The following is a 115,343-nucleotide window of genomic DNA, read 5'->3' as shown; positions in this document are numbered from 1 at the left end:
GTTCATACACCTCATCGGAGAGAATCAGGATATCGGTATTGTCGGTCAGGGCCGTGAGCCGCCGGATATCCTCTTCGCTAAAAGCCATGCCGGTGGGGTTGTGGGGACTGTTGACGATGATCATCCGGGTGCGGGGCGTGACGGCCGCGGCCACCGCGTCCCAATCGATGCTCAGGTCGTCCAGGGACATTTTCACCGCTACCGGTACCGCCCCCTGCAAGCGGGTTATGGGGGAGTAGCTGTCAAAGGCCGGCTCAAAATAGATGACATCATCTCCAGGATGAACCAGAGCGCTGATGGCGCTGTACAATCCCTGACTGGCGCTGGCGAGAATGGTTATTTCCCGGGCCGGGTCATAATGCGCGCCATACAGCGTCGCCACTTTTTGCGCCAATGCTTCGCGCAGCGCGGGCAGGCCGGTCATCGCCGAATACTGATTATGTCCGGCGCGCATGGCTGCGGCGGTGTAATCCACCAGCAGGGGATCGCAATCGAAACTCGGCGAGCCGGCGGCGAGATTAACGGCATTATGCTCGGCGCTCAGCTGGCCGATAGTGGTAAAAATGGTGGTGCCGACATCAGGTAACTTAGAGCGGGCTGAAATAACGCTCTGCATGGGAGAGTTCCTCTATGAGTGCCGGCCGGGTTGTAATCCCCGGGGCAGCGCTATGTTTATGGGAAAGTTTACGGTAATGTTCACGGCAATGTTCACGGCAATGTTAAGGAGAGTGTTCAACGATTAAGCAACATAACCCGATGGCCGACAATTGATAATTCGTCATGGTTGCCATGTTGTACGATCATGGCGGCCGTGGCAGTATTACCCCGGAGCGGATGAACGGTTTCCCATGCGCTCCGATATCCCGGTTTGCATAGTGTGGATAACAGGCACGGTGTTCGGACTGGACCTTCCGAGCCAGCCGTTGCGCAGACGGTTAAATCAGCCGGGACCGGTGTGATCATCTTTGCAATAGAAAAATTATAGTGGGTATAACCATGGGTGCACTCCCTTCACTGGACGTATTAAAAACCTTCGTGGTTGTGGCGGAACAGCTGAACTTCACCCATGCGGCGCAGCGGTTGCATATCACTCAAGGGGCGGTCAGTCGGCAGATTGCCGGGCTGGAGCGGCATCTTGGGGCCGCGCTGTTTATCCGTTTGGCCCGGGGCCTGGCGTTAACCGAGCGTGGGGGCGCGTTATTGGCCCCGCTGCAGCAAGCCATCGGGCAAATCGATACCGCCCTGGCCGCGTTCAACGCCAAACCGGATACGCTGCGGGTAAAATGCCCCACCTGCGTTATGCGCTGGCTGCTGCCGCGGGTTATCCAATTGCAGGCCCAGCATCCGGAAATCGACATCGCGTTGACTACCGCCATTACCCACGGGGTGGATTTCAGCCATGAGCATTTCGACGCGGCGGTGCTGTATGGCCGCCCGGCGGATAAACAGCTGCGGGCCATCCATCTGTTCGATGAAGTGCTTACCCCGGTTTGCGTGCCGGAAATCTGGCGTGATAACGCCTCGATTACGGACGGGCTGGCGAATAAGACCCTGCTGCATCCCACCCGCGACCGGCGTGATTGGCTGGCATGGCTGAAGGCGGCCGGATGTGAGGCAATGCCGGCCACCAAAGCGCAGCATTTCGATACCCTCGATTTGGCCATGACCGCGGCCATTCAAGGATATGGCGTTGCCATCGGCGACCTGTGCCTGATTGAATATGAGCTGCAGGCCGGTCGTTTAATCGCGCCGTTTTCCCAATGCCTGCGAAGCGGCGCGGCCTATTATCTGGTCTTTCCAGAACACTCCGTGCTGTCTCCGGCCCTGGTGCTGCTGATGGAGTGGCTGCAGCAGGAAGCGCGGCACAGCCGCCGGCGCCAGCGGGATAATATGCCGGATGCCATGGCGCTTGATTCCATTGCGGGTAACACTTGGTAAAAGAGAAAAACACCCGCGGGCATATTAACGTTTTACACTTGGCAGGGATGTCTATGGAAATTGGAGCTTTTTGACAAAGTGCCTGGTCGAGACAGGCTGCTAGATCGTAAACACGCCGTGAACCCTTCCCTGGGGGCTCGATCCGCGCCATCCCTGGCGCGGGCGGTTTACTCTTCTAGCTGCCTGTCCGGCCTTATAGACTCAAAGTTCGTTTGCCAGCGGTGCCCCATAGGCACATGACGCTTTACATTGGGAGCGGATGTATCCCGCAATTCCTTCTCCCATACCAACATGATAGACCAAGGAGATAATATGAAAACCAGAATGCTGGGCCGTACAGGCATTGCCGTACCCGAACTTTGTTTCGGCGGCAACGTCTTCGGCTGGACCATTGACCAGGCCGCCTCCTTTCGTATCCTTGACGGGTTAGCGGAAAGGCGGCTGAATTTCATTGATACCGCCGATGTATATTCCGCCTGGGTCGACGGCAATCAGGGCGGCGAATCGGAGACCATCATCGGTCATTGGCTGAAAAAGACCGGCAAGCGCGACCAGATTATTCTTGCCACCAAAGTGGGCAAGCCGATGGGCAAAGGCAAAGAGGGACTGTCGGCCGCCTACATCAAACAGGCGGTAGAGGCGTCCCTGCGCCGGTTGCAAACCGACTATATCGATTTGTACCAGTCCCATTCCGATGATGAAACCGTGCCGCTGGAAGAGACCCTGGGCGCGTTCGACGCGTTAATCAAAGAGGGTAAAGTGCGGGCCATCGGGGCATCCAATTACAGCGGCGTGCGGCTGGCACAGGCGCTGCGCATCAGCGAGCAGAACGGCCTGGCGCGCTACGAAACCCTGCAACCGCAATATAACCTCTACGATCGCCAGGACTATGAACATGATTTGGAGCCTATCGTCACCGCCCACGGCGTCGGGGTTATTAACTACTACGCCCTGGCCAGCGGTTTTCTGTCCGGGAAATATCGCGCCAAAGAGGACGCCGCAAAAAGCAAACGGGGCGAGAAGGTCGTCAGCACCTATCTCAATACCCGCGGCCTGCGTATCCTGCACGCCCTGGATGCGGTGAGCGAGCGCTACCGGGCCACGCCGACCCAGGTGGCACTGGCCTGGCAGATACAGCGGCCCGGCATCACCGCGCCGATTGTCAGCGCAACCTCCCTCGAACAGCTGGATGAAGTGGCAAAGGCGTTAACACTCACCTTGCATGACGATGACTATGCTTTGCTTGAGCAGGCCAGCGCCTGGCGGTAAAACGTTTAAAACGTTCCTTTAAACCGTCTCTTTTAAAATCATGGTAAGGACGAAATGCATCCTGGCGCAGCGCACGATGATATCCCGGTGAATCAGGCAGCCGATAGCGAGGCAACCGGCTGGCTTGGTCGGCTGGACCTGACTTTTGCCCGGCGGAACCGGCGTACGGCGATGGTACGGTGCTCCCACAGCGGCCCCTTTACCGTACAGCGCGCGTTTTACCCGGAAGAGGATCACCCTCATGTTTACCTGCTGCACCCGCCGGGCGGTGTGGTGGGTGGCGATCGCCTTGAGCTGTCGGTGCGACTGGAACAGGGCAGCCATGCGGTACTGACCATGCCGGGGGCGACCAAATTTTACCGTAGCGCCGGAGCCGAAGCGCGATTAAGGCAAAAATTCCTGCTGGAGGAAGACAGCGTTCTGGAATGGCTGCCGCAGGGAAATATCTTTTTCCCCGCCGCCAATGTCGCGATAAACAGTGAATTTACGCTGCACGCGGGCGCGCGTCTGCTGGGATTCGAGACCCTTTGCCTGGGGCGTCCGGTGATGGGTGAAGCATTCGAACAAGGGCGATTAAATAGCCTGCTGCGTATTCACTGTCCCGGCTCGGCGGGGCTTTACGAGCGGCTGGAAATCCAAGGGGGCATGTTAAATAAACTGGCCGATTATCCCTTGGTGGGGACCTTTTTCGCCACGCCGGCCAGCGTGGAGATGCTGGATAAGGTCCGCGCGTTGCTCGCCCGCTTCAACCCGCCGGTTGCCGGCGCCACGCTGTTGGATACGCTGTTGATGGTGCGGCTGCTTGACGATGACAATCAGCGTTTGCAGGAGATTCTGCACGGGGTTTGGGCCCTGTTGAGGCCGCAGATGCTGGGGCGGGAGGCGGTGCCGCCGCGTATTTGGTCCACCTGAGGGAGTGGGATAGTCGGAGTTGATGAGCCTGGCAAATGCTTCCCGGATGTGTTTCGTCAGGCTTTTTGATTGAACTGTTCCTGAACGCTGCGCTTCAAGCTGGTGCGGATTTGCGCCGCTGTATCGTCATGGTGCGATGGATGATCCAATAAGGTGCGTTAAGGGACGGCGAGCGCCCGTTACCCCTGGCGTGATATTTGCAAAGCAAAGATTCGCGAAGAGCCGGCGTCCTTCCCCCTGACAACGTGGGTCTTGATGATACCCTGGCTATGCCACAATGGGCTGGAGCATGCTATGGTTTCGGGTAGGCTTTTGACCACAGGTTTTTCTCATAAAGCAAACGTTTGGGCGACTTAGGAGTGAGATATGGAACTGTCCCCGAGAGAAAAAGATAAATTGCTGCTGTTTACCGCGGCGTTACTGGCGGAACGCCGACGTGCCCGCGGCTTGAAACTCAACTATCCGGAAGCGGTGGCCCTGATAAGCGCGGCAATCCTTGAGGGCGCAAGGGATGGTTTGACGGTGGCCGAGCTGATGAGCGCCGGACGCGAGGTCCTGACCCGTGATGATGTGATGGAAGGGGTGCCGGAAATGATCCCCGATGTTCAGGTTGAGGCCACCTTTCCAGACGGAACCAAGTTGGTGACCGTTCATGATCCCATAATCTGACAGGATAATTATCATGATTCCAGGTGAAATGCGTATCGCGTCCGGCGATATCGAAATGAATGTCGGTCGCCCGAGAGTCTCGGTGACGGTGGCCAATCACGGCGATCGGCCGGTGCAGGTGGGTTCCCATTACCATTTTTTTGAAGTCAATCCGGCGCTGCATTTTGATCGCGGACCGACGCGGGGTTTTCGGCTGGATATCGCCGCCGGTACCGCGGTGCGCTTCGAACCGGGCCAGTCAAGGGATGTTGTGCTGGTGGCCTATGACGGACGGCGCGAGGTGTACGGCTTTCGCGGCGAAATAATGGGCAAGCTGGAGCCATCCTCATGAGCAAAATCTCACGGCGCGCTTATGCCGAAATGTTCGGTCCGACCCAGGGCGACAGAGTTCGGCTGGCGGATACCGAACTGTGGATTGAAGTGGAAAAAGATTTCACCGTTTACGGCGAAGAGGTGAAGTTCGGCGGCGGCAAGGTGATTCGCGACGGCATGGGCCAGGGGCAGATGACCTCGGCTTTTTGTGCCGATCTGGTGCTGACCAACGCGCTGATTATCGATCATTGGGGTATCGTGAAGGCGGATATCGGCGTCAAGGACGGCCGCATCATGGCTATCGGCAAAGCCGGCAATCCGGATGTGCAGCCGGGAGTGACCATCGCCATCGGTCCCGGTACCGAAGTGGTGGCGGCGGAAGGTAAAATCGTTACCGCCGGCGGTATTGACAGCCATATCCATTTTATTTGTCCCCAGCAGGTGGAAGAGGCCATTTGCTCCGGTGTGACCACCATGATTGGCGGCGGTACCGGGCCGGCCGCCGGCACCAATGCCACCACCTGTACGCCGGGGCCGTGGTATCTGGCGCGTATGCTGCAGGCGGCGGACGCGCTGCCGGTGAATATCGGCTTTACCGGCAAAGGCAACGCCTCCAGGCCCGAGGCCCTGGCGGAGCAGGTAGAGGCCGGCGCCATCGGGTTGAAGCTGCATGAGGACTGGGGCTCGACGCCGGCGGCCATAAACTGTTGCCTCGGGGTGGCGGATGAGTACGATGTTCAGGTGGCGATCCATACCGATACCCTGAATGAAGCGGGTTTCGTGGAAGATACCCTGGCGGCCATCGGCGATCGCACCATTCATACCTATCATACCGAAGGGGCCGGGGGCGGCCATGCGCCCGATATCATCCGGGTGTGCGGCTACGGCAATATCCTGCCGTCCTCCACCAATCCCACCATGCCCTATACCGTCAATACCATCGACGAACATCTTGATATGCTGATGGTCTGCCATCACCTGGATGCCGGTATCGCCGAAGACGTGGCCTTCGCCGAATCGCGCATCCGCCGTGAAACCATCGCCGCCGAAGATATCCTGCACGACCTGGGGGCGTTTTCCATGCTGTCGTCGGATTCCCAGGCCATGGGCCGGGTGGGGGAGGTTATCCTGCGAACCTGGCAGGCGGCCCATAAAATGAAGGTGCAGCGCGGTCCGCTGGCGCCGGATACCGAACGCAATGATAACTTCCGGGTAAAACGCTATATCGCCAAGTACACCATCAACCCGGCGATCACCCACGGCATCTCCCATGAGGTGGGTTCAATCGAACCGGGGAAGCTGGCGGATCTGGTGCTGTGGTCGCCGGCGTTTTTCGGCGTCAAACCGAGTTTGATCATTAAAGGCGGCATGATTGCCATGGCGCCGATGGGGGATGCCAACGCCTCGATTCCCACGCCGCAACCGGTGCATTACCGGCCGATGTTCGGCACGCTGGGCAATGCCCGCCACGCGACCCGTATGACCTTTTTATCCCAGGCGGCCTGCGGCAACGGGCTGGCCCAACGCCTGGGGCTGGCCAGCCTGATTGGCGAAGTGCGCGCATGCCGGCAGGTCAGAAAGGCCGATATGATCCATAATCATTGGCAGCCCACCATCGATGTGGATGCGCAGACCTACCAGGTGCGCGCCGACGGGCAGCTATTGGTGTGTGAACCGGCCAGCGTTCTGCCGATGGCGCAGCGATATTTCCTGTTTTAAAGGAAATTGTTCTAAGCGGTTTTTATTGATGCAGGCTGTTCCAAAAGAATTTTTACTATTGCGATATTCTTAATGCAGTCTGTTTTGATTCGGTCTTTTCAAAAGCAGCCTTTTTTAACGCGGTCTGTTTGATTCAGTCTTATTGATAAACCAGAGAACCCGGATGATAGTGTTAACGAAACGTCTCGATCACGCCCATGATACCACCGCCACCTTGACCATTGATCTGGATACCCGGTTGAAAAGCCGGGCGCAGGTGATGCTTGATGACGGCCGCGAGGCCGGTCTGATGTTGCCACGCGGGCAGATCCTGCGCGGCGGCGAGCTGTTGTCCACCGAGGACGGCACCGAAGTGGTGCGCATTATCGCCGCGGTGGAAACCGTCTCCACCGCCTATGCCGCCGCCCCGCTGCTGCTGGCGCGCCTGTGTTATCACCTGGGCAACCGCCATGTGCCGCTGCAAATCGAACAGGGCTGGGTGCGCTATCAGCATGATCACGTGCTGGATGACATGGCGCGCGGATTAGGGGCCAGCGTGAGCACCGAGCAGGCGCCGTTTGAGCCGGAGGCCGGCGCGTATCAAAGCGCGCCGCACGGGCATCATCATCACTGACATGCCGGACCTGGCGCTGCTGCGTCTATTGCAATTAATCAGCTCCAGCCTGCCGGTGGGGGGATTCACCTATTCCCAGGGGCTTGAATACGCGGTGGAAATTGGCTGGGTCGCCTCGGACACCGATTTTGTCCGCTGGCAGCAGCAGATAATCGAGGATACTCTTGGTCGTGTGGATTGGCCGGTCCTGATGCGTTTGTACCGCGCCTGTGATGCGGACGACAGCCGTGGCTTCGCTTACTGGAGCGATTTTTTACTGGCGAACCGGGAAACCGGCGAGCTGCGTGGCGAAGAAAAGCAGCGGGGGCAGGCCCTGTCCAGGTTAATCGCCGAATGGCCGGATTTGCCTTTCACTCCGCAGTGGCAACCGGCGGTGCGTCAATGCCAACTGGCGGGGTTCGCCTGGCTTGGATGCCGGTGGGGGATAACGCCTCAGGCGCTGGCGCTGGGTTATGGCTACAGTTGGCTCGAAAGCAGCGTTATGGCGGGGCTCAAGCTGGTGCCGTTCGGCCAGCAAAAAGCGCAAAGCCTGCTGCGCTCGCTCTCGGCCACCTTGCCCGAGGCGCTTGCTAGGGCCGTTACCCTTGAGGATGATGAATTAGGGGGGAGTTTTCCGCTGCAGGCCATTGCGTCGTCCTGTCATGAAACGCAGTATTCCCGCTTGTTCCGTTCCTGATGGTTCAAGACCGCTCATTGTTCGAATAACCCGTTTAGGAAAAGATGATGCAACAGTACAAACAGCCGTTACGTGTAGGGGTGGGCGGTCCGGTGGGATCCGGTAAAACCGCATTGCTGGAGGCGCTGTGTAAATCTCTGCGCCATCGTTATCAGCTGGCGGTGGTCACCAATGATATTTATACCAAGGAAGATCAGCGCATTTTAACCGAAGCCGGCGCCCTGGAGGCGGATCGTATCGTCGGTGTGGAAACCGGCGGCTGCCCCCACACCGCCATCCGTGAAGACGCCTCGATGAATCTGGCGGCGGTGGACGATTTGGCGAGAAAATTCGGTAACCTGGACATCATTTTTGTGGAAAGCGGCGGCGATAACCTCAGCGCCACCTTCAGTCCGGAGCTGGCGGACCTGACGATCTATGTGATTGATGTCGCCGAAGGGGAAAAAATTCCGCGCAAAGGCGGCCCGGGCATCACCAAATCAGATTTCCTGGTGATCAATAAAATCGATTTGGCGCCATATGTGGGCGCCTCCCTGGAAGTGATGAAATCGGATACCGACCGGATGCGCCCGCATCGGCCCTGGGCATTTACCAACCTCAAGACCGGTGAAGGACTGGAAACGCTGATAGCCTTTATCCTCAAACAGGGAATGCTTGCCGACAGCCCGGCGGCATAAGCCCGGGCGGCACGGGATTATTGGGCAAATTGCCGCTGCCCCCAGCGTGCCAAACCGGCGGTGACCGAACCGAAATCATCGCCGCCGGTGAGGGGAATGCCCGGCAGGCTGCGTTCCACCGCCGCGCGCAGCAGGGGAGAACGCGCGCTGCCGCCGGTGAGATAGACCACATCCGGACGCGGCGCGCCGCTTTGCGCCAATACTTCATCCACCTGCTGGGCAATCCGGTTCATCGGCTGCCGAATGGCTTCCTCCAGCTCTGTCCGGCTGATGGTGACTTCCATGCCGCCACGGATAAAATCCAGCGGCGCCACCGTGCTGGGATCGGAGGAGAGGGCGATTTTGCTCTGTTCGGCGCTGCGCACCAAACGGTAGCTCAATCGCTGCCGATACACCTGCAACAGCCCGCGCAGGCGATCAGGATCGGCGGCCCCCAGCATCAGTTCGCGCAGAAAGCGCCCGTTGGCGGTGCTGTAAAACTCGCTTTGCGCCGGGATATCATTGATGGCCACCGCTTGCCAAAAGGGCAACGCCGGCAGCGCCAGTCCCTTGGTGGTCATGCCCCCCATACCGATGCTCGGCGTCAGGTGTTTAAACGCCAGCATGATATCCAGATCGTTACCGCCGACCCGGCAACCGCTATGCCCCAGCAGGCTTTGGCGGCGGTCCCGCTGTTTAAGCCACTCCGGTCCCATCAACAGTAACGAACAGTCGGTGGTCCCCCCGCCGATATCCACCACCAGGACGATTTTTTCCTCCACCAGGGTGGCTTCGAAGTCAAGACCCGCCGCCACCGGCTCAAACTGAAACGCGACGTCGGAAAACCCGGCGCGTGTGGCGGCGCGTTGCAATATGCCCTGCGCCTGCCGGTTGGATTCTTCTCCGCCGGTGCCCTGGAAGTTCACCGGCCGGCCGATCATGGCCTGGTGGATGGGGGCCGATAGCACCGTCTCAGCCTGTTTTTTGATGTGGCACATCATGGCGCAGACCAAATCCTCAAACAGGGCGATTTGCTGCGATTTGAGGCCGTTGGCACCCAGGAAGGACTTCGGTGATTTTACAAAATAAACATCTTCCGGGTCAGCGATGTAATTGGCCAGCGCGCGTTGGCCGAATTGCAGACTTTGATCGGTGAGGATGATATCGTCCTCGCGATTGGCGTTAATTGCCCGGCGCAGCAATTGCTGGTTCTCATCGCTGCCGGCGGGCACCTGCCAGAAGCGGTGCAGGTATTCACTCACCGCGTCCCGCGTTGGCGAGCATAACATTGACGCCATATAAGGCGAGGCGCCTTCCAACGGCAGCAAGCGCGGCGTTGAACCCTCCATCACCGCCACTGAACAATTGGCGGTGCCGTAATCGAATCCGATAAACATTATCATCTCCCCATGCCAATGAGGCGGCAAACTTTACAATAATGTAGCAAGGCAGGCAATGGATAACGGCTTATGGCGGCAAATTCTGCTGGGCGGAAATGCGTCAACATTATAAAGAGGGGGAATCCTCGGCACCCGATAGAAGGGGGTTGATGGCATGTTCAGCCGATGGCGGCATAGCCGTTATCCAGCATAACGGCCAGGGGGATGGCGCGGCTTACGCTGGCCCCCTCCGCCAAATCGATACCCAGCAGGCGGAGTTTGTCCAGAACCGGCGACAAATGAGCCGGTCCGGCAATGGAGCGGGCGTTGAGGCGGTGAATATGTCCATTGATAATGGTCACCATCATCTCGTCCATTTGACTATTGTGCAGCGAGTGGATAAATCGGTTCGGCAGTTTTATGTAATCGATGATGCCGGCGGGCAATTTATTAAAAGAGCTGAAGTTATCGCCGAATTGATCAAGCATAAGCTTGTTGCCCCGCCGGCGCAGCAGTTGCAACGGCGCTTCGATGGCCGGATAATTTTCCATAAACGCCGCGCCGTTAAGGCTGATGATCAGGGATTTGACCCCCGGGCAACCCGGAAAGTCACGGCGGGCCAGCAGTTTGTCCATCAACTTTTGGTCCATCAATCCCGCCGGGGAGAGGGGAATGGCCAGGGTCATTCCTTTTTTTGCGATGGCGGCGCCATATGCCCCCAGGATTTGATCCACCAACCAATGATCCAGCTGCAGCGGCAAATCCTGCTGTTGCGCCGACTGGTGAAATTCATCCAGGCCCAGGGTCTGAAGCTCCTGAGGCGTAATGGAAAGCTGATAAAAACCGATGGAGAGCGGCGTTTGCGGCGGCGCCACCGGGCTTGCCATAATCCGCAAATCGCCGTTTTGCAGCATCGCCATAATACGGTCGTGGTTAACGGTGGGATCCGACTGCTGGACCAGACCGGGATGCTTCAGCTCCGGCTCGAACAATATGACTTGCCCCCGCCCGCTGTGTTTGGCGGTATAACAGGCAATATCCGCTTGGCCCATCACTTCCTTGGTATGGAAATTTTCTTCGGTTATCCAGGTAATACCCGCGCTGCCGCCGATCGCGTATAATTTATCCTCCCAGTGGAAAGAGTAGCTGTTGATGGCATCGATGATCCGCTGGACCTGTTTTTTGGCATCCGCCAAGGTACAGTCGGGCAGGATCAGGCCGAATTCGTCGCCCCCGAGCCTGGCCAGGCAATCGTATTGGCGGATATTTTTTTGCATCAGCAGGCCCAACTCCAGCAGCAAAGCATCCCCCGCCGCATGTCCGGCCCGATCGTTAATTTCCTTGAAGCGATCCAAATCAATGAACACCAGGGCATGACGCCGTTTTTGGCCGATGGCGGTGTGTAACGCCTGGTCCAGATGCTGGGCGAAATTGGCGCGGTTCGGCAGGCCGGTTAAATCATCATGCAGCGCGTTGTAGCTCAGTTGCTGCATTAAATGGCGGGACTCGCTGATATCTTTAATGACCAATACCGCCCCCAGTATGGCGCCATTGATATTGTTCAGCGGCGTGCAGTTGTGTTGAATGTCGAAAAATTGCCCGCTGCGGCTATGCAGCACCACCGAGGGCTGCAGGGCAGACGCTTTTTGCCGGAAACCGGGCTGGGACTGCAGCAGCGTCGGCAGGGCCGGGCCGTCGTGGCCGAGGGTGAGCTGCAAAATACTGTCGATATGCTTGCCGTGGGCTTCCCGTTGCAGCCAGCCGGTCATTTTTTCCGCTACCGGATTCATGAAATTGATGCACATCTGTTTATCCATGGAAATAACCGCGTCGCCGATCGAGTCCAGAGTGATATGCAAGCGTTCTTTCTCTTCATGCAAAGCGTCGGTGAGCCGGGCCTCGCTGGTAAAATCAAGGCTGATGCCCAGCATCCGCACGGCCCGATCGTTTTCATCCGCCAGCACATTGGCGTACAGGCGAATATGGCGCAGCTCTTGGCCCGGACCCTGGATACGGAATTCAAAGGAGAAGGGTTTACGTTCGTCCATCGCTTTATAGAAGTATTGCAACGCCATATCCCGATCTTCATCGATGATGCAGGCCAGCCAATAGTCATAGGTGGCTTTCTGGTCCGGCGGCAGGGAATAGATTTCCTCCATGCGCTTATCCCAGTTCATCACATCGGAAATGATATTCCATTCCCATATGCCCATGCCGCCGGCTTCGTTCGCCAGCGTAATCCGCTCCATCAGCCGGCGGTTGATAATCTCGCTTTGTTTGACCTCGGTAATGTCTTCAATCTGGGAGATGAAATATAACGGAACCTCATGCTGATCGCGAACCAGGGAGACCGCCAACAGCGCCCAGACGATTTCGCCATCGCTGCGGATATAGCGCTTTTCCAGGGTATAACTTTCAATCACCCCGTTAACCAAATCACTGAGCTGTTTCAGGTCGGTGGTTAAATCGTCCGGATGGGTGATTTCCTGGAAGCTGAGCTGCTCCAGTTGCCGGGGGCTGTATTTCAAAAAGCGGCACAGGGATTTATTGACCTGCAACCAGGTCCCTTCCAGTGAAACCAAGGCCATGCCGATAGCTGAATATTCCATGGCATAGCGAAAGCGGGTTTCACTTTGCAATATATTGCTGCGTTCTACCCGAAAGGCATGCATGACAATTGCCATGGCGTTGGCGGGAATCAATATTATCAGCAGCGGCATTTGCGGTAATAACCCCGGGTTGATAATTTGCGGGATATTGAGATGGAGAAAACCCGCCGTGAGGGAGAAATATAGCGCCAGGGTGACAATAAGAAACAGGCAAAAGGCTTCAAACCGGTGCAGGCGTATGGCACCGATAAATAGCGGCAAGGCAGCGAAGGTAAATGGAAAAGGTAATAATTTTATCGCCAAGTAGCTGACAATAAGGGAAAGTATCGCCGTCAGGGACATCTCAATCCAGGTTTTTTGCTTCAGCATCTTGATCAAGGCTGGACGTCGGCACAATATTCCCACCGGGGTGAGGGCAAGGATACCCACCCCTTCCGCGGTGAGCCAGTGCATAACAAACGGCAACAGGCGTACGGCGGGCACATGAAAAAAATAGGCGACCGTTAACGCTCCCACGGCGGGAACCGCTACCACGCCGATGAGAAAAAACTTCAGCCAGGAGAGGATGCCGTTCAGGGGATCCAGCGGATCCAGGACGTATCTTAATAGCCAGGCGCCGAGCGCGGCTTCTAGCAATGTGACCACCGTTAATGGCAGACTAGTGGACAGTGCGGCGCCGGCCAAAAGGCTTGCGGCTATCAGGGCCAGGGCGCTGCCGAGTAAAAGCCCGGTCCAGCAGCGAAACGGCAGGATAAACAACGCCGCCAGCAACGCCGCCGTGGTAAACCATAAAGGTGAAAGGGACTGCTCTATTGCCATCTGGGACAAACTCATCAGGGACAATATAAACACCAGCAGGGCGATTGCCGTTATGATAAGCCAGTATTTCTTATGATTAATGGAGAACTCTTTACCGGCAACCATAATTATATCCTGAAGATTCTTATATTTAGAATAGCAGTTCACTAGCGAAACGAGTGATTATCTCTTATGATTAATGTATTAAGAATAAGGTCGCCAAGCCTAGAAATATAATATACCCGCCGGTGCCGGTTATCGCTGCGATCGTTACACCGGAACCCGCCGCCGGATCGCGCCCTAGCCGGATCATGGCGAGGGGAGCGGCATCCATCACTTCAGCCACCTTCTTACCGGGCGGGTTAAGTAAAATCGCGGTCAATGCCAGCTCACCCACCAACTGGTTATTCCGATCCACCACAAACAGTTTATCGCTGTTTTCCGGCAACCTTCCGCACCGGCGCAAATAGCGTTGCACCACGGCCAGCGTCACTTCGGGTCGAACCGTCGCCTGCTCGAAATCCATATAACGACCGACGCTGTCCCGCTCGGCATTCATCATCGCCCGTACCTGTGCCCGTTGCCGGGGCTCCAGGGCGGTGAGCATCCGGCTGACGATGTCCCGCGGCAAATAATGCGCCAAACAGGCCTGCTCATCCACCTCCAGCGGTCTGACGGCTTTGAGGATATCGCCGGGGTTCATGTCGGCTATCAGGCCGTGGCGAACGACCAGCGAGATTTCCACCAGTGTTTTACCGCGTTTGTCATTATCAATCAGGCGCCAGAACGCCAGCCGTTTGTCCAGCGGCAGGCTTTCCAATATATCCGCCACGTCCGCGGCGCGCAGTTGTCGTTGTCTATCGGCCAGTCGGGTGGTTTGATCCAGGAGTTTCGCCGGCGAAACGGTGGATTTGCGGCCGGGACGGCCCAGGATGTTGTCCACCAAGGGACGGTTGGCCAGTAACAGCGAGAAGACCTGATGTCTTGATTTCGCCAGTTGCGGGGCATTATGTTTCACCACGGACATAACGACAACATTCCTTATGTTACAAGGTTGACAAAATTGGCTAATGATATGGCTAAACACGGGCCAAACCCGTTCCTAATGGCAAAGCCGGTGCGGTTGCCGTTTTACATAATACCAGTGCCGCCGCCATGATTTTGGATTTATTGCCGCAACGTGCATTGAAAACCCGCTGGGCTTCATAATCATGGGCTCCCAAAAGACAGTCATCACAAAAAGTGAGTGGTTGCACATTCACACCCGTACGGAAAAAACATTAAATGCGATTTACATAAATAGCTCATTTAATTATCAAGAGCTATTTCTTAAAGAAATTATGACGGCGATATTATTGTAATTGTTTTAATAAGAGATGCTATGATGAATACGACCAACCCGCTATCGACCAGTGACGTTGCAAATTATTATTTGCCACCGGAGCCGCATCAATGTGATTTTCGCCGTGAAAATGAAAGTAGAAACTTAATTGGCGATATATTGATGGCGGACAATGTAGCCATTTGTCCGACTAAAAAAGAATTTGATGATAAAAACGCCAAAATAATCCAACGCTTCTTTGGAAAAGTAATAGCGGCTCGAAGCTATTACAACATGTTTTCCATTGGAACCTATTTTAAGGAAATAGGTAATGAGCTGCCTACGGTTTCAGGGCAGCCTTCTTTTGCTTCTTTAACGCATCTCGATAGGATTTCAGCGGGATATCTGGCACAGATAAAAGCAAAAACGCCTGATTTAAGCAGCGAAGAACAAGCGTTGCTCAAAAAAGTGCTCGGCGCAAATATGATGTTGAGACACCAGTCAAATGCCTATCTTGCTGAAAGCGGATTGCTAAAAATATATTCCAACGATTACTTAATCAATCACGGTATATTTCCCGGGGGAAACACATTCACTCAAGACAAAGAATATTTACATAATCAAGGGTTTGTCTTTTTCGGCGTTGAATTTTCAGCAGACTTGTCTCAGGCACCGCTAAATACGAAACATTCAACATTCGACTTTGGGGCGAATGCATACCTGGTAGAGGAGCGCTATCCGCATGGTTACCTGACATTAACCGATCACTTTGATAATTATCATTTTCGATTTCTTACACATGAACATCAAGATTTTATAAAACAATTTCCGAAAGCTGAATTTGAAGCCTCCCGTCGTATTCATGGAGATAAAGGCGTTCATGATGTCCCCATATACAATAGGCAAGACATGAAGCTGGCTTTGGGTTTACACTTGATTAATTTCGTAAGATCTTCCGAAGATATAGTTTTCAAGGAATTTTCCCTAAAGAATGACATGACGGATAAAGAACTGGACAGGCTAATTAACTTCGTGTTTCAGCCCGAATTTCATGTGCCTGGGATGGTAATTACACCTCGCTTTAGTGAAAAGAAACTCAGGGATATTCCCCTGAAAGATGCCGTTACCGCGTCAAATTTAAAAAGAATGAATGAGTTGGTTCAAAGCAAGGATGTTGCCTGTCAGGCTATGATTACAGCAATTAAAAAAGCTAAAGTAGACATCGTTGATATGCTATTTAAACAGTGGGAGTTCTCTTCCGTTGACCTTAAAAAAATGAGAGGCTATAACATGGGAGATATTGAATATTCGCTCAGTGATCATTCCGCCAGCACTGAGATTTTGGCTATGTTTTTAGAGCGGGGACTGGTTGATGCCAACACAATTTTTTACAATCCCAACAGGGGTGACACTATGCTTGATAATGCTATAAAATATGAAAATGGGGAAATGATTTGCTTGTTAAAACGATTCGGGGCTTTAACCGGAGCAGAACTGAAGAAAAGCTCACAGTAGCGGTTTTTAAAATGCGCCAAGCAAACGTCGTGATATTCTTTCTCGTCCCCAGCAATGCTTAACGCTGACGGGCAAGTGTAAATATTGTCGGCCGATGTTGAAGAATAGGGCGTTCGGCCTTGTCACCCCGACTGAACACCCTGCCATTCGCTGAGGTAAACGCCAGGGCTTAATTATCCGGACGGGAACCGTCGTTAACCATCTGCTCCGCGGGTTCGGCGGGTTTAACCTGCTGATGCTGCCAGGCGCCGATGGCGGCGAAGATAAAGCGACCAAATAATATAATAAAACTGATAAGTAATATCCAGCGGGTCATCCGGACCGAGGTTCGTCGTCGTTTATGCATGGAATAAGCCAGTTTCATTGAATGCTTTCGTCCTTCAGGGGGCGGCGTCCTCTGTAATATCCAGCTGCCAGCCAGGAACGTCCGACCAGTAGCTTTGCTCGCGTTCCAGATCAAGCTGTACCAAATTATTCTGGGCAAAAAAGCCGGCCGGGAACGTCAAGGTCCAATGGTTCTGATCGGTAGTGAGCCGCAATTGCATGGGCGTGGTGGCCTGCCGTTGATTATTGAGCAAAACCGCTAGCCGGAGCAACTGCAGACAGGGCAAAAAGTGTTTTTTGCGAAAAAGATTCAGGCGGGGCATTTCTTCAAGCTTGATGGCCTTGCGATGAAAACGCACCAGTGTGGCCAGCAACAGCTGTTGCTCCTGGTTAAATCCCGGCATATTGGTCTGCTGTAAAATATAGGCGGAATGGCGCTGCAACCCGCTGTGGTTGATGCCCAATCCCACTTCATGCAGCAGGGCCGCCCACTTGAGCAGGGCTTCCAACTGGGCGTTGCGCAAATCTTCGTTTTGGTTGTACCACTGCTGATATAAATCTTCGGTGGTATCGCAGACCCGCTTGGCCTGATCGCTGTCGATATTATAATGCTCCGCCAGGCTGCGGGCGGTGCGGCTGCGGATGTCCTGATGGCGGAACCGGCCTTCCATTTCATACAAGACCCCTTCGCGCAAGGCGCAATCGGAGAGCTGCAGTTCACTGATGGCCAGGGTATCCACCACGCCGCACAGGATGGCCAGCCCCGGCACGAAAACGCTTTTGCGTTCTTCGGACAGGCCGGGCAGGCTGAGCGCACTGAAACTTTTGAATTTCATCACTTTATCGTACAGTAACTGCAGGCGTTCCGGGGTGATGCTGCCGTCTTTTTCCCCCAGTTCCACTAAAACCTCGCAGGCGGCCTTGATGGTCCCCGAGGCGCCCAGGGCTACCTGCCAGCCCAACAGACGGTATTGCCAGGCAAGGGTTTCCAATTTCTGCGCCGCCGCCAGCCGGGCGCGGCGAAAATGCACCGGGCTGATAACACCGCCGGGGAAAAATTGGTTGCCAAAGCTGACGCAACCCATACGGCGGCTCTCCACCAGTATGGGTTCAAAATTTTCACCAATCACCAGTTCGGTGGAACCGCCGCCGATATCCACCACCAGCTTTCGGCCTTTTTCCGATTGGGTGTGTTCCACGCCCATAAATATCAGCCGCGCTTCTTCATGTCCGGAGATGATTTCGATGGGGTAGGGGATGACTTTTGCCGCCCGGCTGAGAAACTCCTCGGCGTTAACCGCCTCACGCAGGGCGTGGGTGCCGACAATGGTGACCCGCTGTGGTGGAAAACCCTGCAAACGCTCGGCGAACAGCGCCAGGCAGTTCAATCCGCGGGTGATGGCTTCGTCGCTCAGATGGTTGCCGGCGTCGAGCCCGTCCGCCAGGTGCACGCGTTGTTTCAATCGGCTGAGCACCTGCAGCGCTCCGTTGACCACTCGGGCAACCACCATATGGAAACTGTTTGAACCGAGATCGATGGCCGCGAATTCTTCGGGTTTGGACGAGGTAGAGTTGTTTAGTGGCATACGTCAGGCCTGATCTCCGGATTGTTCCAAACGTTTAATATAATCATAGATGGCAGTCTGCGCACGTACCTTACGCCGATTGCCGCGTGGGACATAGCGGTTACTGAGTTCGGCATCAATATAACGTGCTTTCACCGTATCGCTGAACAGCAGCGCCAGAATATCCAGCACCTGTTGTTTCAGCCGGGGATCCAGCAAACCCACCGCCACCTCAATCCGGTAATCGATATTGCGCGTCATCCAGTCCGCGGATGAGAGGTAAACCTTTTTATCACCGCCGTTTTCAAATACATAAACCCGATCGTGCTCGAGATAACGGTCAACGATACTGATGACCCGGATATTCTCACTGATGCCGGGTAAATCGGGAATTAACGAACACATGCTGCGCACCAGGATATTAATCGGTACGCCGACCCCGGAAGCGGTGTAGAGCCTATCTATAAGTCCCTGATCAACCAGATTATTGATCTTTAACGTGATGCCTGATTTGATACCGGCCTGGGCGTTGGAGATTTCCTGATCCACCATCTGGTACAGCATATGCCGCGAGTTCTGCGGCGAGACCAGCAGATAATCGAAGCTGACCGGGCGATAGGGATTTTCTATAAAGTTGAACACCCGGCGGACTTCATTGGTAATGCGCGGATCGGCGGTAATCAAAGAATAGTCGGTATACAGACGGGCTGTTTTTTCGTTGAAATTCCCGGTGCCGATATGGGCATAGCGCACGATATCCTCGCCTTCATGGCGGCTTATTAAAAACAGCTTGGCATGGATCTTCAGCCCCGGCGCGGAGAAAATGACATGTACCCCCGCTTCGGTGAGGCGCTTGGCCCAGTGGATATTGGCTTCTTCGTCGAAGCGCGCCTGAAGTTCCACCACCACCGTCACCTTTTTGCCGTTGTGGGCGGCGTGGATCATCGCGTCGATAATGCGCGAATCCTTGGCGACGCGGTATATGTTGATTTTAATGGAAATGACGCTGGGGTCAAAAGAGGACTGGCGCAATAGTTCCAGCACATGCTCAAAGGTGTGATAGGGATAATAGAGCAGAATGTCGCGCTCGCGTATGGCATCGAAGCCGTTGCGAAAATGCTCGAACCAGGCGTGGCGCAGACGAGGCAAGGGCTTATTCACCAGATTGGCTTTGCCGACGTTGGGGAAGGTAATAAAATCCTTGAAATTATGGTAACGCCCGCCTGGGATGACCGAGTCATAAGACGAAATGCCGAGTTTGTCTTTCAGCATCTCCACCATGCTGTTGGGCATATCCCGCTGATAGACAAAACGCACCGGCTCGGCGGTCAGCCGCTGTTTTAAACTGGAGGACATTAATTCCAACAGGCTGGATTCCATTTCCGTCACCAGATCATACTCGGCGTCGCGAGTCATCTTCATTGAGTAGGCATTCAGGGTGTCGTAATCGAAAAAGCCGGTAAAAATATCGTCCAGGCAATAGCGCAGTATATTGTCCAGCAGGATCATCGGTTTGCGCCGACGGGGCGGTTCCGCGGGCAGATTGATAAAGCGGGGGACCTTATCCGCCGGTATTTCCAGCAGCGCATAGTTGGTTTCCTGTCCGCGGATTATTTCCACCGCCAGATAGGTGTAGTCATCTTTCAGGAATTCCACCAGGTTGGTGTCGTGCTGAATCAATATCGGCGTAATGTGCTGGCGGAGCTGATGCTTGAAATGAGAACGCAGCCACTCTTGCTGATTTGGTGATAGCTGGCGCTCGTTAATTAAAAAGATCTGGTTACGGGCCATTTCCAGAAGCAGGTCATTATAAAGATTGTCGAATTCTTGCTCGGTATTCAGCACTTTAGACTGAATTTTATTGAGCAGGTGACGGGACGTCAGTTGAGATCCCTGCTCTTCGCTGATCAGAATACGCCGCTTTAATTCGGCGAACCGGACTTTATAAAACTCATCAAGATTATTGGAGTAAATGCCCAGAAAACGCATGCGTTCAATTAGGGGATTGGTTTTGTCCGCGGCTTCTTGCAATACCCGCTCGTTAAAAGATAACCAACTCAGTTCTTTATCGCTGTAAAGCTTTTCCTGACCCATTGCCGCTCCGTTAATTTGTTCAGGAAGGAAGGTCCTGTGCTGTAATCATTATCGACTCCTAAGGGTTAAAGTCCATAACAACAACTGTCTGGAGATTGTCATCATAATATCTTACAGGCAACATAGGCTTCCTTCATCCGCCTAATCAGTGAGATTGTTCCTATATAACAGGATAATATGACAGAAAAATGGCTTTCCAGGCGGGATCATCGGGGGAATCTGAGCGTAGTTGACGGCAAGTCCGAGACGGCGGGAGGATCAATCCGCCGCGTAACCGGCCGGGGGCAGGCGCTGTCCGTCCAGCCAGGCCCCGCCGTCCCGCAATTCCAGGCGGTTTTGCAGCAGCCAGCGGATTGCCAGCGGATAAATGGCGTGTTCCTGGGTTTTGACTCGCGCCACCAGCTCCGCTTCATCATCGCCGGTAAACACCGGCACCTTCGCCTGCAGGATCACCGGGCCGCCGTCCAGCTCCTCGGTAACGAAGTGCACCGAGGTACCGTGTTCGGGGTCGCCGTTGGCCAGGACCTGGCGATGGGTGTGCAGACCGGGATAACGCGGTAGCAGGGAGGGATGGATATTCAACAGCCGGCCGGCATAATGTCCGACAAACTCCGCCGACAGGATACGCATATAACCGGCCAGGACCACCGCGTCCGGCCGATGTTCATCGATGCGCTCCACCAGCGCCCGATCAAAGGCGGCGCGATCCGGATAATCGCCGGGGCTGAGGGCATGGGCGGGCAGCTCCGCCATTGCGGCGCGCTGTAGACCGTAAGCGTCGGCGCGGTTACTGAACACCGCGGCGATCCGCGACGGGATTTTGCCGTCCCGGCAGGCATCGATCACCGCCTGGAGGTTGCTGCCTTCGCCTGAGATCAGCACGACAATCTTTTTCATCAGCGGATAATAACCCGTTCCTCGCCGGCGAGGGTCTCGATTTCACCCAGTTTCCAGGCGGTTTCTCCCAAGCCGCCCAAGAGTGACAGCGCGCTGTCCGCGCCGTCGGCCGGGACGGCTATCACCATGCCGACGCCGCAGTTAAAGGTGCGGTACATTTCATGGCGGCTGACATTGCCGGCCTGCTGTAACCAATCGAATACCGGCGGCCAGCTCCAACTGCTTTCATCAATCACCGCACAGGTGCCCGCCGGCAATACCCTGGGGATATTCTCCCAAAAACCGCCGCCGGTAAGATGGGCGATGGCATGGATTTCCGTCTGGGCAATAAGCTGTAGCAGCGCCTTGACATAGATGCGGGTGGGTTCCAACAGGTGATCCGCCAGGGATTTACCGGCAAGCGGGGTTTGCAGCGGATCCGTCCGGCTGAACTCCAGGATTTTACGCACCAGGGAATAGCCGTTGGAGTGGGGGCCGCTGGAGGCCAGGGCCAGCAGAGTATCCCCCGCCCGGACTTTACCGCCGTCGATTATCTCGGATTTCTCCACCACGCCGACGCAGAATCCGGCGACGTCATAATCTTCCCCGTGATACATGCCGGGCATTTCCGCCGTCTCGCCCCCCACCAGCGCGCAACCGGCCTGTTTGCAGCCTTCCGCGATACCGGTGATGACCTTTGCGGCGGTTTCCACATCCAGTTTCCCGGTGGCGAAATAATCCAGGAAAAACAGCGGTTCGGCCCCTTGCACCACCAGATCGTTCACGCACATCGCCACCAGATCGATACCGATGGTATCATGACGTTGCAGGTCCATCGCCAGACGCAGTTTCGTGCCGACACCGTCGGTGCCGGAAACCAGAATCGGCTCGCGGTATTTCTGCGGTATCGCGCAAAGCGCACCGAAGCCACCCAGCCCGCCCATCACTTCGGGACGTTTCGTCTGTTTCACTACACCTTTGATGCGATCTACCAATGCATTACCGGCATCGATATCTACACCTGCGTCTTTATAGCTGAGAGAGGTTTTTTCGGTCACTGCAAGATCCCCACGGAGATGATATGTTGCGATTAAAATAGGGCGCGGGCAATTCTAACAGCGCGGGCAAACGTTTGCGAGTGGTGTTGTCGAACGAATCAGGATTTGATCGTCTAATTCCCGTTATCTTTAAAGCTGCAGGCTCGTTGGCTTTGTCACTCGGCTCATCCATGAGCCTCGCTCTTGCCGCCATCCCGCAACTCGAAATATATTGGGTATAGTGAATTTTAATAATCCATTGATCGGGATCAGCTAATTTCATAGGGCGCGGCAAAAAAAAGGGGTTATAATCTCGCGATTTTTTTGACCGTTCAATGCTTCTTGGGGAGAGTAATGATGAAGATCGTTGAGGTAAAACACCCGCTGGTTAAACACAAGCTTGGTTTAATGCGCGAAAATGATATCAGCACCAAGCGTTTTCGCGAATTAGCATCGGAAGTGGGTAGTTTACTGACCTATGTGGCAACCGCCGATCTCGAGACTGAGAAAGTCACCATCGAAGGTTGGTGCGGTCCGGTTGAAATTGATCAGATCAAAGGCAAAAAGATCACCGTCGTGCCTATCCTGCGCGCCGGTCTCGGCATGATGGACGGGGTGTTGGAAAACGTCCCCAGCGCGCGTATCAGCGTGGTGGGCATTTACCGCGACGAAACCACCCTTAAACCGGTACCCTATTTCCAAAAGCTGGTATCGGATATTAATGAGCGCATGGCCCTGGTGGTGGATCCCATGCTGGCCACCGGCGGTTCGATGATTGCCACTATCGATCTGCTGAAAAAGGCCGGCTGCAAAGCTATAAAAGTATTGGTGCTGGTGGCGGCGCCGGAAGGTCTTGCCGCGTTGGAAGCGGCTCATCCTGATATTGAACTCTACACGGCGGCCATTGACGAGGGACTTAACGAGCATGGTTACATCATGCCGGGCCTTGGCGATGCGGGCGATAAGTTATTCGGTACCAAATAACATCAAGCCGACCGCAAGGGTCGGTTTTTTTTGATTATTCATTGAGGAATTCACATGACCCGTCGCGCCATCGGAGTGGATGAACGCCCGCCGTTACTGCAAACCATTCCATTAAGCTTACAGCATCTGTTCGCCATGTTCGGCGCCACCGTGCTGGTACCGATTTTATTTAAAATCAATCCCGCCACGGTACTGTTGTTTAACGGCATCGGCACGCTGCTGTATTTGTTTATCTGTAAAGGGAAAATCCCCGCCTATCTCGGGTCCAGCTTTGCTTTTATTTCGCCGGTACTGCTGTTGCTGCCGATGGGATATGAATCGGCCCTGGGAGGGTTCATTGCCTGCGGCGCGCTGTTTTGCATCGTGGCATGGATTGTCAAAGTGGCCGGCATCGGCTGGATTGATGTGGTTTTCCCGCCGGCGGCGATGGGAGCCATCGTGTCGGTTATCGGCCTTGAGCTGGCGGGCGTGGCGGCCAATATGGCCGGGCTGCTGCCCGCCGACGGAGCCGGCGTTGATCACACCACCATTATCATTTCCCTGGTGACGCTGGGGGTGACGGTATTGGGTTCGGTACTGTTCCGGGGTTTCCTGGCGATTATCCCGATCCTGATCGGGGTACTGGTGGGGTATGCCCTGGCCTGGTATATGGGCGCGGTGGATTTATCATCAGTGGCGGCAGCGCACTGGTTTGCCATGCCGACCTTCTACACCCCGCGTTTTGAATGGGTGGCTATTCTGACCATCCTGCCGGCGGCGCTGGTGGTGATTGCCGAGCATGTCGGCCATTTGGTGGTCACCGCCAATATCGTTAAGCGCGATTTGCTGCGGGATCCCGGCCTGCACCGTTCCATGTTCGCCAACGGTGTTTCCACCATGCTTTCCGGCTTTTTCGGCTCTACCCCCAATACCACCTACGGCGAGAATATCGGCGTGATGGCCATTACCAAGGTCTACAGTACCTGGGTGATTGGCGGTGCGGCGATATTCGCCATCCTGTTGTCCTGCGTCGGCAAGCTGGCGGCGGCGATCCAGGCGGTGCCCGTACCGGTGATGGGCGGCGTCTCGCTGCTGTTGTACGGTGTGATTGCCGCCTCCGGGATCCGGGTATTGATTGAATCAAAAGTGGATTATAACAAGCCGCAAAATCTGATCCTGACCTCGGTCATCCTGATTATCGGCGTCAGCGGCGCAAAAATACATATCGGCGCCGCCGAACTGAAGGGTATGGCGCTGGCCACCGTGGTGGGTATCGGCCTGAGCCTGCTGTTTAAGGTGATCACGCTTATCCGCGGTGAAGAGGTGATAATCGACGCCGACAGCACGCCGGTCCTCGACCCCGCCAATCTGGACAAGTCGGAGCGCTAGGCACGCTAAACGCCGTACTGAAACCGTGCACGGCCGGGACAGGATGCTGGATCGTAAACACGCCGTGAATACGTCCATGTAGGCTCGATCCACGCCATCCCTGGCGTGGACGGTTTACTCTTCCAGCCATCCTGCCCCGTCCCAATGACTCCGTGTAAATTTGCCGAGCCCAAACAGCGTGAGAGTGCCTCATGGCACGCTAGGCCCGCGTACACCGGACGTGCAACGAGCCTGTTAAAGGGAGAGCGCGCCAATGAGGTCGAAGCGGGCGTGGTTTTTCCGCCCGCCGGAGTGCCTCATGGCACGCTAGGCCCGCGTACACCGAGCGTGCAACGAGCCGGATAACGTCTTAAGGCGTGGTAGGACCGCGGCATTCAATTCAGGGTTTACGCAAAGCAGCGGACCGACCGTTTATCGGCCGCGACAGCGCCTTTATCCTCAACGAACCGGCGGCTTCGGCCCGTAAAGCCTGGCGGGACTGCCGTAATACCTTCACCGCCGATCCGATGAACAAACCGGCGATAAGGGCGCCGACGATAATATCCGGCCAACGGGAATCCAGCAGATAGCCACCGCCCGCCGCCAGCAGCACGCCCATATTGGCGAAGAGATCGTTGCGCGAACATAACCAGGTCGAACTCATATTCAGGTTATCGCCCCGATAGCGCCACAATAAACCAAAGCAAAAAAGATTGGCCGCCAAGGCCACGCTTCCCACCAGCGCCATGGTGGCCGCGTCGGGCCGTAACGGGAACATGATTTTGTCCGTCGCTTCCCACAGCACCGCCAGGCCGAAAAACAGCATAAATCCCCCCTTGACCACTGCCGCCGAGGTCTGCCAGCGCACCGAACGCGCCACCACAAACAGGCTGAAGCCGTAAACCAGGGCATCCCCCAGCATATCCAGCGCGTCCGCCAGCAGCGAAGTGGAATGTGCGTACCAACCCGCCGCGCCCTCAGCCAGGAACATGGCGGCATTAACCATCAACACCAGCCATAACACCCGGCCGTGACGCATACGCAACGCTTGAATCTCACAACTTTTATCTTCGCAACAATTTGCCATCAGACCCCCCTCGTAAGGACTCTCCAACTGCCGCTGGCGCACCATGAATATTTATGCTAAACCTTCAATCAGCTTTAAGGTCCAGCGTTTTTACGAGGTAAACGGATATGTTAATCGGCGAATTGGCAAAACGCACCGGCTGTGATACGGCCACCATTCGTTTTTACGAGCGTGAACGACTGCTGCCCAAACCCGCCAGGACCGATGGGGGTTATCGCACCTACTCAATGGAACATGATGCCCGGCTCAGGTTTGTCCTGCGCTGCCGATCCCTGGGGATGCGGCTGGATGAAATCAGGCAATTGCAGGATTTGCAAACCCACCCCGACCGCGCCTGCTCTGATATTGATTTGCTGTTGGAACGGCATATAACCGCGGTACGGGAACGGATTAACGCACTGGCGGAACTGGAAATAAAACTTCATGAGCTGCGTCGCTGCTGCGGGCAAAAGACCAGCGTGGGAGAATGCGGGATCCTGTTGGCTTTAAGTTTGCCCTTAATCGAATAAAAATTTAATCAATCTTTTATTGGATCCGTCTTTAATGATAGCTCTCCATGATATTTGTCACTATATTCCTTGGCATGACTATCCCTTTGGTATAGGCCACTTCTATTTCCATATAAGCGGCGATTAATGTAATAGTATAATTAATCAAATCCAGTTTCAGGGCGATTTTTTCGAGAAACGAAAAATGCCGGATTATATTTTCTGCATCATCAATATTGATAAACCCTTGTTTATAAGGCTTAAGCAGTATTGTGGCAACCTCTTCCTTACTGCGTCCGCTCACGTAGGCAAGCCGGATAATTAACCCGGTTAACAGCGGCGGGGCGCCCGCCAACATCGTCTGTCTATCAATGGAGTTTATGGTTTCCGAGCACTTTGACGACTGATATTTCATGTTCGTCACCCCTCTGGCGGTATTCCTCGAAATAGCGTAGCGGATGTTTTTTCAAAACACCCATTCCCGTTTTATCCCGTGCCTAGGATAAGCCTCGCCCTGTCATAAAAAGACGAGATTTGTCGTTCCTAATGAGCGTTATGATAAAAAAGGCGGATTTCTCGGCGCTTATGGAAAAACGGATTAAGTATCAGATAAATCATCTTTGCCAAGCCGCTGTTTCTATATTATCCCCTTTTGAATTTTATGTTAAACTAAACATGTTATCCTGCCTGTATGCATTGAGGTAATTCTGACTACGCCGGCACAACTCTCTTTACCGCTTTATCTGCCAGATGACGAAACTTTCGCCAGCTTTTATCCGGGCGAAAATCTGTCGCTGCTGGCGGCATTGCACGGCATGCTAACCGAAGAGCATGGGAGTTATCTGTACTTTTGGTCACGTAAGGGGGGCGGGCGCAGTCATTTGATGCATGCCGCCTGCGCAGAACTTTCCAGCCGCGGCGAAGCCGCCGGCTATGTGCCCCTGGATAAACGAACCTGGTTTGTACCGGAAGTGATGGACGGCATGGAGCAACTGGCGCTGGTCACCATTGATAATATTGAATGTATCGCCGGTGACGAGCCTTGGGAAATGGCTATCTTCAATCTCTATAACCGGATACAGGAAACCGGGCGAACCCGGCTCATTATCAGCGGTAATTGCCCGCCGCGCCAGCTTAAGCTGAATTTGCCCGATCTGGCCTCGCGCCTGGATTGGGGGCAGATTTACCGGCTGCAGCCCTTGTCCGATGAGGAGAAAGGCGCCGCCTTGCAACTGCGCGCCAAATTGCGCGGTTTTGAGCTGCCGGAAGATGTCAGCCGTTTTCTGCTCAAAAGGCTGGAACGAGACATGCGCACCCTGTCACAAACCCTGGATCAGCTTGATCACGCCTCCATCAGCGCCCAGCGCAAACTGACCATACCCTTTGTGAAAGAGATACTGCACCTGTAAGGCTATGCGCAGCGTCGCCGAACCGTTGAAAGCCACGGGTATCTTTTCAATGCGTGTTTACGATCCGGCATCCTGTCCCCACCCGACACGGTGTCAACTAGCCCAGAGCGTTCCGTCCTCATGATTTCTGGTAAGGCTTGAAGCGCTTTTCCAAATCACGCAATTGATCGATACGGGCGTCATAACGCGCCTGCTGCAAACTGCCCAATTTCACCAGCGAGCTGGCATTGCTCAAGGCCCGTACGGCTTGATCCAACTGGCCGGTTAGCGCCAGGCTTTCCGCGCGCGCCGCCAGCTCCTGATCCCTGAATCCCGCGCCGGCGGAGGCTTGCGCCAGCAGATCCCAGCCGTTGGTATCGTCCGGGTGATTAAAGGTGTAGCGGTTGAGGAGGTGGATGGCATCATTATTACGATGGCCTTCCACGTAGGCGTTGGCCAGATTAAGCAGCAAGACCGGATTGGCGTTATTGTCCTGCACCTTCACCAGCGCCTCCAGCCGGGCGATGGCCTGCGGCGCGCGCTGCTGCGCCAGGTCTATATCGGTCATCAAATCCACAAACCAGATATCGGCCGGCTGTTTGCTGAGCAGCGGTTGCAGGGTCCGGCGGGCATCATCATATTTTTTCGCCTCTAAAAACTGCACCGCTTCACCGTATTGCGCGGCGATTTGCTGACGCGCATTGCCCTTTCTCCAGTTGGCGAGGGTATCGTCGCCCAAAACATTGTTGGTGGTGCTGTACATGCCGAGAATACGCGCCTTGGCCAGATAAAAATCCTGGGACGAATCCATCACCACATGCCGCATTTGATTGGCCCGGTTACGGATATCCGCCAGGCGGCTCATGGGCAAGGGGTGGGTCAACAGCATTTCCGGCGGGGTGGTGGAATAATGGGTATCGTCCGCCAGTTTTTGCAAAAAATCAGGCATAGCCTGCGGATCAAAGCCTGAGCGTTGCAATACTTGAATGCCGACACGATCCGCTTCCTGCTCGTTGCCCTGGGTAAAGCTGATGATTCCCTGCTGCGTTCCGGCGATGGTGCCGCTCAGCGCCGCCATGCCCATTTGCGGATTGGCCATGGTCAATAATATGGACCCCAGCGCGCCGGCCCAGGTCAGAGGCGCGTTGCGCTTCTGATCTTCCATGGCGCGCGCCAGGTGGCGCTGGGTCACATGGGATATTTCATGGGCCAGCACCGAAGCCAGCTGGCTCTCGTTATCGGTATAACGGAATATCGCCGAATGGACGACCACATTGCCGCCGAAAAAGGCGAAGGCGTTCAGTTCATCGTTGCGGATCAGGAAAAAATGGAACGGGAAATTCACCGAGTGGGCATGGGCAACCAGGATATTGCCCAAGTGGTTGATATAGGCCTCGAGCAAGGGGTCGTTAATCACGGGCGAACCGCCGCGCAACTGGCGGACATAAAAATCCCCCATTTGCATTTCCTGGCCGATGCTCAGCGTACTGCCGGCCGTGGTGCCGATATCAGGCAACTGATCCGAATCATCGGCCATGAGGGACGGACAATAAGTCACGGCCATGGCGGCCAGCAGGCCGGCGATAAGACCCTTTTTCATCCTTGGGAACATAAACAATCCAACCTCTACCTAAACCGTAGCGATACAGTCTTTGACATCAACGACAAATAAGTGTTCTCGCTTTTTTCACGTCGGCAATCATCTCCGCCCGGTTCGCGGGCCGGGAAATCATTGCCGGCGGGGTCAATCAGAGGCCTTTGAGGTAGGCCAGCACGATATCGTGATGATTGCTGGTTTTAAAGTCGTCGAACACCTTCTCAATCTTGCCGTCAAGTCCTACCAAGAAACTGATGCGATTTATGCCATCATAGGTTTTACCCATAAAGGACTTTTCACCCCACACGCCGAACTCTCCGGCCACGCTGTGATCGACATCGGACAATAGCGTGAAATTCAGCAGCTCTTTTTCAACGAATTTCGACAATTTTTCCGGTTTATCTGTGCTGATACCCAGAACTTCAACGCCCGCTTTATGCAGTTCGTCCATATTGTCACGCAGCCCGCAGGCCTGCACGGTACAGCCAGGGGTCATGGCTTTGGGATAAAAGTAAACCAATACTTTTTGTCCCTGGAAGTCGGTCAGGCTAACCTGTTCACCGTCCTGATCGGGCAAGCTAAATTTCGGCGCAGTATCACCGGCTTTCAGTGGCGTCATTGCAATACTCCATCTATCTATTAATTCTGTGGATGATTCACAATACTAATACTGCCTTGCGCATTCAGTTCTGTACAGAGTTGATGAAACGTATCTTCGATCTGTCCCACCGGCCGATCCGCCGCGCCATGGGCAGTAATTTGAATATAAAGCCGCGGCGGAAGTTCGCCCTGGGCCGGCTGTGTTTTGGAAACCAGCTCGGCGATATTCATCTGATGGCTGTCGAATAAATCGGTAAAACGCTCAATCAGGTGCGGTGAATCCTGCACTTCCACCTTAACCCACACCGTGGTGGGCGTCTCATTTTGTTCAGTGGCGACGGTCCGTTTCATCACAATCAGCAAATCCAGGTCGACGCCTTTGAGGGGCAGGGTGGATTCGATAAGCGTAATGGCGTTCCAACTGCCGGATAACAACATAATCAACGTGAATTCTTCCCCCAGCATGGCAAGGCGGCTATCTTCAATGTTACAACCACAACCGCTGACGTGCCGGGTGATGGTATTGACTATGCCGGGACGATCGGTGCCCAGGGCGGTTATGACCAGATAATGTTGTTGTTGCTGCGGCAAAATTGCGCTTCCTGTCCGTCGAGATGTGATTTACATGTTAACCCTAAAAAAAACCTGCTGCCAAGAGCTTACATGACCGATGTTTGCTTGCTTTTGGATAGGTGACAAAAGTACCATGAATAACCTGTTTGTGGAGGGGATGGTCAATGTTTACGGGAAGCATAGTTGCACTGGTTACACCAATGGATGACAAGGGCGCCGTCGATTGGGCAAGTTTAAAAAAATTAATCGATTATCATGTCGCCAGCGGAACGTCGGCGATTGTCTCCGTCGGTACCACCGGCGAGTCATCCACCCTCAGTCATGATGAGCATGGCGAAGTGGTGATGCGGACGTTGGAACTGAGCGATGGCCGTATCCCGGTGATCGCGGGCACCGGCGCCAACTCCACCTCTGAAGCGATTTGCCTGACGCAGCGGTTTAATAACAGCGGCGTGGCGGGATGCCTGACGGTGACGCCTTATTACAACAAACCGACCCAGGAAGGCTTGTTCCAGCATTTCAAGGCGATCGCCGAACACACAGACTTGCCGCAAATCCTGTATAATGTGCCGTCGCGTACCGGTTGTGATATGTTGCCGCCGACGATTGCGCGCTTGTCGAAAATTAAAAATATTGTCGCGGTAAAAGAAGCCACGGGGAACTTACACCGTGTCAGTCAGATCCAAGAGCTGGTTGATGATGACTTTATCCTGCTCAGCGGAGACGATTCCACCGGGCTGGACTTCATGCAACTGGGCGGCAAGGGCGTTATTTCCGTCACGGCAAACGTTGCCGCGCGTGAAATGGCGCAAATGTGCGCACTGGCGGCGCAGGGCAATTTTATTGAAGCGCGCCGGCTAAATCAGCGCCTGATGCCGTTGCATCAGAAATTATTTATAGAATCCAACCCAATTCCCGTTAAGTGGGCCTGTAAAGCATTGGGACTAATGGCAACCGATACGTTACGTTTGCCGATGACGCCGCTGACCGAGAATGATAGCCGTGTTGTTGAACAAGCGTTAACGGATGCCGGTTTGCTGTAACTCTGTTAGGGAGAATTGATGGCTTATTCATTACAAAAGTCGATGGTGGCAAAAGTGGTGGGCGCGTCGTTGTTCATGCTGCTTGCAGCCTGTACCAGCGATCAACGCTACAAACGCCAGGTAAACGGAAACGAAGACTACCTGCAAGCACCGGCGCTCAGCTCGATTAACAGTCCATCCGGTATGATTCTGCCCGTTGAAAACGGGGATTACGAAGTACCCGCCGGATCGCTGCAAGGTCAGGTCGGCAAGGAATTGGATGTCCGGCCGCCGGCGCAACCATTGGCTTTGTTAGACGGTTCCCATTCGCAATATACCGGTGATACCGCGGTCATCCAGATTGAAAACAATGCCCAAGCCCGTGATTTGTGGTCGCGGGTCGTTGCGGTGGTGCAAAGTAAAGGCTACACCATCGCCTCCCGTCAGGACGCCGGCCAGACGTTAAATACCGATTGGGTGCAATGGTCCCGGGCCGATGAGGATGTGCAGTATCGCGGCCGCTATCAGGTAAGCCTGCGTACCGAGGGTTATCAAACCTCGCTGATGGTGAAATCCCTGGCCCTGCAGCAGCAAAATAACCCGGTGGCGGCGCCGGCCCTGGTCCAGCGTTATACCGTGTCGATGTTGAACAGCGTGGCGCAGGGGCTTGAACAGCTCAGCGAGGATCAGGAGAACAAACGTACATCCGGCCAGACCGCCGACCTGAGCGTCGAAAGCGGGTCGGATGAATCCGGTCTGCCGTTGCTGGTGGTGCGCTCGTCCTATACGGTGGTGTGGCAGCATCTGCCGTCGGCACTGGAAAAAATCGGCATGAAGGTGAAGGATACCAGCCGTCCGCTGGGGACTATCTCCGTCACTTATGATTCCCCGAGCAGCGGTACCTGGGATGACCTGGGCGCCAAAGACCCCGGCTTGGTCAACGGCGATTATAAACTGCAGGTGGGAGATTTGGGCAACCGCAGCACCTTGCAGTTTACCGATCCCAAAGGCCATACCCTCACCCAGTCGCAAAACGACGCCCTGGTGCAGGTATTCCAGGCGGCTCTCAGCAAGTCGTCCACCCACTAATCCAAAAAAGGGGCCGGCGCCCCTTTTTTTATCGTTAAGCGTTATTTGCAATTGGAGTGAATCAAGATGCAAAAGTTAGCTGAGTTGTATCGCGGAAAGGCGAAAACGGTCTATACCACCCAGGATCCGGATTTGCTGATATTAGAATTCCGCAATGATACGTCAGCATTGGACGGCCAACGTATTGAACAATTCGAGCGTAAGGGCTTGGTTAATAATAAATTCAACTATTTTATTATGACCAAACTCGCTGACGCCGGTATCCCCACGCAAATGGTCCGCCTGTTGTCGGATACCGAAGTGCTGGTTAAAAAATTAGCCATGATTCCGGTGGAGTGCGTCGTGCGTAACCGCGCAGCCGGATCCCTGGTGAAACGCCTGGGCATTAAAGAGGGCGAGATCCTGAATCCGCCGCTGTTCGATATGTTTTTGAAGAACGACGCCATGCACGATCCGATGATCAACGAGTCTTATTGCGCCACCTTCGGCTGGGCGAGCGAAGCGCATCTGGCGCGCATGAAGCAGTTGACCTATCTGGCCAATGACGTGTTGAGCAAGATTTTTGATGAGGCGGGTCTGATCCTGGTGGACTTCAAGCTGGAATTCGGTTTGTTTAATGGCGAAGTGGTGCTCGGTGATGAATTTTCGCCGGACGGCAGCCGTTTGTGGGATAAAACCACCCTGAATAAGATGGACAAGGATCGTTTTCGTCAAAGCCTGGGCGGCGTCATTGAAGCTTATGAGGAAGTCGCACACCGCATCGGTGTTAGACTGGACTGACGCGCAATCGTTTCCCTCGGTGAAGACAGTCTCACCGTATGCCCTGAAGCGGTAAGCCGAACGCTCCTCCCGGTATTAACCGGCCATAAGTCCTTAACCGGCGATAAAGAGACCGGTTGCCGAGGCCCGGATTCGGGGAGCGGAGGCGAAGGAAATAATGGTAGGTGATCGAGAGAGCGGAGGTTTGATAGCGCCAGGCCGGTGCTGCCGGCCAGGGGAGCGATTGCGCTGAATGACAAAATGGTATGGAATTCACAATGACTTATTTGGATCCGACGCTGCTGATTTTACTGGCGCTGGCGGCACTGGGCATTATCAGCCATAACAACACCATCACGGTGGCTATCCTGTTCTTGCTGATTGTCCGTCTGACTCCGTTGAGCCATTTTTTTCCGTGGGTGGAAAAGCAGGGACTGACCCTCGGTATTATCATCCTCACCATCGGTGTGATGGCCCCCATTGCCAGCGGCACGATTTCCTCCAGCAGCGTTCTGCACTCTTTTCTGCATTGGAAATCCCTGCTGGCCATCCTGGTCGGGGTCTTGGTTTCCTGGCTGGGCGGACGCGGGGTTTCTCTGATGTCAAGCCAGCCTTCGGTGGTGGCCGGCCTGCTGGTGGGCACGGTCCTGGGAGTGGCTCTGTTGCGCGGTGTGCCGGTGGGCCCGTTGATTGCCGCCGGCCTCCTGTCATTAATGATTGGCAAGCACTGAAATGGACGGCCTGTCCCCCCCGACGGCGCATTGGTTTACTGAAACCACGGCGGATATGGGCCGCTCCGGCATCCGAAGGCTGCTGGTGTTAAGCGGCGACCCGAGCTGGAGCGCCACGTTGGCCGGTGAGTTGCGTCGGCTGCTGGCGGGTGATTGGCTGCTGGTTGGCAAGGATAAGGATGGCGTGGAGAAGGACGGCGAGGGTATCGCCTCGGCCCCGGCGACCATCAGATCCCTGCTGGGTCGGGAGTTCCTGCATGGGATCTTCGATGCTCGCCGGGGGCTGGCGGTGGATGCCCTGGCGGCATTGGCCGGGATGCTCACCGCCGGCAGCTGGCTGGTATTGCTTATACCCCCCTGGACCCGCTGGCCTATGCTGCCCGATGGGGATTCCCTGCGCTGGAGTGAACAACCCGGCTCTATGGCCACCCCCTCGTTTATTCATCATTTCCAGCAAACCCTGTTAAGCCGGCATGAAGTACTGCTTATTAAACAGCATCAGGCTCCATCCCTGCCGGTTTGGGCGGCACGACCCCATTGGCGGCCGCCCGGCGGGGGGCCGACGGTTGAACAGCAATCCTTGCTCAGACAGCTGTTGGCGGCGGATAAAGGCATATTTGTCTTGACCGCCCCACGGGGACGCGGCAAATCCACCCTGGCCGGCATGCTGGCGGCCAGGACCGCGGCACGCTGCTGGGTGGTGGCCCCGGCTAGGCAGGCCGCCGATGTGTTGGAACAATACGCGGCGAACCGGGCCAGGTTTTTCGCACCTGACGCGTTGCTGGAGCATTGCCGTCACCATCCGGCGGCGGACTGGCTGCTGGTGGATGAAGCCGCCGCCATCCCTCTGCCGGCACTGCGGCAATTGATAAGCTATTTTCCCCGGGTTTTGCTGACCACCACGGTGCAGGGCTATGAAGGTACCGGCCGCGGATTCCTGCTGAAATTCTGCGCCTCGTTGCCGCACTGGCACAATCTGACGCTGCGGCAGCCGCTGCGCTGGGCGACGGGCGACCCGTTGGAGTCCTGGCTGGCGGATGCGCTGCTGTTTGACCCCGTATCAACCGGGGACGGGCATAATCGTAGTCTGGCGGATCGCGCCGGGGGCGGGGTAATTTCGCCACCGGCGCTTTCAGGCGGTGAAGGGGCGCCGCCGGTGCCTGATAGCGACGAGCCGGCACACGACCTGTCGTCCGTGCCACAGGGTGACGTACCCCGTTTTACTCAGCTGGAGCAGGATAGCTGGGAGCGACATCCCCAGACGTTGAGGGATTTTTACGATCTACTCACCAGCGCCCATTACCGCACCTCGCCGTTGGATTTGCGTCGCCTGATGGATGCCCCCGGCCAGCATTTTATTGCCGCCCATACCCGGGGTGTTTTGATGGGCGGGCTGTGGGCGGTGGATGAAGGCGGTTTATCTCCCGAGCTGGCCCATGAGGTCTGGGCGGGACGCCGGCGCCCGCCGGGTAATCTGGTGGCGCAGTCGCTGGCGGCCCATGGCGGCATTCGCAGCGCGGCGCAGCTGTTATCCCGCCGTATCAGCCGTATCGCGGTGGCCGCCGTCCACCGTCGCCGAGGCGTGGGGCGGGAGTTGTTGCGTCAGGCGGGTATGCAGGCGGCGGCGGACGGCCGTGATTTTCTGTCGGTGAGTTTCGGCCTGACCGATGAATTGCGAAATTTCTGGCAGACATCCGGTTTCCATGTGGTGCATATCGGATCCCGCCTTGAGGCCAGCAGCGGATGCTACAGCGCCATGGCGCTGCTGCCGCTCAGTGGTGCCGGACAACGGCTGGTGCGGCGGGCGGAGGCGAAATTCGCACGTGCACAATCGGTATTGGCCGATGACGCTAAGGGAGAATTGATTGTTGCCACGTGGGAACCGGATGATACCGGGGGCGAGCCGGCTGGTGCAACGTGGGAACTGAATCAGGACGACTGGTGGGATCTGGCCGGTTTCGCCTTTGCCCACCGGCCGCCGGAAGCCTGCCGAGCCGCGTTGCAACGTTTGTTGCGGCTCTCTTCGCTACCGCTTCCGGCCCTGCGCGGAGGGTTGGAACAGCAGCGCGGCGACGCCGATATGGCGAACCGCATCGGCGTTAGCGGCAAAAAAGCGTTATTGCTCCGCCGGCGGGAGGAGACCGCGGCGGCGCTGCTGGCGCTGGATAAAAAAAACTGCGGCATCTGGCGACGCTTAAGCGAGCCAGGGGGCTACCTGGCCGATGTCAACGAGATCGATGCTGATGCCACTAAGATTGATGGCAATGTCACCGGGATAGATTATGAAACCTACGACGGACCGTTAGATACCCAATAGGTGTCAAGATGACGGGTATAAACGCGGTTAGCCGTGATATCCCGGGGTGACAGAATCTGTTTTATTCCAGGATTTGCCGGGTTTACTTTTTTTTCGGCCAATTATCATCCTCATCCCATTTGGCGTTATTGTCCCGATGGGGCGGCAACTCCGGCTTGTCTTTCAGGTAGCGTTTGACATCCACCCGGCGCAGTTCCTTAATGCCTGAGATCAGCATACCCGCCAGCAGAATCAATATGATCCACCAATATTTCGCCAGCCATTCCATGATATTACTCCTTATCGACATTGCCGATATAACGGCGAAAAATGACCGGTAACTGCGGAATAATCCACGTTGACCCCGCCACTTCGTATTCTTTCCATGATGTCAACACGATGTCCGGCGTTAACAAGCATTCGGCCTGGCAGGCCAGCGGACGATAACTTAAATGCCAGGGCTCTATGGCGACACCGCCGCGATCCCGCGCGTAGGGACGGTAGAAATCATAGTCCGCCATATGTACGGTTAACCATTCGGCCAGGGGAGCAAAATAGCCCCCAGACAGATATTCCGCCGGGGTCAATTGCAGGGTTTTACCGGCGGGCAACAGGTCCGGATCGTAAACATCCACATCGCTGCCCCAGTGGTGGCGGCTGGTGCCGGGTAAAGCCGACCAGCGCAAAATGGCTTCACAGCGCTCGGGCACGCTCAGGCTTTGGCTGTCCAGCGGACGGCTATCCTTATCTAATAATGGCCGCCGACCGTGAAATTTGCCATTCCAGATAGCCAATTGCCGTTCAAAATCGCGAAAACTGCTGGCGGGCCGCAGATTGAATCCTTGACGGCGGGCGGTCTGACGCAAGCCGTTAAACGCGGCGACGGCCTCGGCTTGCAGGCGATGCCCCTCGGACAGGAGGACCAAATGCCGGTCGGTTTGGCCGGTGAGCATGTCCGGGGTCATCATAAGACCAGTTGCTCCATGATGCGCTGATACATCCGGCCCAGCAACTGCAGGTCGGCTGCGCTGACGCACTCATTCACTTTATGAATGGTGGCGTTCACCGGCCCCAGCTCCACCACCTGAGCACCCAGGCGGGCAATAAAGCGACCGTCCGACGTGCCGCCGGTGGTTTCCAGGGCGGGGGTAAATTCCTGGTAATGCTCCACCGCATTCACCACCGCCTCCACAAGTTCGCCGCGAGGGGTAAGGAAAGGCTGGCCGGACAACCACCAGTCAAGGCGGTAACGCAGACCGTGGCGTTGCAGCAGGGCCTCCACCTGGGATCGGATGAGTCCGTCGGTCAGCTCGGTGCTGAAACGGAAGTTGAACTGTACCGACAATTCACCGGGAATCACGTTATTGCTGCCGGTACCGGCCTGAATATTGGCAATCTGCATGGTGGTGGGGGGAAAAAATTCATTACCCCGATCCCAGACGGTGGACACCAGTTCATTCAGCGCCGGTATGGCGCGATGCACCGGATTATCCGCCAACTGCGGGTAGGCCACATGGCCCTGGATGCCTTGGACCACAAGATTGGCGGTGAGGGAACCCCGCCGGCCGTTTTTGACGATATCCCCGATGTGCTGATGGCTGGAAGGTTCGCCCACCAGGCAATAATCCAGACGTTCGCCGCGGGCCATCAGCGCCTCCACCACTTTTACCGTGCCGTTGACGGCGGTGCTTTCTTCATCGGAGGTGATCAGAAACGCCAGCCGTCCCCGATGGTCCGGATGCTGGGCGACAAAACGCTCGGCGGCGACGGTCATGGCGGCCAGCGAACCTTTCATATCGGCGGCGCCACGGCCATATAACATGCCGTCGCGCAGGGCGGGTTCGAAGGGGGGGGTATGCCAATGTTCCGCCCGGCCCCCCGGCACCACGTCGGTATGGCCGGCAAAGGCCAGGGTCCGCCCTTCGCCGCGCCAGGCCCAAAAATTCAGAGTATCGCCGAACGGCATCGGCTCAACGGTGAAACCGGCCGCCCGCAAACGGGATATCAATAGCGCCTGGCACCCCGCGTCGTCGGGGCTGAGGGAGGGACGTCTGATGAGCTGTTGGGCTAATTCCAGAACCGGGCAAGGCATATCACACCCCCCGGCCGGTAAAATGCTGGTATTCTTCCGGGTCGAAACCCACCAGCAGAACCCCATCTTGCCGTTGCAACACCGGGCGCTTGATGACAGCCGGCTGGCTTAACATCAGCGCTAACGCTCCGGCAGCATCATCGGCCTGCCGGCGCTGCTCCTCGCTGAGTTTGCGCCAGGTGGTGCCGCGGGTATTGAGCAGCACCCGCCAGTCGGCCCGCTGGATAAAGCCCTGCAACAATTCACCGGTCACGCCATCCGCCCGGTAATCATGAAACCGGTGGGGCAACTGTGCTTCGTCGAGCCAGCGGCGGGCTTTTTTCATCGTATCGCAGTTCTTGATTCCGTAGATCGTTAACGAAACATCATGGTCATGCATGGAGAAAGGCTACCCTCTACAGCGTATGGTTGCCGGGCAATCATCCCACCGCCCGCTTTTATCCGCCAGCGGGAAACACCCCCGGTCCTGTTTACCAGAATCATAATGCGTGAAAACAGGTCATGAATCCATACGCGGGTGAAGACATCGGCATATTATGACGCCCTGTCTTGATAGCGGCGTTTGGCTTTATTGCCGTGAGCCGCTGTTCCACTCCGGCACCTGTTGGCGACAGACACTCAATACTAATTGCCGGAGCCAGCGATGGGCCGGATCAACCTCTGAGCGCGGATGCCACATCTGCGATACGGTAATGGTCCCGGTTTTGACGGGAAGTTCAAAAGCGCAGAGGGTGGCGGTAGACCCATCGCCGTTAACCAGCGGTTGATGGATAAGGAAGGATGCGGGCACCAGCGCCACTAGATCCGACGCCTGCGCCACGGCCAGCGCGGCGGGAAAGCTTGGCACCACGGCGGCAATCTTCCGCTCGAGACCTAATTCAGCCAGCGCTTCGTCCACCGGTCCGCTTATGCGTCCACGGCGAGAGGCGACAACATGTCCGTAAGATACATACTGCCTGGCCGTCACTTCGCGCTCCAGTACAATCGGATGGCCCTTCCTTACGATACCGACGAACCGATCCCTGAATAGCGCCTGTAAACGTATTTCCGGACCCATCTCCCCTAAGACGCCTATCTCAAGATCAACCAGGCCTTCGCGCAAATGTCTTGGGGTCTTCTCCGGCTTTGGCGCAAAACGCAGACGTACGAAAGGCGCGGCCGCCGCAGCCGCCGCGATAAGCGACGCGCCAAAGGCCTCCACAAAACCTTCATTGGTCCGGATGGTAAAGCTCCGCGTCAGGGTTGATAAATTCAGTTCCGATGTAGAAGGTCGAAGGATGGCGCGGGCCTCGGATACCGCGTTTTGAGTGCGCTCGCGCATCGCTTCCGCATGGGGCGTCAACACCATGTGACGCCCGGCCCGGACCAGTAAAGGGTCTCCGGTTACCCCACGAAGGCGGCTTAGCGTCCGGCTCATTGCCGACGCGCTTAATCCTAGACGACGCGCGGCGCCCGCCACGCTTTCCTCGGCAAGAAGCATATCCAGCGCAATAAGCAAATTTAAGTCAGGTTCAGTCATACTCTATTGTATCCCGGCCCGAAAAATGAGGAAAGGCGTTTGCCGCATGTTATAGATGTAAATGCTGCATCTTCCGTCATATATCCGGCTCGGCTATAGTTGCTTAACTCACAGGCCGATGATGGCATTGATCCAAATGTCATCTTTGAATCGCCTACCCACAGAGGAGATGATTGATGCAAACGGATCCTTCGCAAAAAACCGTCCTTCTTATCGGCGCATCCCGTGGTTTGGGTTTTGCGATGGTAGAGGAATACCTGAAACGTGGCTGCAAAGTGATCGCAACCGGGCGTGGTGCGTCTAAAGACCGGCTTCTGCACCTGGCTGAAAACTATCCCGCATCACTTGAAGTAGAGACCGTCGATATCACGGTTCCCGGCCAGGTCAATGCGTTACGCGCGCGGCTCAGCCATCGACGCGCTGACGTGCTTTTTGTCAATGCCGGCGTCAAAAACGACGATGGCGAAACCATCGCGGACGTATCCACAGACGAGTTTATAAGAGTGATGGTAACTAATTCGCTGAGTCCGATGAGGGTCATCGAGACGTTTGCGGATCTTGTTCCGCCGACGGGTACGATTGGCGTAATGTCCTCCGGGCAGGGTAGCCTGACAAATAACACCAACGGCAATTACGAGGTTTATCGCGGCAGCAAAGCAGCGCTGAACATGTTTATGCGCAGCTTTGCCGCGCGTCACAGCGACGATCCCAGAACGTTGCTACTCATGGCCCCCGGATGGGTACGCACGGATATGGGAGGGCCTACAGCGCGGTTAACCATAGATGAAAGCATCCCGGCTTTGATCAGCACCATCGACGCTTATGAAGGGCGCTCAGGATTACATTATCTTGATTACCTGGGAAAAGTCGTCCCCTGGTGAAGCATGCGGCCGCGGCTGCCCGCGGCAAAAAGAACCTGGAAAAATCCCTTACCTGGATAGGCTGATAAAAACCAAATAGGGTTTTACACTGGCTGGTTCGGCATATCCGCCATCAGAAAACCAAAGACCCTATTAAATATAATGATATTTCAGACATAGGCAGAGGCCAATTTAATTTACCGGAAAATAATAAACCCCATGGGATAATCAACGCCTATCTTCACATTATTGCGTCACATTATTCCGCCGTCGAACCAAACCGGATAATTTGCTAAAAGCGATAAAGCAGCTTCATTAATAAAAACGTTGTCTTTCGTTTTTAAATAAGAAATAGTAATCCGCCGTTTGTTGGGCGGATGCCTGACGTTTATTAGGCTAATGGGGTATTCATTGTTTTTTTGCCGGATAAATTCGGCTTAAGGCTTGGCGGTTACAGGCTTTGTCCGGCTGGTAAACCAGGGTTTGGCGATCACGCCATTAACCTATTGTGATTATTTACGCTACTCGGCGGGCTAACCTGCATCAGGATAGTGCATTAATTTAATAGTGCAAATTCATTTTGTGAAGTCACCCGAGAAATAGACTAAAATTGTCTCTTCTCCCCTTTTATTTTCAAAGCAGATTTGTATAATAAGCGCACAAGAGAATACGGTAGGTATGGTTGATACGAAAATGGTTGATACGGAATTAGGTAACTGGAAAGATTTTATTGAAGCAATGTTACGCAAGTAAACATATGCCGAAAACAAGGCCACAATTTTCACTTTTTGTCATTTTGAACACCTTGGAAATAACATCTCTATACCCTAAATAATTCGTATTGCAGGAAGGCGGCAACGCAGCGAATCCCCAGGAGCTTACTCGGGTAAGTGACTGGGGTGAGCGAGGACAAATCTGCCTGGAGCAGATTTGAACGCGACCTGTCGCGGCCCCGATAGGGGCGAGGCCCATGGAGGGGCCGAGTATTGCCAACGCATCTGCAATTTGAAGTATGACGGGTATAAAATAAAGGCCACCCGATATGGGCGGCCTTTACTATTTCAGCCTTTTGAATTATGTCTCCGGACCCTCGCCGCTTTCCGTTAACAGCTGAATATTTGACTCGGGATGCGCCTGGGTATGGGACGGGAACCGACGGCGAATCAGAACAAAAAACAGCGGGATAAATACTATCGCCAGGATGGTGGCGGAAAGCATGCCGCCGATAACCCCGGTCCCCACCGCGTGCTGGCTGCCGGAGCCCGCGCCGGTGCTGAGCGCCATCGGCATGACGCCGAAGACAAAGGCCAGGGAGGTCATCAGGATGGGCCTCAGTCGCATACGTGACGCGTGCAGCGTCGCCTCCACCAGTCCTTGTCCCCGCAGATGCAGCTCATTGGCGAACTCAACGATCAGAATGGCGTTTTTCGCCGACAGGCCGATAACGGTGAGCAGTCCCACCTGGAAATAGACATCGTTTTCCAGACCGCGCAGCCAGGTGGCCAGCAGCGCGCCAATGACCCCCAGCGGCACCACCAGCATGACCGAGAAAGGAATGGACCAGCTTTCATAAAGCGCAGCCAGACTCAGGAATACCACCAGCAGTGAAATGGCATAGAGTGCCGGCGCCTGTGAGCCGGACAGACGTTCCTGGTAGGACATCGCCGTCCATTCCAGTCCAAAGCCGGCGGGCAATTCACCCACCAGTTTTTCCATCAGATCCATGGCCGTGCCGTTGCTGATGCCGGCGGCGGCCTCACCGACGATTTCCAGGGAAGAGAGGCCGTTATAGCGTTCAAGGCGGGGGGAACCATATTCCCAGTGGGAAGTGGCAAAGGCGGAAAAGGGCACCATGGTGCCGCTGCCGTTGCGTACATACCAGTGGTTAATATCGCTGGGCAGCATCCGGTATTCCGCCGCCGCCTGTACGTATACGCGTTTGATACGCCCCTGATCGATAAAGTCATTGACGTAGGTCGATCCCCAGGCGGTTTGCAGCGTGTCGTTAATATCGTCTATGGAGACTCCCAGCGCCTGCGCCTTGCGCTGATCGATATCGATTTGCAACTGCGGACTGTCATCCAGCCCGTTATGCCGCATGCGGGTAAGCAGCGGCGAGGCGTTGGCCTTGGCCAGCAGTTCATCCCGCGCCGCCATCAGCTTGGCGTGCCCCAGCCCGGCATGATCCTCCAATTCCATATCAAAGCCGGCGGCATTGCCCAGACCGGAAATGGCCGGCGGATTGTTGGCCAGCACCTGTGCTTCAGGAATCTTGGCAAAGGCTTTGGTGGCCCGTTCAATGATGGCAGCGGCGGAACGCTGCGTACTGCTGGCCCGTTCATCCCAAGATTTCAGCCGGACGAACATGCGCGCGACGTTTTGCCCGTTGCCCCCGGGCGCGGTGCCGATCGTTGAAAATACCGACAGGACGTTGTCTTTTTCCTTGGTCAGAAAATATTTTTCAACCTTGGATACGACTTTTAACGTCTGTTGCTGGGTGGCCTGGGTAGGAAGTTGCACCTGGGCCATTAATACCCCGAGGTCTTCCGTGGGCAAAAACGAGGTGGGCAAATGTAAAAACAGCAGCACCATGCCGCCGAGCAACAGGGCATAAAGCACCAGCCAGCGGGCGCTGCGCTGGAGGATATTGGTGACGCCGCGCTGATAACGGTTGGCGCCTTTGTCAAAACAGCGGTTAAACCAGCCGAAAAAGCCTCTCTTTTCGTGGTGATCCTCTTTTTTCACCGGTTTTAACAGCGTGGCGCACAGAGCGGGGGTCAAAATCAGGGCCACCAAAACCGAGAGCACCATGGCCGATACGATGGTCACGGAGAATTGCCGGTAGATAGCCCCGGTGGTGCCGCCGAAAAACGCCATCGGCACAAATACCGCCGACAGCACCAGCGCGATGCCCACCAGCGCGCCCTGAATCTGTCCCATGGATTTGCGGGTAGCTTCCCGCGGCGATAGATACTCCTCGCTCATCACCCGTTCCACGTTCTCCACCACCACGATGGCATCGTCCACCAGCAGGCCGATGGCCAGCACCACGGCGAACATGGTCAGGGTGTTGATGGTGAAACCGAAGGAGGCGAGTATCGCAAAGGTACCCAACAGCACCACCGGTACGGCGATGGTGGGAATTAACGTGGCGCGGAAATTCTGCAGGAACAGGTACATGACCAAGAAAACCAGGACGATGGCTTCCAGCAGGGTCTTCACCACATCCTCAATGGAGGCGGTAACGAAGGGGGCGGTTTCGTAGGCGATTTCGGCTTTCAGCCCGCGGGGGAAATAGGGCGCCAGTTCCGCCAGTCGTTTTTTGACATTGACGTTGGTTTCCAGCTCGTTGGCGCCGGAGGCCAGTTTGACGCCCATGCCGGCGGCGGGCATACCGTTATAGGTACTGAGATAATCGTAGTTTTCCGAACCCAGCTCCACATCCGCCACCTGGCCGAGGGTGACCACTGAGCCGTCGCTATTGACCCGAAGGGTAATGGCGCGGAACTGCGCCGGAGTCTGTAACTGCGACTGGGCGTTAATCGTGGCGTTCAGCGCCTGTCCGTCCACCGACGGCGTGCCTCCCAACTGGCCTACCGCCACCTGGCTGTTTTGCGATTCGATAGCCGTCACCACATCATCGGTGGTCATCTGATAGCTATTTAACTTGTTCGGATTAAGCCAGATACGCATGGAAAATTGAGAACCGTAGGCGTCAATTTCGCCGACGCCGTTGACCCGGCTCAGGGGTTCTTGCAGATGGCTCACCATATAGTCCGAAATATCGGCTTTGTTCATGGAGCCGTCGGTGGACACAAACGCTATCATCATCAGGTTACTGTCGCCGGTTTTGGTGACGGTAATCCCCTGGGTCTGCACCGCCTGGGGCAAGCGATGCTGCGCAACCTGCAGTTGATTTTGCACTTCCTGCATGGCTTCATTGGGATTGGTGCCCGCCTCAAAGGTCAGCGTGGTGGTGGCCTGTCCGGAGTTACTGCTTTGGGACGCCATGTACAGCAAATTATCCAGGCCGGTCATATTCTGTTCAATAATTTGAGTGACGGTATTTTCCAACGTCTGGGCCGAAGCGCCGGGATATTTTGACGTGATACGGATGGTGGGGGGCGTCAGTTTGGGATATTGCTCGATCGGCAGCGTAAATATGGACAATGTACCGGTTAAACAGACAATAATTGCCAAAACCCAGGCGAAAATCGGGCGATCAATAAAAAAATTAGCCATTCAATCTAAACCTCAAGGCGACTGGTCTGTTATTGTGAGGCGACATAAATGCGAGGCGCCATCGCCGTAGTACTTTACGCGTTAGTCGGTGTGAAAACGTGGAGAAAAAAAGGAGATAGTGTAAAAAAGTGATCATCACACATTGTTTTCCTTTATCACTAATATCCGACGGATAAAACCAGCATTCCTTATATTACTCAATCCGCTTGACGATTTTTGCCGTGAATCGCTCCCGTAAATGCCGGGGTTTGAGTTATGATCCTGATCACACTTACATCGCATCTTGTGGGATTATAGAGGGCGTCATGGCGTTGAATGTTAAAATACTGGAAAATAAGTTGTTATCCGATCATTGGTTCGTACTGCGTAAATTGGTGTTCAGCCTGCAAAGAAAAGACGGCACCCCCTTACAGCAAATGCGCGAGGTGTACGATCGGGGCAACGGCGCCACTATTTTGCTGTATAACAGTCTGAAAAATACCCTGGTACTGATTCGCCAATTCCGTATGCCTACCTATATCAACGGCAATCCCAGCGGGATGCTGCTGGAAACCTGTGCCGGTTTGCTGGACGACGATTCACCGGAAGAGTGTATCCGGCGCGAGGCGGTGGAAGAGACCGGTTATAGCGTGGGTAAAGTGGAGAAATTATTTTCGGCTTATATGTCCCCCGGCGGCGTCACCGAAGTCGTGCATTTTTTTGCGGCTGAATATGACGAGTCCAGCCGCGATAATCAGGGCGGCGGCATTGAGGACGAGGACATAGAGGTAGTGGAATTGGTTTTTGGCGAAGCCTTGGCGATGGTGCAAGACGGACGCATTCGTGACGGTAAAACCATCATGCTGTTACAACACGCCCAATTGAAAGGGTGGTTAAAGGCATAAACAGCGGGCCCCATTCGAATTATTGTCTCGTTCTTACGTGAGTGAAGTGCTATCAAGCTGTCGTTGAAACAGGATTGAAGCTGTGCGTATAAGCCCGTAAGGGCCTCGACGCCTGCGCGTGGGACCCGCGGGCGTCAGGGTGCCATTAAGCAAACTTGTAACGTAGTGCTGGATAAATACACAGTAGTGTTGTATATTTAACCAACTCCCAAGAGGAGCTGTAGCTTTCCGACACTAAGTGGTGAACGAGATGAAGATATCCGCAGCGGGTTTTGAAACCCTTCATCAAACGGTCTCGATGAGCAGCCGTGAACTGGCTGAATTAATCGGGATCCCCCATGGCGAAGTGACGCGCCTGATTAAAAGCCTGGAAACCAGCCGGCGATTCCCTCAGCCGTTACGTACAGTGGAGTACCAACGGGAGGGCAAAATCCGTCAGGAATATCAGCTGAACAAGAGGGATTCACTGATGGTGATCGCGCGTCTGTCTCCCGCCTTTACGCCGGTAGCCCTTGATCGCTGGCACGAACGTGAATTGCAGCACGACCTGCCCGATTTTACCAACCCAGCGGTGGCCGCACGTGCCTGGGCCGAAGAGTATGAGCGGCGTCAGGCCCTGGAACGGCGCGTGGCCCTGATCGCGCCGAAAGCGGACTTTTTCGATTGCTACGTCAGGGTGGACGAGGCGATGGGTTTTCGCCAGGTTTGCAAGTTGTTAAAGGTGAAAGAGGTGGATTTTCGGCGGTTTCTGCTGGAGCGCCAAATCATGTATCGCCTGGGGGGCGTGTTGACCCCTCACCGTCAATACCTGGATGCCGAACGTTTTGAAGTCCATACCGGCACCAGTGATAGTCGCCATGTGTTTTCCCAGGCGCGCTTTACCGTCAAGGGCGTGAAATGGATAGCCGGTCTGTGGGCGGAGCATCTCGCCGAAAGCATGCGGGGCGCGGTGGCGTAGCGCCCTTTGGCGGGCTAGAGCCCTTTGGCGGGCTAGACTCCCGGAACCCGGGCTGGTAAATGTGGCGAGTGGATTTGCAGCGAGCCGCTGCGAAAGCAGCGGCCTATAGGGACAGTATAATGTCGAACACATTGCCTGATATCACACAGGCCCCGTGACCTAGAGTTTCGCCGAGAGGAGATCTTCCAGGCTCTGCTGATCTACCGCAAATTGACGGATGCCTTCGGCCAATTTGTCCACCGCCATTGGGTCCAGGTTGTGTTCCCAGCGGAACTCGGGTTCGGACAACGGCGCCGGCTGATGCAGGCCGGTGGTGGACGGCGTGAGCTTGCGTTCCACCGGCTCATCGCTCTTGTGCAACTCTTCCAGCAGGGCCGGGGAAATGGTCAAACGGTCACAGCCGGCCAACGCCAGGATCTGTTCGGTTTTACGGAAGCTGGCGCCCATGATCACCGTCTGATAACGATGCTGTTTATAGTATTCATAGATGGCCCGTACCGATTTCACGCCCGGATCCTGTTCGACGTCGTAGGGATCAATGGGTTTGCGTTGATTATACCAGTCGTATATGCGGCCGACGAAGGGGGAAATAAGGTAAACCCCGGCTTCGGCGCAGGCGCGGGCTTGGGCGAAGGAGAACAGCAGGGTGAGGTTGCAGTTGATGCCTTCGCGTTCCAGTTCTTCCGCCGCTTTGATGCCTTCCCAGGTGGACGCCAGCTTGATCAGGATACGGGATTTGTCGATGCCCTGTTCATGGTAAAGGCCTATCAGCTTGCGGGCTTTGGCCACGCACATACCGCGATCGAACGATAAACGGGCATCCACTTCGGTAGAGACCCGCCCCGGTACGCTTTTCAATATTTCCACACCGATATTCACCGCTAACTTGTCGCCGGCATTGATGATTTGTGTTTCTCGCGTTCCGCCCTGCTTGCGGGCATAGGCCAACGCATCTTCAAACAGCGGTTGATAGGCGGTGAGGCTGGCGGCTTTCAGGATCAGCGAAGGGTTGGTGGTGGCGTCCTGCGGGGTGTAATGGCGGATAGAATCTATATCGCCGCTATCGGCCACCACGGTGGTGTATTGTTTTAGCGCTTCTAACTGGTTCATTCTCAACTCCATGAAGGAAGAAATGGTACATCTTGTTGAAGGAAGAGTTAACTTAAGGATAACACTGCCTCAACAAGACGTAGAATGAAATGCGCTTTTTCTGATTATTTTGATGGTTAAAAACGATGGCGGGCCCGACTGGCGCGGACTCCCTTGAGCAGACTCATTGCACGAGCGATGATCGCGGGCCGCGCTGTGGGGCGCTCCGTCGGGCGGAAAAACCACGCCCGATTCGACCCCATCAGCACGGTCTCCCTTTAACACGTTCGATGCGCGTTCGGTGATCGCGGGCCGCTATGCCGATCAACCTCTTGCTTGTTGCAGGTAGCGATCCAGCTCACGGGCGAATTCCTGGCGTTCGCGCTGGCTGAGGGGCGGCGGTCCGCCGGTCTGGATACCGCTGGCGCGCAGGGTGTCCATAAAGTCGCGCATGGTGAGGCGTTCGCGGATGGTTTCCGGCCGATAGCGTTCTCCCCGGGGGGTAAGCGCCACCGCGCCTTTTCCCAGCACCTCCGCCGCCAGGGGAATATCGCTGGTGATCACCAAGTCTCCCACGCCGACACGGCGGACGATTTCATTGTCCGCCACATCAAAACCGGCGCCGACGCGGAGGGTGCGGATAAAGGGTGACGGCGGTACCGCCAGCGTCTGGTTGGCCACCAGCGTCGTCTGCATGGACTCGCGCTGTGCGGCGCGAAATAAAATTTCTTTGATGACCTTGGGGCAAGCATCGGCGTCAACCCAAATAGCCATTAGTTCCCCCCCTGTGACAGCCAATCCCGCGCCGGTAAAAAATCGCGATACAACGCAGCCTCCGGGCTCTCGGGCTCCGGATGATAATCGTATTCCCAGCGCGCCAGCGGCGGCATGGACATTAAAATTGATTCGGTGCGTCCGCCGGATTGTAATCCAAAAAGGGTACCTCGATCCCATACCAGATTGAATTCAACATAACGCCCGCGCCGGTAGAGCTGGAACTGCCGTTCCCGCTCGCCCCATTGCATCTCCCTGCGTCGTTGAACGATGGGCAGGTAAGCATCGAGATAACCTTCTCCGACGGCGCGGGCGAAAGCATAGGCCCGGGGGAAATCCGGTTGATTGAGATCGTCGAAAAACAGTCCGCCGATACCGCGCGCTTCATTACGGTGCTTCAGAAAAAAATAGCTGTCGGACCAGGCTTTATAACGAGGATAGATCTCCTCGCCAAAAGGGGCGCAGAGATCGTGGGCGGTACGGTGCCAGTGTTCCGCATCTTGGCGAAAGCCATAAAACGGCGTCAGGTCGAAGCCTCCGCCAAACCACCAGACCGGATCGGCATCGGGCTTTTCGGCCATAAAAAAACGAACGTTGGCATGGCTTGCGGGGATATAGGGATTGAGGGGGTGAACCACCAGAGAGACCCCCAGCGCCTGGAAGGCCCTTCCGGCCAGTTCGGGACGGTGGGCGGTGGCGGAGGCGGGCAATGTTGCCCCGGACACGTGGGAAAAGTTGACGCCGGCCTGTTCGAACAGCCGCCCGCCGGTCAATACCCGGCTGCGTCCGCCGCCGCCTTCTTCACGGCGCCAGAGATCCTCCTTGAACACTGCCCCACCGTCCTCGCTGGCCAGGGCGGCGCAGATCCGGTCTTGTAAATCAAGCAGAAAGCGTTTGATATGCTTTATATCGGGTTGATTCATTCAACTCACTCGTGGTTGGGCGCGAGCCGTTATGGACGGCACCCAGTATAACCTTCCTCCGGGGTCATGCCTAATGGGTAACGCCGGTCAACCGCCGCTACTACTGGTGAAATGGCGTTCATGAGCGTCGTAATAGTCAAAGAAATCCACAATTCCCCTGCTGATGGCCTGGGCGATGCGATCCTGGAAATCGGTGGTCTCAAGCAAATGCTCTTCCCGGTGATTGGTAATAAAGGAAGTCTCAACCAGCACCGACGGTATCGACGCGGATTTGAGCACCGCGAAAGCCGCCTGTTCAGTATGCTGGCTGTGCAACTGATGGACCGGCCGGATATGATTGAGCAGATGACGGCCCAGGGTCAGGCTGTTTTTGATGGTGTCGGTTTGCACCAGATCGAACAGAACTTGCTGCAGATAATTATCCTGCTGTTTATATTTTACCCCTGCCACGTCGTCGGCGGAATTTTCCCGATTGGAAAGGTAGGCGGCCATGGCGCTGCTGGCGCCGCGGTTGGACAAAGCGAAAACCGATGCGCCGGACGCGGAGGCGTCGGTAAAACCGTCGGCGTGAATGGAAACAAACAGGTCCGCCCGGTGTTCATGCGCCAGTTCAACCCGACGAAACAATGGGATGAACTCATCCTCTTCACGGGTCAGCCTGGTTTGAATATGGGACTGCATCGCCAGGTTGGCCCTCACTTTATTGGCAATGCGTAATACCACGTGTTTTTCTTCTAACCCCAGGTGACCGATTGCCCCCGGGTCGATGCCGCCGTGACCCGGATCAATCATGACGCAGTGGGGCCTGCCGCCGGCTTTCGGCGGGATATGCCCGGCCCGCAGCAGGCCGTCGGCGGCCAGGACCGAACGGTTGGCCATGGCGAACATGGCCAGGCCCGACAGCAATAACCGACGGCGGGTCTGTAGAACAGTCGGGGGAGATTCGCGATGATTTTTGTTCATTACCATAATAATGAGGGATAGTTCACTGAAAGGAGTCCGAAAATGTTAGGGTATAACATAGTCCTGTGAAAGGAGCGACAAAGGAACTATGTCCATCTATTGCCCGGCAATGTTTTGATTACCCCCGGTGGAAAAAGGTCTTTCGCGGCACAATGTTATTTGCCTTCACAGGAAATAACGTGATATTCAATTTATTAACGTTTATTGCTTGAGATGACGGCGGTCAGCTATGGAAATCCGTGTATTTCGCCAAGACGATTTTGAAGAAGTGATCACGCTGTGGGAGCGTTGTGATTTATTGCGTCCGTGGAACGATCCGGAAATGGATATTGAACGGAAATTAAATTACGATTCCGATTTGTTTATGGTCGCCGAGGTGGCGGGTGAAGTGGTGGGGTCGATTATGGGCGGTTACGACGGCCATCGCGGTTCAGCTTATTATCTCGGCGTACATCCCGATTTTCGCGGGCGCGGTATTGCCAATGCGTTAATCAGCCGTTTGGAGAAAAAACTCATCGCCCGCGGTTGCCCGAAGATCCATCTGATGGTGCGGGAGGATAACGAAGCGGTGATCGGCATGTATGAAAAGCTGGACTACGAAGTGGTGGACAGCGTGACGTTGGGAAAACGTCTGATTGAAGATCAGGAATATTAACCGGGGGCCGAATCGCTGCTGCCGGCCCCGGCCGGAGGGAGTTATTGTTTCAGGATTCGTCCCACGCTGATATGCGTTCCATGCCGATCTTTCAAAAGGCGTCCGCTGATGCTCACCAGATCTTTTGGGGTGACTTCCTGGCCGTTCCATTTATCACCCTTTATTTCCAGGAGAACGGTTCCGGTTGCGTCGCGGAAAAAGTATTTATCATTGCCGACCTTTTTTTCGATATGACCGTCCAGCGTAATCCAGGCATTGGTCTTCATTCTTTTGGCCGTCGCGATGCTGGTGTGTCTGGCGTCAACGGTTCCCCTGTAGCCGCTCTCCTGCTTATTCGGCGGCGGTGGCGGTTCATCGCCGCGAAAACCGCCGGATTGCGCCAATACCGGCAGCCCAGAGAATGCAAGCAGCGCGGCCATAGCCCATTTTTTTTTCATTCCGTGCCCTCCATTTGTATCAGCTAGGTTAAGCATGGCACAGCAGGCACGTTTTGCGAATTTCCAGGGAAAACAATTGGTAAATCATACATTAACGCACCGGCGTCACCGGAAATGAAATTAGGGCACTTTTTAGCCCCGGCGGTATCCAATAGCGGTGCGTGGAAATCCATGCCGTCGTTGTCGTTTTTTAAGGAGAAAATATGAAGCAGTTACGCCCGTTGGTTATCGGGCTACCCATCCTATTGGCCGGCTGTTCCACCTTGTCCGGTTTCTCATGGTCGAGCCTGTCGCCGTTTAACTGGTTCAGCAGCGCCGTTACCGTTAAAGACAGCGGGGTGGGCGATATCAATGCCGCCACGCCGCTGGAGCAGCAAGCCCTGGATAAAGCGTTGAATGGTGATTATCGTTTGCGCAACGGTATGGAAACCCATAACGGCGGTATCCGGTCGTTTTACCAGGCGGTAAAGGACAACCAGGTGAAACTGACGGTGTACGGTTCCTCCGCCGGTCGGGTTGAACGGGTGGTGGTGGCGGACAAGGGCGTTCCCACCGAATGGGGCGTGAAGATTGGCGACCGTTTCAGCTCGCTGTACAGTAAAGCGTTCGGCGCATGCCGCAAGGGCACGGATGAGGATCAGGACGGCGTGGTCTGCGCCGCGCCGCAAAGCGCCCATGTCAGCTACGTCTTTAGCGGAAGCTGGCACGGACCCGATTCGCTGATGCCCGCCGACGACACCCTGAAAGACTGGCAGATAAGCAAAATCGTCTGGCAGGCCGACGCCGGGCAATAACGGATTCTCCCGTCGGGGATCGGCCATCGGTCCCCATCGCAAACCCTGCCAATCTGCCCGCCGTTTGTCATTTTTTTGCACCATTCGGAGGCTTATAGCTTTTCATGCTGCCAAAGCACAAAAGGATATATAAAACCGTTACAGGTTCTGCCCCCGTTATAAATAAACTAGCACTACCCAGGGCTGTTATCCGCATCACTCCGACCAAGGCATAGAATGAATCGAACGCTGTTTACAAGCCGTGCATTAAAAGGCGGTATCGCGGCAATATTGCTGGCTTGCGTCCCGGCGCAATCCACTGAGCTGCTTAACAGCTCCTATGACGTGGCGCGGGAGCTGTTCGTGGCGTTGAACCCCGGGTTCGAGCAACAGTGGCAAAAGGAGCATCCCGGCGATAAATTAACCATCAAGCAATCCCACGCCGGATCGTCCAAACAGGCGCTGGCCATCCTGCAGGGATTAAGGGCTGACGTGGTCACCTATAACCAGGTTACCGACGTGCAGATTTTGCACGATCGCGGCAATCTGATCCCCGCCGACTGGCAAAGCCGCTTGCCGCACAACAGTTCTCCCTTCTATTCCACCATGGGATTTTTGGTGCGCAAAGGCAACCCGAAAAATATCCATGACTGGAGCGATCTGGCCCGCAGCGATGTGAAGCTGGTATTCCCTAACCCGAAAACCTCCGGCAATGGCCGCTACGCTTATCTGGGCGCCTGGGGCGCCGCCAATCTTGCGGACGGCGGCGACGCGGCAAAAACCCGCGCCTGGATGCAGCGGTTTATCGCCAATGTGGAAGTGTTCGACACCGGTGGTCGCGGCGCCACCACCACCTTTGCCGAGCGCGGCCAGGGGGATGTGCTGATTTCCTTTGAGTCGGAAGTGAACAATATCCGCCATCAGTATGGCGACGACAACTACCAGGTCATTATCCCCAAGGTTAATATCCTGGCGGAGTTCCCTGTGGCCTGGGTGGATAAAAATGTCGAGAAAAACGGCACCGGCCAGGCCGCCAGGGAGTATCTGAATTATCTCTATAGCCCGGCGGCGCAGCGGATCATCTCCAGTTTCTATTATCGGGTCAACGACCCTGCCATTATGGCCGCCGCCAAGGATAAATTCCCCGATGTGCGGCTTTTCCGGGTGGAAGATCAATTCGGTGGCTGGCCGCAGGTGATGAAAACCCATTTTGGCGACGGCGGCGAGCTGGATACATTAATCGCGGCAGGGCACCGGCAATGATGCTGTTCACCTCAAGCAAACCCGTGCTGCCCGGCTTCGGTTTGAGCCTGGGCAGCAGTTTGCTGTTTGTCTGCCTGATTTTATTACTGCCGCTGAGCGCGTTGGTGATGCAGTTGGCGCAAATGACCTGGCAGCAATACTGGCAGGTGATAACCGGCCCCGAGCTGGTGGCGGCGTATAAAGTGACGCTGTTGTCCGCCGGCGTCGCGGCGCTGTTTAACGCGCTGTTCGGCATGTTGATGGCCTGGATCCTCACCCGTTACGAGTTTCCGGGACGGCGGCTGCTTGATGGGTTGATCGATCTGCCGTTTGCCCTGCCCACCGCGGTGGCCGGCCTGACCCTGGCGACGCTGTTTTCCACCACCGGCTGGTATGGCGGCTGGCTGGCCCAGTTCGGCATCAAGGTATCCTATACCTGGCTCGGCATCGCCGTGGCCATGGCGTTCACCAGCATCCCGTTTGTGGTGCGCACGGTGCAGCCGGTACTGGAAGAACTGGGACCGGAGTACGAAGAGGCGGCACAAACCCTTGGGGCCGGTCGCTGGCAGTCGTTTCGCCGGGTGGTGTTGCCTGAAGTGGCGCCGGCGCTGTTGGCAGGTACCGCGCTTTCTTTTACTCGCAGCCTGGGAGAATTCGGCGCGGTGATCTTTATCGCCGGCAATATCGCCTGGAAGACGGAGGTCACTTCACTGATGATTTTCATCCGCCTGCAGGAATTCGATTATCCCGCCGCCAGCGCCGTGGCGTCGGTGATATTGGCCGCGTCGCTGATCCTGCTGTTCGGCATCAACGTATTACAGTCACGCTTTGGCCGGCGTCTGGGAGGGCACTGATGACAGATATCCCCGCCTTCAACGGCGCCGTACGCGCCCGTACCGATTGGGTCAAGTGGGCCTTGATAGGCACCGGCTTGGTGATTTCGCTGCTGATACTGGTGATTCCGCTGGGCTTTATTTTTATCTCCGCTCTGGCGGACGGGCTGGCGCCGGTGTGGAAGAATCTGCGGGATGCGGACATGCTGCACGCCATTTGGCTGACGATATTGATTGCCTTGATTTGCGTGCCGGTGAATATCCTGTTCGGTACGCTACTGGCCTGGCTGGTCACCCGTTTTCAATTTCGCGGCCGGCAACTGCTGCTGACGCTGATGGACATTCCCTTTGCGGTATCACCGGTGGTGGCCGGCTTGTTGTGCCTGCTGTTTTACGGGGTCAACGGCCCTCTCGGCGGCTGGCTGGAAAATCATAATATCCAGCTGATGTTTTCATGGCCGGGCATGGTATTGGTCACCATTTTTGTGACCTGCCCCTTCATGGTGCGCGAACTGGTGCCGGTAATGCTCAGCCAAGGCAGCGAGGAGGATGAAGCGGCGATCCTGCTGGGAGCGTCCGGCTGGCAAATGTTCCGCCGCGTCACGCTGCCCAATATCCGCTGGGCGCTGCTGTACGGCGTGGTGTTGACCAACGCCCGCACCATCGGCGAATTCGGCGCGGTGGCGGTGGTTTCCGGCTCCATTCGCGGCGAAACCTATACCTTGCCGCTGCAGATTGAATTGCTGCATCAGGATTACAACACCGTGGGGGCCTTTACCGCCGCCGCGCTGCTGACGCTGATGGCAATGGTGACCTTATTCCTCAAGAGCGGCATGCAGTGGCGGATGGCGCGCCAGCAGGCCCATCTTCAACAGGAGGATCCTCAATGAGTATCGAAATAGATCATATCAGCAAATATTTCGACAACACCAAAGTGCTGAACGACATCTCCCTTGATATCTCGACGGGTGAAATGGTGGCGTTGCTGGGGCCGTCGGGATCCGGCAAGACGACCTTATTGCGCATCATTGCCGGACTTGAGCAGCATAATAGCGGGTCCCTGCGCTTTGGCGGCCGGGACGTCAGCCATATCCACGCACGGGATCGCAAGGTGGGATTCGTTTTCCAGCATTATGCGCTGTTCCGGCATATGACCGTCGCCGACAATATCGCCTTTGGCTTGACCGTCCTGCCGCGCCGCGAACGTCCCGGCCGCGCCGCCATCAAGCAAAAGGTGACCCGACTGCTGGAGATGGTGCAGCTCGGCCATCTGGCCAATCGTTTCCCCTCGCAGCTGTCCGGCGGACAAAAGCAGCGGGTGGCCCTGGCGCGTGCCCTGGCGGTGGAACCGGAGATGCTCCTGCTGGACGAACCTTTCGGCGCGCTGGATGCCCAGGTGCGCAAAGAGCTGCGCCGCTGGCTGCGACAATTGCACGACGATCTGAAATTCACCAGCGTCTTTGTGACTCACGATCAGGAAGAAGCGATGGAAGTGGCGGATCGGGTGGTGGTGATGAGCCAGGGCAATATCGAGCAGGTGGGTACGCCGCTGGAAGTCTGGCGCGAACCGGCCAGCCGTTTTGTACTGGAATTCATGGGAGAGGTGAACCGTCTTGATGGCGAGATCCGCGGGTCGCAAATCCATATCGGCGGTTACCATTGGCCCCTGTCCTACACGCCGGTATATCAGGGTAAAATAGACCTGTTCCTGCGCCCCTGGGAGATGGAAATCAGCCCGCAGCCCGGCGAACACTGTCTGCTGCCGGTCGTGGTGAGCGATATCAGCCCCCGCGGTCATTACTGGCAGTTGATCGTACAGCCGGTAGGCTGGCATCACGAGCCCCTCAGCGTGGTATTACCACTGGCCGGCACCCCTCCACCGCAGCGGGGAGAGCGCTATTATCTGAGCGGGCGGAATGCCCGTCTGTACGCCGGCGATAAAGCCCTGCAATCCATGGCGCTGGCTGAGAGCGCCTGAAAGGCGCTGTAAACTGCCGACAAACGCACTCGGATTCAATGAGGAGGGACAGGCTGCCAGAAGAGTAAACCGTCCGCGCCGGGGATCAATACGCCTGGAGCGTATTGGAACAACGCCGTCAGGCATTGGCCCGCAGGGATGAGGGCCATAATCGCGCGGATCGAGCCTGCAGGGGCGTATTCACGGCAGGTTTATTGTATAGCTACGATCTGGCAACCTGTCCCGACCGAGCACTTTGTCAACAAGCTCAAGCGCCTGAAAGGCACTGCAAACATTCGTATGCTCCATCAGTTTATGTAAAGCCAGCCCGCCAATTTATCCATTTCCCTGCATGAAAATAGCCTCAAGCCGCGCCGGTTTTAATTTACATATAATCTGATATTATAAGCATCAATGTGTTTTATACATTAACGAGAACGCACTGTTTTTAGCAATCTTAACAAGACCCTTCAGGCGGCCCGACGGCCGTTTGCCTTTATTGGAATCCGGCCGTGACAACACTAGAACAATGCATAGGCAATACCCCCCTGGTGGCCCTACAGCGCTTGGGTCGGGAAACCGGCTGTGATATTAGGGTCAAGCTGGAAGGGAATAATCCGGCCGGGTCGGTGAAGGATCGCGCCGCATTGGCGATGATTCAGCAGGCGGAGCTGCGCGGCGACATCGCGCCCGGCGATAGGCTTATCGAGGCCACCAGCGGCAATACCGGTATTGCGCTGGCGATGATTGCCGCATTGAAAGGGTACCGGATGACGCTGCTGATGCCGGATAATATGAGCACGGAGCGGCAGGCGGCCATGCGGGCCTTTGGCGCCCAGTTGATACTGGTGTCCCATGAACAGGGGATGGAGGGTGCGCGGGATCTGGCGCAGGAGATGCAGCTCCGGGGCGAGGGCCGGGTACTGGATCAATTTAATAATCCGGATAACGTCTTTGCTCATTTTTCTGCCACCGGGCCGGAAATCTGGCGGCAAACCAACGGTAACGTTACGCATTTTGTGTCCAGCATGGGTACCACCGGCACCATCACCGGCGTCGCCCAATTTCTGAAAAGCCGGCGCAGCGAGGTTCAGATTATCGGGCTGCAGCCGGAGGAGGGCAGCGCCATACCCGGTATCCGCCGTTGGCCGAAGTCCCATCTGCCGGGTATATTCCGTCCGGAACTGGTGGATCGCATTATGGATATCGGACAACGGGAAGCCGAAGAGACCATGCGCCTCCTGGCGCGGGAAGAAGGCATTTTTTGCGGGGTCAGCTCCGGCGGCGCGGTGGCGGGAGCGCTGCGGATTGCGGCCGAAGGGCCTGGCAGCATGATTGTGGCGATTATTGCCGATCGCGGCGATCGTTATCTTTCCACCGGGGTGTTTGAGTAACGCGCCGCATGACGCGGTGATAATGCTGTAGCTAACGCATAGGCTGCATATCATTACTCTGTAGATGCCCCTCATAGGTGTTAAGTGCCCCATGGGATCGTTGTTTGACGTTACCGCCGCCATATAATCTTGCCGAAAGAAAATCGCTTTTATGACCCGTCCAAAATCCCTATAAATACATCTCTATCCTGTTAACGCGCCAGCAGAAAATTATGTCTTCCCATAATCTTGATATAACCGCGATAATTGTAACGGGAAGACTATAATCCCGTGAACGCCGGAGCCATTATCGGGTCATAGCATACACTCTGGTTTTATTAATGCTGTGCCGGGGCATCCCTTAAACAATCGCGGCTTCAATGGAGAACGAATATGAATATCTTACTGGTTGATGATGACAAGGAACTAGGCAAGATGCTGAGCGATTACCTTACCGCCGAGGGGTTTGCCACATCATGGGTGCCGACGGGAAAAGAGGGCGTCACCGGCGCGTTGTCCGGTGACTATACCGCCATGATACTGGACATTATGCTGCCGGACATGAGCGGCACAGACGTGCTGCGGATGGTGCGCAAAGACAGTCGCATCCCCATTATCATGTTGACCGCCAAAGGGGATAATATCGACCGCGTTATCGGATTGGAAATGGGCGCCGATGATTATATGCCCAAACCCTGTTATCCCCGTGAACTGGTGGCGCGTCTGCGGGCGGTACTGCGCCGTTTTGACGAACAGCGTGAGGAGCCGGCCGATGCCGGCGCGGTGATTTACGGCGACCTGGTGTTGAATCCGGCCACCCGCAGCAGCCAATGGCGGGGCAAGTCGTTCGATCTCACCGCGTCGGAATTCAATCTGCTCGAATTGCTGATGCGCACGCCGGACCGGGTGGTATCGAAAGACGATTTATCGGAAAAAGGCCTGGGACGCCGCCGCGAGGCCTACGATCGCAGCGTGGATGTGCATATCAGCAATATCCGGCAGAAACTCGCCGTGCTGGCCGACAGCAGCCTGAGTATTGAAACGGTACGCAGCATAGGATACCGGATCCGCTAATGAGCACTCGCGGGCGGCTATTCTGGAAAATCCTGCTGGGATTCTGGCTGATATTTCTATTGATAACCCAATTGGTATGGGTGGGATTTTCTATGTACGGCAGTCATCACGAACCGCCGGAAGAGAGCATGGCCCGGCGCATGGCGGAGCTTCAGCTCAGCTCGGCGGCCTCGGTAATGACCCGCGGCGGTTTACCGGCGCTGTATGCCCTGATGGCCGATTGGCCGGCCGCACAGCGACAATTCTTTTCATTCAGTCCCGCGACAGGCTCCAGTCCCGGTGCAAACGCCAAACCCGGTGCTGACTCACGTCCGGCTAACGGCATTGATGAACAGCCACCGACGCAAAGGCATCTCTACCAGCCTTTGGTTACCTGGACGGTGACGCTGCCCGATGGTCGGGTCTATGAATTGCGATACGATATCGAATCGCTGCGCCGGTCCTCCCATCCCGGTCCGCGCGGCAGCATTTTACATATGCCCAGCCCGCTGTTCTGGCTCGGGGTAGCGGTGGGGTTGCTGTTCAGCTTATTACTGGCCTGGAATCTCACGCGGCCGATGAGACAGTTGCGATGGGCGTTTGCCCGGGTTGCCCAGGGTGATTTGACGGTGCGTTTATATCCGGTGATGCGCCGCCGTCATGATGAGATTACCGATGTGGCCCGGGATTTTGATGCCATGGCCGAGCGGCTGAATGTGCTGGTGAGCGCCCGGGAAGCCTTGTTGCATGATGTCTCCCATGAACTGCGTTCGCCACTGGCCCGGTTGCAGCTGGCCATCGGGCTGGCGCACCAGAATCCGGAAAATGTCGGCGCCTCTTTGGATCGCATCGAACATGAAGCCGGCAGGCTGGACCGGATGATAGGCGAACTGCTGGCGTTATCCCGCGCGGAAAACCAGGGTTCGCCGGGGGAAGATTATTTTGACCTGCTGGGCCTGCTTGAGGCGGTGGTGAATGATGCGCGCTACGAGGCGCAGGTCCCTGAAGTGGAAATCCGGCTAATAGCCCATCAGCCGGAGGATTATACCGTCAAAGGCAATGCAGAAATGATGCGGCGCGGGGTGGAAAACATCGTGCGCAATGCGCTGCGTTTTTCCACGCAGGGTCAACAGGTGACGGTGGACCTGAACCGGGAAGATTCCTGGCTGGTGGTGACGGTGAGCGATCAAGGCCCCGGGGTGGAAGAAAATAAGCTGTCCAGCATCTTTGATCCGTTTGTCCGGGTAAATTCGCCGCTGGCAGGGAAAGGTTATGGCCTCGGGCTGGCGATTACCCGTAAAGTGGTGTTGGCGCACGGCGGGCAAGTGGAGGCGCATAACGGGCCCGGCGGGGGGCTGGTGATCAGGATTTATATCCCGCAGTGGCGCTCATAATACTGCGCGCCGGATTGATGGAGCCATGACTCCCTAAAATACAAACGGCACTCAATGCGTTTATTGAGTGCCGTTTGTCAGGATTTCACAGGCGTTGCCGTTAAACCACCGGTTGCCGGTGATTATTATTTTTTGATGCGGATGATCGGGGTTTCACCTACCACGACGCTGCCGGATAACTTAACCATTTCTTTAATTTCATCCATGTTGGAAATAACCACCGGTGTCAGAGTGGATTTCGCTTTCTCTTCCAGCAAAGGCAGATCAAACTCAATAACCACGTCGCCTTTTTTCACGCGCTGACCTTCTTGGGCGATACGTTTAAATCCTTCGCCCTTTAACTCAACGGTATCGATGCCAAAATGGACAAAAAGCTCAATACCGCTGTCCGATTCGATTGAAAAAGCATGGTTGGTTTCAAAAATTTTACCAATGGTGCCGTCCACCGGTGCCACCATTTTGTTCCCGCTGGGCTTAATGGCAATACCGTCGCCGACGATCTTTTCGGCAAAAACAACATCCGGCACATCTTCAATGTTAACTATTTCACCTGAAAGTGGTGCAACAATTTCAATGCTTCCCGTGTCTTTCTTATCATCGGAAACCAGAGATTTCAGTTTATCGAACAAACCCATGATCTTCTCCTAAGCATTTATATCGGGTCAGCGTCGTGAAATCAGCAGAGCGTTTTTTCTTCAATGAATTTGTTCACAAGATTCATCAGCTCTTCCGCGGTAGGCTGAGCTAAAGCTTCCTCTGCTAACGCTTTTGCATCACCAAAATTTGTATTACGTATAATTTTCTTGATGCGCGGGATAGAGATAGCACTCATGCTGAATTCATCCAGTCCCATCCCTAATAACAGTAGTGTAGCACGTTCGTCACCCGCCAGCTCGCCACACATACCGGTCCATTTACCTTCCGCGTGGGATGCGTCGATAACCTGTTTAATTAATGTCAACACGGAGGGAGCCATTGGGTTATAAAGATGCGAAATTAACTCGTTACCGCGATCCACTGCCAGAGTATATTGCGTTAAGTCATTTGTTCCAATACTAAAAAAATCCACTTCTTTTGCTAAATGATGTGCGATGGTGGCGGCAGCCGGTGTTTCCACCATAACGCCCACTTCTATTTTTTCGTCGAACGCCTTGCCTTCACCGCGCAATTGTTCTTTCAGCAGGTCCAGTTCGCCTTTCAGTTCACGAACTTCCTCTACTGAAATAATCATCGGGTACATGATACGCAGTTTACCGAATGAGGATGCACGCAAAATGGCGCGCAGCTGCGCGTGCAGCATTTCCTTGCGATCCAGCCCGATGCGGATGGCGCGCCAGCCGAGGAAAGGGTTATCTTCTTTCGGCAGGTTCATATAGGGCAGATCTTTATCGCCGCCGATATCCATGGTGCGCACGATGATGGAGCCGGTGGTCAGGGATTCCGCCACGGCTTTATAAGCCTGGAATTGTTCTTCTTCGGTGGGCAGGGTATCGCGGTCCATAAAGAGGAACTCGGTACGGTACAGGCCGACGCCTTCGGCGCCGTTACGTTCGGCCCCGGCCACATCGCGCACGGTACCGATGTTGGCGCACACTTCCACCTGGTGGCCGTCAAGAGTGATGGCGGGCAAATCCTTCAGTTTGGCCAGTTCGGTTTTTTCCTGCACGTACTGGCTGTATAACGCCTTGAGTTCTTCTATTTTTTCCGGCGTCGGGTTGATATAGACCTGGTTATTCACCGCGTCCAGAATCAGATAATCGCCATTGCTGACTTCTTTGGTGATGCTGCCGGTGCCCACGATAGCCGGTAATTCGAGGGAACGGGCCATAATGGAGGTATGGGAGGTCCGTCCTCCCAGATCGGTAACAAACCCCAGCACTTTATCAAGATTAAGCTGGGCGGTTTCCGATGGGGTTAAATCAGTGGCGACCAACACCACTTCTTCACCGATGGAGCTTAAATCGATGATTGGCATGCCGAGGATATTCCTCAGCAGTCGTTTACCGATATCGCGTACATCGGTGGCGCGTTCCTTGAGATATTCGTCGTCGAGTTCTTCCAGCGCCTTGGCCTGGGTCTCTATAACGTTATAGGCGGCGGCATCCGCCGTCGCGAGTTCGTCTTTGATAAGGGCTATGATATCCTGCTCAAGCTCTTCGTCTTCCAGCAACATGATATGGCCTTCGAAGATCGCTTCCTTTTCTTCACCGAAGGTTTCGCCGGCTTTGGTTTTAATCGCTTCCAGCTGTGCGGATGCTTTGGCACGCCCGGCCAGAAAGCGCTCAATTTCCTGCTCAACCTGGCTGGCGGAAATTTTCTTCCGGTTGATGACTATCTCATCTTCCTTCAGGAGGAGCGCCTTACCAAAGGCGATACCCGGTGATGCTAAAATGCCTGAAATCATAACCCTACCTTACTCACTCATATCACGCGTTAACTTAAAAGACCGGGCCGGGATTACTCAAGCTCTGCCATCAATTTAACCAGATGTTCCACCGCTTTTTGTTCGTCTTCGCCTTCGGCGATAATAGCGACTACTGTGCCCTGAGTCAGGCCGAGAGTTTGTAATTTGAACAGGCTTTTGGCGCTGGCGCTTTTACCGTTGGAGCTAACCGTGATGTCTGAAACGAAGCCTTTGGCTTCTTTTACAAATTGTGCGGCGGGGCGGGTATGAAGACCGTTAGGTGCAGTAATTGTAACTTCTTGCTGGAACATTATGTTTCCCCAACTTATTAGATGATATCAATGTTGTGGGGCTAAAGTTTAGCTTATAAGGCAGACTTTAGCCTATACGGTTAGTGCCTGAGTATGTTACAAAGGCGAAGATGTATGCGAGCAAAAAACGGTATAAAAGCATTTCTGGCTAAATCTTGTGAAGGCTTTGTTATGCCATTACGCTACTCATCATTATGCCGTTTTTTAAGTCAAATCCATAGGGCATTAATCGATTCAGCTACAAGAACAATTAATAGCCTGATTAATTTCATACATCGAAATAATTGTCCGCTTAAATACAAGGCAGAGCCAACAAAATCAGTTATGCAGGGGGCAAAAATATGATCCAGTCCACAAAAAAGCACCCGGGCGGGTGCTTGATGCTGGTGAAAAGTCTGCGAAGAGACGGACTCTTATTGCTGTAATTCTTTTTCTGTGAACAGATCCGCAAAAAGCGCGGTGCTCAAATAACGTTCGGCGGAAGAAGGCAGGATCACCACGATGGTTTTATTGGCGAACGCTTCATCTTCCTGAAGCTTAAGGGCGGCGGCAACGGCGGCACCGGAGGAGATGCCCGCCAGTATGCCTTCTTCATCCATCAGGCGACGCGCGGTGCTGATGGCTTCGTCATTGGTGATTTTAACGACACGGTCAATCAGGCTTAAATCAAGGTTTTCCGGGATAAAGCCGGCGCCGATACCCTGGATTTTATGCGGACCGGGTTTGATCTCTTCGCCGGCCAGCGCCTGGCTTATCACCGGTGAATCGCTGGGTTCCACCGCCACGGAGATAACCGCTTTTCCCTTGGTATTCTTCAGGTAGCGGCTCACGCCGGTAAGGGTACCGCCGGTGCCGACGCCGGCAATGAACACATCCACGTCGCCGTCGGTGTCTTCCCAGATTTCCGGACCGGTGGTTTGTTCATGAATGGCCGGGTTGGCGGGGTTGCTGAATTGCTGCAGCATCAGGTAACGCTTGGGATCGGTGGCCACGATTTCTTCGGCCTTGGCGATGGCCCCTTTCATCCCTTTCGGACCCTCGGTGAGCACCAGGTTCGCACCCAGGGCCTTGAGCAATTTACGACGTTCGATACTCATGGTTTCCGGCATGGTCAGGGTCAGTTTATATCCCCGCGCCGCCGCCACGTAAGCCAATGCGATACCGGTGTTACCACTGGTGGGTTCAACCAGTTCAATGCCCTGCTTCAAGACGCCGCGTTTTTCCGCGTCCCAAATCATGTTGGCGCCGATCCGGCATTTCACACTGAAGCTCGGATTGCGTGATTCCACTTTGGCCAGGATACGGCCATTGCCGATGCGGTTCAAACGTACCAGCGGGGTATGGCCGATGGTATAAGAATTGTCTTCGTAAATATTGCTCATGACCGGTCCTTTACTGTTGATGCCAATCTAGGGAATGATAATCAGAGCATACCCTTTCAGGTTGATGACGGAAGTGAAAGAAAAGTATATCGATATGTTATTAAGACATAAGTTTTAAGAACAGGTTCACTGACCGCGTTGTATCGGGAATCCGTCCCGGTAATTATCCACCCACATGGCGGTGGCGCCGCAGACCGCCACCGGCAAAATCAGCAGGTTAATCACCGGAATCGCCGTGCACAAACCCACCATGGCGCCAAACTGCATATTGCGGATTTTATGACGTCGAAGCGCTTGACGCATGGCCGCGAAACCGATTTTGTGATTATCGAAAGGATAGTCGCAATATTGAATGGTCATCATCCAGGCGCCGAAAAAAAACCACATTACCGGCGCCGCCGTCTGGCCGAACACCGGGATAAAATGCAGAAACAGCAAGATCAGCGCCCGCGGCAGGTAATACCCCAGCTTTTGCCATTCACGGTGCATGACGCGGGGCAAGTCTTTCATCAGCGCCACGACCCCGCTGTCTGGCAGCCGCTGACCGGTCAGGCGCGCTTCCAACTGCTCCGACAGCATGCCGCTGAACGGGGCGGCGATGGCGTTGGCGACGGTGCTGAAGAAATAGCTGAAGATCAATATCACCGCCAGTATACTGAGCGGCCATAGGATATAGCTTAGCCATTGCAGCCAGCGGGGCATATGTTCCAGCAATTGCGGGATCCACAGATGCAGGCGGGTATAGAGCCACCAGAAGGCGCCCCCCAGCAGCAGGATATTCACAAGCAACGGCAGGATGACAAAACGCCGGATGCCTGGCAGGGTGATTAATCGCCATCCGCTGAGAAAATAATGAAAACCACTACGGGATTTTATGTCGTTAACCATTTTTTTACGCCGTTTTCTCACCGATAAAAAGAAAAATGGGTGTATGTGTTATCATGAAATTCTGCTGTTTTGGGACTTTTGTTCGAAAAAACAGCAAAAAAATGTGCTTACGCTATCTTTATTGTCAGAAAGTACCGTGTGGACTTGCACTTGTCTACGCAGGCAAATAGAGTTAAGAGAGTAAATGTTTGCCGCGGTGGCAATGAATTAGAACAACTGAGATGGCAATGATGCAGGATTTGCGTCTGATATTAATCGTTGTTGGTGCGATCGCTATCATAGCGTTGCTATTACACGGCCTGTGGACCAGCCGTAAAGAACGCTCATCGGTTTTTCGCGATCGACCGGTTAAACGACTGAAACAAGACCGTCAGGAACAGGACGAACCTCCGCTTGAACAGCGCGATGAAGGTGTGGGCGAAGTCCGGGTTACGAAGCTACGTACCGACGAACCCTCGTTCGGACCCTACGATACCCATGAACATGATTCCAGACCGCCGGAGGTATTGAAAACGCCGGCGCGCGCCACGTCGGATTTCGATCCCTTGCTGGATAACGCGCCCGAATCCGGACCGGAAGACGAAGAGCCCGAAGCGGCGCCTAAACCCCGTCATAAATCCTTCTTCGCCAAGCGCGCCTCGTCGCGAGCGGAAGCGCCGGCGGTTTCGGCCCATCAGCCTGAGCTGTTCGGCGATGAGAACCTGGATCACCCTTCCGCTTCGGCCCCCGCCGGAGGAGAACGCCGGTCGCCGCCGCCGGATCAGGCGGAGCCGGTTAAACGCAAAGAGACGGTGCTGGTTTTGCATGTTGCCGCCCACAATGGAACGTTGATAGGCGGCGAGGATCTTTTGCAAAGCATCTTGCAGGCGGGACTGCAGTTCGGTGAAATGAATATATTCCATCGCCACCTGAACCCGGCGGGCAGCGGCCCGGTGTTGTTCAGCCTGGCGAATATGGTGAAACCCGGCTCTTTCGATCCGGAAGGCATGGGGTCTTTCACCACCCCCGGGGTGTCGATGTTCATGATGGTGCCGTCCTATGGTGATGCGCACCAAAACTTCAAGCTCATGCTGCAATCGGCGCAGCGTATCGCCGATGATTGCGGCGGCGTGGTGCTTGACGACGAGCGTCGCATGATGACCCCGCAGAAGCTTGATATCTACAAAGCGCGGATCCGCGAGGTGCTCGAGGTGAAGAACGGCGCCTGAGGTCACGAGGTTTTCGTGCCGGTTTTAACTGTATCGGTCATAACAACCCCCGCTTGCGGGGTTTTTTTTCGCTGACGGTGAGCTATGGAACAGATCGACCAAAAAATCAACGCGCTGCGTGCCCAGCTGCGCCATCACGAATATCAGTACCATGTCCTGGATGCACCTGAGGTGCCGGACGCGGAATACGATCGCTTGATGGCGGAATTACGCGAGCTTGAAACCCAGTATCCGGATTTGCTCACCGCCGATTCTCCCACGCAACGGGTGGGCGGGGCGCCGCTTACCGCCTTCAGCCAGGTCCGTCATGAAGTGCCGATGCTCTCCCTGGACAATGTTTTCGACCAAGAGAGCTTCCTGGCCTTTAACAAACGCGTGATGGACCGCCTGAAAAGCGATGATGATCTGACGTTTTGTTGTGAACTGAAGCTGGACGGCCTGGCGGTGAGCCTGCTGTATGAAAACGGTGAACTGGTCCGCGCCGCCACGCGGGGCGACGGCACCACCGGCGAGGATATCACCTCCAACGTCCGCACCATCCGCACCATCCCGCTGCGTTTGCGGGATGGTGCCGGGGTCATTCCCCGCCGCCTGGAAATCCGCGGCGAAGTGTTTATGTCCGAGGCCGGTTTTCGCCGCCTCAATGAGACCGCCGCCCGTGAAGGGGGAAAAGTCTTCGCCAATCCCCGTAATGCCGCCGCCGGTTCCCTGCGGCAACTCGATCCTTCCATTACCGCTAAACGTCCGCTGACGTTTTTTTGTTATGGCGTCGGCCTGCTGGAAGAGGGCGAGTTGCCGGGCCGCCACTGGGAACGTTTGCAACTGTTCAAGTCCTGGGGCGTGCCGGTGAGCGAACGTATTGAGCGCTGCACCGGCAGCGGGCAGGTGCTGGATTTCTATCGCCGGATCCAGGCGCAGCGGCCGTCGCTGGGTTTTGATATCGACGGTGTGGTGATTAAAGTGGATTCCATGGCCTTGCAGCAGCGCCTGGGATTTGTCGCCCGCGCGCCGCGCTGGGCCATCGCCTATAAATTCCCGGCCCAGGAACAGATGACCCGGGTGCGGGATGTGGAGTTCCAGGTTGGCCGCACCGGCGCCATCACGCCGGTGGCCCGTCTTGAGCCGGTACTGGTATCCGGGGCCATGGTCAGCAACGCCACCTTGCATAACGCCGATGAAATCGAGCGTTTAGGGGTGCGTATCGGCGACACGGTGATTATCCGCCGGGCCGGCGATGTGATCCCGCAGGTGGTGGGGGTGGTGCTGGACCGTCGGCCGGAAGATGCCCGGCCGGTGGTTTTCCCTACCCATTGTCCGGTGTGCGGTTCCGATGTGGAGCGGGTGGAAGGAGAAGCGGCGGCGCGCTGTACCGCCGGATTGGTGTGCGGCGCCCAGCGTAAAGAGTCACTCAAGCATTTTGTTTCCCGCCGGGCCCTTGATGTGGACGGTATGGGAGATAAAATCATTGATCAACTGGTTGAGCGCGAACTGGTGAAGACGCCCGCCGATCTGTTTCGTTTAAGCAAAGAGAGCCTGTCCCGTCTGGAGCGCATGGGGCCCAAATCGGCGCAAAACCTGGTGGAGGCATTGGAAACCGCAAAACAGACCACCTTTGCCCGTTTCCTCTATGCGCTGGGGATCCGCGAAGTAGGGGAAGCCACGGCGGTGAGCCTGGCGGCGGAATTCAAAACACTGGAGGCGTTATATGCCGCTGAAATCGACGATCTGGTGGCGGTCCAGGATATCGGTCCGGTGGTGGCGGCCCATGTGCGCAATTTTTTTGAAGAGCAGCATAATCTCGATGTGATCGCCGAACTTATCGGGCCGGATATCGGTATTCATTGGCCGGCGCCGGTGATGGCGCCCGCAGCCGAGGGGAGCGACCATCCGTTTGCCGGCAAAACCGTGGTGTTGACCGGATCCTTATCCGGCCTGTCGCGGGATGAGGCCAAGGATCGCCTGGTGGCTCTGGGAGCCAAGGTCAGCGGCAGCGTCTCGGCGAAAACCGATCTGGTGATTGCAGGGGAAGCGGCCGGTTCCAAACTGACCAAGGCCCAGCAGCTGAACATCAAGGTTATTGATGAAGCTGAAATGATGCGCCTGTTAGGCGAATAAGCGCTTGCCGGGAGGGGAAAATGGAAAAAGAAGATTTGGTTGCCATTGCCAATACAGAAATGCCCTTCGGTAAATATCAGGGCCGGGCGCTAATCGATTTGCCCGAACCCTATCTGCTTTGGTTTGCCCGGCAGGGAGAGTTTCCCGCCGGCCGGCTGGGTGAGTTGATGTCCATCACCCTGGCGATTAAAATCGAAGGGCTGGAAGGGCTTATCAAGCCGCTAAAAAGGAAATAGCGACGGAATGAGCCTGAGGCTTTTCACCAGCGGGCCGATGACCAACGCCAGCAGCAACGTGATGGCGGCGCTCAGGAACAGCAGCCGGTGATTGTCTCCGGAGAGGCTGAGGATCCCCGAGCAGGCATAGCCGGCAGCGGCCATGGATGCCGCGGTGACAATGGTCACCCGGGCCCAGACGACATTTTGCAATCCGGTGTCGTGGGGGATCAAATCGTGCGTCCTGGCCAGAAATACCGGCACCACGCCAGTGGCAAAACTGCCGATGGTCAGGGTTGATAAGGCAATCACCGCATAGCTGCCGGTATGGTAAAGGCAGCCGGCCGCCAGCCCCTGAAGCAGCAAAACCAGCCGGGTAAATATACGGATCCCCATGCGGTCGGCGAGTACTCCGTACAACGGCGGACCGAAAATCGCGCCGACGCCATATAACATCCAGAAACGGGCTCCCGCCCCGGCCCCGGCGCCCAATTCCCGCGTAATGAAATCCACCAGAAATACCGTCCCGGGGACCAGGCTGGCGGCCATTAATGCGGTTTCCAGATAGAACAGGTGAAAAGCGCCGTTGCCATGATGCGGGCCGTGAGTCTTGGCGCTCTTCCCCGAACTGTTTAAGGTCAGCGGCGTTGAAGGCGGCCAGCCGAACCAGCTCGCGGCAGTAAACAGCGCGGACAGCGCCGCCAGTCCGAACCAGGCTTCCCGTAATCCCATGTGCAGTAAAAACGGTATCAGGGTGCCGGAACCGGCGATACCGAGTCCCATCCCGAGAAAAATCCCGCCGCTGGCCAATCCTTTCCGCGTGCCGGGGACATGGGGAAGTATGGTGGAGGTCACCAGTATCATGATGATGCCGCCGGCGACGCCCGACAGAAGCCGCCAGCCAAAAAACCACGCCTCCGATACCGGAAAGCCGCAAGCCAGGAATGAAACCGTGGCCAACACCATCATCAGGCGCAGCGCGGTGACATTGGACACATGGCCGATTAACCGATGGGCCGCCAGCGCGCCCAATAAATAACCGGCCAAATTCGCGGCGCCGAGGTAAGCGGCATCTCCGGCGGGAAACCAATGCTGTTGGATAAGGACCGGAAGCAGCGGCGCGTAGCCGAAACGGGCCAGCCCGATGCTCACCAGACTGGCGCATAATCCTGAAAAAATGTAACCCCCGATGGTTTTTCGGCTGGGGGGATGATGAAGGGACGTCGTCTGAGTCGGCATGCTGTTATGTCCTAAGGGATGGCTGAAAATCGTTATGGATCCGTATCGTTGATGAGGCCTGGTTTGCATACCCGGCAGCGCCAAACGTCGGCCATCCAAGGTAAGGTTGATCCTAATATGAATCAAGCGTAAGATTTTCATCTCTAATATTCGAGATAAGCATAATGATCGAGGGTCTGAGGGCGTTTTTGGCGGTGTTCGAAGGCCAGTCGTTGAGTAAGGCGGCGGATAAGCTGTCGCTGACACAATCCGCTGTGTCGCGGCGCATTCAACAATTGGAAGTCACGCTCGGCGGCGCATTATTCGATCGATCAAGCAAGCCCCTTAAACCGACACCGTTGGCTCACCGAATCCATGCCCGGGCACGGGAGCTGTTGCGTAACGCCGAGGAGTTGTTTGCGCTGGCAAACGTGGAGAGCGAGCCAACCGGCACATTGCGGCTCGGTGTGACTCACGCCATCGGCGATGTGGTTTCGCTGTCGTTATTGACCCGTTTGAAAACCGAATTTCCCGCCCTTGATGTGCAATTGTGTTCTGACTGGACCGTCGGTCTACTGCAGAAAATCGATGCCGCCCAGGTGGACGCCGCAGTGGTCATGTTCGCCGCCGGTATCCGCCCTCCCGCTTACCTCGAGGTCCGATCCCTGGCCACCCTGCATGCCGTGGTGATTCAAAGCAGGAAGGCTCCGGTTTTCACCGGTTCGACCACCCTGGCCGGGCTGACCCGGCAAAATTGGATCTTGAATGCCAAAGGCTGTGGCTATCGGGATGCGTTTGTCCGCGAGATGCATAGCCGCGGCGTTGATATGCGCATCTGCGTCGAATCGCAGAGCATTGACGAACAGCTACGTTTTATCGCCTCCGGCCTGGGACTGGGCCTTATATCGCGGGAATTTCTTTATCATGGGACAGGCAAATACGAGGTCAGTATCGTTGATGTGCGGGATTTTTTGCAGCCGATAAGCCTTTGCCTGGTGCATGTGAATGGATTGGGGAGTCTGACCAAAACCCTCGATGCCATGTCCGTCACCATTGATGAGACGTTATCCCGCCTGGCGCAAGGGAATAACCTCGCTGTGAGTTGCGTTGCGGCAGACAATCGCTGATGCCCGCGGCGCCTCTTGCCTCGATTATTCGCTTAAGCCCTGACCTCCGTTGCCTCAGCGGGATCCACGGACATACGGAGTACCCAGCGCGCTGGGTAGATTGGCGCGCCGTCCGAAGATTAACAGTACCAGCATCACCGCAATAAACGGCAGCATCTGGATGACATCGGTGGGCACCGCCACCCCCAGGACCTGCAGGGCGGTGGTGAGGGATAAACAGGCGCCGAACAGCAGTGCGCCCCCCAGCACCCATAACGGCCTACCCCGAGCCAGCATCGCCAGCACGATGGCGATAAACCCGTTACCCTGCGTCATATAGGCAACAAAAATTCCCGCCCCGATTTGCGACATAAACGCGCCTCCCGCGCCGGCCAGCAGGCCGGTGGCCAGCACCGCCAGCGTGCGGACCCATAACACATGCACTCCGGCGGCATCCAGGGCAGCGGGTTTGTCTCCGGCGGCCTGCAGGGACAATCCCAGGTTGGTATAACGGTAGACCAGGGCGAATAACGCCACGGCAGCCAGTGCCAGGTAGACGATGGGCGGCTGATTGAAGAGGATCCGGCCGATAAATGGAATATGGGAGAGCAGCGGCAGGGGCAGGGTGTCGACGCTCCCCAGTCGCGGATAGGTGCGGCTGAACTGGATATATTGCAGCAGGGCCGTGGCCCCTTCGGCCCCCAGGGTAAGGGCGATGCCGATGACAATCTGGTTAAGGCGCAGCCAGACGCAAAAGCCCGCCATCAACGCGGCGACCGCCATGCCCCCCAGAGCGCCCCCCAGCAGTCCCAGTCCCATGGACTGGCTGTGCCAGGCAATATAAAAGCCCAGGTACGCGCCGGTGAGCATCATGCCTTCCAGACCGATATTCAACACTCCGGCCTTTTCGGACAGTTGTTCTCCCAGGCCCGCCAACAGCAGCGGCACGCCGGCGACAATCGCCCCCAGCAGTAATGAACTCAAAAACCCCTGGTCCAATAAAATCATCACTCGCTTCCGCCCCGGTTACGTCGGCGTTGCGCCGCCATGTCCGTCAGCGCGATCACCAACAGCAGGATGGCCACCGTCACCAGGGTAAAATGGTTGGGTACGCCCATCCTGCGGGCCGCGCTCTCGCTGCCGATAGACAGCACCGAAAAAATAAAGACAAATGCGATGGTGCCGTAGCCGTTGAATCGGGCCAGGAACACCAGCGGCACCACCACCAGACTGTAGGCCGGATTCCAGTCGGCCCGGACATTGCCCTCGATACCGAGCACTTCCACCGCCCCCGCCAGGCCGGCCAGCGCGCTTGACAGGGCAAACACCGCCACGGTCAGAAGCCCCAGCGGCAGACCCGCATGGATCGCCGCCCGTGGGTTGGCGCCGATGGTGCGTAGCTGTAAGCCGAAAGCGGTTCGCGTCATCAGGGCGTGCACCGCGATAACCGCCGCCAGGCCGATGAGCAGGCCGCTGGAAATGTTCGTGCCGAATAGAGACGGCAACCGGTGTTCATAGGGCAGCGTGCGGGTCTCCGGCACCGTGGTGCCGGTATCGAAAAACACCAGTTTCACCAGCACATTCGCCAGTGAAACGCCTAAAAAAGACATCATCAGGCTGGTGATGATTTCGTTTATATCCTGCCAGGCTTTAAGCATGGCGGGCAATAACGACCACAGCGCCCCCATCACCGCCCCCACCGCCAGCCCCGCCGTCAATGTCAGCCAGACGGGTGAGCCGAGGCTGTCAAGGGGTGCCGCCAGCGCTGAAGCCAAGACCGCCCCTAATAAAAACTGCCCGTCGCCGCCGAGGTTCCACAAGCCGGCGCGAAAGGCGACGATCAGACTGGCGCCGATAAGCAGCAGCGGTCCCATGCGGGTCAGAGTGGCCTGGAATCCCACTGGGGTCAGCAGCCCTTTGCGCAGGATAAAACCATAATATTCCAGGGGATTGACCCCCATGAGCAACAGCAGGCCGCCGGTGATCAGCAAGGCGATGATGACCGGGCCCACCGACCAGCCGGCCTGGGCCAAGACGTGTTTCAACCGCACCAGCGCCGACCCGCGGCCGGGCGTCATACGGGCACCTTCGGATTGGCTGCTCATAACGTCGCTCCATCTTCGGTGCGCCGAGAAGGTTGTAATCTACGGGGTAAGTTGTTCATAGCGTCACTCCGCTCATCAGTTCGCCGATTTGGCTGCGGGCGCGGGGTCCCTTGGCCACCATGCCGACAATCCTGCCGCCGGACATCACCCCGATGCGGTCCGCCAGCCCCAGCAACTCCTCCATATCCGTGGAGATCAGAATGACCGCCATGCCGGCGCGGGCCGACCGGCGTATCCGCTCGCGGACCGCCGTCATATTCCGGACGTCCAGCCCATGGGTGGGCTTGGCAAATATCACCATCCGGGCCGGCCCGCCGAGTTCCCGTGCCAGCAGCGCTTTCTGGATATTTCCGCCGGATAATTTGCCGATGGGGGTATCCACTTCCGGGGTGCGGATATCATATTCGGCGATACGCTCGCGGGCGTGGCGGGCGATGGCCTCCGGATGTTCAATGCCCCGTCGCCAGAAAGGCGCTTCGCCTATTTGTTTCAACAGCAGATTGATGGAGACCGGGAACGACCCCACGGTGCCTTCTCCCAGGCGATCGTCGGTAACATAGCGCAGGCCGCGCTTGCGCCGCTGGCCGATGCTTAACTGTTCAATGGCTTCCCCCGCCAGCAAGATCCGGCCTCCGGCCACGGGGCGCTGACCCGCCAGCGCCTCCGCCAGCTGTTTTTGTCCGTTGCCGTCAATACCGGCAATGCCGACGATTTCCCCGGCGGCCACCTCAAGGTCGATACCCCGCAGGGGAACCAACGCATCGTTCACCGCCAGCGCCTTGACTTCGAGCACCGGTCCGGCGGCGGCATAGCCGCTGAATGCGCCCTTGGCATCGATATATTTCGCGGAGGGAACATCGTCGGGCTTTGCAGCGTTCCCGGTGACCGCGGGGCGGCTTGAAACAGTCGGCGTTTTATTTGCCGGGATGTCATGGAGGATTTCATTGTGACCACCAGCCGGAGGGGTTTCAGCCATAGCCAGCATCTCACTTGCCGAAGAGCCGTCAAGGATTGCACCGCTCTCGATAATCGAGGGAGTATCGTCACCGTCCTCGGCGGATAAATTGAACATCAGCTGCATCACTTCGCGAGTGGCCTGTTCCTTGGCCAGGGTTTTCAGGCGTAGCGGGGGGATTTCACCCACTTTGCGTCCCCGGCGCAATACCGTGATTCTGTCGCCCCAGGCCAGGGCTTCGTTGAGTTTGTGGGTAATAAATACCAGCGCCAATCCCTGAGACACCAGCCGCCGCATCAATTGTCCCAATTCATCGGCGTTGTTCGGCGTCAGCATGGCGGTGGCTTCATCCAGTATAAGCACCCGGCTGCCGCGCAACAGGGAGCGAACGATCTCCGCCTGCTGCTGCTCCCCCAGGGACAGCGACCCCGCCAGGGCGAACGGGTTTACCCGAACCCCGATATCCCGGGCAATCTGACCGACCCGCTCGGCGTAAAAACGGCGGGCGGGCCGACGCCACCAGGGATCTCCCAAGGCGATATTATCCACCACGCTCAGGCCGGGCACCATCATGGCATGCTGGAATACCGTGCCGATACCCAGCGCCAGCGCACGCCGCGGTGAGTGTAGAACCTCCTCCCGGCCATTAACGGCGATATGGCCTTCATCCGGCTGCTGCAAACCGGCCAACATTGCCACCAGGGTGGATTTACCCGCGCCGTTTTCTCCCAGCAATACGTGGACCTCTCCGGCCCACAGCGCCAAATCGATATGGTCATTGGCGACAATACCGGGGAAACGTTTGGTGAGCCCATTGACGGCTACGACGGGAGATGCCGCTGCGGGCAGGTTCTGGCTCATCTTGATCTCTTCAAGTGAAATGGCCGGAGCGCAGCGGATGGGCAAGGCTCCGGCGAGGCGACAGCAACAGGGCTATTGGTTTTTAGCCGCCAGCAGGTCGTGTAACGTTTTGGCGTCGTAATCCGCCGGCACGGTGATTTTCCCACTGATTATCCCGGCGCGCACCTGATTGACGCTTTGCCAGATATCGTCAGGGATATGTTTGGTTTTCAGCAAACTGATGGAGCCGTCCGCCAGGGAAGTTTTATAGTTGTGGGAGCCGAACTTATCCTGCTTCAGGTCTTCAATCATGGCGGTGAATACCGGGGTTAAATTCCATAATACCGAACTGAGGAGATTGCCCTTATCGATGCTGGATTTATCCCCCACCACATCGATGAAATAGACTTTACCGCCGTCCAGCGCCGGCGTGGTTTCCACCGCTTGCAGCATGCCGAAGCTGGAACCGTTGCCCTGGCCGAAAATGATATCCGCCCCGGAGGCAATCACCGACGCCGTGACCCGCTTGCCGCCGGCGGCGTCGCTATAGGCTGCCGGGCCGATGACCGCGTAACGGATCTTGATGTCTTTTCTGGCCGCTCTGGCGCCCAGGATAAATGCCGTGGCCTGGGCGTTCCAGGCGGGCGGTTCGCCGGAAACCACGATGCCGACAATGCCGCTGCGGGACATTTTCGCCGCCAGGGTGCCGGCCAGATAGGCCCCTTCCTGGCCGCTGACGGTATAATCCGCTACTTTGCCGGCCTTCAGCGACGACGGGCTGTCGGTCACCGCCACCGCAATCTTGGTTTGCGCCGCGATTTCCGGCGCCGCCTGATTGTAACCGCTGGCGTGGGCGATAATCAGCTGCGCCCCGTCATCCGCCAAATCACGCAAGGTGGGGCGCACATCGCCGTAACCGAGATTCTCCGCCACCGTAACCTTGACGCCTTCTTTTGCACCCGCCGCCTTGGCGGCGGCGATCCCCTGCTGATTCCAGCCGAAATCGGTACCGGGTTCGGGGGTTAATATCGCAATGGAGTTGATTTGCGCAGCAAACGACGCCGAACACCCCAATGTCATGGCCGACATCAGGGTTGCATATTTTAACCACCTCTTAACCATCATGCTCTTTCCTTAATAAATAATATGATTGACAACGCAGCGAATAAAATCTTTCCTGTTGCTCTCCGTCCGGAAGAAACGCTCTTACAAGAGGATGCAATGAAATCAAAGGGGCTAGTATTGTCCTGTTTTTTATTTTTCACCACCGCAATCTATGCCGGTGAACCGGCCGAAAGCCAGCGCGGTACCCAGGGGCTGTTGCCGTTTTCACTCACCATCGGCAACAGCGGCACATCTCCCCTGGAGTGTCAGGCTACCACCGCGCACTGGTATTCGGTGAGCCTGGGGCGGATAGGGGCCGGCAAAAAAATATCCGCGCCGCTGTGGAAAAATCCCGCCAGCGGGGAAGTGATCATCCTCAACGCACACCAGGACCGGATGCCGGTGCAGCGCATCTGGTGCGGCGCCGAAGGACAATCCTGGCAAACCCGCAGTGAAGTGACTTTGCCCACCCGCCGGGGCGAGTCTCCGCAATCGATTGCCCTCGCATGTGCCAGCCTGGCCGGATCCACCAACTGCCGACCGGGTCGATGATTACGTTGACCGTATTCAGCGCGCATTATCATGCGCTTTCAGAAGTCGGGATTAAAGTCTGGCGGGGAAGGAAAACCATTCGCCGCCAACACCGAAGCTGAACCGGGGTATGAAAGGGCGAGCGCGGCAATGGGGTCGAAGCGGCCGCCCGAGTAGCCGTCTTTCAAGTCAACAGCGTTGACAAGCTTTCACCCGATGTTTTTATCCTACGGCGGCCGTTTATGCAGCACTTCAAGCCCAAACGCTGTCCTGGCCTTGCACTCCCCTGAGCCATTCAACATTGTATAGAGCGGTTTACGCACCAAAATAGACCGCACTCCTGATTACCCTAAATTTAAATCAGTGCGATAGCCGGTGAATTAATTGAAAATACCTAAAAAACAATCAATTACCGCATCTTTGCATTAATTGGTATGACCTTTGCAATTTACAAATACTTACGTATCGAAGGACATCGCCATGGAAATCAACAACGCGCTACCCGGACTGAAACGCACGCTGGGGAGTTTTCATCTCTGGGGCATTGCGGTCGGTCTGGTTATTTCCGGAGAGTATTTCGGCTGGAGCTACGGCTGGGCCCAGGCGGGGACGTTGGGGTTCCTGATTACTTCCCTGGCCATCGCCGCCATGTATTGCGCCTTTATTTTCAGTTTCACTGAACTGACCACCTCCATACCTCACGCCGGCGGTCCTTTTGCTTATGCCTACCGGGCTTTTGGCCCCACCGGCGGGTTTATCGCCGGCTTCGCTACCCTGGTGGAGTTCGTTTTCGCACCGCCGGCCATCGCCATGGCCATCGGAGCCTATCTGAATGTCCAGTTTCCGGCGGTGGAACCCAAATGGGTGGCCCTTGGGGCGTATCTGGTATTCATGATATTGAATATTCTCGGCGTCGGTATCGCCGCCACCTTTGAGCTGCTGGTGACTCTGCTGGCCATATTCGAACTGCTGGTCTTTATGGGCGTGGTGGCGCCGGGATTCGATTTCGCCAATTTTACCCGCGGCGGCTGGGCCGGATCGGAACACTTCAGCATCGGCGCGATGTCCGGCATTTTCGCCGCCATCCCCTTTGCCATCTGGTTCTTTTTAGCCATTGAAGGGGCGTCCATGGCGGCGGAAGAAGCGAAGGATCCGCAGCGCACCATTCCCCGGGCATTTATCGGCGGTATTTTGACCCTGACGGTGCTGGCCCTCGGCGTGATGTTTTTTGCCGGCGGCGTCGGTGACTGGACCAAACTGGCTAACATCAACGATCCGTTGCCACAGGCGATGAAAATCATTGTCGGCAGCAGCAGCGGCTGGCTGCATATGCTGGTCTGGCTGGGTCTGTTCGGCCTTATCGCTTCATTTCACGGTATTATCATGGGCTATTCACGGCAGATTTTCGCCCTGGCGCGCGCCGGTTATCTGCCCAAACCCCTCTCCAGGGTCAACCGTCGTTTCCGTACGCCCCATTGGGGAATCATCGCCGGCGGCGTGGTGGGGATCGCGGCGATATTTTCCGATTCGCTGATTATTATCGGCGGCCAGCCGTTGACCGCAAACATTGTCACCATGTCGGTATTCGGTGCTATTGTGATGTACATTATCTCTATGGCGTCGCTGTTTAGGCTGCGTCGTCTGGAACCGCGGCTGACCCGTCCGTTCAGGGCGCCCATGTACCCCTTGGCGCCGGCGTTCGCCCTGGTGATGGCGGTCATCTCCCTGGTGGCCATGATTTATTACAACCAGCTCCTGTTTCTGATTTTCGCCGTCATGATGCTGCTGGGTTATGCTTATTTCCGCTTGACCCGCCGCGCTCGCGACACGGCGGCGCCGGACTCGCAGCTGACGTTAACGGAGTAATCCGGGAGGAACGATGTTTCAAGCCACATTGGGCCATCGACAGTATCGTTTCGCCGATTTGCGTGAGCTGATGGCCAAGGCGTCGCCGCCGCGTTCCGGCGATTATCTGGCGGAGATAGCCGCCGCCAGCGCCGAAGAGCGCATGGCGGCGCGTATCGCCCTGGCGGATTTGCCGCTGCGCATTTTTTTGCAACAGTCATTAATCCCCTATGAAGAGGATGAGGTCACGCGCCTGATCATCGACAGCCATGACGATGAGGCATTCGCGCCTGTTTCCCATCTGACGGTGGGGGATTTTCGCGACTGGCTGCTTTCCGAGCGCACCGACAGCGCCCGACTGGCCTATGTGGCGCCCGGCATCACGCCGGAAATGGCGGCGGCGGTGAGCAAAATCATGCGTAACCAGGATTTGATCCTGGTGGCGAAAAAATGCCGGGTGATTACCCGTTTTCGCAATACCATCGGCTTACCCGGCCATATGAGCGTGCGGTTGCAGCCCAACCATCCCACCGACGACCTGAAAGGCATTGCCGCCAGTATGCTGGACGGTTTGCTGTATGGCTGCGGCGATGCGGTGATCGGCATCAATCCGGCCAGCGACAGTCTGCCGCTGCTGGAAAAACTCAATTATATGCTCGACGACGTCATCAGCCACTTCGCCATTCCCACCCAGTCGTGCGTATTGACCCATGTCACCAATACCCTGAAGTTGATTGAGCGCGGGGCGCCGGTGGATCTGGTCTTCCAGTCCATCGCCGGTACCGAGGCGGCCAATGCCGGTTTCGGTATTAACCTCGCGCTGCTGGACGAAGCCAGGCAGGCGGCGTTAAGCCTGCATCGCGGCACTCTGGGGGATAACGTGATGTATTTTGAGACCGGGCAGGGCAGTTGCCTGTCGGCCAATGCCCATCACGGCGTGGATCAACAAACCTGCGAAGCCCGGGCCTATGCCATCGCCCGGCACTTCAAGCCTCTTCTGATCAATACGGTGGTGGGATTTATCGGTCCGGAATACCTCTATGACGGCAAGCAGATCATCCGCGCCGGCCTGGAAGATCACTTCTGCGGTAAGCTGCTGGGAGTTCCCCTGGGGTGCGACGTCTGTTACACCAATCATGCCGAAGCCGATCAGGACGACATGGATACCTTGTTGACGCTGCTGGGGGCCGCCGGATTGACCTTTTTAATCGGTGTGCCGGGGGCGGACGATATTATGCTTAATTACCAGAGCACCTCTTTCCACGATGCGCTCTATATACGGGAATTGCTCGGGCTCAAGCATGCGCCGGAATTTTCCGACTGGCTCAAACGCATGCAGATTATCGATGCCGATGGGCGCCTGCGCGATACCGGCGGCGGCCATCCGCTGCTGCAGCATTTGCCTCATATCGGCTAGGTGGATGAATAAGTTCGGCTTCTTTATGTCGGTTTCGCACCAAGGAGTGTTCTATGAGCAAAACCGAACCGCCCGTTACCGGTAAATTTCCGGTAGGCAATGTTATTCATGATAATCCCTGGGAAAGCCTGCGGGAATTTACCGCGGCGCGTATTGCTCTGGGGCGCGCCGGCTCCAGCCTGCCGACGCGGGAAGTGCTGAAGTTCGGCCTGGCCCATGCCCAGGCACGCGACGCGGTGCACCAGCCCTTTGACAGCGAGACGCTGGCGGGGCAGTTGGAAGCTGACGGCCTGAGTACCTTGACGGTACACAGCGCCGCGCCGACCCGCGAGACTTTTTTATGCCGGCCCGATCTCGGCCGCAAGCTGGCTGAGGACAGCCGGCGTATGCTGCTGGATTATCCGGATAAGCAGGCCGACCTGCTGCTGGTGGTGGGGGACGGCTTATCCTCCAAAGCGGTGCACCGGCAGGCGGTGCCCTTTATCCGGGCATTGCTGCCCTATCTGTCCATGCTCGGCCTTAAGCCGGCGCCGGTGGTGCTGGCGCATCAATCGCGGGTCGCCCTGGGGGATGATATCGGCGAATGCCTCCAGGCCAAGGCGGTGGCGATACTGATTGGCGAACGTCCGGGATTGTCCTCGCCGGATAGCCTGGGCATTTATTTTACCTGGGGACCGAATACCCGGCGCCTGGAATCGGAACGCAACTGTATTTCCAATATCCGGCCCGAGGGGTTGGATTATCCCCAGGCGGCTTTTAAATTGGCATGGCTGCTGGAGCAAGCCCGCCAACGGCGCTTATCGGGTATCGAGCTTAAGGATGAAAGCGACAACCCGGCGCTGTATGGATTGGTCAAACCGCTGTTCGAACTTAGGGAGCAGCATCACCCGATAGTTAAACTGTGATTACCTATCCAATCGATTCTTGCTAACGACAAGCACTGGCCCGAAGGGCGAACCTCGCGGATGAGTTTCATTAATCCCGACTAATCCAGCGACCGGCGGGGAGCGAATGGAGTCTGTATAGCTGCAACGTGGAAGAGGGCGGGTATACTTAACATTATTTCACGGTTCCCCTAAGGTCGTTTTTATGGTTCTTCCGGCGTCTTATCTCTTATCGCTGGCCGAAGGCTTGCCGTTTGGTCCCGCCGATCTCATCGATCCAACGCTGCATTTAAGCATCTGGCACTGCCGGTTCGATACCCTGCGTTACCGTGACGCCGATTATGCCCTGCATGGCATAGCGTTGCCGCCGTCCATTGCCGACGCGGCGCGCAAACGCAGGTCCGAGTATCTGGCCGGGCGGGTCGTCGCCGCGCAGGTGCTGCGTGCATTGGGCGCCGGTTCGTTTCCGCTGCCGGCCGGGAAGGATCGGGCGCCTTGCTGGCCGGAGCATCTGCAGGGTTCCCTGTCGCATAATGCCACGCTTGCGGTGTGTCTCGGCCGGCGGCTGCCGCGGCAAGAGGTGCGCGGGGTAGGGATCGACGTGGAGACACTGATTCCCGACGCCCGTGCGACGGAATTATGGCCCGGTATCATCAGCACCGAGGAGCTCCATCTGCTGGAAGGTGCGACGCTGCCCTTTGCCGTCGGCCTGACGCTGGCGTTCTCCGCCAAAGAGAGTCTGTTCAAGGCGCTCTATCCGCTGGTTAAACGCTATTTCGATTTTCAGGATGCCAAGATCACCCAGCTGACCGACAGGCGGATAGGCCTTGAATTAACCATTGAACTTACGCCGCAACTGCCGGCGGGGATGCGGTTTGACTGCGCTTACGCCGTTTCTTCACCAGAGGTCTTGACCATTCTGACGGTAGGCAGGGAATAATTTCCGCTCTTTTGCTCAATTTTTTTCCGGGGACGCCGATATAAAAAGCCATCCCTGCGCTAATGCCATGGCGTTTTGGGGATAGTATTGGTCACCCATTCCCCGGTGGGAGGGAATAATTGATTATTGATGCTTTTCCGGTGGCGCGCCCCGCTCGTTTACATTGCCGTGTCGCTGTCTGATAAGGGATAATCAATTGGTCAGGCCATTTTAGCCGCCCGGCTATTTTTACGTTAAAGAGCGGACTCATATAGATATATGTGCTATTCCCGCCGTCATGGCCGTCAACGCCGTGATGTTAAAAGTTTTATTACCGGTTCCGCGACGCCGGAATAAAAAGTCCCGAAGCCCGCAGTGACTGGGCTGAAAGACAATATGTGCCGAAAACCGGCGCCGATGTCAACGCCTGCTGAAATACATTTTGTTACAAAACTGACTGTTGTTTACCTTTGCACCAGGCGGTATAGTTGCCAGCCTAATAGTTGCCTAGGCATAGATTTCATGAGTCACTTTACGCCTGATGATGTTGACACCGTTTATACCTGGGGAAGAAACATCAACCGGTTGAATTGTGCTAAAGACCGGTTTCTTGAACGATACCTGGCGCCCTACGACATTACCGCGGCGCAATTTAAAGTCATGCTGCTGATGAACCAGAAAAGGGCCAGCACATCGGCGGAACTCTGCCGTTGCATATCCTTAGACAGCGGCGCCATGTCGCGCATGCTCGATCGCCTTGAAAATAAAAACATGATCATGCGGGTGCGCAGCACCGCCGACAGGCGTCAGCACCATCTGGCCCTGACCGAGAAGGGACAATTGTTCTGCCAGGAAATTGGCGAGATTGCCGTTAAAGCCTTTAATGATTTGTTAGCTCCGTTGACGCCCGTCGAACTCAATGAATTTGATCGCCTGCTGAAAAAGCTGGCGGTTCTTGCCGATATTTAAGGAGTAAATTTCACCATGCCGTTGCGCATTCGTTTATTACCGCTGCTCTGTTCATTTGTTCTGGCGGGGTGTGCTTTGCCTAATGGTTTACATACCGAAGGCCGTTCGCTGGATGTCTCGACGTTACACAGCGAGCGTACCTTATCGAGTACCACGCTTTCCACCGCGGCCTGGCCGGCGGCGGATTGGTGGAATAGCCTGAGCGATCCGCAGCTTGCCATCCTGATTCAGCAGGCGTTGCAATCCAGTCCCGATATGCAGGTGGCCGATGCCCGCGCCCGCCAGGCCAGCGCCGCGGTTATGTCGGCGCAAGCCAACCGCATGCCTACCCTGGACGCCGGCGCAAGTGCGACCCGCGAGCGGCTTTCCGAGGTGCAAGACCCGCAGGGTAAAGGAAAAGAGTATTACACCGAGCGTGAGCTGTCGGCCCAGTTCAACTACACCTTTGATCTTTGGGGCGGACAGCGTGCCGCCTGGGAAGCCGCCGTCGGCCGGGCCAACGCCAGCGAAGTGGACAGACAGTCCGCGCGCCTGACCCTCTCCTCCGATGTTGCCCGCGCCTACAATACCCTCGGCCAGGCTTATGTGATGGAAGATTTGGCGAAACAGGATCTGGCGCGTACCCACACCATGCTGGACCTGGCGTCAAAACGGTATACCGCCGGCCTTGACAGCAAGTTCCAGTATCAGCAAACCGAGAGCCTGGAAGCTTCGGCGGAATCTACCTTGACCGATGCGCAAGAACAGGTACACGCGGCCGGTATCCGTCTGGCGGTATTGCTTGGCCAGGGACCGGATCGGGCGTTGAGTATACCGCGTCCGCATTTGATTGCCCCTGAAGCGGTAAGCCTGCCGGCCAAGTTGCCGGCGGAATTGTTAGGCCGCCGGCCCGATTTGGTGGCGGCCCGCTGGCGGGTGGAAGCGGCCACCAAAGACATCAAGGTCAGCCGCACCGCCTTCTATCCCAATATTAACCTGAGCGCGGCGGCGGGCGCCCAATCGCTGCTGGGGGATGCCTTCTTTGGCGCCCCGAGCCGCTATTTCAGCATTGGACCGGCCATTTCCTTGCCTATCTTTGACGGTGGACGCCTGCGCGCCAATCTGGCGGGCAGCAACGCCGATTACGATCTGGCGGTGGCGCAATATAACCAGTCGCTGGTGAATGCCCTGGGGGATATCGGCGATACCATTACCCGCCTGAGCTCCCTTGCCGTTCAGATTCAGCAGCAGCAGCGCGCCTGCGATATCGCCAACGATTCATGGAAAAACGCCATGGAGCGCTATAGCGCCGGGGTCGGCAATTATCTCGATGCGTTGAGCGTACAGCAGCAGCTCATCCAGGCAGAGCGTCAACTGGCCAATTTGAATGCCGACCGCACCGATACCGCTATCCTGTTGATGCAAGCGCTGGGTGGTGGTTTTAAATCTTCCGTTCCTTCGACCGCCGCGCAAACCGTGGCCGTAAATTAAGCATACTGAGAATAATTTTTATGGCTGAGATGAATTCCAATTCTGAACACGCAGATGAAGCAGATCAAAAGGCGACCCCGGCGACCCCGCGGGCGAAGCCGGGAAAACGCCGACTGCTGTTGTTGATATTGCTGGCGATAATCATAGTGGCCGTCGTGGGTTTCGGCCTTTATTATTGGTTTCACGGGCGTTTTTTTGAAAATACCGATGATGCTTATGTTAACGGCAACTTAGTGCAAATCACCCCGCAGGTGGCGGGTACGGTGACCGCTATTGCCGCTGACGACGGCGATTTCGTAAAGCAGGGACAGGTGCTGGTGCGGCTGGATCCCAGCGATACCGAGGTGAAACAGCAAAGCGCCGAGGCGAATCTGGCGAAAGTGGTCCGTCAGGTCCGCGGGTTATACAGCAATGTGGATAACTACAAGGCGATGCTGGCCGCGCGTAAAATTGAACTGCAGCGCGCCAAGGACGATTATCAGCGCCGCGCCAACCTGGCGCGGGACGGGGCGATTTCCCAAGAAGAACTGTCCCATTCCCGCGATACGCTGACCTCGGCGGAAACGTCGCTGACCTCCGCGCAACAGCAATTGAGCACGACCTTTGCCTTGGTGGACGATACCACCATCAGCAGCCATCCCGATGTTAAATCGGCCGCGGCGCAGTTGCGTCAGGCATACCTGGATAACGTGCGCAGCACCATGGTGGCGCCGGTCACCGGCTACGTGGCTAAACGGTCGGTACAGGTGGGCAGCCGCGTGCAGCCCGGCACCCCGTTGATGGCGGTGGTTCCCCTCGATCAAATCTGGGTCGACGCCAACTTCAAGGAAACCCAACTGGTGGACATGCGTATCGGCCAGCCGGTGGAAATCGATGCCGATCTCTACGGCGGCAAGGTGAGCTATCGCGGTAAAGTTGAAAGCCTCGGCGTCGGTACCGGCAGTGCGTTCTCCCTGCTGCCGGCCCAAAACGCCACCGGCAACTGGATTAAAATCGTCCAGCGTTTACCGGTGCGCATCCGCCTGGAGCCGGACCATCTGGACAAGTTCCCGTTGCGTATCGGCTTATCTACCAATGTCACCGTGGATTTGCATAACCAGGACGGGCCGGTGTTGGCACCACACCCACAGGAAAAACCGCGTTTTGCCACCGATGTGTACGATCATCAGCTGGCTGAGGCGGATAGTCTGGTGACGCGCATTATCCATGAAAATGGCGAACAGGCCCGGACCGCCGGCCAGGGGCAAAATTAATGCGGGGCCGCCATGAGTGATCAATCGTTCCGTCCGCCCAGCCTGGTCTTGGCCACTATCGGACTGTCGCTGGCGACGTTTATGCAGGTGCTGGATACCACGATCGCCAATGTGGCATTACCGACCATTTCCGGCAATCTGGGCGTCAGCTCTGATCAGGGGACGTGGGTTATCACCTCGTTCGCGGTGTCCAACGCCATCGCATTGCCTTTGACCGGCTGGATGTCCCGTCGTTTCGGCCAGACCAAGCTGTTTTTGGCTTCGGTGATACTGTTTATTATCACTTCGTTTCTGTGCGGTATTTCCCAAAGCATGACGCAATTGGTGATATTCCGCGCGTTGCAGGGTTTTTTCGCCGGCCCGCTGTATCCCATGGCGCAAACTCTGCTGTTGTCGATTTACCCCGCCGCCAAGCGGGGAATGGCGTTGTCCCTGCTGGCGATGGTGACGGTGGTGGCACCCATTATCGGACCGCTGGCGGGGGGCTGGATTACCGATAATTACTCTTGGTCGTGGATCTTTTTTATCAATGTGCCTATCGGTATTTTTGCCGCCATGCTGGTGTTCACCCAGTTGAAGGAACGGCCGGAAGAAATCGAACATCAGCCCATCGATTATATCGGACTTGGGCTGTTGGTGCTGGGGGTCGGGTTATTGCAGGTGGTATTGGACAAAGGCAACGATCTCGATTGGTTCAGTTCCAATTTCATTGTTATCGGCACGTTAATTTCTTCTGTTTCGCTGATATCGCTGGTCATTTGGGAATTCACCGATAAACATCCCATTGTCAATCTGCGCCTGTTCCGCTACCGGAATTTCTCCTTTGGTACCCTGGCGCTGGTGTTGGGTTATTCCGGTTTCTTCGGCATTAACCTGTTGTTGCCGCAGTGGCTGCAAACCCAACTGGGTTATACGCCGGTATGGGCCGGGATGGCGGCGGCGCCGATGGGTCTGTTGCCGGTGATTATGTCGCCGCTGGTGGGGCGTTACGCCCATATGTTCGATTTGCGCTTGCTGTCGGGGGGGTCGTTCCTGGTGATCGGCGTATCGTGCTTTATGCGGGCCGATTTTAATACCATGGTGGATTATTATCATATTGCGATGATCCAGGGATTCATGGGTATCGGCATCGCGCTGTTTTTCATGCCTACCACCAGTATTCTGCTGTCCAGCTTGTCGCCGCGGGAGATCGCCGACGGTTCGGGGTTGGCGACCTTTTTGCGGGTGTTGGGGGGGAGTTTTGCGTCGTCTCTGACCACCTGGATCTGGCAGCGCAGGGAAATATTTCATCATGCGCAGCTGGTGGAAAATATCACGCCTTATAGCCAGAATACGCAGTCTTACATTGCGCAGTTGGGAGGCAGCAGCCAGAGGGCCATGGCGCAATTGGATAAGCTGGTGGAAGGGCAGGCTTACATGATGTCCACCGTGGATTATTTTACGCTTCTGGGCTGGATCTTCTTTTCGCTGGTCATCGTGATATTTCTGGCCAAGCCGCCGTTCACCGCCCAGGCCGGCGGCGGTGGCGGGCATTAGGTATACGCTGTCACGCTCGGTGCAGGCGCGAGCAAACCGCGCCATGGGGCGCTTTGCGGCTGACAATGGCCGCTCCGACCCCGTCAGCACGGTCTCCCTTTAACACGCTTGTTGCATGATCGGTGTTAGCGGGCCTACCATGCTGTGGGGCGCTCTGTCGGGCAGAAAACCCATGCCCGCTTCGGCCCCATTGGCACGGTCTCCCTTTAACACGTTTGTTGCATGATCGGTGTTAGCGGGCCTACCATGCTGTGGGGCGCTCTGTCGGGCAGAAAACCCATGCCCGATTCGACCCCATCAGCACGGTTTCCCTTTAACACGATTGTTGCATGATCGGTGTTAGCGGGCCTACCATGCTGTGGGGCGCTCTGTCGGGCAGAAAACCCATGCCCGCTTCGGCCCCATCAGCACGGTCTCCCTTTAACACGTCTGGTTTAAGTTTCAGTGCTATTAGACTTTCACTTGAAGATCGCGGTCCATACGACCGCGATCTTGGGGTGGGATTATTGCAGGTGGGTTTTCAGTTCGGTGGCTGCCTGCAGGACCTGTGAGCGGACCGCCGGGACTTGGCTTAAGGGATTCAGTAACCCAAAGTCATGGATTACGCCGTTGTAGCGGGTTACGGTCACGTCAACGCCGGCGGCATCCAGCTTCCTGCCATAGGCTTCGCCCTCGTCACGCAGTACATCCAGTTCGGCGGTTTGAATCAATGTAGGCGGCATACCTTTCAACTGAGCCTCGGTGGCCAGCAGCGGCGAGGCATGGATATCCTTGCGCTGTTTGGCATCTTTGGTATAGGCGTCCCAGAACCACTTCATCATATTGCGGGTCAGGAAATGACCTTGGGCATAGGTCTTGTAAGATCCGGTATCAAAGTTGGCATCGGTTACCGGCCACATCAAGGCTTCAAAGCGGATCTTCGGCGCGCCTTTTTCTTTTGCCATCAGGGAAACCACCGTGGCCATATTACCGCCGACGCTGTTACCCGCTACCGCCAGTCGTGAACCGTCCACGCCGATTTCATCGCCATGTTCCGCCACCCAGCGGGTTGCCGCGTAGGCCTGGTTAATGGCCACCGGATAATGCGCTTCCGGAGAGGGGGTATAATTCACAAATACCGCCGCCGCGCCGGATTCCACCACAAGGTCACGCACCAGGCGTTCGTGGGTGGGGAAATCCCCCAGTATCCAGCCGCCGCCGTGGAAGAACATAAATACCGGTAATGTGCCGGTAGCACCCACCGGTTTAACGATTTTCAGCGAGATTTCCTGCCCGCCGACGGTAATGGTTTTATCCGAGACGTCGGCCGGCGGCAGTTTGGCATTGGCCTGAGCGTCAGTGAGAACCTGGCGCGCATCTTTCGGCGAAAGCTGTTCCATGGGTTTGCCGCCGGAATTGTTCAGGACGTTTAAAAATGATTGCACCTGGCGATCGGCTGCGGGGGTCTGGGTCGCGGCAAAGGCGCTGCTCATTCCCATGGTCAGCAGGGAGGCGGTGAAAATCGTGGTCAATCTGGACATGTTTTATTTCCTTCTTTCTGTCGGTGAGTATGATGCCGCCGAGGCGACGAGTACGCTTCTTGTATTGCTCTCAATTAAGTATTATGAAAACTAATAGTGTGCTATTTAACTATATAAAACTGTGCCTACATCCTTTACTCGGCGTGATAAGGGAATCATTTCTGTTTCACCTTCTGCCGTTGTATATGCGATGGAATTTAATTTATATAGCTCGCTATTAAATAGCAAGATATTTAGTTGTTTAATCTCAAGTATTTTTATGCTTTCTAAGGATGTGATTATAAATCAGTAGGTTAAAAATGTTGGCAAAAAGAAATTTCTGCGGATTTAAGACTTCCTCGCTTCGCTCGGCTCGAACCTGCGCAGGTTCTCATCCAGCACGACACGTGCGATATAAGCGTTTTGGGAAAGTTTGCTATTGGAGGGGATTCATTTGAAAGTGGTGGGTCGTGCAGGATTCGAACCTGCGACCAATTGATTAAAAGTCAACTGCTCTACCAACTGAGCTAACGACCCACTTAAAAATCAGAAATGGTGGGTGATGACGGGATCGAACCGCCGACCCTCTCCTTGTAAGGGAGACGCTCTCCCAGCTGAGCTAATCACCCATTTCTGAAAACCGAAAATCAAAACAATACTGACTTAAGAAGTGGTGGGTGATGACGGGATCGAACCGCCGACCCTCTCCTTGTAAGGGAGACGCTCTCCCAGCTGAGCTAATCACCCACTTCTTACAGCGTATTACTTCTATTTCTCACAGCGGAGCCACCCAAAATAAGAGTGGTGGGTGATGACGGGATCGAACCGCCGACCCTCTCCTTGTAAGGGAGACGCTCTCCCAGCTGAGCTAATCACCCCCGCCGTGTGGTGTCGCATTATAGGGATACTGCCAAGTGAGTCAACGATTTTTGAAAGTAAAAAGTGTGTTCGTCGTAAAATTAGTCAAGAAGTGGCATGTCGCGCCCGGAATATCGCTAAAAAACGCCGCTAAAGTCGAACGGCGTTGAGGAATCGAAGGGGAGTGGTAGAATATTATCCACTTTTTATTATCGGTTGGAAGCAGCGCTTCCCACCGTCAGCCAAGCGTGATTAAGGCAATGTCCCTGATGAAAATTAAAACCCGTTTTGCGCCCAGCCCCACCGGCTATCTGCATGTCGGCGGCGCCCGTACCGCTCTTTATTCGTGGCTGTTCGCCCGTCACCATGGCGGGGAGTTCGTGCTGCGTATCGAGGATACCGATCTGGAGCGCTCAACCCAGGCTGCTATTGATGCCATCATGGATGGGATGAATTGGCTTAATCTGGATTGGGATGAAGGGCCGTATTTTCAGACCAAACGCTTTGACCGCTATAACGCGGTTATCGACGACATGCTTGGACAAGGCACGGCCTATAAATGCTACTGCTCTAAAGAGCGGCTGGAAGCGCTGCGCGAAGAGCAAATGGCCCACGGGGAAAAACCGCGTTATGACGGCCATTGCCGCGGCAGCCATGAACATCATGAAGCGAACGAGCCCTGCGTGGTGCGTTTTGCCAACCCGCAAGAGGGTTCGGTGATTTTTGACGATAAAATTCGCGGGCCCATCGAGTTCAGCAATCAGGAACTGGACGATTTGATTATCCGCCGTACCGACGGTTCCCCCACCTATAATTTTTGCGTGGTTATCGATGACTGGGATATGGAGATTACCCATGTTATCCGGGGCGAGGACCATATCAATAATACCCCGCGCCAGATAAACATCCTGAAAGCGCTGGGAGCGCCGGTGCCGGAATACGCCCATGTCTCGATGATACTGGGGGACGACGGCAAAAAACTCTCCAAACGCCATGGGGCGGTGGGGGTGATGCAGTATCGCGACGACGGCTTCCTGCCGGAAGCGCTGCTGAATTATCTGGTGCGTCTGGGCTGGTCCCACGGCGATCAGGAAATATTCAGCATCGACGAAATGAAAGCGCTGTTCAGCCTGGGGGATATCAATAAATCCGCCAGCGCGTTTAATACCGAAAAGTTATTGTGGCTTAATCACCACTATATTAATCATCTGCCGGCGGAATACGTCGCCACCCATTTGCTCTGGCATATGGAGCAAGAGGGTATCGATACCCGCAACGGCCCGCAGCTCACGGCGTTGGTCGGCCTGTTGGGCGAGCGCTGCAAGACCCTGAAAGAGATGGCGGCCTCCTGCCACTACTTCTATCAGGATTTTGAACAATTCGATGCCGATGCCGCCAAGAAGCATTTACGCCCGGTTGCCCGGCAGCCGCTGGAACTGGCCCGGGGCAAACTGGCCGCGCTGGCTGACTGGACGCCGGAGTTGATACATCAGGCCATCGAGCAGACCGCCGCGGAGCTTGAAGTGGGTATGGGCAAGGTGGGGATGCCGCTGCGGGTCGCCGTTACCGGGGCCAGCCAATCGCCGGCATTGGATGTGACGGTGCATGCGGTTGGCCGGACCCGTACCCTGGCGCGAATCGATATGGCCCTGGAGTTTATTACCCGGCGTGAACAATAAGCCGGTTCGGAGCCGCTGATTTGGCGGCTTTTTCAGCGTTTGATGCGTTAAACACATTTAGCCGTTGACACCGTTTGCCGGGTTTCATATCATGCGCCCCGTCCACAGGATACGATATGTCTGGAACGGGGCTATAGCTCAGCTGGGAGAGCGCTTGCATGGCATGCAAGAGGTCAGCGGTTCGATCCCGCTTAGCTCCACCAATCGTTTGGTTGGTTTACGTCGTTATTCTGAAAAAGCAGTATGTTGGGGCTATAGCTCAGCTGGGAGAGCGCTTGCATGGCATGCAAGAGGTCAGCGGTTCGATCCCGCTTAGCTCCACCAAATTAATGTGTAAAAAAACCGGCTTTATGCCGGTTTTTTTACGTGTGTACTCATACGGAATAACCACGGAAGCGCAAAGGAAGCACTACTGAAGGACCATGGAAGGGCTTCGGACGAACTATTGAAGAATAACGGAAGTGCCATGGCAGTCTTAATGAAGCGCCGCGGACGCACGATGTAAGTGCCAAAGAAGTTTACAAAAATCACCATAAAAAAAGGGTCGAGTTGCCCCGACCCCAACGGGCCATTCAGCCCTAATGATAACGATTTTCTCTTTCTTATTACATGACCAGCCCGGTAACCGCCGCGGAGAGCACGCTAACCAGGGTAGAGCCATAGACCAGCTTGAGACCGAAGCGCGAAACCACATTGCCTTGATGCTCGTTCAAGCCTTTAATCGCCCCGGCCACGATGCCGATGGAGGAGAAATTGGCGAAAGACACCAGGAATACCGAAAGAATCCCTTCCGAACGCGGCGACAGCTGGCCGGCTATTTTTTGCAAATCCATCATGGCGACAAACTCATTCGACACCAGTTTGGTTGCCATAATGCTGCCGACCCGCAGCGCTTCGTGAGCGGGAACGCCCATGACCCAGGCAAACGGGAAGAAGATATAACCCAATATCCCTTGGAAACTGATGCCGAAGATGACGTTAAAAAGCGCATTGATGGCGGAAATAATGGCGATAAAACCAATCAGCATCGCCGCGACGATAATCGCCACTTTAAAACCCGCCAGGATATATTCCCCCAACATTTCAAAAAAACTTTGTCCCGCGTGCAGATTGCTCATCTGCAGTTCTTCTTCCTTCTCGACCCGGTAGGGGTTAATCAGCGACAGTACCACAAAGGTACTGAACATATTTAATACCAGCGCGGCCACCACATATTTGGGCTGCAGCATGGTCATATAGGCACCGACGATGGACATTGACACCGTAGACATGGCTGTTGCCGCCATGGTGTACATCCGCCGTTCGGACATTTTGCCCAGTATATCTTTATAGGCGATGAAATTTTCCGATTGACCGAGGATCAATGAACTGACGGCATTGAACGATTCGAGTTTTCCCATACCGTTGATCTTTGACAACAAAGTGCCGATGATGCGGATAATCCAGGGCAATAACCGGATATGTTGTAAAATGCCGATAAGCGCGGAGATAAAAACAATCGGGCATAACACATTCAGGAAGAAGAATGCCAGCCCCTGTTTATTCATATTGCCGAAAACAAAGCCGGTCCCTTCGGCGGCATAGCCCAATAATTTATCAAATAGTGCGGAAAAACCCTGAACGAACCCCAATCCTACGGATGAATTGAGGAAGAAATAAGCAAGCAAAATCTCGATCACCAGCAATTGAGCGATATAGCGCAGTCTGATGTTTTTGCGATCGCGACTAACGGCTAACGCTAAAATCGCCACGACCACCAGGGCGAGAATGAAATGAAAAATCCGGGACATAAATGCTCCAATCGTAAGCTATGCAATAATTCGCCGCTTATTCTATGGAACGACAGCATTAAAAACGAGTTATAAGTTGCAAATATAGAAAAATCATCTAGCAGCCGTATGCCTAAGCTGTTCGTTAGATACGTAATTAAAAAAATTGTTATAATTGTAGTCAGCTATGTTTTTGATGTGCTAACATTTGGTAGTAGCCGAAAAAACGCTCTACATCATCTCCAATGCGGGATGGAACTGTCATCAGGTTGAGTTATTAACGCCCCATATGCTCATCATCGTCATCTATCACAGAGATAAGCTGAAACGTTCCAAATGCACTTGATAATTATTATCGTTTGGGTACGATGAAGCTGACTCGATGGATCATAAGGGTAACCGATATGCTGAATAGCCGAACCGTTGATGAGGTGAACCGCTCCGGGCGAAAGATCAAACTATCCCTGCTCGGTCCGGCGTTTATCGCCGCCATCGGTTACATTGATCCCGGTAATTTCGCCACCAATATCCAGTCAGGAGCCAGCTTCGGCTACCGTTTGCTTTGGGTGGTGGTCTGGGCCAATTTTATGGCCATGCTTATCCAATTGCTTTCGGCAAAACTGGGCATCGCGACGGGCAAAAACCTGGCGGAGCATATTCGTGACCGCTTTCCGCGTCCGGCGGTGTGGGCGTATTGGATCCAAGCGGAAATTATTGCCATGGCCACCGACGTGGCGGAATTCGTCGGCGCCGCCATAGGCTTCAAGATGCTGCTGGGGGTATCGCTGCTGCAAGGCGCGGTATTGACCGGCATCGCCACCTTCCTGATCCTCATGTTGCAACATCGCGGCCAAAAACCGCTGGAAGTGGTGATTGGCGGGTTGCTGGTGTTTGTCGCCGCCGCCTATATCGCTGAACTGTTTTTTTCCCAGCCGAACGTCGCCGAACTGGGCAGGGGCATGCTGATTCCCACCCTGCCGAATGCCGACTCGGTGTTCCTGGCGGCCGGGGTGTTGGGTGCGACCATTATGCCCCATGTTATTTATCTGCACTCGTCCCTGACGCAGAACGCCTTGAAAGGAACTCGAGCCCAACGCTATTCCTCCACCAAACTGGATGTGGCTATCGCCATGACCACCGCCGGGTTTGTGAATCTGGCGATGATGGCCACCGCGGCGGCGGCCTTCCATTTCAGCGGCCATACCGGTATTTCCGACCTGGGCGAGGCTTATCTGACCCTGACGCCGTTATTAAACCATACCGCGGCGACGGTGTTCGGCCTCAGTCTGGTGGCGGCCGGGCTCTCTTCCACCGTGGTGGGAACCATGGCCGGGCAAGTGGTGATGCAAGGGTTTGTTCATTTTCATATTCCGCTGCTGGTACGTCGCCTGGTCACCATGCTGCCTTCCTTTATTGTTATCATGGCCGGATTGGATCCCACCCATATCCTGGTGTTAAGTCAGGTGCTGCTGAGTTTCGGCATTGCCCTGGCGCTGGTTCCGCTGTTGGTTTTTACCGGCAATCGCCAACTGATGAACGAGATGGTCAACACCCGGCTGGTCAAAATTATCGGCTGGTGTATTGTGGTAGTGGTGATATCGCTGAATATTTACCTGCTGGTTTGCACGGCGCTGGAATAAGTTATGGCGCGGCAATAAGCGATAAAAAGGCCCGAATTCTTATCGGGCCTTTTTTTGACGGCATCATTTTAATAATAAAGCGGCAATCGCCGTCAGCCCAGGATGGCGTCTATCTGACTGAGTTCTTCTTCGCTGAATTCGCGATTGGACAACATGCCCACCGCATCATCGATTTGTTCCGGCTTGCTGGCGCCGATAAGTACCGACGTCACCCGATCGCCACGCAGTATCCAGGCCAGGGCCATTTGCGACAGCTTCTGTCCACGGGTGAGGGCGATAGCGTTCAACCGACGCACTTTGTCCATTGTCCGGTTATCCAGGCGTTCCTTGGTGAGGAAATGACTGCCGGCGGCCACCCGTGAATCTTCCGGAATACCCTCCAGATAACGGTCGGTAAGCAGACCGCCCGCCAGGGGAGAAAAGGCAATGGATCCGACGCCGGTATCCGCCAGAACATCCAGTAATTCCGGTTCCACCCACCGCTCGAACATGGAATATTTCGGCTGATGTATCAGACAAGGCGTGCCCAGGTCCCGCAAAATCTTGAATGCCTGCCTGGCCAGTTCCGCCGGATAATTCGACAGCCCGATATACAATGCCTTGCCCTGGCGCACCAGCAGATCGAGGGTTGTCATGGTCTCCAGCAGCGGCGTGGCGGTATCGGGACGGTGATGATAAAAAATATCCACGTAATCAAGGCCCATACGCCGTAGGCTCTGGTTAAGACTTGACACCAGATATTTTTTTGATCCCCAGTCGCCGTAAGGTCCCGGCCACATGGTGTAACCTGCCTTGGTGGAAATGATTAGCTCATCGCGGTAGGGATGTAAATCCTCGCGCAGCAAACGACCGAAATTTTCTTCCGCCGAACCGGGAGGCGGTCCGTAATTATTGGCAAGGTCGAAATGGGTTATGCCTAGATCGAAAGCGCGCCGCACCATATTGCGGCTGTTTTCAAACCGGGTTATATCGCCAAAATTATGCCACAGCCCGAGTGAAACCGCCGGAAGCTCTAGGCCGCTGGTACCGCAGCGACGATAAATCATGTCCTCATAACGGGTTGGACTGGCCAAATAAACCATACAAGATCCTCAAATCATTAAGCGGGACGGTAGGGTAGCCATTATTGACCGCCAACGCACGGGAGGCGATCACAATTTTCAATGCTTTTAATTCAAGCCGACGCGGACATTGAACTCAACATGTGACAAGTATACATTCAGTTAAATTATTTTTTCCGTGACGGAGTGTCCGCCCGGGCTGAATACCGACGCCAAATCAAAGGACAGCGACATGAAGACACTCGGACTGCTCGGCGGCATGAGCTGGGAATCCACACTACCTTATTACCGCTTGATCAACCAGGGGATCAGCGAGCGGCTCGGCGGATTGCATTCCGCCAGCCTGCTGCTTTGCAGCGTGGATTTTGCCGTGGTCGCCCAAATGCAGGCCAAAGGAGAGTGGCGGCAGGCCGGACAACTGCTGGCGGACAAAGCGGTGGCATTACAGCAGGCGGGCGCGGAAGCTATTGTGTTATGTACCAACACGATGCATAAAGTGGCGGATAATATAGAACAGGCTTGCTCACTGCCGCTGCTGCATATCGCCGATGCCACCGGCCGGGTAATATCCCGGCGGGGATTACGGCGGGTGGGGTTGCTGGGTACCCGCTTCACGATGCAAGAAGATTTTTACCGCCAACGGCTGGCGCAATCCCACGGCATCGAGGTGGTGGTTCCGAATGACCATGACAGCGGCATTATTCACCGGGTAATTTTCGAGGAGTTATGCCGTGGCCGGATACATTCCGAATCCCGTGAGGCTTATGGACATATCATCGCCAAACTCGAAAGCCAGGGCATTGAAGGGCTTATTCTGGGTTGCACCGAGATAGGATTGTTAATCAGTCAGGAGGACGCCACCGTACCTTTGTTCGATACCACCGCCATTCATGCCGCCTCGGCCGTGGCGTTTGCACTGGGGGACGAAGGATAGTGGTTACAAGGTCGATCCCATTTAAAGCTTTGCCAACATATAGCAATGGTCATTATAACTGGTATCATTATTTTATTATTTATACTTATTGTCAGATGTACGCCCTACGGCAATGTGCAAAGTGAGTGGAGCCTTGAATATAATGACAAAATACGCCCTGGTGGGTGATGTCGGCGGGACGAATGCCCGATTGGCATTGTGCGATATGGACAGCGGGACCATTTCCCATATCCACACCTATTCTTCCCAGGAATACAGCACTCTTGAAGCCGTGATCCGGCACTTTCTGGAGGCGCAAAAGGTTGCCGCCTCCGAAGCTTGTATCGCCATTGCCTGTCCCATTACCGGCGATCGGGTGGAGATGACCAATAATTCCTGGACCTTCTCCATCAAAGAGATGAAAGCGAACCTCGGTTTGGCGCGGTTGGAAGTTATCAATGATTTCACCGCCGTGTCGATGGCGGTACCGGTACTAGGTGAGGCCGACGTCGAGCAATTCGGCGGCGGCGAGGCACAGCCCGGACCGATAGTGGTTTACGGCGCGGGCACCGGACTGGGTGTCTGTCATTTACTGCTCCAGGACAAGCACTGGATAAGCCTGCCCGGCGAGGGCGGCCATGTGGGTTTTGCCGCCGGCAGCGACGATGAAATCGCTATTCTGGCCCAGCTGCACGCCGAACGGGGACATGTCTCAACCGAACGGGTATTGTCCGGACCGGGGCTGGTGAATATCTACCGCAGCCTGGTGAAAGCCGATGGTCGGGTACCGGAAGATCTACATCCGTCGCAGGTCACGGATAGGGCTATTGACGGCGCCGATGCCGATTGTCGCCGCGCGTTATCGGTGTTCTGTGAAATCATGGGCCGCTTCGGCGGTAATCTTGCCCTGAGCATGGGCACCTTTGGCGGGGTTTATATTGCCGGCGGTCTGGTGCCGCGGTTCAAGGACTTTTTTCGCGCTTCCGGTTTTCGGGCGGCTTTCGAAGACAAAGGCCGTTTTAAAAGTTACCTGTCCGCCATTCCGGTTTATCTCATTACCCATGAGCAACCGGGCCTGCTGGGCGCCGGCGCCCATTTGCGGCAGTTGATGGGCAGCGAACTTTAGTCGCTGGCAAGCTCTCCCTTTAACGCGTTTGGCTCAAGCATCGGTGTTGGCGGGCCTAGCGTGCCATGGGCGCTCCGGCGGGCGGAAAACCCACGCCCGCTTCGACCCATCGGCAAGCTCTCCCTTTAACGCGTTTGGCTCGAGCATCGGTGGTGGCGGGCCTAGCGTGCCATGGGCGCTCCGGCGGGCGGAAAACCCACGCCCGCTTCGACCCATCGGCAAAGCTCTCCCTTTAACGCGTTTGGCTCGAGCATCGGTGTTGGCGGGCCTAGCGTGCCATGGGCGCTCCGGCGGGCGGAAAACCCACGCACGCTTCGACCCATCGGCAAGCTCTCCCTTTAACACGTTTGGCTCGAGCATCGGTGTTGGCCGGATCTCCCTTTAACACGCGCTCACTTGATATTTGGCGCTGTCTGATTTATTCACAACCTCATTAGCTGCCGGAAGGCTTTGACCTTGCTCCGGCTCACCGGCACCTCAAAATCCAGATCGTTTAACCGTAACAGATAGGTATTATTAAACCACGGGACGATTTCGCGAATTTTCATCAAATTCACCACGTAAGAGCGATGACAGCGGAAGAAAACCGCTTCTGGCAGCCGGGTGCAAAATTCGGTGATCACCATCGGCATGGTGAAGGTTTCCCGGCGGGTATACACCAGCGTCACTTTTTCCTGCGCCGCGGCGTAGTAAATATTATTAATATCGGTAACGATGATGCGCTCGTCTTTGAGCAAATTAATGGAATGGCGGCCGGTGGATGAATCGATACTATTGGCGGTTATTGCGGCGGGAGCGGCAAACAATGCCTCCAGTTTTTGCAGCATGGTGACAATGCGCGATTCCTGATAAGGCTTGAGGATATAATCGAAAGCCTCGAGCTCAAAGGCTTCCACCGCATGCTCCTTATAAGCGGTGATAAAGACGATCTGCGGCTTGTGAACAAATTTGCTGATGCTTTGCGCCAGCAATACCCCGTCCAGGGAGGGAATATTGATATCCAAAAAAATCACATCCACCTCATGGCCCTGTAAATAGCGCAGAACGTCCAGGCCGTCTTCAAAGGTGGCTTCAATGGTCAGGCTGCTGTGTTTACGGATGAGATAGCTTAGCTCCTCCTGCGATAAAAACTCATCTTCGACAATAACGGCTTTCATACTGTCTCGCTTACTTTGAACAATAAATCCCACCGGTCAGGCGGCCAACTTACTGCTGTTATGTGGGATAAAAAACCAGATTTCAGTGCCTGGCTCAAGGCGGCAAATATGAAGACCTTCACCGTATAATAACAATACGCGATGGTGCACGTTCAGCAGGCCGATTCTTTTTCCCGGTAATTCGTTGCGCTTCACCTGCTCAATCACCTCTTCGCTGATGCCGTTACCGGTATCCTTCACCGAGATGCGAACACGCTCGCCATCATCCCTGATGGAAATCACCACTACCCCTTTACCCCGGCAAGGCTGGATACCGTGCACAATAGCGTTTTCCACCAGGGGCTGGATCAATAGACTGGGAATGCTGAATGACAATTCCTCGTCAATATCGTAAATGATGCTCAGTTTGCTGCCGAACCGCGCCTGCTCGATGGCGACGTAATCCTGGATTTGATAAAGCTCCTTCTTGATATCGATTTGGGCATCATTAAGCTCGAGGTTATAACGCAGATATCGGGAGAGATTGATAATAAGCTGCCGGGCGGTGTCCGGATTGATACGGATGGACGATGAAATGGCGTTCAGGGCATTAAACAGAAAATGTGGATTGATTTTACTTTGCAGCGCCCTTAGCTCAGCCTGGTCGGCCATTTCCCGCAGCTGTTCGATACGCGAAACCTCTATTTGGGTTGAGATAATCTGCGACAGGCCGATGGCCATGACTTTTAGGGAATTGGTAATCTGATGGGCATGGCGATAATAAATCTTTAATGTACCGGTCACGACGCCCTTTTCCCAAAGGGGAATGATGATCAGAGAATGAATTTGCGGGGTACGCTCCGCCTCATCGTTGTTTTTGATGGTGATTTTACCGCTTTGGATGCTTTCTTTGGTCATTTCGCTGATGATTTCATGACCGATATTATAAAATTCGGCGCCGACGCCCACATAGGCCAGGATATTGTGCTCGTTGGTGATGGCCACCGCGTCGGCCCTGATATCGGTGCGGATAATATCGCAAACGGTATTGAGGGAGTCACTGTTGATATGCCGGAAATAGGGCAACGTTTTATTGGCGATATCCAGGGCCAATTTGGCCTGCCGCGCCGCAATCACTTCTTTCTCGTCTTCCACCCCCTGCACCAGCAGCACAATCATGCCGATACTGACGCCGCCCAGGATCATCGGCATCGCAATCTTCGATACGATGTCCAGTCCCAACGACATTGGCTGTGCCCACAGTACAACCAGCAGCATGGTCAGGCACTCACAGAGCATGCCGCCGATGATGCCGATACCCCAGCGGTGCTCCTTGATGATCTTTAATTTGATATAACCTGAAACGAACCCGGCCACCACGCTACTGATAAGGCAAGGAACCGACGTCGGACCGTTAATATCGATAAGATAACGATGTACCCCGGCGATGATGCCGGTGGTGATGCCGACCCAGGGGCCGAACAGGATGCCGCCGGACATGACCGAGATGATCCGCACGTTAATCAGCGATCCTTCCACATGGATACCGGAATAGGTGCTGAAAATGGCGAACAGGGAAAAAATGGCGGTAACCGCCAGCAATTCCTGGCGGGTATGCTGCTCTTTTTGCAACAATTGTCGGAATTGCCGGGTTCTGGTGAGTAAGAACAAACAAATCAACATTAATGCCGCGCGTTCATACACCGCCAGCAGCATATCAAACATCTCTTTCACATCCCCGTCCCGGTAACTCGATAAATGCTGTAGCTACTATAAGCAATAGGCGATCAATGTTCCACCCGCGCCGCCGCCGGTTCATATTAGCAATAGTCGGTCAACGTTTCACCCGCGCCGCCTTCGGCGCTGGTGTCAAAAATCTTATTTGAGGAAACCTGAGTAAAATAAAGAGGAAGTTATATTTCGGTGATTATTGCCGGGCAGTGGCGGTTAAAAGAGGTAAAAAGGGGAAATTTAAAAACGGCTAAAAAATATATTACCGCTTTTACAACCTAATCTCCTGTATCGGTACAGCAATTAGTTCTACCCCTCACGGCAAAAGAAGCAGGATAGAAACCGAATCCGAGGTTAACACAACCTTATTCACTGTCTGCGAACAAGAAGGGTCGAGGGTTATCCTGTAATGCCGGTATGGACGATTAAGCATTGTATTCCGACCGGCATTGAGATAGGTTCTCAAACAGACCCAAAAAGGGTCAGCGTCGCTCGGATGGTCCGGGCGCTAACGTACATTGAGGATATTATGGCCGAATCCGGTTCATCACGGCGTTTTACACGCATCGAACGTCTCCCCCCTTATGTATTCAATATCACTTCCGAGTTGAAAATGGCGGCGCGCCGTCGCGGTGAAGATATCATCGATTTCAGCATGGGTAATCCCGACGGGCCGACGCCGCCGCACATAGTCGAAAAACTCTGTACGGTGGCTAAACGCGAAGATACCCACGGATATTCAACCTCGCGGGGCATTCCGCGTCTGCGGCGCGCGATTTCTCGCTGGTATGCCGATCGCTATGCGGTGGATATCGATCCGGACAGCGAAGCCATCGTCACTATCGGGTCCAAAGAAGGACTGGCCCACCTGATGCTGGCCACCCTTGATCATGGCGACACGGTGCTGGTGCCCAATCCCAGCTACCCTATTCATATTTATGGCGCGGTTATCGCCGGCGCCCAGGTGCGCTCGGTGCCGTTGGTGGAAGGCGTAGATTTCTTCCGCGAGCTGGAACGGGCTATCCGCGAAAGTATCCCCACCCCCAAAATGATGATTCTGGGCTTTCCCTCGAATCCCACCGCCCAATGCGTCGAACTGGATTTCTTCGAGCGGGTGGTGGCGCTGGCGCGCCAGTATGGGGTTTTGGTGGTCCATGACCTGGCCTATGCCGATATCGTGTATGACGGTTGGAAAGCGCCTTCCATTATGCAGGTGCCGGGCGCGAAAGAGATTGCGGTGGAATTTTTCACCCTGTCAAAAAGTTACAATATGGCGGGCTGGCGTATCGGGTTTATGGTGGGCAACCCCGAACTGGTGAATGCGTTGGCACGCATCAAAAGCTATCACGATTACGGTACCTTCACCCCGCTGCAGGTTGCCGCCATCGCCGCGCTGGAGGGGGATCAGCAGTGCGTGCTGGATATTGTCGAGCAATATCACCAGCGCAGGGACGTGCTGGTGCGCGGCCTGCACGAGGCGGGCTGGATGGTGGATAATCCCAAGGCCTCCATGTATGTCTGGGCGAAAATCCCGGAACATTATGCTGCCATGGGATCGCTGGAATTTGCCAAAAAATTGTTGTCGGAAGCCAAGGTTTGCGTTTCCCCCGGTATCGGTTTTGGCGATTACGGCGATACCCACGTCCGGTTCGCCTTGATTGAGAACCAGGATCGTATCCGGCAGGCGGTGCGGGGTATCAAAGCCATGTTCCGTGCCGACGGGCAATTGAAACCCAGCTCAGCTAAACACGTCGCCGATCAGGCATTATAAGAATATTGAAACCGGGCTATGCCCGGTTGAGCCTGAAATATATTCCTGTCAGACTTCATCTCAGCAGCATAAACAATACCTTACGCAGAAATCCAACCCCTGAAGAGCAGTATTGTCGTCTGGTTTAGAATTCATCCCACATCATTGATGGGCCCGTCTTCGTGCGATGCAATAAGGGGGGGAATCAAATGATAAAATCGAAAAATTATATTAATAAGCCAAAACCTCTATGGTGCGGTCGTATCCAGCGAACCGCGTTTCGTTTTTTATCATCCAATAGGACGCGACGCTATGTGGGTACTTCTGGCCGCTGCACTCACCTGCGGAGCCTTCCTTCGATTGGATCGGAGAATCACCGCGGCTGTTTTTTTCATGGCCTTGCTCCTGGCATGTATGCCCACATTGTTATCAAGACCGGTGCCGACTCATCCACGCTGGTTTTATTGGGCAGGACTGGTTTTGAGCATGTTTGCACTGCTCTGCCTGGCGACTCTGCTGGGCGGAAATATTTATGGTTTGGCCTGGTTATGGAGCGGCAAATTATGGATTGCGACATTGTTTCATTTTCTGCTTAACCTGATCCATCTTTTATTTTTTACCTATCCTTTTTATCGGCCCGGCGGATAAACTTTTGTTAAATTTATAGCGTCATATAACATCTTTTAGACCTTCTCATCGCTCAAGGCATCACCTTTTCTTCGCCGAAAAAAAACCATTAAAGGCGAATTGTTAAAAACTCGCCTGGAGATAGGTCTTTATCGCTGGCGCTCTTTGATGCCGCCTGAAAAGCTGTTCCGGAGATAGGATAAGTGGACCTTATTACATAAGATAATTTAATGTTTTGTGAAGTTTCCAGCAGAGGTACATCTTCGCGAAAGGGAGTGCAACCGGACGGAGCTGGTGATGGGGAGAGCTTTGATGTGAATACTTACAGTCAAGAGATGTGATCTTAATCATTAAACGAGTATCATGATCACGCTATGTTTGGGTTGTAACAGTGTCGTTGCCGCCTTTTTTTTCGAGAAAAATAATATGCAAAATCTTGTCATTGATATCCTGAGAAAATTGGCAAAAGTTGATGCCGCCACCAAGGATCTGATAGCGCAAGTCGAGGCACAGTCTCTTCTATTAGCCGCTTTAATGCTAACGGTGAGTAAAGGCAGTTCACCGGTGATGGCGACCAATATTGAAAAAGCCATACTTTCCGCGGCCAGCGCCAGCGAAGAGATACTGCAGACGGATGTTGATTTGCTGTTGGCCCATTTTGTCCGGTTGATCTCGGTCTCACAGTTTGTTGAAGTGAATGGTGAGGAAGTTCATACCGAGAAAACTGAATAAGCAGTCGATCAATTCAGCCATTGCGCAACGCCGCGATGGCCGGAGCACGTTCCCCGGCGGTGCGTGCTGAAACTAAAGGCGCCATCGCGGCATTTCGCCGACGCGCCGGAAGGAACCTTACCTGATTTGCTATGGGCTGGCTGGTGAATTTGCTGGCCGGCGCTATTGATATATTCTCCTTGTTCAATCAAATCGTTATTTTGCCGGCTGCTGATCACTGGCGAATTCGACGACGGTTGTTTTGACCATGCAGGTTGGAATACCAGTAAGCAAAAAAAGACCGCTATAAACAGACGCATAACGCACTCCATGGGTGACCGCGAGCAAAAGGGCGCCATAATAGCCGCTTGGAAGAGAGGGCTGGCCCTGACATTATCCTTTCCCCAGCTTATCACCTGAAGAGATTCAGCCGGGTAGCTTAATGAAATTTATGCTTCAGATCCCAAGACATAAAAAAAGCTGCCGCAGCAGCTTTTTTTATACGCGTAGTGTTTAAAACATCGCGCCAGGCGGCACATCTTTAACGGTGTTAAGATAGGACGCCAGCATCTTTTTCAATAGATTACGTAATTTCATCTGTCCGGCCTCTGAGGCAATGTAACATGAATGTTGTCCACGGACCTAATAGTATGATCCGCGTCACATAAAATCAAGTTTATGTGACGCATATCACAAATTATTTTTGAACAAACACGCATTTACAGGCAAATGATCAATTAAATTGATAATTTTTAAACAAAAGTTTAATAATGCTATTTTTAATTAAGCCCGGCTTTATTCAAACCGTACGCGGCATCCGCAGATCCCGGTACCGTTCTGAATGCCACATTCAGGCGGTTCCAACCATTGATAGCAACGATCAAAAAGCTGAGATCTGATATATCCTCTTCGGATAGCTGCGCTCGCACCGATTGATAAATATCGTCGTCAATACCCTGAGGCGGAAGAATGGTCAAGGCTTCGGTCCAAGCCAGCGCCGCCTTTTCCCTTGGAGTAAACAAGGGAGATTCGCGCCAGATGGCTATATGGTACAGACGCAGTTCGCGCTCACCGTGTATTTTCGCTTCCTTGACATGCATATCGAGGCAAAACCCGCAGCCATTCAACTGTGAGGCTCTGATGGTCACCAGATGGCTGAATTCTTGAATGACGGGTTTTGCTGCCAGGGTCATATTAAAGTCGAGGTATTTTCCGGCAAATCCGGCAGACAGCTTAAAGTAATCTAAACGTTGACTCATATCGTTACCTGTTCATAAAAATTTTGTGAAGGCCGCCTGATGCCGCAAGTTAACGAGCTGGCGGCCAGGCCATGAAGGTACTTTTGCGCAACACCACTATGGGGCAGGGGGATCTAAGGTAACAGTGACAAGAAATGGGTTTACGGCTGGGCCATGAATGTTGTGCAATGCCATCCCGCAAACGTGCTAACTGGCGGTTTCGCCATGGGATGTTATGATGTGAAAAATTTTCCCGGGAAAACTCTTATGAAGACATTGATGCTCGGATTGTTATTATCCGTCTTAACAGTACCTGCTTTCGCCGGCGTTACCTATACGAAAGAAAATCTCAATACAATGTACTCAAAAGGAAAGCTGCCCAAGGTAGGTCCGGCGATAACCATTGATGACACCATGATGGATTTTAATGAATGCCGGAATAAAGGTAATGAAGCCTACGCCGCGTCCATCGGTAACTATCCGGCCAAAATCATTATTGATTCCGGCGTTCTTTATACCCTCAAATTATGGAAAGTGAACGCACTGATTGTGTTTACGTGTTCCAGAACAGAGGGGAAAAGGACAATTACCCAGTCTGAATATCAATAAGTTGTGAACTACCGCTCTGTTGTCGGAGGAGTTGGACAAAAAAATACTGAGTGCAATAATAACTTTATTCAGCAGTAAAGTCCTCAGGTAAATAGTTGTAAGCTATAACACAATGTCATCATCTTCTATCAAAAATTTTTCTTGGCTATTCTAAAGTGCAGTTACACACACTTTGATAAAGTAATATGCTGAAAGCAGTCTAGACATGTGACGTTACATATTATATTTTTTATGGAAAGTATAACAATGAAAAACGAAATAATTCCTGAGGTATATCTGCCCAATTCGTTGATAAAAATGTGTGACCTAATGCCAGAACCCTGTGGTATAAGGAATTTAGAATCGCGTTTTATTTATGCGAACTCATCTTTGATGAAGGTTTACGGCGTCAACTCAAGCGCCGATATCATTGGAAAGCGAGACGTAGAGATTAAATCTAAACTCGTCGAATTTGATAATGCCGCTGAAGAATTTGCCAAGCAAGACAAGCAGGTTTTTAAAACGGAGCAACGACTGTCTACCCTTGAATTTCATCCGCTGGCTATTGACTATCCGTATGTCGTGAATAAGTTGCCATTTTATAATGATAACAATGAATATGTCGGCATGTTCGGATATATCAAAAAATTGGAAATCTACACTATAAATGATTATATAAAAGGACATATGCCGGGTTCGTTGTTATTGAATAAACCTGATGATTTTTTTACTGAGCGTGAATGTGAAATTATGTTCTTCAGATTGCGGGGGATGAAAGTGAAAGCAGTTGCAGACAGACTTAATCTAGCAACACGCACTGTCGAGAATTATATGCAAGAGCTATATTATAAAGTTAATGTGAACCACTTCGATGATTTCAAGAGATTTTGCGTAGAGAGAAATTATCATCGATATTTGCCGAAGCGTTTTATGCATGTAAATCACATTGATTTTGAGGTCTAAGCCATTTTTGTCCACAATTGGCATATTATGTTTTTCAATGATTTAAGTAAATCTGTATTTTACAACCTCACGCTAAAACAGATGATGGAAAATATGAAGTAACTCATTGATAAAATTTAATGTTGGCAGCATTATGACCTCCCAAAATTCTCATATCGAATGATTATATCAAAGGGGTATTATTTATACAAATTTAATCACTTTCTTTTTGATTACTCTTTCTGCCGAATATATAAATGCATAAATTTATGTCCTATAATATTAGGTGGTATGATAAGATAATATTGGCTCGTAAAAAATTTTAATACAAAACACTAGAAAGAAATTCTATTATTTAATAATATATAACTCCATAATAAGCACTCAATACTCTTTTGATATTTCTGATAAAATAAACTCTGCTCTGTCGGCTACAGGCACGCGGGGAATTTCTACTAAATCATAGCTATATTTTGTGTAAGCTTGGCACATGGAGTCGTAGGTTAGCACGGCCTCGTTGAAAGTCTGTTTTCGCTCGGCATCCTGCACAAAAATTTCTGGCCAGGGAGGCGCAATAAAGACTTTGGCGCTATAGCGGAATCTCATCACTGCGTTTATTATATGTGCCGGTACCGGAATTTCGAGAAGATTTAAATAACCTACTACATCCGGGATGCCTCGATCAAAAAAGACCGGCGTGCCCATTTGGGCTGCAAGATACCATGAGTGTTTTTCCCAACTCAGCATGAATTCAGCAAATAACAAGGGATTCTTCCACGGCAATGCCTGTCCTTCGATGGCTACCTGAGCTTGTATAACGCCTCTACCAGATTCCACGGTACATGCATATCCCATTTTATGGAGTTTATTAATGAGAGTGGTTTTCCCTGAATCCGGCCCTCCGGTCACTATAATGAGTTGATTGGTATTTATTTCCATAAAATTTTTCTTAATTAGCGATGTGTTCTTTTCTTGGTGGAAGCGGTATGTAGTTTGTTGAGAAAATATTGCTTTATCGGGGGAAGATTTGCTGGTCGAGGGTGGAATGGAGCAAAGTGCTGGTTGCCTTGACAGAAGCCCGAGCACCCGATTTTGTCAACGGAATGACAAAAAATTTCTTAAAAAAACAACTCATAAAAAAGTATTGATGGCAAGGTTTAAGAAAATCAAAAACAAGTTAAGCATCAACTTATTGCAAAATGTACACTAAAATATAAACCCGTTTGCCACATGAGTGCTCATGTGGCAAAAAACACATTATTCAGTGACTTCCTTAAAAACAACATATTTTGAATAGAGGAAACCACAAACCAAACTGAATACAGAGAAGGAGATAAGAGTATATAATCCTTGGATATTTAGCGTATCTGCTATCAGACCGAAAACTATACTCATCATTCCCAAGAAGCCTACAAAGAGAATGTAGCGTTTTACCGTAGATTCGCGCTTAAAGGTAAATTTTGCGTTGGCAAAGAATGAAAACGTCACGGCGCAACCGAAGCCGATAAAATTGCATATCGCTTGATTGTTCGTAAACTCATGGCGGATTATTGCAAAAACCGCCCAGTGTATTAGTGTGTTAACTATCCCAACGGATACATAACGATAAAATAATCTATTCATATCAAGGTAATAAAAAAATTGATTTCCTTATTGTATCTCATTGAAAGTAAAAGTCCATGCATTGTAAGCAAGCCGCCAAGATAGCTGGCCCCCGCCCTGTTTCCAAGGGCTGTGTCTATGCCGTCGAAGCCGAACGATTGCTGGATCCTTTTTGGATATTCGTCGTTTTTGTTTAGACAGTCCAACGTCGGTTCGTTAGCCACACTGCGCCCGCGTTTGAACCGTACACAGTCCTAAGTGAGTTCAACTCATGGCCAAATGCATCCACCATCACAGAGACAATTCAACCCACCTCGCTTTGATAAACAGGCCTTTTGGGTTTGCAGCCAAAACATCGCAGGTGATGGTTCTGAAGTTAAATTGAATCTTCATGTCTGGAAGTCTAGTAAACCTCAAAAAAAAGTAAATATAAATCAATAATATACTAAAATACAATATTTACTGTCTTCACAAAACATTTTTGGTGGTATAACCTGTAAATATATACAGTATATTGTCTGTATCATAAAGCGGAGCCTCTCTTGACGGGAGGTTTTGCATTCATCAGAAGTACCATCAGGAGGCAGGCTATGCCAACATCAGTCACCGGTGTCATCCCCACAGCGGAAGAATACAACGACCTCGTTACCCAAGAGGAAATGACAGCCGCTATAGGCGCTCTGTCGAGTGAACTGTCATCATCTAATGGCGGTACCCTCGTCAATACCAGTTCTGGCACAGTTGAAGCCCGTTTTGCGGCAGATGAAGCAAAGACGGTGCATATTTTGGCTCCCGCTGCCACCGACCCTGCCACAGCAAACGAGGGCGACCAGTATTTCAACACGACGGATAATATTTACAAGGTATACCGGTCCGGGGCTTGGATTGCCGATGATTCCGCGGATCTGGCGCTTAAACTGTCATCAAGCACAGGTTTGTCTTTAATTGGCCAAGTAGACAGCGTTGCCACCCTACGAATAACAACATCCGTATTGGGCACAAGAGTATCTTTGGCATCTTATTTTACCGGGTTGCAGTGTGGAGGCGGAGAACTTATTTATACTGCTAACACAACGTCAGCTGACGATGGTGGCACTATTTTTAGGGTAAACGATAATTATATATGGAAAAGAGCCCTAACTGGAGACATTGACGCCAGATGGTTTGGCGTCACAGGTGATGGTATCGACCGGGGAAATTATGTAAAAGCTTCTTTTGATTATATCATAACACATGGTGGAAGTTTAATTTTTCCGTCGGGGACTGTCAATTTTGGCACCATGCGCTACGCCAACAACAACATGAATGGACCGTCGTTTAGAATATTTGGTTATGGAACAACCGTCATATGGGAAAATGTTGATCCGATTCCGGTTGATATTACTACTACTAACTACACCTCTGAAACAACATTAATTCAATTCGGCACAGATCCATCTAGCTATGGGCGCGGGAATTTATTTCCATCATTCATTGTTGAAGGTTTTACCTTTGACTACACAAAGCAGGCGAATAAAGGCGGCAATACGTATGCAACGATGGGTGTTGGCCCACATCCTACACCTTATAGTTGTGGCACCACGATGCTTGACACATGGGGTAGTTATCATCCGATAGTACGCAATTGCATCTTTAAAAATTGCTGGGGTAATGCTCTTCGTTTCAGAAATTGTAATTCCCCCTATGTTAATAATGTTTCAAGTATCGATGTGGCCGCGAATGAAATACTGAATAGGCTAAATGGCGGAATGTCTTCAGACTCATTTGGTAGTGGATGTTTTATGTGGGGATGCTATAATTCATGTGTAGAAAACTCACAATTTATTAATACCAAAGTCTATATATGTGATCCATCGATAGTATCCCCCGAAACAGGTGTAGTTATCAATGGTACGTTAGTTGGCTATATTGGCTGTTATTGTGAATATCCTATTGGTGTAAGCAGTAACGCCACAGTCCCACCCGGGGTAACGAGTGTAACGGATGATTCTGGCGTTCTATTAACTGATGCTGACAAAACTCAGTATGGTACATTTATTAATGTTACAGTTTCCGGATATGTTTTGGGGATTAAAAGCGAGAATACAACTAATCTTAGTGTCTTAAATTGTCAAGCATATAATTGTTATCTCCCCTTAGTAAATGCATCATCCATGCATGTTCAGGGAGGCATCTTTGATAAGACAGAGTGTTCTTATAAAATAAACCCGCAAGGGGGGTACTATTTCCAAGATTCTGTAATTGCTAATGGCTCATTCAGTGGTAACTATCCAAACTCATATTTTGTTATGGATGGGGCAACAGTAATTTGTAGACATGCAAAAGCATTTGTAAATTCAAAAGGTTTCAATAGAATTACACATTGTGATATAACTATTTACGATCAAGGTCACTTATGCGATCAGCTCACTACAAATACCATTTATTTAACCGAATTTAATGGAAATCGCATAATATTCGCTGCGGATTCAGTAAATACTACAGGTTTAATGCGTATCACAAACACTGACACGTTCAGACTAACCAGCAATACCTTTATAAATTTGACTGCTAATTCGATTCAATTAGGTACAGCTGATAGTGGAGGTGACCTTTGGACTATTGAGGATAACCAATTTGATGGAACATTTTTAGTTAACTTCAATAGCGCGGTAAAACATGGGGTATTCAATTATAATACCATTCGTGCTGGTGGTGGGGTTACAGCTGGTGCCCAGCTATCACTAAGTATAGTAGGAAATACTTGGAAAGCATTACCAAACTCATATCTTGCGGCAGGTAATAGACCCGTTTCTATAAATGCAATTCAGGACTACCGAATTGCTGATAACTTTGTTTATATGAACCAGGATGTAACCGGAGGATTAACCGCGCACTATAACTGGATAACCTGTGTTAATAATGCCAGTATCTTCGGCGCCATTGAACATAATGTAATAAACAACAACGTACAAACATTTGGTTGTCGTTTGATTACTGCCACTTTAGAAATATGTAGTATTAATGATAATAGATCGGATACCACAACCGTTCCAATGGTGTATTGGAACTCAGGTACTAGGGGGCCAATAAACCTTAAAAACAATGGTTGGGTACAATCAAATCCGACCACTGACTATAATAAAGTGGCAAACTTATCTACTTATTATAAACCACATCGAGGTGATGTTGTAAATTATCTATTACCGTCAGCGAGTGGAGTTATTGGCATAGTTTGGGATGGTACTCAATGGCTCTCTGCCGGGACTGTGGGTTCAACTGCTATAACTGCTTAAAAGGTTGGTTTATGGGTGACTACGTACTGCATGCCCCATGTGACAGTAAATCACCATCAAATTTAGAGATGCTTATTTCTCTAAAGGAAAAAAATATTATGCCGGAGTTTCTTATGATGACCCTAATAACCCCAATATGATAAAATTTGATGGCCAAGATTCATATTTCAAGGCTTTAAATAGTCAGATTTTGCCTCCAGCAAATGTATCAAGCTAACTATAATTTTTGGCACCATGCTCTAGTATAAAAAGTGGGCCAGGGTTGGCCCAAAATCTAATATGGGAAGATGGATGATGGGAGCTACAGCTGCACCTGATCGTTCGCTGTGATTGCCTAATTACATCAACATAAGCAAGAGACACTAAATAGAATGGAGAACGACCCGGAATTTATATTTTTTGTCAAAAAATTTATTCGCCAATGATGAAATGAATAGGGCTCGAGTGGTTGATATTACGTGAAACAGCAACCTAAAGTCCTCACTTGAGTAGAAAATGGTGAAATTGTAATTTTAATAGTAATTTAAATCTTAGTTTATAATTTAATTTTTCACTACTTTTTAAATAATTTAAATGATGTTTGTAGCAAAGATAAAAAAACAAGAGTATATCCTACACAATTGATTTTAGCCACCTGAACCTTAGATCAGTTATCGCTTAAACTTTAAATCGGTACTCTTGTTGCGTTGATTTTAAATTGGCCGACAAAGGAGCTGGTAATGATAGTAAAGACTTATTCAGATAACCTTAGCCGTGTTCCTGACCTGAAGCTTTCCAATCAAATGATTAGCATGCTAGATCAATTTACGTCTCCCTATGGCATTAAAAACCTGGAATCGAGATATATTTATGTAAATATGGCGGCAGTATCATTATTTGGGTTGAAATCAAAATCAGATGTGATTGGAAAACTCGATATAGAAATTAAGTCAAAGCTAACTGAATTTGATGATTCAGGGCTTGAATTCATAAGACAAGATAAGAAGGTTACAGATTCGGAAAGCAAGCTTGCAACACTCGAAATTCATCCCGCAGCGGTAGATTATCCCTATATAGTTAATAAAATTCCATTTTATAATGATGAGGATAATTGCGTAGGATTATGCTTGTTTTCAAGAAATTTAGAGGTCTATTCACTAAATGATTTCGTGAAGGGTCATATGCCGGGATCTTTGCTGCTGAATAAACCAGATAATTTTTTTACTGAGCGAAACTGTGAAGTCATGTTTTTTCGATTACAGGGATTGAGCAATAAAGAGACAGCGGCGAGGCTGAATCTTTCAGTAAGGACCGTTGAAAATTATATGCAAATATTGTACGAAAAGGTAAATGTTAATCACTTCGATGACTTCATGAGCTTCTGCGTTGAAAAAGGTTATCACAGATATTTGCCGAAGCGTTTCATTCATACTAACCATTTGAAATTTTAATTCCTATGTGTAGTATATTCATGCTTTTCATTTCTTTTTATAGCTAATATGAGTGTCTTGATTATTTTTATTTTTCTAAAAATGTTAAAATTTACTAAAGTGCTTTTAGGTTTAATATTTATAAAAGAATTCATAAAAATATTTTAAGAACTCATAATGCGATGTTCAATAGTTGAGCATTGAAACGGATTATGGTATGTCGGAGGGGATAAAACTAGAATGAAAAGTGCTTTGTATGGTAAATGATCAATTCTTATATTGCCATTATTTTCAATACTTGATATTAATCATCGTTACGGAATAAAAGAGTACATGTTACACAATTTTTTTAGTCACCTGAATCTTAGTTCAGTTCTAACTAAATTATAAAATTGGTAAGCCCCTTTTATTAATTTAAAACTAACCATACGAAGGAGGTTTCGTGATTAAAGAAGCGACGAACCATGGCAACAGAAAAATTCCAGAGATCAATCTTCAACAATCAATGATAAGTATGCTAGATCAATTTTCATCTCCCTATGTAATCAAAGATCTGGAGTCTCGGCATGTCTATACAAATATGGCGGCTGTAAATCTTCTGGGGTTAAAAAATAAATCTGAAATGCTCGGGAAATCGGATATTGAAATCAAGTCAAAGTTATTTTGGTTTGATGACACCGGGCAAGAATATGTTCGTCAGGACAAGCAAATTACCCAGTCGGGAAAACGGATGACCTGTCTTGAAATTCATCCTTGGGCCGTCGATTATCCGTATATTGTAAATAAAATTCCATTTTATAACGATGATAGTGAGTGCATAGGTCTCTGCGTATTTACAGAAAATCTGGAGCTTTTTACATTAAGTGATTTTGTGAAAGGCAATTTGCCTGGTTCTTTTTTATTAAACAAGCCCGATCACTTTTTTACAGAGCGTAACTGCGAGGTTATGTTTTTTCATTTACAGGGCATTAGTAATAAAGAGACAGCGGAGAGGTTGAATCTGTCTCCACGAACTATTGAAAACTATATGCAAACACTTTATGAAAAAGTTGGCGTAACCCATTTTGATGATTTTATGCAATTCTGCGTCGCTAGAGATTATCATAGATATCTTCCTAAACGTTTTATTCGTACTGAACATTTGGAATTTTAGTAATGAACTGGGATTCCCTGTTGTTCTGAATATTGTTTGATGATCAAAAGAGGCGCGCCGCCTCCAGTGGCGGCAACATGATCCGAACACCCGCAATATACTTTCATAAATCAGCACATGGCCGGCCGCAGTTGCTTAACACAATGTGTAATCATCCCGCACCTCCGCTTTACTGTGTCGGCGAAATTCATACTGACACGCGTATTGCACTTAAAATTAATGCAGCGTGAGAATAAGGAATAATTCGCGGATTGCCATGATTTCAGTTGAGCTCGTTTCAGGATTTCAGGTGTAGCACGTGTCGATATGGTGGAGAAGAAATGATGATGGCTAAACTAACGCTGGTGTCCCCGACAGGAATCGAACCTGTAACTAGCCCTTAGGAGGGGCTTGTTATATCCGTTTAACTACGAGGACCGGATAGCGGACGGGATTATACCCGATTCGGTCTCGAAAATAAGCACTTAACGATTCGATTGCTCATTCCGTCGACAACGGCAGTGAAAAAGACATTTTCCTCGGGCACGTTCATGGCTGGTTCACCCTACGGAGCGCGCTTGGGCCGAGCGTTATTGATCTAATGCAAGCAATAAGATCTCATGGGTGACATGGTTGAAGAGATTACATCAATGGCAAACTTCCCGCTTCGGCTGCCTGTGTTATGATGGTTTAATGTTAATGAAGGGTTGAGTCTCTGATGCTGGAAGCAAAAAATCTGGCCTGTATCCGCGATGATCGTGAATTGTTCTCCAGTTTGAGCTTTCGGGTCGCGCCGGGGGATATTCTCCAGATCGAAGGCAATAATGGTGCCGGTAAAACCTCTCTGCTGCGTATTTTGGCCGGCCTTGCCCGTCCGGAGCGCGGGGAGGTCTGTTGGCAGCAAGAAAATATCAGTGTGGTGCGTGAAGAGTATCATCGGGATCTGCTTTATATCGGACATCAGGCCGGCATTAAACTCGCATTGACGCCTTTTGAAAACCTGGCGTTTTATCAGGCGGCGGGGGGCGGTCCGCGAGATGAAAAAGTTGTCTGGCAGGCGTTGGAACAGGTGGGTCTGCTGGGTTACGAAGAGCTGCCCGCAGCCGGTTTGTCAGCCGGACAGCGGCGGCGGGTGGCGCTGGCCCGTTTATGGCTGAGCCCGGCCCGGTTGTGGATTCTGGATGAACCTTTTACCGCCATTGATAAACAGGGCGCCGCGCAATTGATTTCGTTACTTGCCGGTCACAGCGCGGCCCTGGGCATGGTGTTGCTTACCACCCATCAGGCGCTGCCCGCTACCACGGTGCCGATACGTAAAATCGCATTGATGCCTGCAGGGGAGATCCCATGTTCTGGCTGATTGTTCGCCGTGATTTGCGCTCGGCCTTGCGCCGCCGCAGCGATATCATCAATCCACTGTGGTTTTTCCTGATCGTGATAACCTTGTTTCCACTGGGTATCGGTCCGGAGCCGCAATTATTGCGTCGTATCGCCCCCGGTATCATTTGGGTGGCGGCGTTACTGGCCTGTTTGTTATCTTTGGAACGCTTGTTCGGGGAGGATTTTTATGATGGCACCCTTGAGCAACTGCTATTGTTACCCATGCCGTTACCCATTGCCGTATTGGGCAAGGTTTGCGCTCACTGGCTGGTAACCGGTTTGCCGCTGCTGCTGCTGTCGCCTCTGGCCGCACTGCTGCTTTCCCTGGATTTTGCCAC

At 53.9% G+C, this 115,343-nt stretch carries 102 protein-coding genes, 7 tRNA genes and 1 pseudogene (2 of these 110 running past the window's edge); 61 read left to right on the top strand and 49 right to left on the bottom strand.

Going from position 1 to position 115,343, the window contains the following annotated elements; genetic code table 11:
- Window positions 1–616, bottom strand: the 5' portion of a protein-coding gene (locus tag HB631_RS04415; RefSeq protein ID WP_213989929.1) for a methionine aminotransferase. Its footprint begins 548 nt before the window's first position; 616 of the gene's 1,164 nt are visible here — the first part of the coding sequence; it begins with the start codon at window positions 614–616; its stop codon lies beyond the left edge, outside the window.
- 380 nt (window positions 617–996) lie between these two features.
- On the opposite strand from HB631_RS04415, the gene HB631_RS04410 reads away from it, so the two are divergent.
- From HB631_RS04410 to ureG, 9 genes are all read left to right on the top strand, one after another.
- Complete coding sequence (locus tag HB631_RS04410; protein WP_213989928.1) at window positions 997–1,938, top strand: LysR substrate-binding domain-containing protein; 942 nt, start codon at window positions 997–999, stop codon at window positions 1,936–1,938.
- Window positions 1,939–2,250: 312 nt separating this feature from the next.
- Window positions 2,251–3,207: an aldo/keto reductase gene (locus HB631_RS04405; protein WP_213989927.1), complete on the top strand. Its 957-nt coding sequence runs from the start codon at window positions 2,251–2,253 to the stop codon at window positions 3,205–3,207.
- 54 nt (window positions 3,208–3,261) lie between these two features.
- The gene (locus HB631_RS04400; RefSeq protein ID WP_213989926.1) at window positions 3,262–4,119 is read left to right on the top strand and encodes an urease accessory protein UreD; all 858 of its coding nucleotides are present in this window, start codon (window positions 3,262–3,264) and stop codon (window positions 4,117–4,119) included.
- A gap of 366 nt (window positions 4,120–4,485) precedes the next feature.
- Window positions 4,486–4,788 (top strand): urease subunit gamma, encoded by a 303-nt coding sequence (locus HB631_RS04395; protein WP_132926938.1) that lies wholly within the window; start codon window positions 4,486–4,488, stop codon window positions 4,786–4,788.
- A gap of 13 nt (window positions 4,789–4,801) precedes the next feature.
- Window positions 4,802–5,119, top strand: a complete 318-nt coding sequence (locus tag HB631_RS04390; RefSeq protein WP_213989925.1) for an urease subunit beta — start codon at window positions 4,802–4,804, stop codon at window positions 5,117–5,119.
- Window positions 5,116–6,819 (top strand): urease subunit alpha, encoded by a 1,704-nt coding sequence (gene ureC / locus HB631_RS04385; RefSeq protein WP_213989924.1) that lies wholly within the window; start codon window positions 5,116–5,118, stop codon window positions 6,817–6,819. Before HB631_RS04390 ends, ureC begins: the two co-directional genes overlap by 4 nt.
- Window positions 6,820–6,982: 163 nt before the next feature.
- Window positions 6,983–7,432, top strand: coding sequence for an urease accessory protein UreE (gene ureE / locus HB631_RS04380; RefSeq protein ID WP_213989923.1), 450 nt, complete (start codon window positions 6,983–6,985; stop codon window positions 7,430–7,432).
- A gap of 1 nt (window position 7,433) precedes the next feature.
- Complete coding sequence (locus HB631_RS04375; protein ID WP_213990147.1) at window positions 7,434–8,108, top strand: urease accessory UreF family protein; 675 nt, start codon at window positions 7,434–7,436, stop codon at window positions 8,106–8,108.
- A gap of 47 nt (window positions 8,109–8,155) precedes the next feature.
- Window positions 8,156–8,785: an urease accessory protein UreG gene (gene ureG / locus HB631_RS04370; protein ID WP_213990146.1), complete on the top strand. Its 630-nt coding sequence runs from the start codon at window positions 8,156–8,158 to the stop codon at window positions 8,783–8,785.
- 17 nt (window positions 8,786–8,802) lie between these two features.
- On the opposite strand, the gene yegD is transcribed toward ureG, so the two are convergent.
- The 3 genes from yegD to HB631_RS04355 form a co-directional block, all read right to left on the bottom strand.
- Window positions 8,803–10,161 carry a molecular chaperone gene (yegD, locus tag HB631_RS04365; RefSeq protein WP_213989922.1) on the bottom strand — a complete coding sequence of 453 codons (1,359 nt, stop codon included), beginning with the start codon at window positions 10,159–10,161 and terminating at the stop codon, window positions 8,803–8,805.
- A gap of 161 nt (window positions 10,162–10,322) precedes the next feature.
- Entirely contained in the window at window positions 10,323–13,676 is a 3,354-nt protein-coding gene (locus HB631_RS04360; protein ID WP_213989921.1) for a diguanylate cyclase, read from the bottom strand.
- A 70-nt stretch (window positions 13,677–13,746) separates the two neighbouring features.
- Window positions 13,747–14,577: a hypothetical protein gene (locus HB631_RS04355; protein WP_213989920.1), complete on the bottom strand. Its 831-nt coding sequence runs from the start codon at window positions 14,575–14,577 to the stop codon at window positions 13,747–13,749.
- Between the two features lie 354 nt (window positions 14,578–14,931).
- Between HB631_RS04355 and HB631_RS04350 the strand changes: the two genes are divergently transcribed.
- Window positions 14,932–16,386, top strand: coding sequence for a T3SS effector OspC family protein (locus tag HB631_RS04350; RefSeq protein ID WP_213989919.1), 1,455 nt, complete (start codon window positions 14,932–14,934; stop codon window positions 16,384–16,386).
- Between the two features lie 169 nt (window positions 16,387–16,555).
- On the opposite strand, the gene HB631_RS04345 is transcribed toward HB631_RS04350, so the two are convergent.
- The 5 genes from HB631_RS04345 to purM all read right to left on the bottom strand — a co-directional run bounded on the left by HB631_RS04345 (window position 16,556) and on the right by purM (window position 22,303).
- Window positions 16,556–16,750, bottom strand: coding sequence for a YfgG family protein (locus HB631_RS04345; RefSeq protein ID WP_213989918.1), 195 nt, complete (start codon window positions 16,748–16,750; stop codon window positions 16,556–16,558).
- A 16-nt stretch (window positions 16,751–16,766) separates the two neighbouring features.
- Entirely contained in the window at window positions 16,767–18,296 is a 1,530-nt protein-coding gene (gene ppx, locus HB631_RS04340) for an exopolyphosphatase (RefSeq protein ID WP_213989917.1), read from the bottom strand.
- Window positions 18,297–18,299: 3 nt separating this feature from the next.
- A complete protein-coding gene (gene ppk1 / locus HB631_RS04335) occupies window positions 18,300–20,369 on the bottom strand; it encodes a polyphosphate kinase 1 (protein ID WP_213989916.1) in 2,070 nt (689 codons plus the stop codon).
- A 258-nt stretch (window positions 20,370–20,627) separates the two neighbouring features.
- Window positions 20,628–21,266, bottom strand: coding sequence for a phosphoribosylglycinamide formyltransferase (gene purN / locus HB631_RS04330; RefSeq protein ID WP_213989915.1), 639 nt, complete (start codon window positions 21,264–21,266; stop codon window positions 20,628–20,630).
- Window positions 21,266–22,303: a phosphoribosylformylglycinamidine cyclo-ligase gene (gene purM / locus HB631_RS04325; protein WP_213989914.1), complete on the bottom strand. Its 1,038-nt coding sequence runs from the start codon at window positions 22,301–22,303 to the stop codon at window positions 21,266–21,268. The genes purN and purM overlap by 1 nt, the downstream gene beginning before the upstream one ends.
- A gap of 336 nt (window positions 22,304–22,639) precedes the next feature.
- Between purM and upp the strand changes: the two genes are divergently transcribed.
- The gene (gene upp, locus HB631_RS04320) at window positions 22,640–23,266 is read left to right on the top strand and encodes a uracil phosphoribosyltransferase (RefSeq protein ID WP_213990145.1); all 627 of its coding nucleotides are present in this window, start codon (window positions 22,640–22,642) and stop codon (window positions 23,264–23,266) included.
- Window positions 23,267–23,320: 54 nt separating this feature from the next.
- On the top strand, window positions 23,321–24,634 hold the full coding sequence (uraA, locus tag HB631_RS04315; protein WP_213989913.1) for a uracil permease: 1,314 nt from the start codon (window positions 23,321–23,323) through the stop codon (window positions 24,632–24,634).
- Between the two features lie 379 nt (window positions 24,635–25,013).
- Here the strand turns inward: uraA and HB631_RS04310 are convergent, their stop codons facing one another.
- Window positions 25,014–25,700 (bottom strand): cation diffusion facilitator family transporter, encoded by a 687-nt coding sequence (locus tag HB631_RS04310; protein ID WP_213989912.1) that lies wholly within the window; start codon window positions 25,698–25,700, stop codon window positions 25,014–25,016.
- Between the two features lie 107 nt (window positions 25,701–25,807).
- On the opposite strand from HB631_RS04310, the gene cadR reads away from it, so the two are divergent.
- Window positions 25,808–26,209: a Cd(II)/Pb(II)-responsive transcriptional regulator gene (gene cadR / locus HB631_RS04305; RefSeq protein WP_213989911.1), complete on the top strand. Its 402-nt coding sequence runs from the start codon at window positions 25,808–25,810 to the stop codon at window positions 26,207–26,209.
- Window positions 26,210–26,240: 31 nt separating this feature from the next.
- Here cadR and HB631_RS04300 read toward each other — a convergent pair whose 3' ends face one another.
- On the bottom strand, window positions 26,241–26,492 hold the full coding sequence (locus HB631_RS04300; RefSeq protein WP_213989910.1) for a hypothetical protein: 252 nt from the start codon (window positions 26,490–26,492) through the stop codon (window positions 26,241–26,243).
- A gap of 379 nt (window positions 26,493–26,871) precedes the next feature.
- Between HB631_RS04300 and hda the strand changes: the two genes are divergently transcribed.
- Window positions 26,872–27,597 carry a DnaA inactivator Hda gene (gene hda / locus HB631_RS04295; RefSeq protein ID WP_275955682.1) on the top strand — a complete coding sequence of 242 codons (726 nt, stop codon included), beginning with the start codon at window positions 26,872–26,874 and terminating at the stop codon, window positions 27,595–27,597.
- Window positions 27,598–27,715: 118 nt separating this feature from the next.
- Here the strand turns inward: hda and HB631_RS04290 are convergent, their stop codons facing one another.
- The 3 genes from HB631_RS04290 to HB631_RS04280 form a co-directional block, all read right to left on the bottom strand.
- Window positions 27,716–29,188 (bottom strand): M48 family metallopeptidase, encoded by a 1,473-nt coding sequence (locus tag HB631_RS04290; RefSeq protein WP_213989909.1) that lies wholly within the window; start codon window positions 29,186–29,188, stop codon window positions 27,716–27,718.
- Window positions 29,189–29,324: 136 nt separating this feature from the next.
- Complete coding sequence (gene bcp, locus HB631_RS04285; protein WP_213989908.1) at window positions 29,325–29,792, bottom strand: thioredoxin-dependent thiol peroxidase; 468 nt, start codon at window positions 29,790–29,792, stop codon at window positions 29,325–29,327.
- A 20-nt stretch (window positions 29,793–29,812) separates the two neighbouring features.
- Window positions 29,813–30,364 (bottom strand): glycine cleavage system transcriptional repressor, encoded by a 552-nt coding sequence (locus tag HB631_RS04280; protein WP_213989907.1) that lies wholly within the window; start codon window positions 30,362–30,364, stop codon window positions 29,813–29,815.
- Between the two features lie 146 nt (window positions 30,365–30,510).
- Between HB631_RS04280 and dapA the strand changes: the two genes are divergently transcribed.
- The 5 genes from dapA to HB631_RS04255 all read left to right on the top strand — a co-directional run bounded on the left by dapA (window position 30,511) and on the right by HB631_RS04255 (window position 36,264).
- A complete protein-coding gene (gene dapA, locus HB631_RS04275; RefSeq protein ID WP_213989906.1) occupies window positions 30,511–31,389 on the top strand; it encodes a 4-hydroxy-tetrahydrodipicolinate synthase in 879 nt (292 codons plus the stop codon).
- Window positions 31,390–31,407: 18 nt separating this feature from the next.
- Complete coding sequence (bamC, locus tag HB631_RS04270; protein WP_213989905.1) at window positions 31,408–32,457, top strand: outer membrane protein assembly factor BamC; 1,050 nt, start codon at window positions 31,408–31,410, stop codon at window positions 32,455–32,457.
- 66 nt (window positions 32,458–32,523) lie between these two features.
- The gene (gene purC, locus HB631_RS04265) at window positions 32,524–33,237 is read left to right on the top strand and encodes a phosphoribosylaminoimidazolesuccinocarboxamide synthase (protein ID WP_213989904.1); all 714 of its coding nucleotides are present in this window, start codon (window positions 32,524–32,526) and stop codon (window positions 33,235–33,237) included.
- 257 nt (window positions 33,238–33,494) lie between these two features.
- Window positions 33,495–33,947, top strand: coding sequence for a DUF441 domain-containing protein (locus HB631_RS04260; protein WP_213989903.1), 453 nt, complete (start codon window positions 33,495–33,497; stop codon window positions 33,945–33,947).
- A 1-nt stretch (window position 33,948) separates the two neighbouring features.
- Window positions 33,949–36,264 carry a GNAT family N-acetyltransferase gene (locus HB631_RS04255; RefSeq protein WP_255556806.1) on the top strand — a complete coding sequence of 772 codons (2,316 nt, stop codon included), beginning with the start codon at window positions 33,949–33,951 and terminating at the stop codon, window positions 36,262–36,264.
- An 82-nt stretch (window positions 36,265–36,346) separates the two neighbouring features.
- Here HB631_RS04255 and HB631_RS04250 read toward each other — a convergent pair whose 3' ends face one another.
- The 5 genes from HB631_RS04250 to HB631_RS04230 form a co-directional block, all read right to left on the bottom strand.
- Complete coding sequence (locus HB631_RS04250; RefSeq protein WP_213989902.1) at window positions 36,347–36,532, bottom strand: YpfN family protein; 186 nt, start codon at window positions 36,530–36,532, stop codon at window positions 36,347–36,349.
- 4 nt (window positions 36,533–36,536) lie between these two features.
- A complete protein-coding gene (locus HB631_RS04245) occupies window positions 36,537–37,211 on the bottom strand; it encodes a M15 family metallopeptidase (protein WP_213989901.1) in 675 nt (224 codons plus the stop codon).
- Window positions 37,208–38,335, bottom strand: coding sequence for a succinyl-diaminopimelate desuccinylase (dapE, locus tag HB631_RS04240; RefSeq protein WP_213989900.1), 1,128 nt, complete (start codon window positions 38,333–38,335; stop codon window positions 37,208–37,210). The genes HB631_RS04245 and dapE overlap by 4 nt, the downstream gene beginning before the upstream one ends.
- 1 nt (window position 38,336) lies before the next feature.
- Window positions 38,337–38,714, bottom strand: coding sequence for an ArsC family reductase (locus HB631_RS04235; RefSeq protein ID WP_213989899.1), 378 nt, complete (start codon window positions 38,712–38,714; stop codon window positions 38,337–38,339).
- 189 nt (window positions 38,715–38,903) lie between these two features.
- Entirely contained in the window at window positions 38,904–39,854 is a 951-nt protein-coding gene (locus HB631_RS04230) for a LysR family transcriptional regulator (protein ID WP_213989898.1), read from the bottom strand.
- Between the two features lie 176 nt (window positions 39,855–40,030).
- On the opposite strand from HB631_RS04230, the gene HB631_RS04225 reads away from it, so the two are divergent.
- Window positions 40,031–40,735: an SDR family NAD(P)-dependent oxidoreductase gene (locus tag HB631_RS04225; protein WP_213989897.1), complete on the top strand. Its 705-nt coding sequence runs from the start codon at window positions 40,031–40,033 to the stop codon at window positions 40,733–40,735.
- 1,053 nt (window positions 40,736–41,788) lie between these two features.
- On the opposite strand, the gene acrD is transcribed toward HB631_RS04225, so the two are convergent.
- Window positions 41,789–44,956 (bottom strand): multidrug efflux RND transporter permease AcrD, encoded by a 3,168-nt coding sequence (gene acrD, locus HB631_RS04215; RefSeq protein WP_213989896.1) that lies wholly within the window; start codon window positions 44,954–44,956, stop codon window positions 41,789–41,791.
- A 305-nt stretch (window positions 44,957–45,261) separates the two neighbouring features.
- On the opposite strand from acrD, the gene nudK reads away from it, so the two are divergent.
- On the top strand, window positions 45,262–45,840 hold the full coding sequence (gene nudK, locus HB631_RS04210) for a GDP-mannose pyrophosphatase NudK (RefSeq protein ID WP_213989895.1): 579 nt from the start codon (window positions 45,262–45,264) through the stop codon (window positions 45,838–45,840).
- Window positions 45,841–46,090: 250 nt separating this feature from the next.
- Complete coding sequence (locus HB631_RS04205) at window positions 46,091–46,798, top strand: phage antirepressor KilAC domain-containing protein (protein WP_255556805.1); 708 nt, start codon at window positions 46,091–46,093, stop codon at window positions 46,796–46,798.
- Window positions 46,799–46,957: 159 nt separating this feature from the next.
- Here HB631_RS04205 and tal read toward each other — a convergent pair whose 3' ends face one another.
- From tal to amiA, 4 genes are all read right to left on the bottom strand, one after another.
- Window positions 46,958–47,908, bottom strand: a complete 951-nt coding sequence (gene tal / locus HB631_RS04200; protein WP_213989894.1) for a transaldolase — start codon at window positions 47,906–47,908, stop codon at window positions 46,958–46,960.
- A gap of 303 nt (window positions 47,909–48,211) precedes the next feature.
- A complete protein-coding gene (locus HB631_RS04195; RefSeq protein WP_213989893.1) occupies window positions 48,212–48,661 on the bottom strand; it encodes a YaiI/YqxD family protein in 450 nt (149 codons plus the stop codon).
- Window positions 48,661–49,584, bottom strand: coding sequence for an oxygen-dependent coproporphyrinogen oxidase (gene hemF, locus HB631_RS04190; RefSeq protein ID WP_213989892.1), 924 nt, complete (start codon window positions 49,582–49,584; stop codon window positions 48,661–48,663). Before hemF ends, HB631_RS04195 begins: the two co-directional genes overlap by 1 nt.
- Before the next feature lie 87 nt (window positions 49,585–49,671).
- Window positions 49,672–50,547, bottom strand: a complete 876-nt coding sequence (gene amiA / locus HB631_RS04185; RefSeq protein ID WP_255556804.1) for an N-acetylmuramoyl-L-alanine amidase AmiA — start codon at window positions 50,545–50,547, stop codon at window positions 49,672–49,674.
- A 229-nt stretch (window positions 50,548–50,776) separates the two neighbouring features.
- Here amiA and HB631_RS04180 point away from each other — a divergent pair, with 229 nt between their 5' ends.
- Window positions 50,777–51,202 carry a GNAT family acetyltransferase gene (locus HB631_RS04180; protein WP_213989890.1) on the top strand — a complete coding sequence of 142 codons (426 nt, stop codon included), beginning with the start codon at window positions 50,777–50,779 and terminating at the stop codon, window positions 51,200–51,202.
- A gap of 41 nt (window positions 51,203–51,243) precedes the next feature.
- Here HB631_RS04180 and HB631_RS04175 read toward each other — a convergent pair whose 3' ends face one another.
- Window positions 51,244–51,639, bottom strand: a complete 396-nt coding sequence (locus tag HB631_RS04175) for a NirD/YgiW/YdeI family stress tolerance protein (protein WP_213989889.1) — start codon at window positions 51,637–51,639, stop codon at window positions 51,244–51,246.
- A gap of 203 nt (window positions 51,640–51,842) precedes the next feature.
- Between HB631_RS04175 and HB631_RS04170 the strand changes: the two genes are divergently transcribed.
- From HB631_RS04170 to HB631_RS04135, 8 genes are all read left to right on the top strand, one after another.
- Window positions 51,843–52,433 carry an RpoE-regulated lipoprotein gene (locus HB631_RS04170; protein ID WP_213989888.1) on the top strand — a complete coding sequence of 197 codons (591 nt, stop codon included), beginning with the start codon at window positions 51,843–51,845 and terminating at the stop codon, window positions 52,431–52,433.
- A gap of 216 nt (window positions 52,434–52,649) precedes the next feature.
- Window positions 52,650–53,675 (top strand): sulfate ABC transporter substrate-binding protein, encoded by a 1,026-nt coding sequence (locus HB631_RS04165; RefSeq protein WP_213989887.1) that lies wholly within the window; start codon window positions 52,650–52,652, stop codon window positions 53,673–53,675.
- Entirely contained in the window at window positions 53,675–54,508 is an 834-nt protein-coding gene (gene cysT, locus HB631_RS04160; protein ID WP_213990140.1) for a sulfate/thiosulfate ABC transporter permease CysT, read from the top strand. The genes HB631_RS04165 and cysT overlap by 1 nt, the downstream gene beginning before the upstream one ends.
- Window positions 54,508–55,377 (top strand): sulfate/thiosulfate ABC transporter permease CysW, encoded by an 870-nt coding sequence (gene cysW / locus HB631_RS04155; protein ID WP_213989886.1) that lies wholly within the window; start codon window positions 54,508–54,510, stop codon window positions 55,375–55,377. Before cysT ends, cysW begins: the two co-directional genes overlap by 1 nt.
- On the top strand, window positions 55,374–56,465 hold the full coding sequence (gene cysA / locus HB631_RS04150; RefSeq protein WP_213989885.1) for a sulfate/thiosulfate ABC transporter ATP-binding protein CysA: 1,092 nt from the start codon (window positions 55,374–55,376) through the stop codon (window positions 56,463–56,465). Before cysW ends, cysA begins: the two co-directional genes overlap by 4 nt.
- A gap of 491 nt (window positions 56,466–56,956) precedes the next feature.
- Complete coding sequence (gene cysM, locus HB631_RS04145) at window positions 56,957–57,838, top strand: cysteine synthase CysM (protein ID WP_213989884.1); 882 nt, start codon at window positions 56,957–56,959, stop codon at window positions 57,836–57,838.
- Window positions 57,839–58,210: 372 nt separating this feature from the next.
- Window positions 58,211–58,891, top strand: a complete 681-nt coding sequence (locus HB631_RS04140; RefSeq protein ID WP_213989883.1) for a response regulator transcription factor — start codon at window positions 58,211–58,213, stop codon at window positions 58,889–58,891.
- Window positions 58,891–60,264 carry an ATP-binding protein gene (locus HB631_RS04135; protein ID WP_213989882.1) on the top strand — a complete coding sequence of 458 codons (1,374 nt, stop codon included), beginning with the start codon at window positions 58,891–58,893 and terminating at the stop codon, window positions 60,262–60,264. Before HB631_RS04140 ends, HB631_RS04135 begins: the two co-directional genes overlap by 1 nt.
- A gap of 125 nt (window positions 60,265–60,389) precedes the next feature.
- Here HB631_RS04135 and crr read toward each other — a convergent pair whose 3' ends face one another.
- Genes crr through ptsH form a run of 3 tightly spaced genes read right to left on the bottom strand, consistent with a single transcriptional unit; the run spans window position 60,390 to window position 62,979 of the window.
- Window positions 60,390–60,899, bottom strand: a complete 510-nt coding sequence (gene crr / locus HB631_RS04130; protein ID WP_213989881.1) for a PTS glucose transporter subunit IIA — start codon at window positions 60,897–60,899, stop codon at window positions 60,390–60,392.
- A 41-nt stretch (window positions 60,900–60,940) separates the two neighbouring features.
- Window positions 60,941–62,668, bottom strand: a complete 1,728-nt coding sequence (gene ptsI, locus HB631_RS04125; protein ID WP_213989880.1) for a phosphoenolpyruvate-protein phosphotransferase PtsI — start codon at window positions 62,666–62,668, stop codon at window positions 60,941–60,943.
- 53 nt (window positions 62,669–62,721) lie between these two features.
- A complete protein-coding gene (gene ptsH / locus HB631_RS04120; protein ID WP_162368145.1) occupies window positions 62,722–62,979 on the bottom strand; it encodes a phosphocarrier protein Hpr in 258 nt (85 codons plus the stop codon).
- A gap of 114 nt (window positions 62,980–63,093) precedes the next feature.
- Here ptsH and HB631_RS04115 point away from each other — a divergent pair, with 114 nt between their 5' ends.
- Complete coding sequence (locus HB631_RS04115) at window positions 63,094–63,324, top strand: hypothetical protein (protein ID WP_213989879.1); 231 nt, start codon at window positions 63,094–63,096, stop codon at window positions 63,322–63,324.
- A gap of 68 nt (window positions 63,325–63,392) precedes the next feature.
- Here HB631_RS04115 and cysK read toward each other — a convergent pair whose 3' ends face one another.
- Complete coding sequence (gene cysK / locus HB631_RS04110; protein ID WP_213989878.1) at window positions 63,393–64,361, bottom strand: cysteine synthase A; 969 nt, start codon at window positions 64,359–64,361, stop codon at window positions 63,393–63,395.
- Between the two features lie 126 nt (window positions 64,362–64,487).
- On the bottom strand, window positions 64,488–65,249 hold the full coding sequence (gene cysZ / locus HB631_RS04105; protein WP_213989877.1) for a sulfate transporter CysZ: 762 nt from the start codon (window positions 65,247–65,249) through the stop codon (window positions 64,488–64,490).
- A gap of 227 nt (window positions 65,250–65,476) precedes the next feature.
- Here cysZ and zipA point away from each other — a divergent pair, with 227 nt between their 5' ends.
- The 3 genes from zipA to HB631_RS04090 all read left to right on the top strand — a co-directional run bounded on the left by zipA (window position 65,477) and on the right by HB631_RS04090 (window position 68,808).
- A complete protein-coding gene (gene zipA, locus HB631_RS04100; protein ID WP_213989876.1) occupies window positions 65,477–66,457 on the top strand; it encodes a cell division protein ZipA in 981 nt (326 codons plus the stop codon).
- A gap of 84 nt (window positions 66,458–66,541) precedes the next feature.
- Window positions 66,542–68,572, top strand: a complete 2,031-nt coding sequence (gene ligA / locus HB631_RS04095) for an NAD-dependent DNA ligase LigA (RefSeq protein ID WP_213989875.1) — start codon at window positions 66,542–66,544, stop codon at window positions 68,570–68,572.
- A gap of 20 nt (window positions 68,573–68,592) precedes the next feature.
- Window positions 68,593–68,808 carry a DUF3820 family protein gene (locus HB631_RS04090; RefSeq protein WP_132927044.1) on the top strand — a complete coding sequence of 72 codons (216 nt, stop codon included), beginning with the start codon at window positions 68,593–68,595 and terminating at the stop codon, window positions 68,806–68,808.
- Here HB631_RS04090 and HB631_RS04085 read toward each other — a convergent pair.
- Window positions 68,794–70,026, bottom strand: a complete 1,233-nt coding sequence (locus HB631_RS04085; RefSeq protein WP_213989874.1) for a YbfB/YjiJ family MFS transporter — start codon at window positions 70,024–70,026, stop codon at window positions 68,794–68,796. The two genes, HB631_RS04090 and HB631_RS04085, sit on opposite strands and share 15 nt — an antisense overlap.
- A gap of 164 nt (window positions 70,027–70,190) precedes the next feature.
- Between HB631_RS04085 and HB631_RS04080 the strand changes: the two genes are divergently transcribed.
- Complete coding sequence (locus HB631_RS04080) at window positions 70,191–71,132, top strand: LysR family transcriptional regulator (RefSeq protein WP_213989873.1); 942 nt, start codon at window positions 70,191–70,193, stop codon at window positions 71,130–71,132.
- A 54-nt stretch (window positions 71,133–71,186) separates the two neighbouring features.
- Here the strand turns inward: HB631_RS04080 and HB631_RS04075 are convergent, their stop codons facing one another.
- The 4 genes from HB631_RS04075 to HB631_RS04055 all read right to left on the bottom strand — a co-directional run bounded on the left by HB631_RS04075 (window position 71,187) and on the right by HB631_RS04055 (window position 76,136).
- Window positions 71,187–72,119 carry an ABC transporter permease gene (locus tag HB631_RS04075; protein ID WP_213989872.1) on the bottom strand — a complete coding sequence of 311 codons (933 nt, stop codon included), beginning with the start codon at window positions 72,117–72,119 and terminating at the stop codon, window positions 71,187–71,189.
- A complete protein-coding gene (locus HB631_RS04070) occupies window positions 72,119–73,216 on the bottom strand; it encodes an ABC transporter permease (protein ID WP_213989871.1) in 1,098 nt (365 codons plus the stop codon). The genes HB631_RS04075 and HB631_RS04070 overlap by 1 nt, the downstream gene beginning before the upstream one ends.
- 55 nt (window positions 73,217–73,271) lie before the next feature.
- Entirely contained in the window at window positions 73,272–75,032 is a 1,761-nt protein-coding gene (locus tag HB631_RS26920) for an ABC transporter ATP-binding protein (protein ID WP_255556803.1), read from the bottom strand.
- A 72-nt stretch (window positions 75,033–75,104) separates the two neighbouring features.
- Window positions 75,105–76,136: a BMP family protein gene (locus tag HB631_RS04055; protein ID WP_255556802.1), complete on the bottom strand. Its 1,032-nt coding sequence runs from the start codon at window positions 76,134–76,136 to the stop codon at window positions 75,105–75,107.
- 96 nt (window positions 76,137–76,232) lie between these two features.
- Here HB631_RS04055 and HB631_RS04050 point away from each other — a divergent pair, with 96 nt between their 5' ends.
- From HB631_RS04050 to HB631_RS04010, 9 genes are all read left to right on the top strand, one after another.
- Window positions 76,233–76,667: a hypothetical protein gene (locus tag HB631_RS04050; RefSeq protein WP_213989870.1), complete on the top strand. Its 435-nt coding sequence runs from the start codon at window positions 76,233–76,235 to the stop codon at window positions 76,665–76,667.
- A 459-nt stretch (window positions 76,668–77,126) separates the two neighbouring features.
- Window positions 77,127–78,512 carry an ethanolamine permease gene (gene eat, locus HB631_RS04045; protein WP_213989869.1) on the top strand — a complete coding sequence of 462 codons (1,386 nt, stop codon included), beginning with the start codon at window positions 77,127–77,129 and terminating at the stop codon, window positions 78,510–78,512.
- Between the two features lie 13 nt (window positions 78,513–78,525).
- Window positions 78,526–79,908, top strand: coding sequence for an ethanolamine ammonia-lyase subunit EutB (locus tag HB631_RS04040; RefSeq protein WP_213989868.1), 1,383 nt, complete (start codon window positions 78,526–78,528; stop codon window positions 79,906–79,908).
- Between the two features lie 53 nt (window positions 79,909–79,961).
- Window positions 79,962–80,813 (top strand): ethanolamine ammonia-lyase subunit EutC, encoded by an 852-nt coding sequence (gene eutC / locus HB631_RS04035; RefSeq protein ID WP_213989867.1) that lies wholly within the window; start codon window positions 79,962–79,964, stop codon window positions 80,811–80,813.
- A gap of 184 nt (window positions 80,814–80,997) precedes the next feature.
- Window positions 80,998–81,732, top strand: coding sequence for a 4'-phosphopantetheinyl transferase superfamily protein (locus HB631_RS04030; RefSeq protein ID WP_213989866.1), 735 nt, complete (start codon window positions 80,998–81,000; stop codon window positions 81,730–81,732).
- A gap of 354 nt (window positions 81,733–82,086) precedes the next feature.
- Entirely contained in the window at window positions 82,087–82,680 is a 594-nt protein-coding gene (locus tag HB631_RS04025) for a MarR family transcriptional regulator (RefSeq protein WP_213989865.1), read from the top strand.
- A gap of 15 nt (window positions 82,681–82,695) precedes the next feature.
- The gene (locus tag HB631_RS04020; protein ID WP_213989864.1) at window positions 82,696–84,150 is read left to right on the top strand and encodes an efflux transporter outer membrane subunit; all 1,455 of its coding nucleotides are present in this window, start codon (window positions 82,696–82,698) and stop codon (window positions 84,148–84,150) included.
- A 29-nt stretch (window positions 84,151–84,179) separates the two neighbouring features.
- Window positions 84,180–85,403 carry an efflux RND transporter periplasmic adaptor subunit gene (locus tag HB631_RS04015; RefSeq protein ID WP_213990137.1) on the top strand — a complete coding sequence of 408 codons (1,224 nt, stop codon included), beginning with the start codon at window positions 84,180–84,182 and terminating at the stop codon, window positions 85,401–85,403.
- Window positions 85,404–85,415: 12 nt separating this feature from the next.
- On the top strand, window positions 85,416–86,939 hold the full coding sequence (locus HB631_RS04010; RefSeq protein ID WP_213989863.1) for a DHA2 family efflux MFS transporter permease subunit: 1,524 nt from the start codon (window positions 85,416–85,418) through the stop codon (window positions 86,937–86,939).
- Between the two features lie 503 nt (window positions 86,940–87,442).
- Here the strand turns inward: HB631_RS04010 and HB631_RS04005 are convergent.
- The 5 genes from HB631_RS04005 to HB631_RS03985 all read right to left on the bottom strand — a co-directional run bounded on the left by HB631_RS04005 (window position 87,443) and on the right by HB631_RS03985 (window position 89,316).
- Window positions 87,443–88,459, bottom strand: a complete 1,017-nt coding sequence (locus HB631_RS04005; RefSeq protein ID WP_213989862.1) for an alpha/beta hydrolase — start codon at window positions 88,457–88,459, stop codon at window positions 87,443–87,445.
- 440 nt (window positions 88,460–88,899) lie between these two features.
- Window positions 88,900–88,975, bottom strand: a tRNA-Lys gene (locus tag HB631_RS04000).
- Between the two features lie 16 nt (window positions 88,976–88,991).
- Window positions 88,992–89,067: transfer RNA gene (locus tag HB631_RS03995), tRNA-Val, on the bottom strand.
- 42 nt (window positions 89,068–89,109) lie between these two features.
- Window positions 89,110–89,185: transfer RNA gene (locus HB631_RS03990), tRNA-Val, on the bottom strand.
- A 55-nt stretch (window positions 89,186–89,240) separates the two neighbouring features.
- Window positions 89,241–89,316, bottom strand: a tRNA-Val gene (locus HB631_RS03985).
- 249 nt (window positions 89,317–89,565) lie between these two features.
- Between HB631_RS03985 and gltX the strand changes: the two genes are divergently transcribed.
- The 3 genes from gltX to HB631_RS03970 all read left to right on the top strand — a co-directional run bounded on the left by gltX (window position 89,566) and on the right by HB631_RS03970 (window position 91,299).
- The gene (gltX, locus tag HB631_RS03980; protein WP_213989861.1) at window positions 89,566–90,975 is read left to right on the top strand and encodes a glutamate--tRNA ligase; all 1,410 of its coding nucleotides are present in this window, start codon (window positions 89,566–89,568) and stop codon (window positions 90,973–90,975) included.
- A 127-nt stretch (window positions 90,976–91,102) separates the two neighbouring features.
- Window positions 91,103–91,178: transfer RNA gene (locus HB631_RS03975), tRNA-Ala, on the top strand.
- Window positions 91,179–91,223: 45 nt separating this feature from the next.
- Window positions 91,224–91,299, top strand: a tRNA-Ala gene (locus HB631_RS03970).
- A gap of 281 nt (window positions 91,300–91,580) precedes the next feature.
- On the opposite strand, the gene HB631_RS03965 is transcribed toward HB631_RS03970, so the two are convergent.
- The gene (locus HB631_RS03965) at window positions 91,581–92,765 is read right to left on the bottom strand and encodes a NupC/NupG family nucleoside CNT transporter (RefSeq protein WP_213989860.1); all 1,185 of its coding nucleotides are present in this window, start codon (window positions 92,763–92,765) and stop codon (window positions 91,581–91,583) included.
- A gap of 383 nt (window positions 92,766–93,148) precedes the next feature.
- On the opposite strand from HB631_RS03965, the gene HB631_RS03960 reads away from it, so the two are divergent.
- Complete coding sequence (locus HB631_RS03960) at window positions 93,149–94,384, top strand: Nramp family divalent metal transporter (protein WP_213989859.1); 1,236 nt, start codon at window positions 93,149–93,151, stop codon at window positions 94,382–94,384.
- 92 nt (window positions 94,385–94,476) lie between these two features.
- On the opposite strand, the gene mgrA is transcribed toward HB631_RS03960, so the two are convergent.
- Window positions 94,477–95,466: an L-glyceraldehyde 3-phosphate reductase gene (gene mgrA / locus HB631_RS03955; RefSeq protein WP_213989858.1), complete on the bottom strand. Its 990-nt coding sequence runs from the start codon at window positions 95,464–95,466 to the stop codon at window positions 94,477–94,479.
- Between the two features lie 211 nt (window positions 95,467–95,677).
- Between mgrA and HB631_RS03950 the strand changes: the two genes are divergently transcribed.
- Together HB631_RS03950 and glk are read left to right on the top strand one after the other, a co-directional pair.
- Window positions 95,678–96,379 (top strand): aspartate/glutamate racemase family protein, encoded by a 702-nt coding sequence (locus tag HB631_RS03950; RefSeq protein ID WP_213989857.1) that lies wholly within the window; start codon window positions 95,678–95,680, stop codon window positions 96,377–96,379.
- 142 nt (window positions 96,380–96,521) lie between these two features.
- Window positions 96,522–97,484: a glucokinase gene (gene glk / locus HB631_RS03945; protein ID WP_213989856.1), complete on the top strand. Its 963-nt coding sequence runs from the start codon at window positions 96,522–96,524 to the stop codon at window positions 97,482–97,484.
- Between the two features lie 422 nt (window positions 97,485–97,906).
- Here glk and HB631_RS03940 read toward each other — a convergent pair whose 3' ends face one another.
- Both HB631_RS03940 and HB631_RS03935 read right to left on the bottom strand, forming a co-directional pair.
- Window positions 97,907–98,641, bottom strand: a complete 735-nt coding sequence (locus tag HB631_RS03940) for a LytTR family DNA-binding domain-containing protein (RefSeq protein WP_213989855.1) — start codon at window positions 98,639–98,641, stop codon at window positions 97,907–97,909.
- 36 nt (window positions 98,642–98,677) lie between these two features.
- Window positions 98,678–100,354, bottom strand: a complete 1,677-nt coding sequence (locus HB631_RS03935) for a LytS/YhcK type 5TM receptor domain-containing protein (protein ID WP_213989854.1) — start codon at window positions 100,352–100,354, stop codon at window positions 98,678–98,680.
- 526 nt (window positions 100,355–100,880) lie between these two features.
- On the opposite strand from HB631_RS03935, the gene alaC reads away from it, so the two are divergent.
- From alaC to iraP, 3 genes and pseudogenes are all read left to right on the top strand, one after another.
- Window positions 100,881–102,122 carry an alanine transaminase gene (alaC, locus tag HB631_RS03930; RefSeq protein WP_213989853.1) on the top strand — a complete coding sequence of 414 codons (1,242 nt, stop codon included), beginning with the start codon at window positions 100,881–100,883 and terminating at the stop codon, window positions 102,120–102,122.
- A gap of 495 nt (window positions 102,123–102,617) precedes the next feature.
- Window positions 102,618–102,749 (top strand): annotated as a pseudogene (locus tag HB631_RS03925) (CPBP family intramembrane glutamate endopeptidase); the annotation flags it as partial.
- Window positions 102,750–103,154: 405 nt separating this feature from the next.
- Window positions 103,155–103,460 (top strand): anti-adapter protein IraP, encoded by a 306-nt coding sequence (iraP, locus tag HB631_RS03920; RefSeq protein WP_213989852.1) that lies wholly within the window; start codon window positions 103,155–103,157, stop codon window positions 103,458–103,460.
- A gap of 8 nt (window positions 103,461–103,468) precedes the next feature.
- Here the strand turns inward: iraP and HB631_RS03915 are convergent, their stop codons facing one another.
- Window positions 103,469–103,759: a DUF3761 domain-containing protein gene (locus tag HB631_RS03915; protein ID WP_213989851.1), complete on the bottom strand. Its 291-nt coding sequence runs from the start codon at window positions 103,757–103,759 to the stop codon at window positions 103,469–103,471.
- A gap of 459 nt (window positions 103,760–104,218) precedes the next feature.
- Window positions 104,219–104,698: a carboxymuconolactone decarboxylase family protein gene (locus tag HB631_RS03905; RefSeq protein WP_213989850.1), complete on the bottom strand. Its 480-nt coding sequence runs from the start codon at window positions 104,696–104,698 to the stop codon at window positions 104,219–104,221.
- Window positions 104,699–104,851: 153 nt separating this feature from the next.
- Here HB631_RS03905 and HB631_RS03900 point away from each other — a divergent pair, with 153 nt between their 5' ends.
- Both HB631_RS03900 and HB631_RS03895 read left to right on the top strand, forming a co-directional pair.
- Window positions 104,852–105,286, top strand: coding sequence for a hypothetical protein (locus tag HB631_RS03900; RefSeq protein WP_213989849.1), 435 nt, complete (start codon window positions 104,852–104,854; stop codon window positions 105,284–105,286).
- Between the two features lie 246 nt (window positions 105,287–105,532).
- A complete protein-coding gene (locus HB631_RS03895) occupies window positions 105,533–106,228 on the top strand; it encodes a LuxR C-terminal-related transcriptional regulator (protein WP_255556801.1) in 696 nt (231 codons plus the stop codon).
- Between the two features lie 363 nt (window positions 106,229–106,591).
- On the opposite strand, the gene HB631_RS03890 is transcribed toward HB631_RS03895, so the two are convergent.
- Both HB631_RS03890 and HB631_RS03885 read right to left on the bottom strand, forming a co-directional pair.
- The gene (locus HB631_RS03890) at window positions 106,592–107,146 is read right to left on the bottom strand and encodes an AAA family ATPase (RefSeq protein WP_213989848.1); all 555 of its coding nucleotides are present in this window, start codon (window positions 107,144–107,146) and stop codon (window positions 106,592–106,594) included.
- Between the two features lie 318 nt (window positions 107,147–107,464).
- Window positions 107,465–107,830 carry a GtrA family protein gene (locus tag HB631_RS03885; RefSeq protein ID WP_213989847.1) on the bottom strand — a complete coding sequence of 122 codons (366 nt, stop codon included), beginning with the start codon at window positions 107,828–107,830 and terminating at the stop codon, window positions 107,465–107,467.
- Window positions 107,831–108,399: 569 nt separating this feature from the next.
- Here HB631_RS03885 and HB631_RS03880 point away from each other — a divergent pair.
- The 3 genes from HB631_RS03880 (at window position 108,400) to HB631_RS03870 (ending at window position 113,646) form a co-directional block, all read left to right on the top strand.
- Complete coding sequence (locus tag HB631_RS03880; protein ID WP_213989846.1) at window positions 108,400–111,084, top strand: hypothetical protein; 2,685 nt, start codon at window positions 108,400–108,402, stop codon at window positions 111,082–111,084.
- Between the two features lie 719 nt (window positions 111,085–111,803).
- On the top strand, window positions 111,804–112,514 hold the full coding sequence (locus tag HB631_RS03875; RefSeq protein WP_213989845.1) for a PAS and helix-turn-helix domain-containing protein: 711 nt from the start codon (window positions 111,804–111,806) through the stop codon (window positions 112,512–112,514).
- Window positions 112,515–112,935: 421 nt separating this feature from the next.
- Window positions 112,936–113,646, top strand: a complete 711-nt coding sequence (locus HB631_RS03870; protein ID WP_345945687.1) for a LuxR C-terminal-related transcriptional regulator — start codon at window positions 112,936–112,938, stop codon at window positions 113,644–113,646.
- Window positions 113,647–113,988: 342 nt separating this feature from the next.
- Here HB631_RS03870 and HB631_RS03865 read toward each other — a convergent pair.
- A tRNA-Arg gene (locus tag HB631_RS03865) sits at window positions 113,989–114,063 on the bottom strand.
- A 280-nt stretch (window positions 114,064–114,343) separates the two neighbouring features.
- Between HB631_RS03865 and ccmA the strand changes: the two genes are divergently transcribed.
- Window positions 114,344–114,985 carry a cytochrome c biogenesis heme-transporting ATPase CcmA gene (ccmA, locus tag HB631_RS03860; RefSeq protein WP_213989844.1) on the top strand — a complete coding sequence of 214 codons (642 nt, stop codon included), beginning with the start codon at window positions 114,344–114,346 and terminating at the stop codon, window positions 114,983–114,985.
- Window positions 114,973–115,343, top strand: partial view of a heme exporter protein CcmB gene (gene ccmB, locus HB631_RS03855; protein WP_213989843.1) — the 5' portion only. It continues 289 nt past the right edge of the window; only the first 371 of its 660 coding nucleotides appear in the window; its start codon is at window positions 114,973–114,975; its stop codon lies off the right edge, out of view. The genes ccmA and ccmB overlap by 13 nt, the downstream gene beginning before the upstream one ends.

Origin of the sequence: Sodalis sp. dw_96 (assembly GCF_018449575.1) — a bacterium.
Classification (GTDB): Bacteria; Pseudomonadota; Gammaproteobacteria; order Enterobacterales; family Enterobacteriaceae; genus Acerihabitans.
Note: the sequence above shows the minus strand (reverse complement) of the source record. Positions and strands in the feature narration are given on the sequence as shown.

Coding starts and splice junctions, on each gene's coding strand:
- HB631_RS04085 (WP_213989874.1), bottom strand. CDS start 70,026: ATGCCGACTCAGACGACGTCCCTTCATCATCCCCCCAGCCGAAAAACC.
- crr (WP_213989881.1), bottom strand. CDS start 60,899: ATGGGTTTGTTCGATAAACTGAAATCTCTGGTTTCCGATGATAAGAAA.
- HB631_RS04005 (WP_213989862.1), bottom strand. CDS start 88,459: ATGTCCAGATTGACCACGATTTTCACCGCCTCCCTGCTGACCATGGGA.
- HB631_RS03905 (WP_213989850.1), bottom strand. CDS start 104,698: ATGAGTCAACGTTTAGATTACTTTAAGCTGTCTGCCGGATTTGCCGGA.
- HB631_RS03880 (WP_213989846.1), top strand. CDS start 108,400: ATGCCAACATCAGTCACCGGTGTCATCCCCACAGCGGAAGAATACAAC.
- ptsH (WP_162368145.1), bottom strand. CDS start 62,979: ATGTTCCAGCAAGAAGTTACAATTACTGCACCTAACGGTCTTCATACC.
- HB631_RS04180 (WP_213989890.1), top strand. CDS start 50,777: ATGGAAATCCGTGTATTTCGCCAAGACGATTTTGAAGAAGTGATCACG.
- HB631_RS04255 (WP_255556806.1), top strand. CDS start 33,949: ATGGACGGCCTGTCCCCCCCGACGGCGCATTGGTTTACTGAAACCACG.
- HB631_RS04390 (WP_213989925.1), top strand. CDS start 4,802: ATGATTCCAGGTGAAATGCGTATCGCGTCCGGCGATATCGAAATGAAT.
- dapE (WP_213989900.1), bottom strand. CDS start 38,335: ATGCCTTGCCCGGTTCTGGAATTAGCCCAACAGCTCATCAGACGTCCC.
- HB631_RS04010 (WP_213989863.1), top strand. CDS start 85,416: ATGAGTGATCAATCGTTCCGTCCGCCCAGCCTGGTCTTGGCCACTATC.
- HB631_RS04175 (WP_213989889.1), bottom strand. CDS start 51,639: ATGAAAAAAAAATGGGCTATGGCCGCGCTGCTTGCATTCTCTGGGCTG.
- HB631_RS26920 (WP_255556803.1), bottom strand. CDS start 75,032: ATGAGCCAGAACCTGCCCGCAGCGGCATCTCCCGTCGTAGCCGTCAAT.
- HB631_RS04260 (WP_213989903.1), top strand. CDS start 33,495: ATGACTTATTTGGATCCGACGCTGCTGATTTTACTGGCGCTGGCGGCA.
- cysT (WP_213990140.1), top strand. CDS start 53,675: ATGCTGTTCACCTCAAGCAAACCCGTGCTGCCCGGCTTCGGTTTGAGC.
- ppk1 (WP_213989916.1), bottom strand. CDS start 20,369: ATGGGTCAGGAAAAGCTTTACAGCGATAAAGAACTGAGTTGGTTATCT.
- HB631_RS04115 (WP_213989879.1), top strand. CDS start 63,094: ATGCGAGCAAAAAACGGTATAAAAGCATTTCTGGCTAAATCTTGTGAA.
- mgrA (WP_213989858.1), bottom strand. CDS start 95,466: ATGGTTTATTTGGCCAGTCCAACCCGTTATGAGGACATGATTTATCGT.
- purN (WP_213989915.1), bottom strand. CDS start 21,266: ATGAAAAAGATTGTCGTGCTGATCTCAGGCGAAGGCAGCAACCTCCAG.
- yegD (WP_213989922.1), bottom strand. CDS start 10,161: ATGTTTATCGGATTCGATTACGGCACCGCCAATTGTTCAGTGGCGGTG.
- HB631_RS03895 (WP_255556801.1), top strand. CDS start 105,533: ATGAAAAACGAAATAATTCCTGAGGTATATCTGCCCAATTCGTTGATA.
- HB631_RS04195 (WP_213989893.1), bottom strand. CDS start 48,661: ATGGCTATTTGGGTTGACGCCGATGCTTGCCCCAAGGTCATCAAAGAA.
- zipA (WP_213989876.1), top strand. CDS start 65,477: ATGATGCAGGATTTGCGTCTGATATTAATCGTTGTTGGTGCGATCGCT.
- ureG (WP_213990146.1), top strand. CDS start 8,156: ATGCAACAGTACAAACAGCCGTTACGTGTAGGGGTGGGCGGTCCGGTG.
- eutC (WP_213989867.1), top strand. CDS start 79,962: ATGAGCAAAACCGAACCGCCCGTTACCGGTAAATTTCCGGTAGGCAAT.
- HB631_RS04310 (WP_213989912.1), bottom strand. CDS start 25,700: ATGGCAAATTGTTGCGAAGATAAAAGTTGTGAGATTCAAGCGTTGCGT.
- HB631_RS04030 (WP_213989866.1), top strand. CDS start 80,998: ATGGTTCTTCCGGCGTCTTATCTCTTATCGCTGGCCGAAGGCTTGCCG.
- HB631_RS04080 (WP_213989873.1), top strand. CDS start 70,191: ATGATCGAGGGTCTGAGGGCGTTTTTGGCGGTGTTCGAAGGCCAGTCG.
- gltX (WP_213989861.1), top strand. CDS start 89,566: ATGAAAATTAAAACCCGTTTTGCGCCCAGCCCCACCGGCTATCTGCAT.
- uraA (WP_213989913.1), top strand. CDS start 23,321: ATGACCCGTCGCGCCATCGGAGTGGATGAACGCCCGCCGTTACTGCAA.
- alaC (WP_213989853.1), top strand. CDS start 100,881: ATGGCCGAATCCGGTTCATCACGGCGTTTTACACGCATCGAACGTCTC.
- ptsI (WP_213989880.1), bottom strand. CDS start 62,668: ATGATTTCAGGCATTTTAGCATCACCGGGTATCGCCTTTGGTAAGGCG.
- HB631_RS03940 (WP_213989855.1), bottom strand. CDS start 98,641: ATGAAAGCCGTTATTGTCGAAGATGAGTTTTTATCGCAGGAGGAGCTA.
- purC (WP_213989904.1), top strand. CDS start 32,524: ATGCAAAAGTTAGCTGAGTTGTATCGCGGAAAGGCGAAAACGGTCTAT.
- bamC (WP_213989905.1), top strand. CDS start 31,408: ATGGCTTATTCATTACAAAAGTCGATGGTGGCAAAAGTGGTGGGCGCG.
- amiA (WP_255556804.1), bottom strand. CDS start 50,547: ATGAACAAAAATCATCGCGAATCTCCCCCGACTGTTCTACAGACCCGC.
- cysW (WP_213989886.1), top strand. CDS start 54,508: ATGACAGATATCCCCGCCTTCAACGGCGCCGTACGCGCCCGTACCGAT.
- ccmA (WP_213989844.1), top strand. CDS start 114,344: ATGCTGGAAGCAAAAAATCTGGCCTGTATCCGCGATGATCGTGAATTG.
- cysZ (WP_213989877.1), bottom strand. CDS start 65,249: ATGGTTAACGACATAAAATCCCGTAGTGGTTTTCATTATTTTCTCAGC.
- cysA (WP_213989885.1), top strand. CDS start 55,374: ATGAGTATCGAAATAGATCATATCAGCAAATATTTCGACAACACCAAA.
- HB631_RS04355 (WP_213989920.1), bottom strand. CDS start 14,577: ATGTCCGTGGTGAAACATAATGCCCCGCAACTGGCGAAATCAAGACAT.
- HB631_RS04235 (WP_213989899.1), bottom strand. CDS start 38,714: ATGCATGACCATGATGTTTCGTTAACGATCTACGGAATCAAGAACTGC.
- upp (WP_213990145.1), top strand. CDS start 22,640: ATGAAGATCGTTGAGGTAAAACACCCGCTGGTTAAACACAAGCTTGGT.
- iraP (WP_213989852.1), top strand. CDS start 103,155: ATGCAAAATCTTGTCATTGATATCCTGAGAAAATTGGCAAAAGTTGAT.
- HB631_RS04135 (WP_213989882.1), top strand. CDS start 58,891: ATGAGCACTCGCGGGCGGCTATTCTGGAAAATCCTGCTGGGATTCTGG.
- bcp (WP_213989908.1), bottom strand. CDS start 29,792: ATGACGCCACTGAAAGCCGGTGATACTGCGCCGAAATTTAGCTTGCCC.
- HB631_RS04075 (WP_213989872.1), bottom strand. CDS start 72,119: ATGATTTTATTGGACCAGGGGTTTTTGAGTTCATTACTGCTGGGGGCG.
- HB631_RS04345 (WP_213989918.1), bottom strand. CDS start 16,750: ATGAAACTGGCTTATTCCATGCATAAACGACGACGAACCTCGGTCCGG.
- HB631_RS04250 (WP_213989902.1), bottom strand. CDS start 36,532: ATGGAATGGCTGGCGAAATATTGGTGGATCATATTGATTCTGCTGGCG.
- HB631_RS04350 (WP_213989919.1), top strand. CDS start 14,932: ATGATGAATACGACCAACCCGCTATCGACCAGTGACGTTGCAAATTAT.
- HB631_RS03960 (WP_213989859.1), top strand. CDS start 93,149: ATGCTGAATAGCCGAACCGTTGATGAGGTGAACCGCTCCGGGCGAAAG.
- HB631_RS03900 (WP_213989849.1), top strand. CDS start 104,852: ATGAATGTTGTGCAATGCCATCCCGCAAACGTGCTAACTGGCGGTTTC.
- dapA (WP_213989906.1), top strand. CDS start 30,511: ATGTTTACGGGAAGCATAGTTGCACTGGTTACACCAATGGATGACAAG.
- HB631_RS04170 (WP_213989888.1), top strand. CDS start 51,843: ATGAAGCAGTTACGCCCGTTGGTTATCGGGCTACCCATCCTATTGGCC.
- HB631_RS04230 (WP_213989898.1), bottom strand. CDS start 39,854: ATGACTGAACCTGACTTAAATTTGCTTATTGCGCTGGATATGCTTCTT.
- HB631_RS04050 (WP_213989870.1), top strand. CDS start 76,233: ATGAAATCAAAGGGGCTAGTATTGTCCTGTTTTTTATTTTTCACCACC.
- HB631_RS04410 (WP_213989928.1), top strand. CDS start 997: ATGGGTGCACTCCCTTCACTGGACGTATTAAAAACCTTCGTGGTTGTG.
- HB631_RS04040 (WP_213989868.1), top strand. CDS start 78,526: ATGTTTCAAGCCACATTGGGCCATCGACAGTATCGTTTCGCCGATTTG.
- ppx (WP_213989917.1), bottom strand. CDS start 18,296: ATGCCACTAAACAACTCTACCTCGTCCAAACCCGAAGAATTCGCGGCC.
- HB631_RS04375 (WP_213990147.1), top strand. CDS start 7,434: ATGCCGGACCTGGCGCTGCTGCGTCTATTGCAATTAATCAGCTCCAGC.
- nudK (WP_213989895.1), top strand. CDS start 45,262: ATGGCGTTGAATGTTAAAATACTGGAAAATAAGTTGTTATCCGATCAT.
- cysK (WP_213989878.1), bottom strand. CDS start 64,361: ATGAGCAATATTTACGAAGACAATTCTTATACCATCGGCCATACCCCG.
- HB631_RS04395 (WP_132926938.1), top strand. CDS start 4,486: ATGGAACTGTCCCCGAGAGAAAAAGATAAATTGCTGCTGTTTACCGCG.
- HB631_RS04290 (WP_213989909.1), bottom strand. CDS start 29,188: ATGTTCCCAAGGATGAAAAAGGGTCTTATCGCCGGCCTGCTGGCCGCC.
- tal (WP_213989894.1), bottom strand. CDS start 47,908: ATGAACCAGTTAGAAGCGCTAAAACAATACACCACCGTGGTGGCCGAT.
- HB631_RS04225 (WP_213989897.1), top strand. CDS start 40,031: ATGCAAACGGATCCTTCGCAAAAAACCGTCCTTCTTATCGGCGCATCC.
- ligA (WP_213989875.1), top strand. CDS start 66,542: ATGGAACAGATCGACCAAAAAATCAACGCGCTGCGTGCCCAGCTGCGC.
- ureC (WP_213989924.1), top strand. CDS start 5,116: ATGAGCAAAATCTCACGGCGCGCTTATGCCGAAATGTTCGGTCCGACC.
- HB631_RS04405 (WP_213989927.1), top strand. CDS start 2,251: ATGAAAACCAGAATGCTGGGCCGTACAGGCATTGCCGTACCCGAACTT.
- HB631_RS04360 (WP_213989921.1), bottom strand. CDS start 13,676: ATGGTTGCCGGTAAAGAGTTCTCCATTAATCATAAGAAATACTGGCTT.
- HB631_RS03915 (WP_213989851.1), bottom strand. CDS start 103,759: ATGCGTCTGTTTATAGCGGTCTTTTTTTGCTTACTGGTATTCCAACCT.
- HB631_RS04015 (WP_213990137.1), top strand. CDS start 84,180: ATGAATTCCAATTCTGAACACGCAGATGAAGCAGATCAAAAGGCGACC.
- HB631_RS04205 (WP_255556805.1), top strand. CDS start 46,091: ATGAAGATATCCGCAGCGGGTTTTGAAACCCTTCATCAAACGGTCTCG.
- HB631_RS04400 (WP_213989926.1), top strand. CDS start 3,262: ATGCATCCTGGCGCAGCGCACGATGATATCCCGGTGAATCAGGCAGCC.
- hemF (WP_213989892.1), bottom strand. CDS start 49,584: ATGAATCAACCCGATATAAAGCATATCAAACGCTTTCTGCTTGATTTA.
- glk (WP_213989856.1), top strand. CDS start 96,522: ATGACAAAATACGCCCTGGTGGGTGATGTCGGCGGGACGAATGCCCGA.
- HB631_RS03875 (WP_213989845.1), top strand. CDS start 111,804: ATGATAGTAAAGACTTATTCAGATAACCTTAGCCGTGTTCCTGACCTG.
- eat (WP_213989869.1), top strand. CDS start 77,127: ATGGAAATCAACAACGCGCTACCCGGACTGAAACGCACGCTGGGGAGT.
- acrD (WP_213989896.1), bottom strand. CDS start 44,956: ATGGCTAATTTTTTTATTGATCGCCCGATTTTCGCCTGGGTTTTGGCA.
- HB631_RS04020 (WP_213989864.1), top strand. CDS start 82,696: ATGCCGTTGCGCATTCGTTTATTACCGCTGCTCTGTTCATTTGTTCTG.
- HB631_RS04070 (WP_213989871.1), bottom strand. CDS start 73,216: ATGAGCAGCCAATCCGAAGGTGCCCGTATGACGCCCGGCCGCGGGTCG.
- HB631_RS04165 (WP_213989887.1), top strand. CDS start 52,650: ATGAATCGAACGCTGTTTACAAGCCGTGCATTAAAAGGCGGTATCGCG.
- cadR (WP_213989911.1), top strand. CDS start 25,808: ATGTTAATCGGCGAATTGGCAAAACGCACCGGCTGTGATACGGCCACC.
- HB631_RS04245 (WP_213989901.1), bottom strand. CDS start 37,211: ATGATGACCCCGGACATGCTCACCGGCCAAACCGACCGGCATTTGGTC.
- HB631_RS04090 (WP_132927044.1), top strand. CDS start 68,593: ATGGAAAAAGAAGATTTGGTTGCCATTGCCAATACAGAAATGCCCTTC.
- HB631_RS03965 (WP_213989860.1), bottom strand. CDS start 92,765: ATGTCCCGGATTTTTCATTTCATTCTCGCCCTGGTGGTCGTGGCGATT.
- HB631_RS03950 (WP_213989857.1), top strand. CDS start 95,678: ATGAAGACACTCGGACTGCTCGGCGGCATGAGCTGGGAATCCACACTA.
- HB631_RS04055 (WP_255556802.1), bottom strand. CDS start 76,136: ATGATGGTTAAGAGGTGGTTAAAATATGCAACCCTGATGTCGGCCATG.
- HB631_RS04140 (WP_213989883.1), top strand. CDS start 58,211: ATGAATATCTTACTGGTTGATGATGACAAGGAACTAGGCAAGATGCTG.
- HB631_RS03890 (WP_213989848.1), bottom strand. CDS start 107,146: ATGGAAATAAATACCAATCAACTCATTATAGTGACCGGAGGGCCGGAT.
- HB631_RS03885 (WP_213989847.1), bottom strand. CDS start 107,830: ATGAATAGATTATTTTATCGTTATGTATCCGTTGGGATAGTTAACACA.
- ureE (WP_213989923.1), top strand. CDS start 6,983: ATGATAGTGTTAACGAAACGTCTCGATCACGCCCATGATACCACCGCC.